Here is a 113,268-nt window from a genome sequence, read left to right as displayed (position 1 = left end):
TCTTATTGAATATAATTAACGCTATTACGCAGGATGCCGAGTAACGATCGTTGATGGTTAACAACAAACCAGGCCCCGAGGAGACCACCCGATCGGGAGAAGAGGGGACACAGAAACGATCCAAAAGGTTCGAAGTCCTCGATAATCGCCCCGTCAATAGGGACGGGCTAGTCGAAGAGTGGCCCGAAGTCGGGTTCGTCGCGATGGAATCCCCCAACGATCCGGATCCCTCGATAACGGTCGAGGACGGAACGATCGTCGAAATTGACGGTGTCGAACGCGAGGAGTTCGATTTCGTCGATCAGTTCATCGCCGATTACGCGATCGATGCGGAAGTAGCCGAAGAGGCGCTCGGAACCGATTCGGTAGAGTTCGCCCACATGCTGGCGGACATCAACGTTCCACGCGAGGAGATCAAGCGACTGGCAGCCGGGATGACGCCGGCGAAGCTCACCGAAGTCGTCAATCAGATGAATACGGTGGAGATGATGATGGCACTCCAGAAGGTTCGAACCCGGAAAAACCCGGGCAATCAGTGCCACGTCACGAGCGTGAAGGACCATCCCGCACAGTTGGTCGCTGATGCGGCCGAATCCGCGCTTCGAGGGTTCGACGAAGCCGAGACGACGGTCGGGATCACGCGTATCGCACCGTTCAACGCACTCTCGCTGTTGATCGGAACGCAGTGTGGGAGGGGCGGTGTCCTGACACAGTGTGCCGTCGAGGAAGCGACCGAACTCGAACTGGGTATGCGAGGAATGACCAGCTACGCCGAGACGGTCTCCGTGTACGGCACCGAGGACGTGTTCAAGGACGGAGACGACACCCCGTACTCGAAGGCCTTTCTCGCCTCCGGGTACGCCTCTCGAGGGGTGAAGATGCGATTTACGTCCGGGTCGGGATCCGAAGTGAACATGGGTCAAGCGGAGGGCAAGTCCATGCTGTATCTCGAAACGAAGTGTGTGTTGGTAACCAAGGGGTGTGGTGTCCAGGGGCTGCAAAACGGATCGATCAGTACGGTCGCGATCCCGGCGGCGGTTCCCTCCGGCCTCCGCTGCATTCTCGCGGAGAACCTCATCGCCGGCATGATCGATCTGGAGATGGCCTCCGGGAACGATCAGACGTTCACACATTCGGAGACGCGCCGGACGGCACACATGATTCCCCAGATGTTCCCCGGAACCGATTTCATCTTCTCGGGCTATAGTGCCGTGCCGAATTACGACGATATGTTCGCCGGATCCACCTTCGATTCGTCGGACTTTGACGACTACAACCTCATTCAGCGGGACTTCAAGGTCGACGGCGGGACCAGGGACGTCGAAGAGGAGGAAGTCATCGAACATCGTAACCGGGCAGTGAGAGCGCTTCAGGCGGTGTTCGAGGAACTGGGCTTCCCGCCCATTACCGACGAAGAGGTCGAGGCGGCGACGTACGCCGACGGGAGCGAGGACATGCCGGACAGAAATCAAGCACAGGATATCGACGCCGCACAAGAGCTGATGGAACGAGAGATCACGGGGGCCGATATCGTCAAAATACTGGTCGATCGCGGCTTCGAAGGGATCGCCAAGAACATCCTCGGCATCCTCAAATCACGCGTCTCGGGCGATTATCTCCACACCTCCGCGATCCTCGACGAGGAATTCAACGTCGTAAGCGCGGTAAACAATCCAAACGACTACGAAGGTCCCGGAACGGGATACAGGATCAGCGAGGAACGCTGGGAAGAGATCAAGAACTACCGCCATGCAGTCGACCCGAAGGATGTCTGAGAGCGTTCCCCGCGATCGGCGTCCGGTTCGACCGAACGATTACGAGCAACGACGAGACCTGCCCAGACCATGAGCCAAGCGAAACAACGAGAACGAACGATTACCTTCGAGGAGACCGGACCAGCCGACGACGGGACCACACCGGACGAGGTCGTTATCGCCCTGAGCCCGGGCTTTGGCGAGATCAGTACGGAAACGCTTTCGGGCGTCTCACACGCCGAAATACTCCGTGAGACGATGGCCGGTATCGAAGAGGAAGGTGCCTCCATACGTGTCGTTCGGGTGTACGATACCGTTGATTTGGGGCGAATGGGGCTCATCTCGTCGAACCTCAGCGGGTCCGGTATCAGTATCGCGATTCAGTCGAGAGGAACCACCCTGATTCATCAGGAGGACCTGCTCCAACTCGATAATCTCGAACTGTTCCCCCAAGGGCCGTTGCTGGTGCCCGAGACGTTTCGTGCGATCGGTCGGAACGCCGCTCGATACGCAAAAGGGGAGAGTCCAGCGCCCGTCACGGTCGAAAACGACCCGATGACACGACCGAAATTCCAAGCGATGGCGGCGATCTGGCACATCAAGGAGACCGAACGGCTCGATGAAGCCCGTGGACAAGTAGAACTAGACGTAGCGTTCAACTAATACACTACTACCAATGACCAATCCAAACGACGTCGACTACCCGCTATCGGAGAACCCGGACGCAGTCGAAACCCCGAACGGAACGGCCCTCTCGGAGATCACGCTTGAAGCGATCGTCGACGGGGATATCGATGGCGATGATATCGTCATTTCGCCGGATACCTTAGAAAAGCAAGCAGCGGTAGCCGAAGACGAGGGACGGCCCCAGCTCGCACAGAACTTCCGCCGTGCGGCCGAGTTGACGACAATTCCTGACGAGCGTCTGCTCGAGATCTACAACGCCCTTCGGCCGAGCGGTGCGGACAAACAGACCCTCCAATCGATGGCCACCGAACTCGAGGAGGAGTACGACGCCCGGATCAACGCGGAACTGGTTCGAGAGGCGATCGCGGTATACGAAAAGAGAGGGGTGGTGTAATCTCCGAGTTCTCCCCGCGGACGACCCGAGTTACGGGCCCATCACTTGATCACCCTCCCCACCGGCCGACACGATACGCGGTCGGCCCCTCGACAGAGAGAACATGAACTACATCGCAGGAATAGATATCGGCAATTCGAGCACCGAAGTCGCCCTCATACGCGATAACGACGGCTACGAGTTCGTCGCGACCAGTCTGTTTCGGACGACCGGACTGAAGGGGACTGTAAAGAACGTCCCGGGCGTCATAAACGCCCTCGAACGGGCAGCGGATGAGGCGAACATCGCCGTCGAGGACATCGACCGGATCCTCCTCAACGAAGCCGCGCCCGTCATCGGCGATGTCGCGATGGAGACCATCACCGAGACCGTGATCACCGAATCGACGATGATCGGACACGACCCGTCGACGCCGGGCGGGGACGGGCTCGGAACCGGAACCATCATCGACATAACCGCCGATCGCGGCGACGTTCCGGACGAAACGGCAGTGATCGTGGTCGTTCCCGAGACGGTCGATTTCGCGGACGCTGCAGCCACGATCAACGAATGGATCGAGGACGGTATCGACGTTCAAGGGGCGATCGTTCAGAAGGACGATGCCGTTCTGATCAACAATCGCATCGACCGAACGATCCCGATCGTCGACGAAGTGAGCAAGATCGAGGAGATTCCGCGGGGCCAACCGGCCGCAGTCGAGGTCGCAAGCGAAGGGTCCGGTCAAACGATCGATCAGTTGTCGAACCCGTACGGGCTTGCGACCCTCTTCGAACTCTCCGCGGAGGAAACCCAGAAGATCATCCCCGTCTCGCGGGCGCTGGTCGGGAACAAATCTGCAGTCGTCATCAAAACACCCGCCGGCGATGTCGAAGAGCGAACGATCCCCGCGGGTTCAGTGACGGTTATCAGCGAACAGGGCACTTCGGCTTCGATCGGTATCGATCAGGGTGCCGACGAGATCATGGCACAGGTCGAGGACCTCTGGCCAATCGACGATATCCGGGGGGAGCGCGGGTCGAACATCGGCGGAATGTTGAGTCGGGCGCGCGAACAGATGGGGGAAATCACCGGTCAGGAGTTCTCGGAGATCAACATCCGGGACATCATGGCAGTCGATACGCTCGTCCCGCAGGCCGTCGAGGGGTCGGTCGCCAGCGAACACAGCATGGAGACGGCGGTCGGACTGGCAGCGATGGTCAAAACGAGCGAACTACCCATGCAGCAGATCGCCGACGAAGTCGAAGACCGGTTGGAAACGACGGTCCACATCCAGGGTATCGAGGCAAACATGGCTATCTTGGGTTCGCTGACGACTCCCGGGACGGACGTTCCGTTCGCCATCCTCGATATGGGTGGCGGGTCGACTGATGCTGCCTATATCGATGCGGACAACGACATCACCTCGATTCACCTCGCCGGGGCAGGCGATATGGTGACGATGCTGATCGCCTCGGAACTCGGCCTCGATGACTGGGAACTCGCCGAAGGGCTCAAGAAATATCCCGTCGCAAAAGTCGAGACGCTGTTCAGCATCCGCCACGAGGACGGGACCGTCACCTTCCTCGACGAGGCGGTCGATTCGGAGACGTTCGGGCGGATCGTTCTCCTCACGGACGATGGCGACATGGAACCCGTGAGTATCGACGAATCCGTAGAGAAGGTTCGCCGGACCCGGCGTCGGGCAAAAGAGAGGGTGTTCGTCGCGAACGCCAAGCGTGCGTTACGGCAGATCTCGCCCACGAAAAGCGTCCGATACCACTCGTTTGTCGTAATGGTCGGACGATCCGCACTCGATTTCGAGATCCCGGAACTGATCTCCGATGCGCTTGCCGAATACGGGATCGTCTGTGGCCGAGGGAACATTCGCAGCACGACTGGACCACGAAACGCAGTCGCGACCGGACTGTGCTTGTCCTACGTCGGTGATCGAACGGCGCTCGACGGGACAGTGCCCGACGGACTCGCGAAATCCGTTGGCCTGACCGCGCTCGCAAGCGATTCTCACCCATGAGCTCCCGATCGCTACCCCGGAGGTGGAGTACGTGAGCGAACCCCGAGCGTCGGTAGCATCCGACGGTGCTGTACCGCACATCAGTATCCAGTATCGGGGGCCGAAACCGACGACTGTCGAATGCATCGAGTATGGAATCGAAGAAGAGGGCGTTCCGTGGCGTACTCGATCAGTCGCGGAGGAACCTCCCTCCGAAAGGACGTCGACCGAGATCGCATATCGGGCCGCTTCGGACTCGGGGTTGAAGATCGGTATCGGAATCACTCCCGACGGTACTCACGTGATTCATCATGCCCGCCTCCCACCGGAAGAACCGATCGTACGCCACTATCCCGCGACGAACTCGCAAGCGAGAACGATCGGGACGAACGCGGCTCGGTTGGCAAAACGCATGCCGCTCAAACCGATCGAATAGCCACCCCAAAGACCGGGGATCCCGGCTCCGAATCGGGAGTCGGAGAGTTCCACGGAAGTCACGACGAGCGTCCCTTGGGCCGTTTTGACGGTCGTGTTATAGACGTGGGTGAACGTCAACCGCTCGCATATGTCGACAACCGATCCCCCCGACGCCGCTATCGGTACCACGGCACGTACAACCGGATGCCGCCCCGCCCGAGAGTTCGACCGTGTAGGTTCGACTGTCGTTCTGTCGGGACGTTACGCGGACGATCCCGTCGCCACACACCAGGAACCGAAACAGCAATGAATACCGGTCCCAGGTAGTCGGCTTGTTTCGGTCGATCGCCTCTAGTACTCGCTCCATCGGTTCACTCGGCGTAGTCCCTTCGATCACGGGCGTTTACCTTCTCGGTGCCTACTGACCGTCCTTTTTGCGATACATCGTCTCATTCCATCATCGGCGTACGTCTCGAGCACACGGGACGTGGCTACTCGAGTGCGTCGAGACCCGCCTGAGCGACCGTCATATCTTCGTCGGGAGACCCACCGCTAACGCCGATTGCACCGATTACGCTCTCACCGGATTCGATCGGAAACCCACCGCCGAACGTCACGATACGACCGTCGTTGGTGTTTCCGATACCGAACAAGGCCTCGCCGGGTTGGGCAGCGTCCCCGATCTCGTCGGTCGGCATTTTCAGTGTCACTGCACTGTAGGCCTTGTTCTGTGCGATCGAGATACTTGCGAGCAACGCGTCATCGATACGATGGAACCCGAGCAGATTCGCGCCCCCGTCAACGACGGCAATGCACATCGGCACGCCGATCTCGTCGGATCGCTCTTCTGCCGCCCGAATCATCTCCTTTGCCTCGTCGAGTGTTATTGTCTCCATGGTAGCTGGTTACGAGACGAACTCGTGGTCCGCTTCGATAACGAACCCCAGTGTAGTATAACTACGCCTCGCGTGTTCTCGGGCGAGGACCTGGCCGCGTCGAACCGGGAGTATCCACTCAACGAACCCAGCGGCCGGTCTCGTTTCGAATCGGTCGACTCCGTTGGACTCGCTAGCTCGAGGTGGTCCGGTAGGGGCCGTAGAATCGCTCTCTCCGATCGACGCCGCGCTGTTTAGGGTAACCTAAAATCGGAGCTTTTATCGTACTTTAGGTTACCCTAAACCATGTATGCGACAGCTACGGAGACGATCGACGACGGCGCGCAGGGCGCGCGAGCGACTCGAATCGACCGCCGAGCGGTTCGACACGATCGGTGACGTGCGCGGACGCGGTCTGATGCTCGGCGTCGAATTCGTCGACCGGGCTGCCGACTGGCGGGGGCCGGGTCCCCACGCTCCGAGCGGCGACCTCGCCGAGTCCGTACAGGCCGAGTGTTTCGATCGCGGCCTCATCATCGAACTCGGCGGCCGGAAAAGCGCCACCGCGCGGTTCCTTCCGCCACTGATCGTCTCCGCGGGCCAGACCGACGAGATCGCGACGATCTTTGAGGAGGCCGTCACGTCCATCCACGAGGGGCGAACGCGAACGCGGGAGGTGAGCACATGAGCGCGGACGGACTGTTTCTGGGAACCGACCGCGGTGACGCCGCGTACAGGGCGGCGATGGAGCAGGCGACCGACGCTGTGCTCTGCGCGGTTGCGGCTCGCGAAGAGCCGTACTCGGGTGCGTCCCCCGACGCGCTTGCCGAGTATCTCGACGACCCTGTCGTCCCCGAGGAGGGCCGCGGGCTCGAGGCGACGCTCGACGAAGTCGCCGAGCGGGTGCTGGCGCACTCGGTCGATCCGTCGAACCCACGGTGTGGGGCCCACCTTCAGTGTCCGCCGATGGTGCCGGGACTGGCCGCCGAAGTGCTGCTCTCGGCGACGAACCAGTCGCTCGATTCGTTCGACCAGGCGCCCGCCGCCACGCTGCTCGAAGAGCGGGTCGTCGGGGCACTCTGTGACCTGTTCGGCCTCCCCGCGGGAGCGGACGGCGTCTTCACGAGCGGTGGAACCCAGTCGAACTTCCAGGCGCTGTTGCTCGCCCGCGATCAGTACTGCGCCCGCCAGTTCGACCGGGACGTCCAAGCCGAGGGCCTTCCACCCGAAGCCGACTCGCTGCGGCTGCTCTGCTCGGCCGAGGCCCACTTCACCACGAACCAGTCTGCCCACCACCTCGGACTCGGGGAGGATGCCGTCGTTACCGTCCCGGCGGACGGCGACCGTCGGATGGATCCCGGGGCACTGGAGGCGACACTCGCTGCCCTCCGGAAACGAGGAGCCGTGCCGTTCGCCCTCGTCGGCACCGCAGGCACCACCGACTTCGGGAGCATCGATCCGCTGGGGGCGCTCGCTGACGCGGCCGCCGAACACGGGCTCTGGTTTCATGTGGATGCGGCCTACGGTGGGGCACTCGCCGTCAGCGACGAGTACGGGGACCTCCTCGCGGGGATCGAGCGGGCCGACTCCGTCGCGGTCGACTTCCATAAGCTCTTCTACCAGCCGATCAGCTGCGGGGCGCTGCTGGTCCGGGACGGCGACGAGTTCCGGTGGATGGCCCGCAACGCCGCCTACCTCAACCCCGAGGCCCACGACGACCGCGGGGTGCCCAATCTCGTCTCGAAGTCCGTCCAGACGACCCGGCGGTTCGACGCGCTGAAACCGTACGTCGCGTTCCGCGCGCTCGGCCGCTCTGGGATGGCCGCTCTCGTCGAGCGCACCCTCGAACTGGCCGACGAAGCGGCGTCACTGCTCGAGTCGGCCGACGACTTCGAACTGCTCGGCGAGCCGACGCTGAACGCCGTCGTCTTCCGGTATCGCCCCTGCGAGGGGATGACCGACGAGGCGGCGAGCCGACTCAACGCCGACGTCAGACGGGAGTTGCTCGCGGACGGCCGCGCTGTCGTCGCCCGCACCGAGGTCGACGACGCGACCTGCCTGAAGCTCACCCTGCTGAACCCGACTGCGACCCTGAAGGACGTCGGGGCGATCCTCGAGGCCGTCCGCGAGTGTGGATCCGCGGTCGCCGACCCCGGGGAGGTGATCGCATGAGCACCGGCCTCGACCCCGGCGCTATCGACGGATCGATCGACGTCGATCCCGCCGAGCGGGCCGACGACGCGACCGTCCACGCCTTCCTCAACTGTTACCTGCGCGAAACGGGTGCGTACGACGTTCACGATGGAGGTGTCGCCGGCATCGAGCCCGGATCCGGCGGGCTTCTCCGGGCGACGCTCCCCGAACAGGGGATCGAGCTGTTGGCACCGCTCGTACACCGCTCGCCGACGGAGCGACACCTGTTCGAGACGCCGGTTCGCTACAGCTTCCCGACGGGACGGTCCGGCCGGTCGATGCGGCGACCCTCGCAGCGCTGGTCGTGAAGGACCTCTCGCTCGCCGCCGACGGCGAGGCAGTCCCGGACGACCTGCTCGAGCGCGTTCTCCGGAGCAAGCGAAACGTCGAGTCGTTCATCGCGGCGCGGGCCGGCGACGCAGAGCGCCTCTACGACCCGGAGCTTTCCTTCCGAGACGCCGAACAGGCGCTGGTCTTCGGTCACCACCGCCATCCCACACCGAAGAGCCGGCAGGGAATCACGAGACGGAACCGGGCGACCTACGCACCGGAACTACGGGGTTCGTTTCCGCTGCACTACTTCGAGGCCGATCCCGCCCTCGTGACCGCCGATTCGGCGCTCGAGCGAAGCGCCGTCACGTGGGTGAACGACGCGCTCCGGGCCGATCCCGACGTCCCCGAATCGTTCGTCGCCGAGCACGTCGAGAACGAGGCCGTCCTCCTCCCGGTCCACCCGTGGCAAGCCGAGTACCTCCTCGATCAGCCCTCCGTACAGTATCACCTCGGCGACGGCCTCGAGCACCTCGGCGCGGTCGGACGGGCGTTCTACCCGACGACCTCGGTCCGAACCCTCTACAGCGAGGCCGCGCCGTTCATGGTGAAGTCGTCGCTGCACGTGCGGATCACCAACTCGGTCCGGACGAACAAGCGCCCCGAACTCGAGCGTGGCGTCGCCGTCGCCGAACTCCTCGGGACCGACTTCGGGGACGAGCTTGAGGCGGCGTTTCCCGCCTTCGATGTCGTCCACGATCCCGCGTACCTCGCACTCGACGTCGGCGACGACCGCGAGTCGGGACTGGAGACGATCCTTCGATCGAACCCGTTCCAAGACGGGGCCACCGAGAACGCGACGCCGCTTGCCTCGCTCTGTCAGGACGCGATCTCCGGCCCGTCCCGTCTCGGTCGCCTCGTCGCGAGGATCGCCGAGTGCGAGGGGCGCTCGACCGAAGCGGTCAGCGCGGAGTGGTTCGACCGGTATCTCGCGACCGGGATCCGGCCGGTACTCTGGCTCTACCTCGTTCAGGGTGTTGGCCTCGAGGCCCACCAGCAGAACTCCGTACTCACCCTCGACGACGAGGGGTATCCCGACGCGTTTCGCTACCGGGACAACCAGGGCTTTTACTTCCCCAAGTCGGTCTACCCCGCGGTCGACGACTACCTGCCGGGCGTCGGCGAGCGAGCCGACACCGTCTGTGCCGACGCCGTCGCCGACGAACGGCTCCGGTACTACGTGGTCTTGAACAACGCTTTCGACCTGATCAACGCCTTCGGCTGTGCCGGACTCGTCGAGGAGTGCCGGCTTCTGGCGCTGCTGCGCGAGGAACTCGAGCGTGCCCGCGACCGATACGACCGCTCGTCGTCGGACTTCCTCGACCCGCTGCTCGAATCACCGACGATCCCCTGCAAAGCGAACCTGCTCACCCGCTTTCGGGGGCTCGACGAACTGGAGAACGACCTCGAGAACCAGTCAGTCTACGCGGACGTGACCAATCCGCTCGTTACCGAATTCGACCCATGACAGGACCAGCACCCACCATCGCGGCCGACTACGACTACCAGGCCCACAACCGACGTATCGACCGGACGATCTCGCTCCGGCAGGCGACCCCCGAGCGCGACCTCGCTCGTCTCCACGCGTGGCTCGGCAGCGATCATGTGAAACCGTACTGGCAGCTCGACCTGCCGCTGCCGGCGTTTCGGGATCGTCTCGCGGACAAACTCGCGGACGAGCACCTCACGCCGTACGTCGGCTGTCTCGATCACGTCCCGATGAGCTACTGGGAGTGTTACCGGGCCGCCGAGGACGACGTCGCGAACCACTACGACGCGGAGCCCGCGGACCGGGGCGTCCATCTGCTGATCGGTCCCGAGGAGTACCTCGGCCGGGGCTACGCCCGACCGCTGTTGCGGGCAGTCGTCGCCATGCAGTTTCGCCACCCTGAGACCGATCGAGTGATCGCGGAACCCGACGCCCGTAACGACCGCGCGATCGCCGTCTTCGAGGACTGCGGGTTCGAACCCCGTGGGGAGTTCCGCTTCGAGGAGGCCGAGAAGGACGCCCTATTGGTGGTGTGTGAACGCGAGCGGTTCGAGTCCGCGGCGCCCGGTGACGAAACGGCTTCGGAGGTACGTTCCGATGTCTGAGGCCGACGACGACCGCGTCCACGACGTCCTCGGCGTCGGCCTCGGTCCGTTCAACCTCGGTCTCGCGGCCCTGCTCGATGGCCTCGGGGAGGACGTCGACGCTGCCTTCCTCGAACGCGACGCCGAGTTCCACTGGCACGAGGGAATGCTTCTCGAGGGCGCGACCCTGGAGGTCCCCTTCCTCGCGGATCTGGTGACGCTTGCGGATCCGGCCAACCCCCACAGCTATCTCAACTACCTGCGGGAGACCGGGCGGATCTACGAGTTCTACTTCTACGAGCGGTTCCAGATCCCCCGCCGGGAGTACGACGACTACCTCCGCTGGGTCGCCGAACGCCTCGGGAGCTGTCGGTTCAGCCGCGAGGTCACGGCGGTCCGGTGGGACGACGACTGCGAGCAGTACATCGTCGTCGCCGAGCAGCCCGAAACCGGCGAGCGCTTCGAGTACCGCGGAAAGCACCTCGCGCTGGGGATCGGCTCCCGACCGCAGGTCCCCGACCACCTCGAGTGCGGGCCGGACGAGGGGGTGTTCCACACCGCTCGCTACCGACACGATCGCGAGCGCGCGCTCGCGGCCGACTCGGTCACTATCGTCGGCTCCGGGCAGAGCGCCGCCGAGGTGTTCCAGGACCTGCTCGAGCGCCAGCCGGAGGGCGAGTACCGACTCGACTGGTTGACTCGCTCTGCGGGCTTCTTCCCGATGGAGTACTCGAAGCTCGGACTCCAGCACTTCTCCCCGGAGTACGAACGGTACGTCTACGACCTCCCCCAGGAGGTCAAAGACGACTTGATTCCGAATCAGGACCTGCTGTACAAGGGCGTCGACCCGGGAACGAGCGCCGAGATCTACGACCTGCTCTACCGGCGCTCGATCGGCGACCGCGACCCCGATGTCGGGCTCTTTGCGATGACCGAGGTACGGGACATCGAGCCCGTTGGCGACGCCTACGCACTCGACTGTCACCAATGGCAGGCTGCGGAGTCGTTCGTCCACGAGAGCGAGGTCGTGATCCTCGGAACGGGATACGAGCGGCCGACCCCCGACTTCCTCGATCCCCTCGCGGATCACGTCGTGTGGGACGATCGCGGGCGGTTCGGGGTGACCGAGGATCACCGCCTTGAGATCGACGCCACGGGCGACGTCTTCCTCCAGAACGCCGAGTTGCACACCCACGGCGTGGGCGTCCCGGACCTCGGACTGGGCTGTTATCGCAACGAACGGTTCGTCAACCGGCTGGTCGGCCGCGAGGCCTACCCCGAGGACACGGACACCGTCTTCCAGGACTTCTCGGTCGAGCGGTTCACCGAGCGCGCGCCAGGCGCCTCCCGCTGCGGGAGCGAAACGACCCCGATGCCGACGCAGGACGACTGACATGAACCCGAACGACACGATCCGACGGAACGCACTAGACGCAGCGGTTTGGGAGACGGTCGAGCGCCGCCTCCTGACGAAGATGCTAGAGGAGTTCACCTATGAGAAAATCCTCACGCCACGACAGGTCAAAGCCGGCGACGACCGCGCCACCTACCGGTTCGATCTTGGCGACACGGCGTACCGCTTCGAGGCAGCCGAGCGACTGATGGACAGCCTCCACGTTTACGAGGGAACCGTCGAGCGACGGGAGGGGAACGGGACGTGGGCCGCCCTCGACGACCCGCTTCGGCTGCTGCGGGATCTCGGCGAGACGACCGACCTCGAGGGGCTCACCGAGGGGAACCTCGTCCGCGAGTACAAGCGCACGCTGCTAGCCGACGCCCACGTCGAGGCCCGACGGCGCGAGCGCGAGGAGTTCGACCCGCTCGACCTCGACTACGCCCGCCTCGAGGGCGAGATGGACGGCCACCCGTGGATCACCTACAACAAGGGCCGGCTCGGCTGGGGGTACGACGATTACCGTCAGTACGCACCCGAACTGAAAGAGCCCGTGAGGCTCTCCTGGGTCGCCGTTCGCAGGGAGAAGGCGACGTTCGTCGGCACCGAGGACGTCGACCACGATTCGCTCGTCCGCAACGAACTCGGCGATGCCTACGGTCGGTTCCGGGAGCGCCTCGCCGACCGAGGGCTCGATCCCGACACCTACTACCTCCTGCCGGTGCACGACTGGCAGTGGGACAACAGTATCGTCCCGCTGTTCCCCGACGACATCGCTACCGACGACATCGTCCCGCTGGGCGAGGGTTCCGACGCGTACCTGCCCCAGCAGTCGGTCCGCACGTTCGTCAACCTCGACGACGAGACGAAACACCACGTCAAGGTGCCGATGCGGATCCTCAACACGCTGGTCTGGCGGGGCCTGCCCGGCGAGCGAACCGAGCTCGCACCGACGGTGACCGAGTACATTCAGGGTATCTACGAGAACGATGAGTTCCTTCAAGAGCAAGGGCTTGTGCTGCCCGGTGAGATCGCCGGGATCAACTACGATCACGGCGACTTCACCGAGATCGACGGCTCGCCCTACCAGTATCACGAGTTGCTCGGGGTCGTCTGGCGCGAGTCGATCTACACGTTCCTCGACGGGAACGAGCGCGCGGTCACGCTCTCCGCGCTCATGCACGATGGCGACGACGATCCGTACGTCTCCCGGCTTATCGAGCGCTCCGGTCTCAGTACGGACGAATGGCTCGAAGAGTTCTTCGACACCGTGCTTCCGCCGCTGTTGCACTTCCTGTACCGCTACGGGACGGTCTTTTCCCCGCATGGCCAGAACACGATCCTGATCGTCGAGGACGGCGTTCCCACGCGATTGGCGATCAAGGATTTCGTCGACGACGTGAACGTAAGCGATCACCCCATCCCGGAACTCGAGGCATTGCCCGACGAGATGCACGCCGTGCTCCGAAAGGAGCCGCCCGAGGGGCTCTGTCAGTTCATATTCTCCGGGCTGTTCGTCTGCGTGCTGCGCTACGTCGCGGACGTTCTCGAACTCCACGAAGACTACTCGGAAAAGCGGTTCTGGTCCCACGCACGGGCGGCGATCCTCGACTACCAGGCTCAGTTCCCCGAACTCGAAGAGCGCTTCGAGCTGTTCGATCTGCTCCAACCGGAGTTCACGAAGCTCAGTCTCAACCGCAACCGGCTCTTCGAATACGGCTACGACGACACTCCCGGACGTCCACACGCGTCCGAATACGGGACGGTCGCAAACGCCCTGTACGACGTTAGCGACGCTGCGCCCGCTGAGGAGAGACGACCGGGAGTTGGGAACGATTGATTCGAGACTAGCCGTACCGTAAATCGATATCAGTCCGGGTTCGTATCGCTCGCCGTTTCCAGACGTTCTAAAACGAATGAACGAATAAAATGATTGTACGAATTAAACGAAAGTAATGGCGACTCATCGAACGCGATCGGGCGGCTGTATCCATCGCAACTAACTTGGGGTTATTAGAAGAAGCAGCGTAGCCGATAAACGAAGATAACGAACTCAATGAACAAACTAATAGCGTTGCGTTCAACAAGCGTAACGAAAAGATGGCTTTAACATATTGGTGTTCTTTGGTGTGATTGAAACGCCTTCACTGAACGAACTGCTGATAACGAACGTAACGAATGACATGAATCACTTGACTAAATAACTGATATGACAGAAAACGAAACTGCACGGATTACGGTAGCGAACCAGAAAGGGGGCGCAGGAAAAACGACCGACGTTATTCATACTGGCGGCGCACTCTCAGCGCGTGGCTACGACGTTCTTCTCGTCGATATCGATTATCATGGCGGGCTTACGTGCTCGCTTGGCTACAGCGATCTGTACTACGATACCGATCGGACCACGCTCTTCGACGTGCTCGACTTCGATCAGATGGATTCGGCGAACGATATCCTCGTTGAGCACGAGGAGTTCGATATCCTCCCTGCCAGCGAGAAACTCGCGAACAACAAGAACATCCAGACACTGCTCGAAGCTCCCAAGAGCCGAGAGCGACTGGGAATGATGCTAGATACGCTTGATACGGACTACGACTACGTCCTCGTTGATACGCCACCGTCGCTCAACGTTCTTACCGACAACGCACTCGTCGCGACCGGCAACGTGGTTATCCCTGTCATTCCCGAAAAACTCAACGCTAACAGTCTCCAGATCTTTGCAAAGCAGCTGGGATCACTCGAACCGGCCTATGGGAACATCGACCGCCTCGCTATTATCTGCAATCGTGTCGAACAGAACGCCGAACACAAAGACACGATTCGGGAGATCAAATCGGCTTATTCCCTCCCCGTCTTCGAAATACCGAAACGAACGGACCTCTCACAATCGATCGGTGAGGGTGTCTCCGTCTTTGGCTTTAGTAAGGACAACAGACGCGTCGAAGATGCGCGTCAACTCTTCGGTGACATCGCTGATCTGCTCGACGAGACGTTCGCGAAGACCGCTCCCGAAGAGGTGAAAGCATGAGTGATGGCTGGGGAGACGCTTCGGGTATCGAAGGAAACTACGAAGAAGACCCCCCCGATGGAGACGTGAATAAGGGCTCCGGAACACAAGAGACGAATGCACCGACTGGAACACAGAGCACGAATGAAACGAGCGCAACGAAGACGAACATCAAAGACGAGTGGAACGGTCGAACGATCTACATCCCGGACGACGTTCTCGATGCTATGGAGGACACGTATTTAGAATCGCAACTCAAACTTCGGAAAGCCGGTCAAAACGAGTTCAAGAAAAATCGGCATTTCTACCCCCTCCTTGTACAGTTCGGGCTCGAAGCGCTTTCAGATGCCGATGTAGAGGACATTCGTGCCCGCCTCTCCGAGATCAGTGACGACTGATCTAGTGGTACACAGATAGGAGTGTGATACGACTCCGGTCAGAACGTGATTCTCCTTACGCATTCTGGCGCTATCGTCGAATATAGTCGGAAAACGAGTGAAACAGCGAGTAGATACTCGAGACGAATCGCGGCTTACTATTGCATAGTGGGCGCAATGGTTATTCCCGTATCGAACCATAGAGCCGTATGTCACATCGGAGCAAATGGTTACGCGACGTTACATCCGGTGTACGCTCACTTGACCATAGAGAAATCGCTACAGCAGCGTTTTATGCGTATGACGGTCTTTTCCTCTCACTAACGTCGAGACATCCACTCGGAACAAACGTTTTTGAGAGGGAGTGGAATGTATTGGTAGTACTTGACGCATGCCGGACTGATGCGCTTCGTGCGGTAGCGCCCGAATATGCATTCTTGGACAACGTCGGGGAGATCTGGTCTGTTGGATCGACATCGGGCGAATGGTATGCGAAGACGTTCGTTGATGACTACCACGATCTCCTCGCTGAGACAGCACTCATTTCGGCAAATCCATATGCAGAATCCGTGTTAGTGAATGGTAATCGACCACCTAGCCACCCTCATCCGTTTAATTTCGCCGACTGGGGGACAGTAGCCGACAGTGATCTCGCATATCTTGAACTCACTCGTCATCACGATCGACCGTTCGCTGATGGTTCTACAGTAGCACTCCATTCGTCGACCGTACAGGATCCGTCGTATGTGACAGACCGAGCAATCGTTGCTGGTCGCAAAGGCTTTGAGAGGGTTGTTGTCCACTATTTCCAACCTCATCGACCCTTCATTCACAATCTCATTAGAAACAACACACCCATGACAGCGGTTGAAGACAGACCGTATGATGCCGGCCGAGCAGGTGAGGCTACTATCGATGAGATATGGCCACTGTATCTCGATAACCTCCGACTGGTCCTCGATTCAGTCGAGGACCTGCTCGAGAACATCGACGGAGCTGTTGCTCTCACTGCAGATCATGGTGAACTATTCGGTGAGCTCGGCCAGTATGGGCATTTCCAGAGCATCCCACATCCGAAACTGAAGAAAGTCCCATGGGTGAAGACGACTGGAACCGACACGAGAACCAGACAGCCGGATCCTGACTTCTCGATACGAAAAATGGATGATGTAGAAAAACAACTGGCAGATCTCGGATATCGATAACTACTGGAGGGCAGCCAACGAACGCAGAGAGAAATTATTCGGGGCTGACGTACGCTCGGGCCAGTGAGCGGTTCTCCTCGATGGATCTATCGGCTTCTGCGGTCTAACAATCGAATTTGTGTGCTTTGCTCAGGTGGACTCACCCAGAGGTCACTCACGATCATCACGAGGCGGTTGGCCAGAGAGAGTAAGCCAAACCTGATCACAGTGAGTCGCCTACAGAGCTAGTACCGATGGGAGAATCTCTGGGGTTTTGGGCGTTTTATCGGCAGTACACTAGCTCCGGTATTCATACCGCAGCTACAGCAGCACTAACAGCAGTCGGACTATTGGTCTTTGTTCACTGGTCGTTCGCCATCCTTGCGATCACTATCTATATTCTTCCACCAATTGTCCTGTACCTCTACGAGGATCCCAAACTCGAGCCCACAGACACAGAGGCGACCGAGACCCATACAAACCCTACGCTCGGAACCGAGCGAGAACGACGGCGACCGTCCGGGAGACCTCCCGAGCAGTCCACGAACAGGGACAGTACCGAGGAGATCGCCAAAGGACAACCGAATCGAAGCGAGAGCACCGATCGAATCGAGCCGGAACCTCGTTCGACTGGTATGAATTCCATGACTGGGGGAGACGCCGGATCAACGGCCGATACCCCATCTAGCGAGTCCAATCCGAACACGAAACCAGCCGTAGAGACTAGCACGTTTGGCAACCAAGATCGGAAGTGGACCAGGGCCACATCGCCGACTGATGAGGGACTGTGTGATGTTGTTATGGCCGCCGACGGCCCGTATATCGTCGGTGACGAAGGGACGATTCTTACCTACCGAGACAGGTGGGAAGGTATCCTTCGTCACGGGCCTACGACCAATTCGAACGCGCTGTGTGGCGCAGCCGCTTCTGCTGACGGCCGGCATGTCTGGGTTGCTGGAAATAGTGGTGTTCTCGGGCAGTACGATATCGATACATCGCAGTTTACCGATTACTCAGCCCCGCGGGGGATTACGAACAACTGGACGGACATCGCTGCCGTCGGGATGTCCGGTGAGGAGGCCCTCTACGTAGTCGACGATTCTGGACACGTCCTTCGAGGCGTCAACAACGGTGGCGACGTGACGTGGGACGAACCCCAGACGCCGGGTGATGGGTCCGATATAACGAGCGTCGTGTTCACCGACGAGGCTGGCTTTCTCTGTGATACGAACGCAGGCGTCTATGAGACCACCGACGACGGCGATACGTGGGACCGGATCGGGATTGAGGAGGCCGGGCCCGATTTTACCGACATCGCACCGGCACGTCGGGATGCAATCAGCGTCTCGTGTGATGACGGAACGGTGTTTCGATACGACGGTACTAACTGGACGAACAGGTATATCGGTGAGGAAGCGCTCTGTGCGATCGACCGAAACACAGATACTGGGCTTCTGTGTGGCGAAGACGGGGCGATCTACGAACAGCAGCAAGGGAGATGGGAACGCCAACCAACCCCGATCGAGGAAACGCTTCACGGTATTGCTATCGGTACTGAGTATCCCTCAGTTGCAGTCGGCGAGGACGGAACAATCATTGAATACGTCTAATTGCCACAGGGGTGCTGTCCATGATGTGGAACCCAAAGAGGGGTGTAAGCTGAATTGGATGCTGTCGATTGCTAGTGCCGGCAACATATCTCTGTCCGTCTCGTACGTAGCGAAACCCGTCAACCGGTAAGGATTTCAACAGAACTTTCGAGGAACTCATCGCCGAGTAACGCTATGTTTCCGGGAGGTCATGGAGACAACACTACCATGTCATCGACTCAAAGATCGAAAATAGTACGATGATAGATGACGATAATGGGCCATTCGAGATTCTCCGTGTTCGATCCCCGCTCACACGATTTGATCCCACAAGTCGAGTAGCGTTTCGCTCTCGTCGCCCTCGGGGCCGTAGGACCAATTCAGATAGTTGTGGTTCTAACCCGCCGGGTCGAAGCGGAACGCCGAGAGCGGGCGAACCTCGACGTCTCTGATCGGGAGATCGAGGTCCGTCTCCTCTCTATCGACGCGACGAACCGGAGTCCGTCGGCTGACAGACTGCTCCAGTCCCATCCGCACTCACCCATAGGTTCGTCGCCAATACTCTTCTTCCGTCTCCCTGTCGTTGAGGGAGACTCAGGGGAGTCTCTTAATGTGTACGTACCGGCAGACCGATATTTCTGGGCGTTCCCGCCTTCGAAGGATGCAAGCCGTGAGCGCTCAATCGACGACGTGAGCGGGTGTCTCGCCGTCGAGGTACGTTTCGAGCTGCGAAGCGATGATGCGGGGACCACCAAGAACCGCATCACGAGTCGATCCAGCGACGTGAGGCGTCAACACAACTCCGTCGAGGTCGAACAACGGATGGCCGGCAGGAATTGGCTCTTCGTCGAACACGTCGAGCGCCGCGCCGGCGATAGCTCCCTCGGAAACGGCAGCGACGAGGGCGTCGGTATCGATGAGTCCACCACGAGCGGTGTTTACGAGATATCCGTTGTCGTTCATCCGTTCGAACTCCTCATGACCGATCATGTTCTTGGTGTCCTCCGAGAGGCGGACGTGGAGAGTAACAGCGTCGGAATCGGCGAGAAGCGTGTCGAGGTCCGCCGGTTCGGGACCGACATCGCGGATGTCTTCGTCGTCGACGAACGGGTCGTAGACGAGAAGTTCCGGGTCGAATCCGGCGAGTCGACGTGCCACACCCCGCCCGATGTGTCCGAAGCCAACGATACCGACCGTCATCGTCCTGACGTCCGGTGGGAGTTGGTCGGGGTCGAACACTTGGTTCCACTCGCCATCGGAGAGTTCCGCGTGATTGAACGGAATCTCGCGAAGCCGCGAGAGCAGCATCGACACGGCGTAGTCCGCAACAGCGTCGCGGTTCCGGCCGGGGGCGCGAAGTACGGTGACGCCGTTGTCGACGGCGGCTTCGACATCGATGTTCTCCGTTCCACCGCGGGCGGCAGCGACGAGCGAGAGGTCCGCACCCGTGATGAGCTCGCGCGAAACCGGTGCTTTGTGAACGACGAGTGCATCGACGCCATCCAGGTTCGCGGCGATCGTATCGGTATCATAGCTGCCAGGCCCGAGTGACTCCATGTCCATTGTAACATTGCGAAATTCGGTGGGCGAGGAGTCATCCATCCAGTCCATCCGCTCAAACGAGACACCACGCGATTCGAGCGCCTCGAGTGCTTCGTACATATATTCGCTCGGCTGCTGTGGATCTCCACAGAGGAGTACCTTCATCGGGCTACCGTTTTTGGCCTAGGGACTTGAGCGTTTCCCACGGTCGTTCCATCGCATCCGTTGCTTGCTCGAACGCATCGGTAAGCATTCGGTATTGTGTTTCGGTTTCAGGATTCGGGTCGTACCGACCCGCAGTTCCAACCGTACGATCGACGGCCGCTTCGGCAGTCGGGTAGACCCCGGCAGCGACGCTACCACAGAGTGCCGCCCCGAGCGCCCCCGTCTCTCGCTCGCTCGGAACACGAACCGGAAGCCTAGCCACGTCTGCGAATATCTGTGACCACGCTTCGCTCCGTGCGCCACCACCAGTCAAACGAATCGCATCGGTCGCTGTCGTTATCGAGTCGAGCGCATGTACCTGCGTGACCGTTACGCCCTCGTATATCGAGCGGAGTAGATGCGCGCTCGTGTGTTCTAAACGGAGTCCGTAGAACCCACCGGCACTGTTCGGATTGTCGGTCGACCCTTTGAGGAATGGGTGAAAGAGGAGACCGTCCGAACTGGGAGGGATACTGTCAACTGCTTCTTCGTAGACTACGTACGGCGAGACGCCCCGTTCGTCTGCTGTGCGACGCCACTCCGCACCCCAATTCTCGACAAACCACTCGACACAAGCCGCACCGGAGCGAATACCCTTGTATCGAAGCCAGCCATCCAGATACCGTCGAGGGAGTCCCGAGTCGCCGTCGTCGGGGTCGTCGAGCACTGCGACGCTTTGTCCCCACGTACCGAGGATGATCAACCCATCTCCGGCCGTGACGATACCTGCGCCAAGCGTACATGCGGCAACATCGTGGAGTCCCGTTGCAACAGGTACGCCTTCAGGGAGGCCGGTTCGGTCCGCAGCAGTCGCCGTAACGCGTCCACACCGATCGGTGCTCGGAACGACCGGTGGGAGCGCTTCGAACATCTCGGAGAGTCCGAGCGCTTCGAACACTTGTTCGTCGTACTCGGCGTCTGGCCCGTAGAATACGCTTGCCTCAGAGGGGTCCGTCGAGCGTTCGCCGGTAAGTCGGTAGGTCAATACGTCCTTCGAGAACAACACCGTATCGAGACGGTTGTACGTCATCGGGTCGTTGTCGCGGAGCCACACGAGGAGGCTCAGTGGATCCGCACCGAACGGTTCCCAGTCGAGCCGCTCAACAACCGAATCGTACACGTCGGGGTGAGTATCCCCGAGAATGTCGATGGCGCGGCTGTCGGTCGATTTGATACCACAGACGGGTGTCCCATCAGCATCGAGACCGTACAGTCCGTGACCGTGGCCGGCGACGCCGACACTCGCGATATCGTCGCACAGGACCCTCTGGCGCTCGACAACTGCAGCGGTCGCCTCGCAGACGATGTCCCATAGTCGCTCGTGGTCCTGTTCGTCTCGGCCAGAGACGGTCTTGACTGTCGGTGTGGCTCGTGAGGCGCTCGCGAGTTCAGTTCCCGCATCATCGAACGCCGTCACCGTAACGTTGGTCAGGCCGGCGTCGATGCCGATGAGGATCTGGTTGGCGTCGCTCATCGGTCGGTGTGAACGCTCTCACCTGCACACCCAGTCAGCATACAAAGGTCACTCATCACGGCGGCGATTCGTTCTTGGGCGGCCTCCGAAACGGCGTGTGGATGAAAGTGCGTCTTGTCCGGTTGCCAATTGCTCTCCCTGAAGAACCCCGCCCTGTCGTCAGCGACATCGGCTGGCGGTCGAATCGCGTCTGCATGATCGTGATAGAAGTCTGCGGCCGTTCGCGCGAATTCGTACTGGTATCGGGTGTTCTTGTTGAACTTACAGACACCGGCGTCGATGAGTTCCTCGATACGTTCGTTAGAGAGGCCCGACGCCCCGTGGACGACGAGGAAAGTGTCGTGACCAGCCTCAACGAGGGCGTCGTGTATATCAGCAGCGAGGTCGGGACGGACATCGAGGTCACGCCCGGAGGCGACGCCGTGTTGCGTCCCGATGGAGACGGCGAGGAGGTCACAGCCGGTACGCTCAACGAACTCGACCGCATCGTCGGGGTCTGTATAGAACGCCTCGTCGCTGGGCGTCTCGGTATTCCCCTCGATACCGGCGATGCGTCCGAGTTCTGCCTCGACGAGGACGTCGTCATCCACGCTGTCGACCGCTTTCGCGGTCAACTTGACGTTTCGTTCGAATGCTTCTGCCGAGGCGTCGACCATGACCGAGTCGGGAACGCTGGTTGCGACGGCGTCCTCGAGGAAATCGAAGTCGTTGGGGAGGTGAATGTGGTCGAGGTTACAGTAAGCCTCGATACCGTGACGCGTTGCGAGCGCATCGAGACACCCACCAAAGACATCGACACCGACCGCTGGATCATCATCGCCGAAGAACGCTGCCTCTTCCATCCCCAGTTGGACGACGAGGTCGGCGTCGACACTCGCACTTCCGCGTAGGAGACCGACGAGAATATCGAAATGGGTGACGTTGCTGGCAAAGAAGCCGTAACGGCCCGTTTTCGCGTCTTCGTAACACTCGCGAAGCGTGACAGTCGAGTCGTGTGACATACCGGATACAGAGGAACCGACTAAATGAGAGTTACTACTCACACGGATCCGTCGTCGCTGCCGGTGTTCTTCGATAAGGTGTTCTACCTGCTTACGTCACTCGGGCGGGCGATAATGAGGTAGCCAGGTGTGAAGTTCCCACACTACCGGATCGTCACTCGCTCTGGGGTGGTACTCAATCGCCCTGAGTCGATGTAAATCGTATCTATCCGAACCATCACGGATTATTTACGCACGATTTAACTATTTTCCCCATATAGATCAGCAGAAATTTGAGAATGTCATAGTCGATTACAGAGAGGCAGTCTAATAATTTGAGACATTCTGACACACCCGTACCACGGAAGTTCAAGTAGTAGAGAGGATTACAGCCGTAACATTGTAACGAATGGGCCACTGCAGACTTTTGTAGCTCTCATAATCATTTCTCTTTTAATCGCACAAATTTATCGCACCCTGCGGAGAGACCCGACATCGGTGATGTGTGACAAGATATATCTTAGCCTAAAAATAGAGTTATCCTATGCTTCCGAAACAACGAAAACAGCGGATCGCCGATCTGGTCGAGGACCGAGGTGGGTGCTCCGTAGACGAGTTAGCCGAGAAGATCGGGGTCTCCAGTGCGACAATTCGGCGAGACCTCAGCGACCTCGAAGAACGGAAACTTATCGAGCGGACACACGGTGGAGCGACACCGGTCATCAGCCACGCGAAACCGTACGAGAAACGCAAAGTGTACCACGTCGACCAGAAACGATCAATAGCTGAACGGGCAGTCGAAGAGATACGGGAAGATCAGGTGGTCGCCTTCGACAGTGGTTCGACACTCCTTGAGTTAGCTAAGAGAGTCCCGAAGTCGCTCCCGATAACGCCGATGACGCGCATGCCATCCGTCGCGTATGAGTTGGCCGAGCGCGATCATGAGGTGTACTTGACCGGCGGAACGTACCAAAAAGAGGGTCACTCGTGTGTCGGCCCGTGGGCCGACGAGCACGTCAAACAGATGAACGCCGACCTGCTCTTCTTGGGGACCGACGGAATCGACGAGGAGGGGATGACCGCCCAAGATATCCAGCAAGCGCAGGTCAAGCGTACGATGATAGACAACGCTCGACGCGTCGTTCTCACGGTAGACCACTCGAAGTTCGACAAACGACACGCGTTCCAGTTCGGTTCTTATTCGTCTATCGACGTACTGATAACTGACAGTACAGTTCCCAAAGCGGTTCGCGAAGGTGCCATGTCCACTGGAGTGCACATCATTGAAGATACGTACTCATAGCCCACCAGTTCGGTCGGTTCGGCGGCGTACGTCTCGTGCGCGGACAAAACAAGGAAGAGCTAAACACCGCCCACATGTCCGTTGCAGAGACGATGTGACGTTTGTCGGATACAGTATTTGAATCGTGAGTGATAAAGGCACACTTATATTAGAAGGCGTCTTCCGCCTCTATCATAGCATGGAAAGACCTGAGACGGTTACGGTCGATTCGTACACAACCCTCGTTGATGTCAGTTCACAAGCTGCCGTCCTAGAGGGACATGTCCCGGAGATCGAGGACGGAGAGCGTGTCTCGCAACTCTGGCGGAACCAATACATACAGTATTCGATGATCGCTAACGATATCGATGCATATCGTCCGTTCTGGGAGCTGATCGGCCAGGGGCTACGGTATGCTCTCGAAGCGACCGGCTATGACGTGCCTAGTGACGTGCGCGACCGCATTCGCAAAGAGGTCTACGAGGATCGGATTACCGTTTTTGATGATGTGGCTGATGGTATTGGGCGGGTCGTTAACGCAGGTTACGAAGTATACGTGCTTTCGAACGGGAATCCGGCAATGCTTAAGCATCTGATCGAAGCTGCTGAACTCGAGGATCTCGTTTCCGATACGATCAGTGCCGATGAGATCGGGGTCTACAAGCCCGATCCGGCGATCTATCAGCACGCCGCTACGCGTGTTGGAACACCGATCGAGAACATCCTGCACGTCTCCGGGGGCGGTATGCGTGACGTCTGGGGCGCAAAGCATGCAGGCATGATGGCTGGGTGGCTTGCACGACCTGAACAGAAGGCTCCCCATGAATCCATTGGACAGGATCCCGATATCGTCGTCGAAGATTTCAATGATCTTGCGGACCAGTTAGAGTAGCTGTTTTACAATGATCCTCTTAGACGAAATACCAGGACGGACTACTGGGTTTTGGACGTCCAGTTATAGTCGCTGCAGTAGTATGTGGCGTGGATCTATCTACTGGTGCCGATCGCCTCACTATATTCGTGGTATACTACGAGCGACTCAGCAGCCCATTAGAACGATGACCTTCTACGAACGAAGTTAGTAGCGATTTAAAATACCGTAGAGAGCTGTCTATCTACTATATACTCGTGCAGTCACATGAGCATTCCGATCTACCACCGTTTCGCGGAGAATCCTGGTATGAAATAGTATTTCGAATCGAAGTGGCAGTCATGTCGGAGGTAGATGGTACATCGATAGATGAGCATTCGTGGATCATTCCCCTGATCGAGACGATGCCGTTCGACCAGCTGAAATCACCCAACATCTTCCATCAAGAGTCCATCGTCGCTGACGGTCCGTTAAAGGACATCTACGGGTGTGATCTCACCGATACCGTCTTGCTCGACGGTGACGGCACCGCTCCCGATCTGAGTCCCAGAGAGGTACCAAGGGTAACAGTAGCACCAGTACTGATTTAATTACCCTGAATCGCGTCGATGACGAGTGCAGCAGCAACAATCGGTTCTTTCGGGACCGTACTCGCATCGTCGATAGTGATCTCGTAGCGGTCCCGAAGCGATAGTTTGCCCCGAATCGTCCCGACATGCACACACTCGGCATCAGAAATCTCGTATCTGTATTGAATCAACCCGCCGAGTGGCAGCTTGCTCCGGGCCAGTGTTGCGAGTGCGCCACGGGAGGTGATTTTGGCGAGTGTGGTGCCTGTCTCGCTATCACGAATCGTCCAGGTATCTCGGAGGAGAGAATAGTCGTTATCGAGAATCACGAGGTCTTTCTCTGTTTGGGCATCCGTGAGCAGGTACTTGCCCGCAACGTCGATGATGCCGCTGGCTTTCACGGTAAAGACCGTGATTCCATTCGCATCGACAAACGGGAATTCCTCTTTCACCCTGAGCATCTTCTGTTTGCTCTTGAGAACGGTGGTGCCGGTGGCGTCACGGACAGTGTATTTATTCCGGAACAGGCTCCGTTCAACGGTATACTGGTTCTCGGTGAGTTCGATCCCGGTGATGTCGTAGTCCGTTGCCGCGGTCATGCTGTGTTTCAGACTGGTCGATATCATCATGAATCCATTGGCTATCGCCTAGGGCTCTTCAATTAGGGAGAGTTTGTGTCGGCGCTATACAGTACTCTGTAAGTGGTATACTCCGCTCTGAGACGAAGCGGTGTTTGCCTGTTCTAATCAGAGAACCCCTTCCTCACTAATGGCTGCCATCGTCCGTCTCTCGATACTGCTGGTAGGGCGCTTTCCCGGTAGTCCGGGGATCGAACTCACCGGGAGTCCATGTGTGGAGTTCGGGGAGTAGTTGTGGGTACTCAGAAAGCCACAGGTGAGTCACAGGAAAGATACCGGATACCGCGAGCGTCTTCGCCGATGCTGTCCTGAGTCTGCTGGACAATGTTATCACGTGTGCTGTATTGTGATCTATCTACCGTTCCCTGTGCATACAAGCCAGAGAGAAGGAAAGACGCTTCGATAAAAGTAATCCAGCCTACGTTTCCGTAAACTGTGCCGTGCCGTCGTTGAACGCTATCGACTCGTGTGTCGTTACGCTCGCCGACTCCGGCAGATCGTCGATAACGGCGGTCGAGACCCGCAGTTCGCCGAGTTCTTCTGTGTTTTGAATCCACAGGATACGGACCGTTTCGGGGTCGTAGCTGCCGAGTGCAGCCAGTGCCGTGCGGAGCGCGAACTCGTCGTCGGGCGCGACTACAGGAAGCTTCGCCTTCGAGAGCGACCCGCTTGTGAGCGCATTTGCGTACGTCTTCTGGAGGTCGATTTGGTTGACTGCGGCTCGTCGGGTGAGATCCGCAAGCCCGATACCGTTACCATTCCCTTTCGTCGCTTCGGTAAGCCCGCGGACGTAAATGAGAGCGACATCCGGTTTGTCGGGATCGGGTGCGTTCAGCACTCGGTAGCGCCCGATGACGTTCGTGTCCATTCCTGCGCCGGATATCTCCTTGCCGATCTCGTCGATCACTAGTAGGTCGACGTCATCGACGGGGAGCATCGGCATTTCGTCGTATGCGCGTTCTAGCAGTTCCGGCTCACGGTCGATAAACGACCCCGCGGGTACGCCTTCAACGTGTGCGAGTTTCTCTTCGAAATCCTCTACGAGTGCAACGCCACCGAGCAACGGGACCGACGACGCAACGATATCTAGCGCGGCAGTCAACGTCTCAACGTACCCTTCTGCGATGGCTGCTGAGTGGAACGATTTCGCCCCACGCTGCTTCCCAAGGCCGACCACGGTCATCTTCGCGAGCCCGCTCTCGATTGGGCCGCTGAAATTCGTGTGCGCTTTCACGCGGTTGACTACGAGCACGGCGTCGGCGTTGAGCGCAGCTGTTGCGAAGTACACTGGTACGTCGGCGTCGCCAACTATCACCGTAGCTAGTTCTTTCGTGTCCATCCGCGCGTCTATCGGCGTGCCTACCGTCTCTTCGGTGATACCAAGCGATTCCAGCACCTCGCGCTGGCCCTTGGGCGTCGCGCCGCCGTGACTCCCCATTGCGGGGACGATGACGACAGTGAGACCCCGCTCGTCGAGTTCGGTTACTATTGCGCGTACGACGTCGACAATGCGGTGGATACCACGACTACCGACGCCTACGGCAACCGTCGCACCGTCGTTCAGTTCATCCACGCCGAGGGCGTCGAGTTCGGCTTGGGCTTTGCCGACCGGCTCAGACAGTGCCTCACTCGTCGGTTTGTATCGGATACGTGCAAACTCGGGCAACGGCTGTGGGTCGACGAGGTGGTCAATAGCACTTCGGTTAGGAAACTCCATATGGGATTGCTCACGGCGACAGTACAAATACGGTTGTTGCGACCGACCCGTAGATAAGGACAGTGACTCCGTATGAATGTATGAGTGTCACTATCAGAGGTTGTGGTCCACAGACGTTACACGAGACGAGTGCACGTAGGAGTGAGGAGTCTCAGGGAGGGCCGTTGTCTCTGGGTGCTCGCAGGCGTCACTCACGGGTGCCGACGCCGACGAAGTTCCGCCATAGTCGGAACAGTAGCCGGTATTCAATGAGGGCAAATCCCGAGACGATGACGAGAAACCCGACAAAGACACCGGCCGTAACCCGACGTCTGAACAGTAGCCAGCCCAATAGAGCAGCGACGATCGGTTGGACATAAAACGTTAGACTCGCTCGTGACGGGCCGATCCGGTCGACGAGCTCGAAATGCACCGTATAGAGGATCGCCGTCGCGAGGACTCCCAATACGAACAACGCATAGACCAGCTGGATCGTCCAATCGACAGCGGTCAGCGACGCGCCGAATCGGAGAGCCACCGCGTGGTTGAACAAGCCGGCTACCAGTGCGCCCCAAGCGGTCAGCGTGATTCGGGGCATCGATGGATCGAGTCGCTGAGTCAGCACGCTGCCCAGCGCGAAGGCCACAACGCTTGCGAGCATGATACCGACTCCCACCACTCGCGCCGTCAGGAGGGTCGCTGGAGTCGGATTGGCAACGATGAGTGCCCCGATGAACCCGAGACCGATCCCGACAGCGTCGGATCGATCGAGGCCCGCCGCTGGGAGGAGCAACACAGCAAAGGCCGTCATCAACATCGGCATAAGACTATAGGCGATCGCCCCAACTGCACTACTGACGTACTGTTGGCCGGTCAATAGTAGCGTGTTCGTCATCCCCAGAGTGAAGACGCCAGTCAGGGCCACTCCGATGAGATCGCGGCGGGTTTGCGGAAGCCAATACTCGTACTGGACGGCAACGACCGGAATTAACAGCAAACCGGCGACGTCGAGGCGGAGGGCAGCGAGGACGAGTGGCGGAGCATATGGCAGACCCATCTTCGAGCCAACGAACACGAGCGCTCCAACCACACAGTACACCCCGAATAGGCCGGTATTCTGGTGCTGTGATCGCAGAGCTAATTGCACCTATAGTCCTCTGACAAGGCAGGGGTGGTTGTTGGACTCTCGGTCACCTCTGACAGCTCAGGGGCTACTCGACGACCCCATTTCAGTGGAGACCGGTGCAGAGAGATTCGCCACAGGTTCGATCGCGGTACCATGGATGATCTATGGACACGAGATTCCATAACACTGCGTTCGTATTGTTGCAAACGAGGGTCGAGATCGAGTTCATCCGCGCGGAGCCATCGATCTGGTACTGACCAGTGGTCACTATTATCAGCGCGAGGTCAGCGAACGAACTGACGGACTCAATACAGTCAGTCCTCGTCTGTTGGCACGACCGGCGCGGAGACGCTCTCGGATCGCTCACCCTTGTCAGCAGTGATAGCGCCGAAGTGGGCTCCAACCTCGCCGAGGGCGATCGTGGCCGCCCACGCCTCGGCTCGACGCAACCGATAGCGAAGCGTCGTTACGGGGAGATCGAGATCGGTAGCGAGGTCTTCCAGTGTTGCATCGCGCGGGTGCTCGTAGTAGCCCATCCGCATGGCGGCTTCGAGCGCCTGACGCTGTTCGTACGGTAGGTCCGTGCCATACTGTGGCTGTCGAGTCCCTACCCAGCATTCAGGCGTACCGACCCGGCGAAGGGCGAGCGAGACACCATCCGGAAGATCTTCCTGCAGCGTTCGGCGGAACGCGTCGACGTCTCGATCGGTCGGGATGAGCACGCGCCATTCGTAGTACGGACCGCGCTGGGTCGCGTCGAAGACGAGGCCATCGCCGAAGGTCTCGTACGCGAGATAGCCGAGCGAAGAACAGTAGCTCATATCCGTCACGTGCCGATAGATCGTTCGGGCTGTCGGCTCTCGTTCGAGGAGCTGGTAGTCGAGTACGGTATCGCAGGCAGGGGTCGGGTACGTGCAGTCGTTGCAGTGATCGTCGAAATAGACAGTTTCGAGCGCATCGAGAGCCTTTTCAGGGCCGGTTGCGTGCTCAACTCGCCAGCCGCCGTCGGAAGCGATCGACATGCTGAGGGTCGTCGCCACGATCTCCGGGTGCTCGATGAAGAAGTCCCGCACGGGGTGGACACCACGATCGTATTCGAGGAGGAAGACGTACTCGCGCATAGAAGGACGATTGATGCCGCGCGGGCTTAATGTATGGTTTCTTCCTGGCCAGCGGGTTCGGTTCTAGACGAGACTCGATCTGCTTGTATTGTGGCTGTTTTCGACTTTGGTTTTATGGGTAGCAAGCACGAGAACGGAACTTCGCACGATCAGAGGAGTGCAGTTGCTGTGACCAGATCACCGGATACGAGGTTGTCGCAGGTCAAGCCGTACTTGCAGCGTAAGTGACCAATACCACCACTGAGGGTTAGGCCTGCGACCCCCGTCTCCGAGATAGCCCCACCCGGCGTTGCGAGACCAAAAGCCTGGTTTCGTGATCGACGTCAGCACTACAGAGGAAGCAGTAGCCCTGTAGCTGATTCACTGATCGTGATCAACCTCTTCTATTGGCTGGCCGATTTCAGACTGGGCCAGCCGTTCGGAAGCACGGCGGAGCCGTTCAGATAATGCTTGATGGGAGATTCCTACTTCATCGGCAAGTTCTTCGAGTGAGATCTGCCGTGGGATCGCAAAATAGCCATGTTCGACGGCTGCTTCGAGCGCCTCTCGCTGGGGACCAGTAAGGAGTTCGGTACCCTTTTCGTCCCCGTTAAATTCCTGAATGCGCTTTACATCGAGTGTAATTCCGCTCTCTTTGAGTCGGTTATGAAACCGAGTCAGATGAGTGTTGTCAGCAAAACGTATTCGAAGTTCCCATCGTCCGTTGAATCCTACTGCAGTCAATATTACGCCATTTTCTTCCTGAACGAGATCTACCAGCGTCAGTCGATCCTCTGTGACATTGATACTATATAAGAAGTCATCTTCTCGCGAGGCAATGTATTCGAAACTGGATATCGTTGAATCGGCACGTAATGCAATTTCAATTTTCCCTCGTGGGTAACCTCGAATCCAAACGTGTGGCCACTCCTGATCGGCTTGCATTGTCACCGTATTCTCCATTTCGAACCGAACATTACCTAATTCCTCGAATGTCTCTTTGAGTGCTGTTTCAGCTGCTTGAACGGTGACTGTGAGAAGAACGGTCATGCGATGTACTTGCGAATGCTGGGGAGATCGAAAAGTGTTTTTGCGTTATGTGAAGCATGTGGTTTTTCAATCGATACACATGGACTTCGTAGCTTGCACTTACGATTGGACAGTACTCAAAACTACCATCATCTAATAAGTCGATAGAATACCCCGACCGCGACCTCGACTGCAATCGAGGTGTCGCGCCTGCAGTGCTATGAAGGAAAGACGCCACTGATCAGTAGATACCCAGATATACTCTACAACGTAGCCGGTACAGTAACGTCACCGCACGAGTTCACCGACAAGACGTCTGGGGTCTATACTGCAATACTGGAGGAGTGACATCCGAGACATGATGACGAGACTGGGAAGAGGAGGAGTGTTATAATTAGCAGACATGTAGTTAGCGACGTATAGGAGAGACATTGCGGGTAGATGGTCGAAGCAGATCGCATAAAGTTAACGAGTTTCCAGCGGGACAGCCTCTATATAATCGCCGGCTTGAGCGAACCGAATGGAGTGACAATCAAAGACGAACTCGAAGCGTATTATGACACTGCGATTCAGGCTGGCCGACCCCTGCCCGGGAGTGCCTCTGACACATCATGGCCCGACTGGTCTCGTTTTTTTTCATGTTGGCGCCTCCAGTACCACTACAACGGGAAGAGGCTAACCGGAGTTATAACTAAGATGAACTAATATCCATACTCAGCACGGTTAGACTGTGGTTATACCCGATTCTTCGACTCAGTTGCACGCATCCATTGCCTCACTCCACCTGCACGCCGAGTTCGTCGGCTATCGCGTGCAATTCATCTTTGATAAACGAGCCACCGCTGGCGGCCTCTTGTGACTCGCTTAGTCCAGTCTTCGACCGGATTCCCGCTCGCATTGCCGTCGTCGATGGTCGTGATCCCTCGTCGATAGTATAGCCCACTTCGTTCGCGATGGCAACGAGTTCTTCTTTGGTGAACGACGCACTCACCTCGCGTTCAAAGCGGCCGACGGCTGTGCGAATCGCGTTCTGCAGTTCGAGTACAGTTGGACTCATACCGACGTCGACGGTAAATGCATCCGTATAGATTGGGATCGAGTTCGATACAGTGTGAGGACGACGCGCAAATGCCAGTATATGGCTAGGTTCGCGGCCCACTCGATCGGGAAGTAGAAAGCCTCGATGCGAGACTACTGGCGCACGCACGATCTCGACCTGACCACGATCTATAACGACGGCCGACACGCCAGCGGCTACTCCGTCGATGAATGCCTACCAAGCGCTCCGCGAGATCGTTCGCAATCGAGAGGTGCGGCGGTTACGCTTCGAGATATGGGCCGGCTTGGGCAGGATTTCGACGAGCGAATGCTTGTTCATCATCGACCTTCACAAGACGGGCATCAAGCTCCATACCGTCGAGCGTGACCAGCGCGATTTGCCGCCCTCTACCCCATGGCAGTCGAAGGAATTCAGACAGCCACTAACGATGCGGCCAAATGCGCGGAGATCAAGCGCGCGAAAGCGACGGTTCGCGATCGCCTCGAAGCGGGCTATGATGGGAGACATCCGCCGTTCGGGATGCAGTTCGACGATGATGGTCAGTACTGGGTCCCTGGCGAGGAGTTCTCGACAGCCCTTGAGGTGATCGACCTACGCGACGTGGATCACTCGTACTGGACGCTCGAGGGCCGAACTGGCGTGCCCTACTCGACGGTTCGGCGAATCGTTGAGTGTCGCGGTCGCTATCTCTCGGCGGAGGAAAACCTCCAGCTGTCTCTTCAAAACGACGCCTTCGAAGGGAGTACTGACACCCCACGTCACAACTTCAGTGTATCGAACAGAGATCGACCGCTATCCAGCATGAGTCGGTGCGGTCTTAGCGGTAGCTGTATTATCGTATCCTGCCAGAGCGCCAGAGACGCGATAGCAGTCATGGTTACTCACGGGGCCATGTGTGTGTGTCTCACCCCGTGGTAACTCGCAAGCGTTTGCCGACTCAAGACGTTCAATGATAGAGCGTCGACTTGCACTTGGGCACCAGCTATTGCGCGCTCATGGTCGACGTGCGGGTGCCCACAAGGGAAGGGGACACAGGGCGCCTCTGACGAAGCTACTATCCCCTTATGCACTTCTGTGTATAGCAGACTAGGTGCCTAGTTGCTTAGGACCAAGTCATATGCCTCTGCGCGAACGAGATGAACTAGGCGCTGATGAACGTGTTCAGCACAGTGAAAGCGCCCACAAGGGGGAGGGACGCAGGACGCCTCTGACATCACCCTGGGTCCCACTCGTGGATGAGCTCCGTAGCCTCTGACAAGGCTACTACCCCCTTATACTCTATCGGGTATAGTGTCTTAGATACCCCCATTATATTGCCGCCTTCACTCTCCCACTACCAATTACCACAGTTGGAAGTAGCGGGCTCGAACTCGCCCTACGAGGAACATCTGCATCGGTCGTGGTTGATCTCACGCACGATATCGCACGCGTAGCACCCGATTTGCACGTCAATAGCTCTGTTGAGGAAAATGAGGGATCCGTCGGTATCGTCGGATGCGCAACGCCATCACCCGGTTATCACGCTGGTAGCGATGAGAACAACGACTCGAACACTTCCTTCTGGGCCTTTCGGAGGTGCTGAGAAAACGTCGGGGCCGCGATCCCGAAGGAGTCGGCGAGTTCCTCTCCAGTCGCTTTACGCGGCCACTCGAAGAAGCCTGAATACACGGCCACTTCAAGCGTGGCCCGTTGGCGGTCGGTCAGGTCTTCAATTATCGCTCGCTGAAGCCGCGTAAGCGTATCGTCGTTCCGGGTAACCTGCTGCCGTCTCATAAGGTTGATTGTTGGGTACGCGTCCTTTGTTTCGTCAATGACTCGACGGGCGGCAATAGTGGCGGGAAGGTGGATTCTCAGGTGAAAGTCGCCGTCCTCGATCCTCGCTTGCTGCAGATACCCACCGTGAGCCGCCACGGCCGCCACGACGGGGGGTTCTGACAGCTCCAGCTCGAACTGGGCCATGCCGTCCTCCCAATCGACGATCGTCACCGCTTCGAAGTGGGACAGCTGATCGACAAGAGCATCGAGGGTATCGATAGCATCCTCGGTAACGCTCCCATACTCGAGGAAGGCCCCGCCGCCGGTTGGTACCGCCCGGTCGAACGTAATCGTCCCACCGACGTCCGAATCGAGGCCGATAGTATCGAGAAAATTGGGGGCTGTAAATTCGAGCTGGGTAACCTCGTCGCTCATCAGTGCCTGCTTACGCTCGACGGCTGCGATAGCATGGCCGATGATCTCCCCAAGTGGGGCAATCACGTTCCGCTCCTCGCCACAGAACGTCTTTGGACGGTCTGCGTAGACCCCGAGTACCCCGTAGAGGGTGTCGCCGTAGACAATGGGAATCACGACTAACGAACGGTAGCCGTACGCCTTCGCGTATTCACGCCAGGGCTCGAAGCTAGAATCTGTCAGTGCGTTCTGGACGACTTGGATTTCCTGTGTTCGAATAGCCCTGCCAGCAGGTCCACGTCCTGTCGGATCGTCCGAATCCACCGAGAGCGGGATCTCCTCAAGGTAGCCGTCGACGCCGGCCTCGACGCGTGAGGTAATTGACTGCGTGTGAGGGTCTATCTCGGCTATCCAAGCAAACTTATAGGAGGCCACGTCAGCGAGGCGGGCACAGACGGTTGCCTCGATCTCCTCGCGAGTGGACTGGTCGATGACCCCATCGGTAATGTCCCGGACGACGTCGTTGAGGGTGTTGAGGGCGGTCAACTGCTCGTGCTGGTGTTCGAGTTCCCGCTCGCGTTCCTTGCGCTCGGTGATATCTCGGACAACGCCCACGCGTCGGCGTCCGTCGCCGGGGAGCATCGCGAACGTCGCCTCGGCCGGTATCGTCTCCCCGTCGGCTGTCTGTACGTCCGCTTCCAGACTCGCACACTCGCACACCCCGGCCACGAGTTCGTCTTCGAGCCGGCCGGCAGCCGCCTGTGTCTGCTCGTCGACGACCATCGCGGCCGACGACCCCAGCAGGGCCTTGCGGTCGTAGCTCGTCAGCTCGCAGTAGGCGTCGTTGACCAGCACGAACCGACCCTCGGCGTCGAGAACGTAGACGCCATCGTCGATCGTTTCTATGATGGTCTCGTACTGTTGTAGCTCGCACTCGTGCTGTTTGCGCTCAGTCACGTTCCGGAAATAGACCGACACTCCTGACTCCGATGGATAGATGGCAGTTTCAAACCAGGCGTCGAACGGTTCATAGTAGTCTTCGTGGACGACCGATCGCCCCTTCTCGGCGGCCTCGACGAGCGATTGTTTGAATGAATCCGTCACATCGAGTGTAGTTCCCACGTAGCTGCCGATCGCATCTGGTTTGGATAGGTCCAGCAGTTCTGCTGCATGGTCGTTGATATAGTTGAACCGAAGGTCGCTGTCAAGCCCGTAGAAGCCGTCAGAAATCCGCTCGAACACCGCATCGAGTTCGCTCTCGAGGTCGTCGCGCTGGCGTTCGAGACGGTAGGCCTGCTCCTTGAGCTGCGTAATATCCTTGCCTGTGACGACAATTCGGTCGCTGTCGCCCTCTGCGTCCCCTAGCGGTGCGGCATTCACCGACAGCCAGCGTCGCTCGCCGTTCGACTGTTCGATCTGACACTGCCAGTCAAACACGGGAGCACCGGTATCTAGCACCTGTTTGTATGGTTGCTCATCCGGCGGAACTGGGTTTCCGTCAGCGTCATAGACTGTGCGCTCTGCCGCCGCGTATTCGTCAGGATCGTCGTCGGTGACACCCAGGAGGCTATCGGTCCGCTCGTTCGCGCGGACGATGTCACCAGTAGGCGAGAGTACACCGATACCGATAGGAGCCGTGTCGAAGATCTGCTGGACGAGTTCCCGCTCACGGCGAAGCTGCTGTTCGTGCTTCTGGCTAGTGATATCGTAGTAGAGGTCGACCTGACCACCGGCGTACGCGCCGGATTCGATCGGCTTGCTGCAGTAGTTGAGCCAGCGCTCCTCGTGACCGCTGTCCGGCGTCACGTGACACTCGAAGCGTTCGGTGAACGCGTTATCGTCGTCGGTCGCCAGAACAGTCTCCATGAACGCATCCAGATCGTCAACGAGTGGTGCGATATGCTCCTCAACAAGCGTCCGTTTGTCCGTGCCCACGACTCGTTCGTGAGTGAGCCCAAAGTACCGTTCTATCGCGGTATTGAGCCAGGCGACGTCGAAGTTCTCGTCGAAGACGACGATGCCGACATCCACAAGGGCATCGTCAACAAGCGATGCGATGGCTGTTGATTCGTCCGGAGCAGTCGTGTCGGCGGTCGTCGGTGGCTGCCACCATACGCGAGCGCTCGCCCCCACTTTTTTCGTTTCGAGCCAGCCGTGCTTGACGAGCCGATCCAGCCGGTTGTAGGTGCTTCGGCGACCCAGGTCGAGGTGGGCTGCCACCTCGGGTGTCGTTTGCGGCACCCCGGGTTCTTCGAAGAGCACAAGCGTTTCTCGAAGAGCATCGGTTAGTGCTTCCCCAGTCATTGGAGTACACTCCCGATACATACGCATTAACATTCCGCCGGTGGAACCTCCAGTGACGAGCGGACACCAGTGATCGAATCTCCAGCACGCACCATACATAGCTATAAGACCACCTATGACATCCTCCCCGGCGTTCACGCCGGGGTTTCCCGTACCGGGTTGGGATGGATTCTCTCGCCGTTTAAAGATAGAGCGAATCTAGAAGTGGTCGTTCACCTATCCATATAGGGTCGACTCACTTGCTCCTGCATGGTTTTGTCGCAATCGTACGCCATGATATGCGAGGGGAGAAAGGAGGTCGGTTGTCTCTGTGCTCTTGGTCACAGTAGCCACAGCATATCGATAGCGTACAAGGGTGCCTCTGACACAATGAACCAGTATTCACCAGCCGAACATCGGCGGACACGGAGTGGTAACGATGAGTAGTAACATCGAGTCAGTTGTCCCCGCTGAACGGGATGTTTTTGGCGGGACAACCGCTCATACAGCTGTCTTCAAGACACTTTCATTCCAGTCGTGCCGCTATACTATTTATTACTTTTTAGCGACATCTGACTCCAGTGTCTCGATCGAGGATTTAGTCACTGGAATTCAAACGCTTGCAGCCCACGAGAGTAAGCAACCGTCATTGATCAACGATGATAACCTCAAATCGCTCCTTGTTGAGAAAGCGATCCCACAGCTTGAGCAGCTTGATGTCGTCGAATACGATTCCCGAAGTGGAAGTGTTCGGTATCATCAACAGCCATTCATCGAAGAGTACGCCGAACATGCGGCCTATCAAGAATTAGCGTTGGATTTCGTGTAGGAATCCTGTAGCAGGGTCTACAATACTACTGAGTGGACTCTGGACGACTGCCAGTGGTTACAGGTCTCGCTGGTGGGAAACGGATCGATTGGCGCGTTCCGGGAAACGGAGCCTTGTGCAACGGACCGAGTGAGTAATAGAAGATGTTGAACAAGGTACCGCCGTGAAAATCTCGGTCAAGACAACCGACCTCATCACACCGTGGTGTGATATGCTCACGAGGCCAGAACAGCTACGACCGTTTCTATTACCTCCACTACTACTGTCCTATACTCGGTTTGTTCGGAGTTGTTAATAGTACGGCCTTGCTCACGTGGTTCTCTTGTGGACTATTCTCGCTTGTGTTCGCCCGTTGGTAGGGAATCACGCTCTCTGCGGGGGTGATTAATATCCCGATCACAATGATGTGGTATCGGTCGGCTCCCTCCTCCTTGACAACGACGAGTTTCTTTCCGCGGCGTTTTGTCTGCTTGATGGCGTCCTTCCTGTGTTTTGCGAGGAGATGCATGACGCGGAGAATGGTAGCTCTAATACGGCAGTTAGCTCTCAGTAGAGCTGTCATATATCGCTTCGAATTCTTGTTCACCTTTGATGAGTTCGTCAACGCCTTCAGTGAGCGTTACGTTCCCGAATACCGTTGCCCGATAATACGTATACAACCCCTCTTGTCCTCGCTCGGTCCGCTGTCGCTTCTCGACAAGTCCAACATCGACGAGTTTGTTGAGGTGATAGTGGAGAGTACTGTCGTCGATATTGATTGCTGCTTCTAACTCTTTGGGACTCATGGCTCCGCCGTGGACGAGTCGATAGAGGATTTCATAGCGGGTTCGATGGCCGACTGCGGCATGCATCGCAAGGTACTCATCCAGGCTAAGGATGCTATCATCGGACAACAGATCCTCCGGGTCTTCCGGGAAACCACCACTGAGCGTTTGTGTGTGATTCGTCGCCATCGTGGTCTGCAATACGAGCGGGAAACTCTTAGGTGTTCTCAAGCCAAGAAAGTTCGAAAATAGCTGTCTTTAAATGCTTCTTGTGAACACAGCTACTCATGGCTGTGAAGATTACACGTGACCTACTCACCAAACGACTTGGGCACGTGAAATATGATCGATTTTTCTTCTATTTGATGGGGCCATATAAGTCGTTTGATCTCAACTACGTTCTTAGTGACGAGCAGCGCCGCGAGATTGATATCGAAGACCTTCCAGGACCGTTGCGTCGTCTCTTTCAGAGTAAGGACACTATCGACAATGCACAGGCGCTCTTGCGACGGATCCAAGGTGAACTTCGCGTTGATCCCGGCATAAATGCGTTTCTGGCGCTCGATGTTGATGTAGATATTGACGAGGTAGACGCGGCAACCCAGAGCATTGAGTACACCCGATGCAGCAATGCAACTGCGTTCATACTGCCGTTCCTTGGACACAACTTTGGTGTTGGTGAAGAGGCCGGCAGTATTCTTGAGGCGCTCACGGAAACCCACGGCGATCGATTACTCTTCGTTCACGAGGCCAATGTTACAAGTGCGATGATCTGGTCGGCAGCGAGGCGATGGGATCTACGTGTCGAAACGTATGAAACAGAGGCTGAACTCATCGATGCACTCGGGCTGTTCGCTGGTGGTATTATGCACCAAGAACAACGGGGTGAGCTCGATCGCCTCGATTGACTGTACGGAGTTGTTGCGGAGCATCTCAACGGTATCCTTCCGGCACTCATTGGGATCACCACTACAGTCAATGACACTCAGGTCGTCTGAATCGCCGACAATTGGTCCGTCAAACGTCGTTTCGTCGGTTTCAGTAGGGGTGTAACGTGCCTGCAGGTGCTCGCGAGACTGTGTTTTGCGGGATCGCTCTCAAGGGAATCCCAGCGATCCAGATATCCGTGAGGCCCGCGGTCTCCCCATCTGCGTTGACCTCAATGGGGTCGGTTTCGTATTGGGTATCGAGTTGCTCGATGCAGTAGTGGTGATGGCCTGAAAGTACACCAATTACCCCCAGAGCCGCTCTTAGAGCCATTTAGCAAGCCACGTATTGTTCACTTTCACCACGGTTGGCGCATGCTTTTGACCAGAGAAGACCTCTAGCCAAGCGGAGCCTGTCACACGCTCCATGTTCTTCGAGATTGGCACAGATAAGCTCTCGGAGAACTGAAAATGCCAGTCTACAAACAGCGACTCGGAACAGAATTCGCCGGCTACAGACGGGAGTGACGTGCATCGAGAGCAAGAGAACGGTGCTCAACCGTCTAGTACACACGAAAACGAGCGATGACTGTCGCTCCGCGCCGCAAGCAGGTTTCCACCGATCAGAGATGAGCACGAACACGAAACCACTATCATCCAGTGAACAGACGTGTGATCACGATCACAGCGTCTGCCGTACTCCCAACTGCTTTAGTCGCGAGGACGTGCAGCTCGTTCAGACCTTCGGCGAACCATCTCCGCTCTGTCGCCCCTGCCGCCGGTTCTATCTCGGGGTGAGTTCATGAGTTCCGAAGATTTGCCGGCCGAGCGACCGCCGCTTGAGCACTCACTCCGGAAGGAACAGTACGCAGAGCCTCACCCGGCGGACTGTGACTGTCTCCCGACGTTCGAGGATCTTCCCTGTTGGCCCTGTTACCGAGATGGGTTTAGGACACCGAATCCCGACGCGGAATCGGATGCTTGAGGCTCCATGGCGCTTGTTTACACTCATAATATCCAGATTAGTGGTCTTACGGAGCGGGTCTGAGGATGAGGGCTGGTAGCTCGCAGAGCGCAGTACCCTATTATACTACTTATTTACTCTGACATTAGGATAATTCTTTTCGTATTTATATGAATAATAGTGCGTGATTATGACTCAATCGAATGAGAAAGACAGCACCCGAGAGCAGGGAGTTGAGTTTGGCTCGCTGACCGATGATCTTGCAACCTGTGAGTACCCAGTTGAGTGTACGAAGTTGATCGATACATACGGTGAGGCGACCCTACAGCTTCCAAACGGTACACAATCGTTTCAGGACGTGATGCACCCCTCAAAGACGAACGCTTCGAATCGCCGGAAGCTGTCCAGCAGGCCGTTATCGGGTACGTGAATAAAGACGGAATCGGACGGGAAGGCTACAGTGATCGGACACCGCCGGCACCCGGTGTTGAAAACGACCGGGGGCCAGAATCGTTCTGAGCTGTTCTTACTGTTGTCAGAACGTTCGGCATCTGTTGCGATCGGTCCTATTGTGGGTCTGCTCTTCTCAGAGTCTTGCTTTATGCCATAACTTCGCTATGGATGGCTCTATCGCGAACCAATTCTGTGTGGTGATGGATAGCTTGCCGACGGGATTGTGTTGAACGCAGTGACGCCTGACGGATTATACCATGATATAAATGCCCTGAAAGCAGGTTTGCGAAACCGTTTTCACTCCCTCACTTGTCGTCTCTGTGAGCCCGCTTCGTGATAGCGGTTGGTCGTCTCCTCGTCGATCACAAGGAGGTTCTATCCCACCCATAAACCGGGCCCATTCCTGGTTAGCCATCAATTTAGGCCCACAGAACCGTAGAGAAACAAAAGTCGCACTCGAAAACGACGATCGCGTCGACGATATGCATTCGGGGGATCTTCGTCCACCGATCGAACCAATGCCCTCTCCCCAACCAGAGGGAACTCGCTCGGAAAGCGAACAGAGCGCTCACAGTCACAATCACCAAGAGAGCTAGTGTAGCGATCGGTGATATCCTGAACAACGAAACCAGTCCTCTGATCAGTTATAGACGCGTTTCATCAGTAATCAGCCAATCCTCAATGGGGACCGTTCCCAAGCAGTTAACTAGAGCGGCAGTCTCCCTCGAACAGATGTCAGAGGCACAATCGACATCCGACAGAGAAGAGCGCACCGCACACGATCTGACCGCCTTCCAGCAGAACATGCTGACCGTTCTCAGCGAGGAACCTCAGTACGGCCTCGCGATCAAACGTAACCTCGAAGCGTACTACGACGAAGAAGTCAATCACGGACGGCTCTACCCCAACCTCGATGACCTCGTTAAGCGAGGGTTGGTCGCAAAAAGCGAACTCGATAAGCGCACTAACGAGTACGAACTGACCGAGGAGGGCTACGACCTCCTGCTTGGAGATCTCAAGTGGCGCTTCTCGAAGCTCGTCACTAGCGACGACCGGGCACACGAGATCGAAGCTCTTGTAGAGTAATCTACTGAGGAGCCACGAGAGAAGCATTAGAGCTCGGAAGTTGACACTGCAGTCGCTGTTCTCATCGACATGAGTCGGCAGAATCTGTCTGTGTTAAATTAGACACTCTCGCAGTGTGCACTATGGGATAAGCTAACAACGGTTTTGACTAATATGAGAACATGCACGACCTCACTGGCTTCCAGCGGGATTTGCTCTACGTCATTGGTGGACTAGATGATCCACATGGTCTGGCACTCAAAGCCGAGCTCGAAGGATATTACGACAAAGAGATCCACCACGGGCGGCTCTACCCAAACCTTGATACGCTCGTCGACAAAGGGCTCGTCGAGAAATCACAGCTGGATCGCCGAACGAATGTCTACAAACTCACGGCACGTGGCCGGCGAGAGATCGACGCTCGCCAAGAGTGGGAACAACAGTATCACCACGACACGCTGAGTGCGGCCTAAAGAAGGACTATCGATCGGACGAGTCCGCATCAATCGTTGACGCTGTCTCATCGGTAAACAGTAGCGCGAGTTGGTCCATTCGCGTCGAATCGTATGCGGTGAGATCGTATCGGTTGCGATTGCTCCGATGGGTATAGACCTGCAACACCTCGAGATCCGTGGCAGTACTCAGGAGCTGGCCAAGAATCTGTGGTTCGAACGGCGGGTCATCCCACATCGAATACAGCTGGTTTGCCGATGCGTAGTTCCCCGCTGATTGTTCGAGAGCGTGTCTGAGATCTTCTGCATAGCGTTCAGGCAGACTATAGCGTTGAGGGGCAGTATTGTGAAGCATCTGAAGCTGCTCAGCAAGAGCGAAGAGTCTGTAGATTGCTCCGACGACATTGTACCGAGTAAGATAACGGAGACGTGCAGCAAAGAACGCGTTCTATCAGATACATTTGCCGAAAGAGATTTTATAGGCTGACGTGCATGCACCTACTCACGATACGTATCAATGGTTTCAATTCCAGATCGGCTTCACGCGCTCATTACGTCTCGTCTGACCGAGACAGCAGGAAGCATGCAGCTCGAGATTCCAAAAGAGGTAGTCGAACAAGCGACAGTTGATTCAGGAGTAGTCTATCAGGTCGCTGTGCTTCCGACGGAAACTGAGGACGTAGTAGACGACTACCAGGACACAGCATCCACTACTGCTTCAGCATCTTCATCGGCGGCAGAGAGGCCGGAGCCACCAGTCAATGAGGGTGAGATCCGAACAGTGACGATCGATACGCTCGGCGATCAGGGAGATGGAATTACTCGTGTCAAACGGGGATTCGTTGTGATCGTCCCGGATGCCGAACCCGATGAAGAGGTAACCGTTGAAATCGAGACCGTCCAGTCAAACGTCGCCTTTGCGAGTGTCGTCGAACGAAGCAAATAGAGTCAGATCATCGAATATCTGCTACGTAGGATGTATGGTTCAGGTGCACAAGATCGACAAGGAGAGTGTTCAGCAACGCTCCCAGTCGACACCAGTTGTACCCGCAAGTTCCCCAATCAAGGGGTCGGTAAGCGCGACTGGATCAGAATCATCACTTGCAGAATAATCCGGTGAGACATCGAAGACCTCAACAGTAACGAACTGTGCGTCTGCTAAGTTCCCGTCGTCGACTTCGAGATCGAAAATCGTGCGACTAGAGATGGCGATTGTCCACTCATCCGAGACTCCCAGGTGTTCGATCCGCGCTTGTTCGAATGCTTCGAGAAGGTCAGCAGACTCTAGAAATCGATATTGGATCCCTGACCATTCCTCATTGTTCACGATGGTAAGCACTGAGTCTCCGTTCGTATAGAGTATTGTGGCCTAGAAATCACTATTAATCCGTAGTCACAAGCAAGGGGGAATTAGAGGGACTACAACACCGCTCTCTGTGACTACTAGACTCAGTTGACGTTACTCCGTGTTTGTCTCAGTCGCTTTCCCAAGATACTCGCGTCGGACGGTCTCACCATCACGGTAGGCACGATACTTGTACGGGCCGTGTTTCTCACCACCGCTCATACATGAGCAGCTGTCGTCGCCGCAGGTACGATACTCAAGATAGACAGTGCCACTTGATTCGGTTTCAAGGAGGTGAACCTCATCCGGCAATTCGTCTTCAGTAACAGACTCTTGGCGGCGTTGTTCGCGAGTGGCAAGCAACTGGTCGATATACTCACGTGTCTCACGAAGTGTCTCGTCGTTTTGCTTGGGAAGCCCTTCGCCAAGGTAGTTCGGCAGTGACGAAGGTGCAGTCGGAGCCATGATCCTTGTGCAACAGTCGGTCCGTATTCAGTTAAGATTGTTGTACAAGGCCACAGATATGGCCCATCGCCTACTTTGATGATCTTCCTCGTGATTCGATGAGATTCGATAATTGTTCTAGCCCCCTCCCCACCCTGTCCGCATAATTCAGACACAAGAGAGGACACCAGGTGGAACTGCAAGCAAGAATCGACTGGATTTCCCAGCTAGTCTACAGAAGTCAGCACTGAACCATATTGGCACGACTAGTCTATACCCCCCACCTTGTCCGCATAATTTAGCCTTATTAGAGCCCAGAAAGCTATTCTAGAGGTATTCTTTACTAGAGATACATTTTCTCGTACTCTAGTACGGGTCTGGTTGAACTGCTATAGACTTTAATCTTTCCTAGCATTAGGTCAATCGCCGGTTCTTGGAAAGGGGGAATCATGTGTAGCGAGATTATGCGGACAAGGTGGGGGGAGGGGGTATATAGCCACATCTGATATGCGGACACGACGGACGCTCCGGACACAGGGGTTTATTATCCTTCGTACTATTGGTGTCATCCAACATGGTCGGTGACGAAGCCGATTCCAGGAACCCATACGAGTCATTTGAGGACAATCCCTACCGCTCGTCTGTAAACATCTTCACTAATGAAAGTGTTTTAAAAGAAGATTGGCAACCTGAAAAGTTACCGGAGCGCGAAGCAGAGCTTGACGAGATCAGAAATGCTCTCGCTCCCGCAACAAGAGGTGTGAATGCTCACAATCTGTTTCTCTATGGTAAAACTGGTCAAGGAAAGACCGTTGCTATCGATCATGAACTCGCGTTGCTACAGGACTATGCCGCCAGTCAAGATACTCTTGACCTGAGTGTTATCAAGACTAGTGCAAACAACCAAACGACGAGCTATCAGCTCTGTGCCCATCTGATCAAAGAAATTCGTGATAGCAGAAAGAAACCAAGTGGCATTGATCAACAGTCTATGTTCGATCTCCTCTATGAGGAGATTAGTGATTTAGAAGAGACAGTCATCATCGTCATCGACGAGATCGACGCAATCGGTAGCAACGACGAACTCCTCTACGAACTCCCACGAGCGCGGAAAAACAACTACATCGAAGATCAGTGGGTGAGCGTCATTGGCATCAGCAACAATCTCCAGTTTCGCGATAACCTGTCCCCGAAAGTCAAAGACTCACTTTACGACTCGGAGATTGAGTTCGCTCCGTACAACGCTGAAAAGCTAACGTCAATACTTGAGCGCCGAGCAGAGCGTGCCTTTGTTGATGGTGTGCTTGATGACGACGTCATTCCCCTTTGTTCGGCATTCGCCGCTCAAGACGAAGGGAGTGCTCGCCAAGCAATTCGTCTTTTGTACAAATCCGGTGAATTAGCGCTTAACTATGGTGACGACATCGTCAGTGAAACACATGTCCGTGAGGCACGTGACATCCTCGAACGAAAACGCATCGAGGAGGGGATGCGAAGCTTAACGACGCAGGATCAGTTTGCCCTCCTCTCCGTCGTAGCGCTTGAGATAGACGGCGAAACACCCGCCAGAACCAGGCAGGTATACCAGAAATACAAGTCAATCGTCGATCGACTCGATGGCAATCAACTCGTCGAGCGCCGCGTACGTGATCACCTTCAGAGCCTTGGCATGCAAGGCTTTCTCCTTGCAGAGACTCGGAACACGGGTATTCAGGGTGGCTCTCACTACCGGTTCGAATTAAAAACCGATCTGGAGGCCACTCTGGATATTCTCAGCGAAGACACTCGTATTGATGACGTCGTTAGTGATTTGACTGAAATTGCGACTGCAAAAGAACTGACGTAAATCCCCTTTTTAGCTAAAGTAGGTGCCAAGCTCCTTTTCTCAGCGAGCGAATGGCGTCAGCCGTGAGCGGGTAGGGTAGGACAGTTCACGAATCCTCTTCAAGGAGAGATCCGTGGGTTCGATCCTCGCGAGTATCGACAAACGCCTCAACGATATCATCAGCCGTCAGCGTCTCTGTCGCGGCACGGAGAATTGCATTATGTAGCTCTCTTTTTTGAACTGCATCATATCCATCGCGACGGAGTGTAATCTCGGCCTCAAACAGCAAACCTGATGACCCATCTACATCCTCCCATGTCTCTGGAAGACAGTAGATCGAGTGCTGTGTCTGAGTTTTTGCAGTTGGAAATGCAGGTTCATTTCGTGGATCATATGGCGCTACTTCTGTAGTACCTTCCCCGTCACTCTCATCGGCTGTGTCGTCAACCGCTGTCGATTCGTTGGCCGGCTCTGATGTGGTATCTCCGGAGAGGGTTCCAGCGAGTTCATCAAGTGCTTCATCACCTGGATCGGGCTGCTCCTCATTGTCGTCGGAAATATCCTCGAATGGCATTATCGAACCACCCCTCCTTTCTCGACGATCTGTGCGAGTTCGTCGTAGTACTCGAGTTGATCACACTGAGGATCGAAGTCCCGAAGTGGCGTTCGTGCTCGGTGTGCTTTATCGATACTCGCTCGATGTCGAATACCTGGTAGTTCATCATTGTACTCGCCAGCATCGAGTGCTTCCCAATCTGACTCAGAGAGATGCGCAAAGTTTGGGACAAATGGCTCCAGCGCATCGCGGCTGTTGATGGCTTGCAGTAGGTTCCGATCCTGCGTATCTTGATCCAAGCGTTCGCTTAGATCCGTTGGAACGAGCGCAAGCAGTCTGAGATCGAAATACTGCTGTGCTTCTTGAATTAGCCGCTTGTTCGTTTGCGTAATACCCGATTCCCAACCACTCTCCGGACGAAGCGGGACCATGAGATTCTTCGTCGCAAACAGTGCATTGTCGTTTATTTTTCCTCTATTCGCTGGGGTGTCAACGACGATATAATCATAGACGTCTCCAAGCAGCGGATCTACAACATTTCGGAACAGGCGTTGACTTGATGCCATTGCTGACTTGAGATCTGTTTCTACCTCTTCGAGTGCCTCATGCGAAGGAAAGAGGTCAAGATCCTCAACGACAGGAACGATGAAATCTGATGGATCTTCCCCATCCAAGAGAACATTCTGTACATGGTTTTCACCTTCATAGCGGTCCCGGTAGCCAAGATTAAACGTCGTATGGCCGTTGTCATCGAGATCGATAAGTAGCACTTGATCGTTTCGCTCCGCCAGCTCTCGTGCGAGATTGATAGCAGTCGTTGATTTTCCAAACCCTCCTTTTAAAACATTGATCGCGATTGCCCGTGGACTCTTTTGATTTTCGTCGATCATATTCGACCCTCACACCGAAACATTATAAAATGTACTGGACTGCATGAGAGTACTAACTGTGAATAATGTAGATACTCTATATACTCTTTATCATTGTGGAAATCTCTATAGCGTACATACATTACTTCATGTATAGGTAGACTAGTTACCACACTTACTGTGCACTGTTCTGAGCGTTGCTACGGTCCATACTGTCTCTAATGTCGTGAATGTACAGAATGTACTACAGTAATAACTGTACAGAATGTCGAATATCAGTTAATAGTGAGCGAACTATTCTTTTTGACTTTCCCAAACTGGACGCGGAGTTGGTGGCGGTAGTTCAGAGACTGCAGTACAAAGCTCTTAAACTGTTGCCCATGGGAAACACCGATCGTGCAACTCGAATTTTCGAAACTTGTTGATATGTACCCAGCTATATGTTGCTTTCTCGCTACTCTCTGCCTTCCGTTCCTCAATCACGTCCCATAGATCTTGGTCACTAACCTCAATCTCGTGTTCTTGTGCCCGATCGGCTAGTGACGAGATCTTCGCTTCTTTTTCTTCTCTCGTTAGATCATCGGTGAATGCGATCTCAATAGCGACTTGAACGAAATGGTGTTCTGAGTCGAGGTTTGAGTCCGTAAACCAGGTATAATCACGAGGATACACATATGATTTCTCGAAATAAGGCGTATCGTCGATCTCTCCTAGCTCAGGTGCTTCCCCGCCGCTTTCCTTTTCGAAGACGCCGACGATATAATCACTATATGTAGCGAGGAGCGCGAACATAATGTCGAATACGTTGAGTCGATCTGCTGGTAGCTCCAGAAGATCACCCATAATGAATGGATATGCACCGAGTTGTTTTGCGAGTTCGTTCTGAACCGCCCGAAGACGACGAATATAGGGATCACGGTAACTACCGAGAACGAAATACGAAGTGCGTTGGCTCCAGAGATACGGCAGTTCGCGCTGTGCGAATCGCCAAATCTCCCGCTTTTCTGTGGGCTCCAATTTAAGGCCTCCGACAGCATCGTGAACAACACTCATAATCTCCGTTGAATTCGGTGGCGGCGTTGGATTACTCATTACTCTCCCCACAGACTACTGTGGCAGAAAATCACTCGTCACGAAGCAGCCCCTCGCCCAGAATTACCAGCAGCAGTTGTGGATGCGCTTACGTTTGAAGAACCGGATCTTGGGGAAGATACTACCTAGCAGTCGGCCATAATTTCACTCCTAAATAGACTGCATGGAACCAAGTACGATCACTGATCGGCTTTAGACTCATCGAGCATCTCACTCGCACGTTTGGCTCCCTCTGTTGCGTCAATATGCGAATAGTGGTCTTTGGTCGTTTCGAGACTCTGGTGGCGCATCAAATCCTGCGCCGTACCCCGATCCATTCGGTAGAACGTATCGCCAATCCCGCGGCGAGCCCCATGGAGTTGAAGATAACCTGGTCCCTCTGGAGGAGTTAGGATATCGAGGTCTGCGGCTTCACACAGTTGTTTCATGACACTTCGAGCACCATTTGTCGTGATCGCAGGCGGGACGATCCCGTACTCCCGCAGCACCTCCTCGATTGGATTTTCGTCGAGAATCGCTTCTATTGACTCCTTGCCTTCGCCTCCTACCTCGCGAAGATGGGTGCGAGCACACTGATAGAGCGATGGTGCGTGCTTCGTCGGGAAGACGGGCCAGTCATCGGTCGGTGGGTCGCTGATCGTCCGATAGCGCTCAACAGAGGGAAGCGCTTGCTCGAGTAACCAAGCCGATTGGCGTTGCTGATTCTTCCCGAGAACGGAGATCGTCTGTTCCTCGAGATTGATGTCGCGCCAGCGAATGCCCTGGCGACCGGTGCGATTGTCGTGTTCGGAGCGAAAGACTTCGGATGCGCGCACCCCTGTGAATGCAAGGACGGCGACGAGCGCGCGATCCCGCGCTTCGACGTCTGCGTCGAGCCCCTTCTCGTCGATAGCGTCGTGCGCGCGCTCGTTGACGTAGTCGAGGATCTGTGTCCGTTGCTCCGGGGTCCAGAACTGCTGTTGGGACTGCTGAGAAGTGGACCGGTCGGGCATCGATTCCTGGGCGAGGCCGGCTCGAGCGTAGTTCTCCTGGAGATAGTCCCACTTGGAGGCCCAGCCGAGAAAGGCAGAGATCGTGTTGTAGTAGGTCCAGGCGGTTGAGCTGGCGATACCAGCGTCGGTCGTCTCGGCTTCGTTTGCGGCGACGCGCCGGCGGAGGTGTTCGGCGTAGTGGGCGAGGACGGTTTCGTCGAGCTGCTCGAAGCGCTCGATATCGCGCTGATCGAGCCAGTCGATCCAGCGGGTGATAACGCGCTTTGCGTTGCGTCGGTAGTTCCCTGAATCGTCGCCTTTTGCTTTCGCCTCGAGGAATTGTGTGAGTCCATCGTAAAGTGTTGGAGTGCCTGTTGTGGTGGTTGAACCCTGGGGTTGTGGGTCTGGCATGAGGGTGGATGAGCCAAGGGCGTGGAGGGTGGTAAATCCACTGTTGACTTGTGAGTTAATCAAAAGTGGATTGGCGGACGCTCCGACCGGTCGTATTTGGTTAATACAGCAGTTCTATACCCGATAACGCAATCTGTAAACTGTATAGTGCTACATAGAAACAGCTGCGGTTGGAAATTGAGACAATACCGGGTTCAGCGGATCTGTGATGCGGGATTTCGACCGAATCCATGACCAAAAACTGCTTCCGTTCGACTCTCGAACGTCTTTTCTTGTTCAGCTACCAGTGTCGTCACTCAGAACCTCGGCGCATTCCCAGAGCGAGTACAACAGACACGCGAACGCGAAGTAGAAGAATCGCAACCCGAAATCCACATAGTGGCGGCCATGAACCGTTTGATCGACCTGTACCCACTCTCGATTTCCCGACGGTAGCTGTATTCCGTGAGATGTCCGCTCCCCCGATTCGTCATAGACATCGAATACTGTCGATGGTCGTCGTGCTCTGAGTCCTCTTTCTCCCGGTAGACCAGCGTCGTCTCGTGTCATTCGTTCTTGCCGAGATGGAGTTTGCGGTCGGTCTCGTAGCGGTCCTGGCCGTGCTGGAGCAACCGCTTGGCCTGGGCTTTCTCGCTCGTCTGCATCCGCTTAGGCACGACATATGAGAGCCCACGCTAGCTGACTAGCTCGAGGACGTATTGGCTGTCGAATTCACGGTCCATTAGGACGTTATCGACGTGAATGAGGTCTCGCCGTCCGGGCCAACCTCCTGTGCAGCGAGGAAGCAGCCGAAGCCCGCCCCGGAACCAAGGTCAAGCACTGTCTCGCTGGGTGCCATCTCGGCGAACGCCTTCTCCAATTCCACCAGCGTGGCGTACACTGTGACTCCGCTCCGAGTTTGCTCACCGACCGGATCGGCCGTTGGGTCTCGGATCGTCGCTCTCAGTACTGCTTTTGGAACTAGGTTCAAAACCCGAGCACATCGCCGTACCGTAGCTCTTTCGAGAGTGGCTACGACGAGAAATCTCAGCCGACCCCAACAAAGTATACCAACGTTGAATAGGCACTGGACCGCTGTGATAGACGATGCGAGTCACAGTACTCGGTGCCGGTACCATGGGGCACGGAATCGCACAGGTGGCGGCGATGGCCGACAACGACATCGTCGTCCGCGACATCGAGGAGAGGTTCCTCGAGGAGGGCGTTGAAGCAATCGAATCAAATCTCCAGGGGGGCGTCGACCGAGGCAAGATTAGTGAGAGCGAGAAGATGGCGACGCTCGACCGTATCGACACGACGACCGATCTTGAGGAGGCCGTCGCCGAGGCGGACTTGGTCATCGAAGCGGTTCCCGAAGACATTGATATCAAGCAGAGCACGTTCAAGGAGATCGAGGCCGCCTTGACCGGAGAAACGGTTATCGCCTCAAATACCTCCTCACTGTCTGTGACCGAAATCACGAGCGTACTCGACCGTCCTGAGCAGGCGATCGGGCTCCACTTCTTCAACCCGGTTCACATCATGGGGCTCGTCGAGATCGTTGTCGCCGAGCAGACGGACGAGGAGACTATCGCGTTCGCTGAGGAGTTCATCGAGGAGATCGGCAAGGAGCCCGTCACAGTCAGGGATTCGGCGGGCTTCGCCTCCTCGCGGCTGGGCGTTGCCCTCGGTGTCGAGGCCGTCCGGATGCTCGAAACCGGCGTCGCTGGACCGCGCGCGATCGACCGCGCGATGGAATTAGGCTACAACCACCCAATGGGACCAATCGAACTCACGGACATTGTCGGCCTCGACGTCCGCCTCGATATCCTCAAGTATCTCCAAGAAGAGCTCGGCGATCGGTTCCGGCCGCCTCAGTTGCTTCGACAGAAAGTCCGTGCCGGCAAACTCGGCAAGAAGACCGGAGAGGGCTTTTACCTCTGGGAGGACGGCGAGCGAGTCGGCGTCAGCGGCGATTTGGAGGGGGGTCGATGAGCGACGGCATTCCGGACTCCAAGGTTGTCGGCGAGGAGTGTACGACCATCTCGGTGGCCGTCGACGAACGTATCGAGGGCGTCGCGACCGTCACACTCTCGCGGCCTGAGTCGAGAAACGCGCTCGACGCACAGTTGCGAACCGAGCTCTCGGACGTGCTTGAAGCGATCGAGGGCGACGATCGCGTCAGGGTAGTCGTGCTGACCGGCGACGATGAGGGGAAAGCGTTCGTTGCCGGAGCCGATGTAACCGAACTCCGCGAGCGAAACGCGATCGAACAGCGTGAGGTCAGCAAGCGACCGCGGATCTACGAGCGGATCGCCGACCTTCCGAAGCCGGTAATCGCCCGGATCAACGGCCACGCGCTCGGCGGCGGCTGTGAACTCGCCCAAGCGTGTGACGTCCGAATCGCACACGAGCGGGCGAAGCTCGGCCAGCCGGAGATCAACCTCGGGATCGTCCCCGGCGGCGGGGGTACCCAGAGACTGCCCCGACTGGTCGGGCAGGGCCAGGCGATGCGGTTGATTCTCTCGGGCGAGTTGATCGATGCCGAGGAAGCCGCCGAGATCGGCCTCGTCGAAGAGGTCCACGGGGACGACTTCGACGAACGCGTCTACGATCTCGCGGAATCGATGGCCGCAAAGAGCCCGGTCGCCCTGGAGTTCGCGAAGACCGCAGTCCGGGCGAGCACACAGATGGACTTAGATGACGGTATCGACTACGAGGCCGAACTGTTCTCACAGCTGTTTGCGACCAATGACAAAAACGAGGGGATCGATGCGTTCTTCGAGGACCGTGACCCCGAGTGGCGGGGACGCTGATCCATCGGGATCAGGTATCGAAGGGTGTAAGCATTCGGTCGTCGAACGGTACGGCCGCCCCGGATCGGTCGAAACAGCCGTATTCGGTGACTCCCTCAATACCAACTCGACCGTCCGCCAGCAGGGTGTGCTCGATACGGACCGACTCATGTTCGATACCGATTACGTTGCACTCGACGCGCAGGGTCGACTCGAAGGGAACCGGTGCTTTGTGTTCCCAGCGCCAGTCGCGCAGGCGAAAGGGCTGTTTCTCGCCGCTCAGCTTCTTGAGGCTCGTCCCCCGCTCGTTGAGGAATTCTTCTAAGGCGATCCCGGCGAACCGGGGGTACTCTTCGAAGTACGCCAGCTCGGCACCTTCAATGTGCGGACTCCGGATCGGAACCGACGACTCGAACCTTGGGTAGGTTCCACCGTCAGCGGACGCCGTTTCCGGACCGACCGTGGGGTCCCGGTCGACCAGTCGGTTGGTGAACTCTGCATGCACCCGATCAGGAAGCGGGAGGGCGTTGCCGTCCGGGCCGATCGTCACGTGGACCATTCGCGCGCTGGCGAGGGGGTCGCCCTCAGCATCAGTCATCTGGTAGAGGAGTTCAACACTAGAATTCCCGACGCCTAGGGGGACGACCTCGACGTCAACACGGTCCTCAATCGTAGGATACCGTTCGACTGAGGTACTCACGGCGACCGGAGCGAAGGGGATCCCGTCGTCGTCGAGGATATTACGAAAGGAGTACTCGACGGCCGCCGCCACCTGCTGGGTGGCGATTAGTTGCCAATCAAAGACCGTTGCACCGTGTACCAAGGGTCCCGCGAGCTCGCCGAACTGCACCCGATGAGAGGTAATCGCTTGCACAGGGCTCCATCTCTCGTCGAGCACTACCATCGTATAGGAACCGGCAAACAACGGGATATTCCGGGGCCGGAATCGGAGTGCGTCACTCCCCGGTGAACTCGGGATCGCGCTTCCCGCGGAAGGCCTCGATACCCTCTCGATGATCGTCGGTCTCCAAGAGCGTGCTCTGTGCGAGCGATTCAAGCAGGCCGGCCGAGCGCGTGTCGGTATCGCGCGCCGCATTGACGACTCGTTTCGCCAGCCCGAGTGCCTGCGGAGGGCGATCGAGTAATGAATCGGCATAGGTGTAAGCGGTGGCCTCGGGGTCTTCCTCGACGCGCTCAACCAAGCCGATGTCGCCCGCCCGCTCGCCGTCGACCAGTTCCTGACTGAAGATCATGTCTTTTGCCCGGCCAGGGCCCACGAGGTGAACGAACCGCGAACAGCCCCCGAGGCCGGGGAGGAGCCCGATGTTGTGCTCGGGGAAGCCGAGTATCGCGTCAGGCGCCGCAATCCGGACATCACAGGCCAGCGCAAGTTCGAGTCCGCCGCCAACGCAGGTTCCGTTAATAGCGGCCAGAACGGGTTTCTCTATCTCCTCGAGCCCGTCGAAGACCCGCCCCAGCACCCGCGAGTTCGTCCGGAACTCCGCGCTCGTCCACTCGCGGGCCTCCTCAAAGAGGGCGACGTCCGCACCGACCGAGAATACCTCCTCGCTTCCCGTCACGACGGCGACGCGGACGCGGTCTTCACGCAGTATGTCGAGTGCCTCGGCCAATTCGTGGCGCATCCGCTGGTTGATCGCGTTGACCGGACCGTTCGTGAGCCGAAGCGTCGCGATCCCGTCTCCCTCTATTGCCAGATCAAGCGTGTCGAACTGCATACACGGCTCTTATCGTCCGGGAACATAGTATCATCCCCACTCCGGCGCTCGCTTCTCGAGAAATGCAGAGAGTCCCTCGTCGAACGCGTCTGAGTCACTTACCTCCTTGATCGCCATCCGTTCGCGTTCGAGGTGCTGGTCAAGCGACCCTTCGAACGTCGTATCGACCAGCCGCTTGGTTCTCGCGTACACCTCGGTCGGGCCCTCCGCGAGCGTTGTCGCCCAGTCTGTGACAGCGGCGAGAAAGTCCGACTCGGGTACATCGACGGCGTCGTTCGCGAGACCGAGATCGACCGCCTCCGAGGCCGTGATCGGTTTCGGGTCAAACAGTAGTTCCCGAGCTTTGTACGGGCCGACAGTGTTGACCAAAAAGAAGGGTGTCGCGTTATCGGGGGTCAGTCCGACGCGCATATAGGCGGTGTTGAGCACGGCCTCCGCGTGCATAACGACGAGGTCCGACGCGAGGACGAACCCGAGCCCGCCGCCGGCTGCGACCCCTGAAACCGCCGCGATGACGGGCGCGGGCAACTCCCTAATCGCCCGAATGAAGCGGTTCGACGCTGCAGCAATGGTGTCGATCCTCGCGGGGCGCAGCTCCTGGGGCGTCCGCTCGATGGCAGCGAGATCTGCGCCGGCGGAAAAACCTGACTCACCGTAGAGTACGAGACAGCCGACGGAATCAAGATCCCTGACCGCGGCTGCCATCGATTCGACCTTTCGCGGTTCGAAAGTGTTGAGCGAGTTCGTCCCCGGTTCCATGACCAGTCGGGCGACCCGCCCGTCCGCGACGTATTCGATGCGGACCTCGTCGTGAATACGCTCACTCTTTGCCATCGATCTCACCTCCCTTGCAGACGCTCGGGGGGCCGATAGCTGATACCATTCAATGGACCCCCAGGTACTGCTCCATCGCAGCCCGGTCCGCGAGCAGTTCTTCTGCGGGTGATTCGTGGACGATCTCCCCGGTTTCGAGGACATACGCCCTGTCGGCCAATCCAAGGGCCATCTCTGCGTTCTGTTCGACTAGCAGGATCGTCACGCCCTCTTCATTGAGTTCGCGGATGATCGCTGCGACGTCCTCAACGATCTGCGGGGCGAGGCCCTCGCTCGGTTCGTCGAGCAACAGGAGGTCGGTTTCGGGGCCCAATAATGCTCGCGCGATCGCGAGCATCTGCTGTTCGCCCCCGCTCATCGTGCCGGCCTTCTGAGTACGACGCTCGTCGAGTCGCGGAAACCGCTCATAGATCTCGTCGATCCGTCCCTGCTGGTCGGTATCTGCGCTGTGGGCGGCCAGCCGGAGGTTCTCATGGACCGTCAGTCCGCCGAAGACGCGCCGTCCCTCGGGAATCCACGAGATCCCCCGTTTCCGAATCCGATGAGGCGGTGATTCGTGGATTGACTCACCGTCCTTCAGGATTCGGCCCGAGCGGGCCGGCGTCAATCCCATGATGCTTCGGAGTGTTGTCGTTTTGCCGGCCCCGTTGCGGCCGACGAGCGCGACGATCTCCCCGTCATCAATCGAGAGCGAGACATCGAACAGGACGTGGCTGTCTCCGTAGTAGGTATTGATCGAGTCGACGGTCAATCGGCGTTCGCCGGAACCGGACTGATTATCAACCGATTCGCCGACGGTCGAGTGTTCGTTCATCTCATTCACTCCCCAGATAGGCTCTCTGAACGCGTTCGTCGTTTCGAATCTGGTCGGGCGTACCATGTGCTAACACCGTTCCCTCGTTCATCACTGCGATGTGATCGGAGATATCCATGACGATATGCATGTCGTGTTCGATTAGAACCAGCGTGATGTCGGCAGCGATCTCTTCGATCAAATCGACAATCTCACCGGTTTCCTCAGGGCTCATTCCGGCAGTTGGTTCATCCATCAAGAAGAGGTCGGGATCGGCCGCCAGCGAGATCGCAATCTCCAGATGGCGGCGCTGTCCGTACGAGAGGTTCGACGCCGTTTCGTCAGCCACGTGTGAGAGGTCGACGCGTTCGAGAATTCGCTCGGCGGATTCGGTCGCGGCATCTAGATTCCGGTGGTGAGTCAGAAAGTCCCGAGGACCGAACCCTGTGTGGGGAGCTTGTGTAGCCAATCTGATGTTCTCGCGGGCGGTCAGATCGCCGAAGAAATTCGTGATCTGGAACGAGCGGACCAGCCCTTGCTTGACGAGATAGTGGGGCTTCTCGCCGTCGATCCGGTTACCACGAAAGTCGATTCGCCCCGCGGTCGGCTCGTACTTGCCCGTAAAGAGGTTGAACAGCGTCGTCTTGCCAGCCCCGTTCGGCCCGATAATTGAGGTGATCCGTCCAGTCGGGATCTCTAGGGAGACATCGTCGACTGCGGTCAACGTTCCAAACCGCTTGGTTAATCCGTCAGTCGATAGGATTGGCTTCCCGCTTGTGGGGCTCGGTTCCGTCGTGACATCCATCGTGTCGTTCGTAGTCATCCTCTCACCTTTTCGATGTAATTCCGAAGTGCACGGTTCGCGTTGTGGAGCGCGTTTCGTGGGTCGTTCCTGATCGAAACTATCGTACCGGCAAGCCCCTGGGGCGCGAAGATCACCACGATAACGAACACGCTTCCAAGAATGATCTCCCAGGTCGCAAACTCGGCTAAGCGTTCTTCGAGATAGATCACGAACGCCCCGCCAAGCATCGGTCCCCAGAGGGTCCCCATTCCACCGAGTAACAGCATAACAACGAGTTCGCCGCTAATCGTCCAGTGGAGCAGGCCGGGCTGGGCGACACTCTGGAAGGGCACATAAAGACCACCTGCCAACCCGGCGAACCCGCCGCTGATCGAAAAGGCGACCAGTTTGTACCGCCGGACGTTGTACCCCAGAAAGCGCATTCGTTCCTCGTTCTCGCGGATCCCCTGCAGAGTGCGTCCAAACGGCGAATTCGCCACTCTGACGAGAAGCGCAAAGGAAAGCATCACGAGTACAAGTGCCAGATAGAAGTACAACAGTCGCGAAGTAAAGTCGATCCCAACAGCCTCGTACAGCGGGATTCCGAACAGACCGTCGTCTCCGCCGGTGATCGCTTCGGCCCCCAGTAGCCGCGCTGGGAGGTCCGTAAAGACGATCACGTAGAACATCTGGGCGAACGCTAGCGTCAGCATCGCGAAATAGATCCCTTTTGCGCGGACGCTGAACCAGCCGATGAACCCCGCAACGACGACTCCCGAAAGCGCCGCGAGGGGGAGAACGACCAGCGCGTTCGAAGTCACCTCCCGTACCAGGATCGCGGCCGCGTACCCGCCAGCCCCGAACATGGCCGCGTGACCAAATGAGAGGAGGCCAGCGTACCCGAAGACGAAGTCAAGACTCAATGCAAGCAACGCAAACACCAACATTCGCGTTAGGAGATTCAACCAGAAAGGCTCGAACGCCTGTGCGATCGGAGCGAAGGCGGCGAGAACGGCGGCAACGACAAGTGCCGCGAGTCGGCCCTGTGCGGAGAGAGCTTCCTCGCCGGCCGGTCCCGTCGCTCCGCCGATGCCGACGGTCGCCCGCAGATCGCCCGCGAGGTCGGTAACTGACCGCATATCAGGCCGCCTCCGTGGTGCCGAACAGGCCACTTGGCTTGATGACAAGGACCGTTGCCATTAGTGCGAAGATGAACAGGTCAGTCAGTGCCGGCGCGATCAGTGCGCCGTAGGCGATGACAAGTCCGATCAACAGCGCCGCGTAAATCGCGCCCTTGAAACTGCCAAGCCCGCCGATGACGACGATGACGAACGCCTCGATGATGACGCCGAACCCCATTCCGGGGTGAACTGAACGCGAGGCGCCAAGCAACACGCCGGCCACTGCCGCGAGCACCGACCCGAAAACGAACACCCCGGTAAACACCGTCTTGACGTCGATCCCGAGCGCGTCGACCATCTCAGTGTCGTGGGCGCTCGCCCGCATCAAGATTCCGAGGTCGCTGCGCTCGATTGCCACCCAGACTGCCGCAATCAACACGGTACTGAGCACGAGCACAAACAGCCAGTAGACGGGATAGGTAACTGGGCCGACCGAGACAGATCCGGCGAGAAGTTCCGGGGCCGGAATCCGTCTAGAGCGCGCACCCCATACCTGAACGACGATCCCCTGGACCATGATCGCGAGCCCGAACGTGAGCAGGATGTGATACAGGGGATTGCGACCGTACAGCGGGCGCAGCGAGAAGATTTCGATGGCGGCGCCGATGGCCCCGACGATCAGCGGGGCGATCACCAGCGCGAGCCAGAAACTCCCGAGGGCGTCCGCAACGAGCAATCCGAAGTACGCTCCGAACATATACAGTGCCCCGTGAGCGAAGTTGATCACGTCCATCATCCCGAAGATGAGCGTGAGACCGGTGGCGACGAGCGCCAGCGTCACTCCGAGTTGGAGGCCCAGAAGCGTCGCCCGGAGTAACGACTCAATCATGTCGACCCTCCGATTCGAACCGGTCGATTAGCTGTCGCGTCATTATCATTAGTTGACACTGCAACCCCACGTCGGCAGTTCGATGTTCTCGACCGTATCGACGACTTCGTTTTCAGGGCCGTCGCTGCCTTCGACGACTTCCCGGACGTACATGTTCTGGACCGGATCGTTCGTCTCCTCGTGGAACCGAAAGCTCCCACGAGGACTATCGATCTCCGCGCCCCGGAGTGCCTCCGCCATAGCATCGGGGTCGGTATCGGCCTCCTCAACTGCCAGTTCGAACGCTTGGGCCGAATCGTAGCCCTGACAGGCATAAACGTTCGGACGGGTGTCGTGGGCGTCGGCGTAGCTTTGGGCGAACCCCTGATTTCGCTCGGACTGATCTGTAGAGGTGTAATGAAGGAGCGAGAATTTCCCGAGAGCGGCCTGTCCCTGTGCGGGGAGCGTATCCTCCGAGAGCAGGAACCCGCTTCCGGTCTGGGTCATGTTCTGATCGAGACCGAACTCGTGAAACTGCGTGACGTAGTTGACCGCGTCGCTACCAGCGAAGAACGAGTAGACGGCGTCGGCGCCGCTACCTTCAATATCACCCATGTACGGTGAGAAGTCGTCGGTACCAAGCGGGATGGGAATTTCGTTGACAACCGTCCCACCCGCCTGTTCGAAGGCCTCAGAAAAGAACTGCCGAGAGTTATCGCCGAAGGCGTAGTCTGCGTAGGTGATGACGACGTTGTCCGCGACGTTCTCGTAGACCCATGGCGCCAGCGGCGCGCTTGTCTGCCAGTCGTTAAACGAGGTGCGGAAGTGATACGAGAGACACCCCTCCTCGACGAGGCGGTAGTCGCCCGCGTTGGCGTTGAGCCAGATCGCGCTCGATTCGTTCTCGACGGTTTGCATCATTGCGGTCGCCACCGCACTCGAGACGGGGCCGACCAGCGCATCAGCACCGGATTCGACGAGCAGTTCGCGGGTGGCCGAAACGCCAGTATTGGTATCGGCCTCCGTATCCCGGGATACTGTCTCGATCTCCTGGCCCGCGATTTCACCGCCCTGTTCGTCGACGTATAGTTCGAATCCGTTGACAATGCTCTCGCCCAACAGCGAGTAGACACCCGTAAACGGTAGAACGAACCCGACGGTGAGCGTATCTTCGGACCCGCCGAGACAACCCGCTAATCCTGCCGTCGTGCCCAACAGGGCGCCTGATTGCAGGTAGCGTCGTCTGGAGATCCCCGACGACTCCGCCGCGGATCCTCGATTCCGTGTGGCAACTTTATCCACGTCTCTGCGAGACATACACATTCGAGGAATACATGACTATTTATAATTTCCTATTCATTCGTTTCACGCGATACATTCGCGGATCGTATCGATATTCCGTCTTGAGGGACGCCTCGGAGGCTTGATGACGTTTCCAAAGGTCGTCGCCGGCGTCGACAAGGGGTAGCGGCCGGTTCCGGCGACGGGAAACGACTCACTCGAAGCGGACAGGACACCCAATTAGTCGCCGACGTGAATTCTGTTCGCTCGATGAACGGAACCGTTAGGTATTTCTCTCAAAACTATAATGACCTATTCGGATATGCAGTCCAGTATACCAGCGGAGTACCTGCCGGACGAGGCTGATGGGCCGGATTACGTCCACGCCGTCCCGGAGGTACACTATCCCGAACGGATCAACGTGGCAGAGGAGCTAGTCGACAGGCACGTTCGCGAGGGACGGGGGGACAACGTGGCTATCCGCTTCGAGGATCGGACCACCACCTACGCCGAGTTACAGGAGTCAATCGATCGGATGGGGAACGCGCTTCTGGACCTCGGGGTTGAGCCAGGTGACCGGGTCGTCATCAGGTTCCCCAATCGTCCCGAGGCGGTCGTCTCTTGTTTAGCCGCCCAGAAGATAGGTGCCGTCGCGCTCCCTTCGATGAAGCTGCTTCGGGCCGCCGAGCTCGAACACATCGTCAATAACGCCGAGGCGACCACGGTCGTCGTCTACGACGACCTCCTCGGAGAGATCGAGAACGCGCTCCCGAGCCTCGAAACCGTCGAGGAGGTTGTCGTTGCCGACCGCAACGGCGTCGACCATGACCACCACGACTACGACGCGCTCCTCGACGCTGCGAGCAGCGATCTCGACGCCCACGAGACCGAACGAGACGACCTGGCGCTGATGCTGTACACCAGTGGGACCACGGGTGAACCCAAGGGCGCGATCCACACCCACCGGAATTTGCTGGCGAGCGCGGACTCGTACGCTCGGTACTGTCTTGAGCCGACCGAGGAGGACGTCTTCGGCGGGAACCCGCCGCTGCCCTTCGCCTACGGCTACGGCGACCTCGTGACGTTTCCGCTGCGCTTTGGCGCCAGTACGAGCCTCGTTGAGGACGCCACGCCAGGTGACCTGCTAGAGGCGATCGACGTCCACGGAATCACGGTCCTCTGTTCGATCCCGACCGCATTCAACCAGATCCTCTCGAAGCACCCCGATGGGCCCAAAGAGTACGATATCTCGTCGCTGCGAGTCGGCATGAGTGCCGGGGAGCCGCTGACCCCGACGACCTACGAGTCGTTTCGGGAGGCCTATGACATCGAGATCCTCGACGGAATCGGGACGACGGAAATGCTCCACATCTTCATCAGCCATCGCCACGACGAGGAGATTGATCCGAGCGCGACTGGGTTCCCGGTTCCAGGCTACGAGTGTAAGATCGTTGATCCCGAGACCGGCGAGGAATGCGATCGCGGCGAGGCAGGACTGCTCGCCGTCCGCGGCCCGACCGGCATCGAATACTGGAACCGACCACAAAAGCAAACCAGCGCAGTCCGGGACAACTGGTCGTACCCCGGGGATATCTTCGTTCAGCGTGAGGATGGGCGCTTTGAGTACAAATCCCGAAACGACGACCTTATCATCTCTAGCGGCTACAACATCCCTGGCCCGGAGGTCGAGGCCGTCATCGAGGAGCTTGATGCTGTCGATGAGGTCGCCGTCGTCGGGAGTCCTGACGAACAGCGAGGTGCGATCGTTAAAGCGTTCGTCGTGGCGACCGAGAGTGCCTCACCGGGAGATGATCTGATCGAGGAAATTCAAAACCACGTCAAGGAGACGCTCGCACCGTACAAATACCCCCGCGAAGTCGAGTTCGTACAGGAGCTCCCACGGACCGAGACCGGAAAGATCCGCCGTATCGAACTCCGTAAACGGGAGCGGAAGGCAGCGTAACCGGGCCTGTAGGGTATTGCCGAGATCGGTCGTCCTTGAGAGAGATCTAACCCGTCATCTTGGCGTATTCGGTATCGTATACGAAATTGTGTACCTCGACTCGAACGCCTACGGCAACCAGAGAGCTATCAACTCGACATAGCTGCCACGCGCTCTCAGCAGTGATTGTAATAACAAGCGTACATCTGTAACAAAAATCTCGTCGCAGTACCATTTTACATCCACGCTCAATTACAAACATATGCTTGTAATCTATTTAGTAGGATCAACACTGAGGAATCGGAGCGAGAGACCTACTCAGAGCGGAAACAGTACCTGTATACGGTAAGCGTATACACGGCTATCCCGGCCTGAGTGGAAGTCAAAGGGCTTCACAGCACCCGCTTTGGGAGGAGAGCCGTTCCGGTTTGAAGGGTCACTGATACATCCGCGAAAATCTGGTGGTCGTTTTGGCGGCGAGAGTAACGGGTCAGGGACTCTCGTTGGTTCGAATTCGCATGTCCGAACGCGGTTTCGCGATGCAGGTGAGAGCGTAGCCCTCCTCTTTCTCGCTTTCCGAGAGGAACATCCCCTCCAGTTGATCGACCTCGCCCTCCATACACATGCCGCTACAGACGCCACAGACTCCCATTCGACACTGATACGGGAGATCGAGACCAGCATTCTCTGCCGCCTCGAGAATTGACTCATTCTCGGCTACTTCGAGAGTTACCCCTTCGTTGACGAATTCGATGGTGTAGGTTTCGACCATCTGACTCACTGCTCCTCGATGGAGCGCTCGTAGACGTGTTCGACGGGGTCGAAGCCAAGACTTTCGTACACTTCTTCTGCCTTCTCATCGCCGTCAACCACATCTATTCGGTAGAAATCAATGTCGCGCGGCGAGTCGGCGAACCACTCGTGGGCCTCCTCGATCAGCGCGGTTCCCACCCCATTGTTCCAGTGATCCTCCCGGACATAGTGGCCGTTGATATAGCCGTGGTCCTTGAGTCGGAAGATAGGATGGTCGCCCATCACGCGAGCCTCAAGGACTCCGATCAGTTCGCCGGTCTCTTCATCTTCGGCGACGATCACGGTCCCGTATTTCGAGTCGACGAGCTGGTTCTCGAAGTATCGGAGCCAGCGGTCGTCAGCGTCCTCCTTGTGCTGGTACCGATCGTCGTACTTCGAGAGATGTTCGGTGAACCCGTGCCAGAGCTCGAGGATCTCCTCACCGTCTTCGGCCGTACTGTGTCGTAGGTTGTACGTCATACCACCCCTCTGCTCCCGATTACCAAAAAAGGTCGTGTCGAATAATCTATCAAATAAATAATATTTTTAGGTAGACAATGGTGCGAATCGCGAATCGACTTCTCCCCCAATCGTATTTTATCCAGCAGTACGGCGAAACACAGACGATGCCGATGTTCCATCTCGTGTTGTGAAGTGCCATGGCCAGCTGACGACCGTCCGGAACAACCGCTGGAGTCGGCATGAATCACGAAAATGGATACGGAAATCGTATACAGAAAACAATTATAGTGATGGCCCGACAACGGAGTGTACAGGCGAACCATGCCAACCGAGAAACAACTCAAACAGCAGGTCCAGAACGGGAAGATGATCGAATCGACCGACGAGATGACCGAAGGCTACGAGAAAGCTCTAAAGCAGATCCTGACGGTCTCAGGCGATACGGAGCTAATGAGTGCGCCAGCGTACTACGAACAGTCGCTCAACGCCCCCTCGCCCAACGCGCGGGCCTCGTGTATCAGCGTGATTCAGGACGAACTCGGCCACGGCCACATCGCCTACCGACTACTCGAGGACCTCGGCGAGAGCCGCGAGGAGCTAATCTATGGGCGCGAGCCCCACGAGTTCCGCAACACGTACGGCTTCGACCAGCACATCGAGAACTTCGCCGAACTCGTGACAGCCCACGGACTGTTTGATCGAGCGGGCATCGTTCTACTGGGCGACATCCACGAGAACACTTCGTATGCGCCTTGGAAGCGCGCGCTAACGAAGGTTAACAAGGAAGAGCAATTCCACCTCCGTCACGGTGAAACGTGGATGCGCCGTCTCGCGAACAAGAACGACAAGACCCGCGCGAAGCTTCAGGAGGCTATCGACTGGATGTTCCCGATCGGAATCGAGTGGTTCGGGCTGCCAGATGACAAGAAAAAACACGACGACCAGCTTGAGTACCGAATCAAGGGTAAGTCCAATGACGAACTCCGCCAGGACTGGCTCTCGCGGTCCCTGCCGCTCATGAACGAACTGGATCTAGACGTGCCGGCTCACTACGACGAGGAACGCGAGGAGTACGTCATCGAGTACGACATGCCGATCGCGTTCGACGCGGCGAACAAGGAATGGCGCTACGACGAGCCCATCTCCTGGTCCGACGTCATGGACCGCTGGCGCTCGCGCGGACCGGCCAACGAGAAGTACGTCGACCTCATCCAGTCGGGTACTGTCGAGGTCGAGGTCTGAGATGTCGAGCGCACACCAGCGAACCGACAGCTCGTCCGGCCCCGCACACGCAAGCGAGTTCGTCGAACGACGCCGAGCGGACGCGAGCGCCTTTGAGGAGTACCTCTGGGACGTCGTCGACGAGATTCCCGATCCACACATCCCTGTCAGCCTGGTCGAAATGGCGATGATCTACGATATCGAGGCCGAAGACGGGACGGTTTTCGTCGAGATGACCTACCCGTGTATGGGCTGTCCGGCCTACGATATGATACAGAACGATATCGAGAGCTGTCTCACGGTGCTCGAAGGTGTCGACACCGTAGACGTCGAAGTCGTCTGGGACCCGGTTTGGTCCAAGGAGATGCTGACCCCAGCAGTCAGAGAGAAGATGCGCGAAGCGGGAATTAGCCTCTAACCATGAAGTACGAAGTATTCGCACGGATCAACCAGGGCGACGAAACACTCCACATCGGTAACGTGCGGGCACAGAGCGATCGCCTCGCGAGGATGTACGCTCATAACACGTTCGACGAGGAGGACTGGGACTACCTCGCGGTCGTCCGCGCTGAGGACCTGATCGAGGTGACAGGCGAGCGGCCCACAATGCGGGTGAGTGTCGATGAGTGACTGGCCTGAGCCAGCAGCCGATTACGTCCAGGCGATCGCTGATACGAAACTGATCCTCGGGCATCGCAATGCCCAGTGGAGTCTCGCGGGACCATCCCTCGAGGACGACATCGGTGGGGCTAGCGCCGCTCAAGAAGAGATCGGACACTTCCGGCAGTTCGTCAACGAACTCCAATCACAGGGCCGCGAGAAGGAGTGGCTGAACGGCCAACGCGACCCGGAGGAGTTCAACAATGCCGCCTGTCTGGATCGGATCGAGGGCGACTGGCCGGCGTATGTTGCCTCGATCGCTCCCGCGGACCGAGCGTCGTGGTACATGATCGACGCCATCGACCGTGAGGACATGACGGGCCTAATTACGAAGATGGGTGAAGACGAGTACTTCCACTTGGAGTACCACGACGCCCGCCTCGAGGCGCTGGCTGAAGAAGATCCGGAGACGATCCAGGCGACGTTGGAGACGACACTACCTCAGGCGTTGGCGTTCATTGGGCCCGCGGAGTACGACGACGAGGCGGACCCCCTAACCCAAGCTGAGTTCACCGACCGCTCGGTCGCCGAAATTCGCGACGCATTCGCGGATCACTACCGCGACCTGTTCGCCGGGACTGCCGTTTCTCTCGACAATGTCGACTGGGATGCGCCGGCCCGTGAGGAGTGGGACGAAGTTAGACGGCGCGTCGGAGGCGGATCGATCAGCGAGACCGATGCCAGACAACTTCGGGGTACTAAGAACGAGCTGTTCGCCATGGACTGATCGCCGTGGACGACTCAGCATCGGATCCGGAGGTCGTCTGCCCGTTCTGCGGCTCAAGCGAGACCGACCAAGAATCGGCGTTCGGCAGCGAGATCTCGAAGACCCAGTACTACTGCAACGGCTGTAATACTGTCTTCGAGCGAATCAAATTCGACGGCAAGCAGCCCGATACCCGGTAGTCGTTCTCGCACGTTTCGTGGTTCGCCGACTCAGAGTCACCTCCGAGTAGCGACAGTGGTGAAGCATCTCGATCGATCGTGATAGAAAATTACTTATGCAGTACCGATGATGAACGGTGTGTATGAAAGCGTTTAGCGAGCTGGATCTGGAGTTCTTCCAGACCGACCTGGAGGACCACATCGGCACCATCCGCATTGATCGGCCGCCGGCTAACGCCCACAACATCGACGTGCTCCTCGAACTGCAGCGGGTCGTTGAGACAGTTCGGTTCGACGAGGACGTTCGAGTCGCACTCTTTGGAAGCGCCAACGAGAAGTTTTTCTCAACGGGCTTCGACATCCAGGAGCTTCAAGACAAATCTGGTAAACAGGTCGGCTACGCGAGCCAGACGAGCAAAGAGATCATCATGAAGATGCGGACGACCGATACCATCTTCATCGCTATGGTAAACGGTCACTGCATGGGTGGGGGGCTGGAACTCGCGCTCGCCTGTGACTTCCGATATGCCGGCAATGACGACAACTACAACGTCGGCATGCCGGAGATTCACCTGGGCCTCATCGCGGGCGAGGCAGGGACTCAGCTGCTTCCCCGATACATTGACCGCTCAACCGCACTCAAGATGATGATCACCGGCGAGACGATCACGCCCGAAGAGGCTCTCGATCGGGGCATCTTCGACGAACTCCACCCGCCCGAGGAGATTGAGGATGCTGCCCGCGAGTTCGCTCAACAGATCGCTCAGAAATCGCACATGGCCGTCGGCCACAATAAGCTGGCTGTCAATGAGGGCCTTGAGATGCCCCTATGGGACGCGCTGTCCCATGAGCGCGAACTCCAGAACCGCCTGCTCGGCTCCGATGTTGAGAAAGAAGGTGTCAACGCGTTCCTCGGCGATCACGACCCCGACTTCCTCGGCGTCGAACTCGGCGAGAAAGAACCGGGCGAGCCGAGCGACTAGAGGTTTAGCGCTTCACCAGCGACTGTCGTCTTCTGTATTTCGTTTGTTCCGCCGATAATACTCAGAATTTTCGCGTCCCGGTAAAAGCGTTCGAGCGGCAGATCTTTTCTGTACCCCTTTCCACCGTGGACCTGGATTGCGTTGCGGGTGACGAATTCCGCGGCCTCGCTCGCGACGTACTTCGCCTTGCTCGACTTCCGCGTGCTTGGCTCCCCGTCGGCAATCGCCTTCGCCGAATCGTAGACGAGGTGTCGCGCCCCGTCCAGTCGGGCGTCCATGTCAGCGACGAGCACCTGCACTGCTTGGTACTGGCCGACCGCCTGCCCACCCTGATCGCGCGCGCCCGCATAGTCGATGGCTTCGCCGAACGCGCCGCGGGCGATTCCGGTCCCGATCGCGCCTAATCCCGTGCGGGCCATATCGATAGTCCCCATCGCGATTCGAAAGCCCTCGCCGACCTCGCCGAGTAACGCCGATTCGTCAACCCGGACATCATCGAACGTCGAGTCCCCAGTAATGTGCCCGCGCATTCCCATGAACTCCTTTCGCTCGAATGCAAACCCCTCACCGTCGTCGACGCTGGGGACGAGGAAGACACTCACGCCATGACCCTCCTCGGGAGCCGGTCGCTTGCGAGCGACAACGAGGTGGACATCCGCGACGCCGGCGTTCGTCCCGAAGGACTTCTCGCCGCTGATCGAGTAGTCCTCTCCATCGGCCTCGGCGACCGTCTCGAGTTCCGTCGGGGAACTACCCGCGCCGGGTTCGGTCAGTAGCATCGCGCCGACGCGCTCACCCTGCACCATCGGTTCGAGGTATTCCTTTCTCTGTTCGTCGGTGCCGAAGTTGAGGATCGGAAGCATCGCGAATGTATGGCCTTGGATCGTCTCGGCCACCGCGCCGCTGACCTCGGCGATCTGCTCGACTGCTAAACAGTAGGAGAGAAAATCAGACCCCTCACCGCCATACTCTTCAGGGACCATGATCCCAAGCAGACCATACTCGCCCGCTTCATTGATCACCTCGCGGGGGAACTCGTCTACCCGTTCGATACGTTCAGCCTCCGGTTCGACGATGTCGGTAGCGAACGCCGTCGCTCGATCTCGAATGTCACGGTGCTTTTCGGAGAGTGCGCTCTCGATGAGGCTCATACTGTTCGATAGGCGTGGCACGCCATCATAAATGTTCTCTGAAAAGGTGACGTAACGTGCTCCGAGGAGGCCTCGATGCTACTCCAGATTGACGTTGACGTTCTTGGTCTGAGTGTATTCGTGGATTGCCTCGGTGCCCTGTTCGCGTCCGAGGCCACTCTGCTTGAATCCGCCGAAAGGCGTCTGGGGCTGGGTGACTGGGAACTCGTTGACGCTCACCATCCCGTAATCGAGGTGATCGGCGACTGAGTGAGCAGTCTTCAGATCCATGGTCCAGATCCCGGCCATCAGGCCGTACGGCGAATCGTTGGCGATCTCGATGGCCACCTCATGGTCGGCGAACTCGATCATCGACAGCACGGGTCCGAATATCTCCGCTCGGGTGATCGTCATATCGTTAGTGACGTCGGTGAACACCGTCGGCTCAAGAAGTGGCCGACGTCCTTCTCGGCGGGGTCCAGGGGGTCATCGAGGGCAACTCGACGCCCGACCTGTTCATCCCAGATCTGATCGACCTCTATCGCGCCGGGAAGTTCCCGTTCGACAAACTCGTCAGCTACTACGACTTCGAGGACATCGAGCGGGCGGTCGAGGAACAAGAGGCCGGCGAGGTGATCAAGCCTGTCCTCCGGATGAGCGAGCCCTGAGCCCGCCGCGTGTCGTTACCGGCCGAACCAATTCTATAAGTCATATGGGCAGGAAGACGGAGGTATGCGAGATGCATACGTGATCGGAGCCGGACAGTCCTCGTTCGGCTCCTTTCCCGAGGAGACCTACCTCTCACTGTTCGAGAGCGCCTTCGAGACGGCTCTCGACAGCGTCAGCGGAGACCTCTCGACAGAGGCGATCGACGAGGCGTATCTGGGGACGCTCGGCGTTGGGGGCCGGCAGATCGGCCTCTCGGGGCCGGCAGTAACCGAACACATCGGCTTGCACGGAGTCCCGACCACGCGGGTGGAAAACGCCTGTGCGGCCAGCGGCTACGCCTTCCGTCAGGCCGTTACCGCCGTGCGATCAGGCATGGTCGACGTGGCACTGGCCGGCGGCTACGAGGTGATGACGGACACGAGCGCCGACCAGACCAAGTGGTGGCTCGGCGTCAGCGGCGAGACCGAGTGGGAGCGCATCAGTGGAACCACCTTTGCCGGCGTTTATGCCCAAATGGCAAGTGCCCATCTCGAGAAGTACGACACGACCGTCGAGGACCTCTCTCGAGTTGCGGTAAAGAACCACGCCAACGGTGCGAAGAACCCCAAGGCTCACCTCGGTTTCGAGTGCTCACTTGAGGACGCCGTCTCGGCACCCTCCGTCGCCGACCCGCTCAACCTCTATCACTGCTGTCCGACCACGGACGGCGCGAGCGCGGTACTTGTCGCAAGCGAGGAGGTCGCCCGCGAGCACGGCGATGAATTGATCCGCGTCGCAGGCGCGGGTGCGGCGAGCGGGCGGGTGGGCCTCTTCCAGCGGGGCACGTTGACGAGCATCCCCGCAAGCGTTCAGGCCGGCGAGGCCGCCTACGAGGAGGCCGGAATCGGCCCCGAAGATCTCGATTTCGCGGAGGTCCACGACTGCTTCGCCATCGCCGAACTGCTGGCCTATGAGGATCTAGGCTTTTGCGAGCACGGCGAGGCCGGACGCCTCCTCAGGGAGGGCGTCACTGACCCCGACGGCGAGTTGCCAACCAACACCTCCGGCGGACTCAAATCCAAAGGCCACCCGATCGGTGCTACCGGAACGGGACAGATCGTCGAGGCGTTCGAGCAGTTCCGCGACAAGGCCCACGTCCAGATCGAGGAGCCGCGCTATGGACTGGCGCACAACGTCGGCGGTTCGGGCGGCGGGGTGACCGTCCACGTTTTCGAGCGGGAGGAAGCAGCATGAGAGGGATCGACGCCGGCGGGATCTATATCCCCCAGTTCCGGCTTTCGACCGAGGAGACGGCCGCGGCGTGGGGCCACGCCGATGCAGGCGGGATCAATCGGAAGGCGGTCCCCGCAGCTGACGAGGACGCGCTAACGATGGCCGTCACAGCGGCCGAGCGCGCCCTCGGGAACGCGTCCGCCGACCGCTCGGCGATCGCCCTCATTGCCGTCGCGACAACGACCCCGCCGATGGCCGAGGGCGATTTCGTTTCGCGGTTCGTCCGGATGCTCGCGCTACCCGAGGACGTCGCCGGCTCGATTTCGACCCAACACACCGCCGCTGGCGGAGAAGCGCTCGCGCGTGCACTCGACACCGACGGCCCGGCACTCGTCGTCGCGGCCGACTGTCCTGAGGGCGACCCCGCCAATACTGACCACGCCTTCGGGGCCGGTGCGGCGGCATTCATAATCGACGACGATGCGACGGTCCCGATCCGGGACGTCGCCTGGCATAACGACGAAACACCTGGCGTGCGTTTCCGGCCACGGGACGAACGCGAGGTCAACTCACTGGGGATCACAACCTACGAGCGGACGGCTGTTCGTGAGGCCGTGACGGAGGCGGTGACGGCTCTGGCGGTCGACGCGAGCGAGGCGACCGCTGCGGCGCTCCACCAGCGCGACGGGAAGTTCCCGTATCGGGTCGCAGGCGACCTAGCCTTCTCGAACGAAGCTGTGACGGCCGGGACCGTCGTGGATCGAATCGGCGACGCCGGAACGGCGTCGGTCCCAATTGGCCTGCTCGCCGCGCTCGCCGAGGCCAGTGAGAGAGAGACGACAGTTGGCGGCTTCTTCGGCGGCGGCAGCGCAGTTGCGGTCAGCCTTGAGGGCGGTCTCCCGGTCGCGGGGATCGACGAGCTCGACAGGGGGGAGTCGATCGATTATACGACGTACCTCCGCAAGCGTGGCTACGTTGTTGAGAGCGAGGTCGCAGGCGGCGGCGCGAATGTGAGCCTCCCGAACTGGCAAGGATCGCTCGACCAGCGCTACCGCCTAATCGCAGGTGAGTGTCCCGATTGTGGCGGAATCACGTTCCCGCCGCGGGGGGCCTGTCAGGAGTGTCACTCGCGAGTCGAGTTCAAGCGGATCGAAGCATCTCGAACAGGGACGATCCGAGCCTTAACGGTCATCGGCCAGGGCGGTGCCCCGCCGGAGTTCGCCGAATTACAGCAGCAGGAAGGTGCCTACACGGTCGCCATCGTCGCTCTCGAAGCCGGTAGTGGGGAGGCGACGCTGCCCGCACAATTAACGGATATCGATTCTAAAACGGTCGCGGTCGGTGACACCGTCCGAGCGACGATCCGGCGGATCTACACGCAAGAAGGGGTACCGCGCTACGGTGTCAAGTTCAAATCGGACGGGTAATTCTCGACGCACGGTCGGTAGCAAATCGACTCTCTGTTCGTCCGCTCGACGACGTCCAGTGCAGCCAGCCGGTCAAGGTGCGCGGCGGCCTCGCCAGCGCCAAACTTCGCGTGGATACCGCGCATTTCGCCGAAGAGGTCACGAGCGACGTTCCACGGCGTGGAATCATCGACTGTCGACAGCGCGTGAAAGGCCGCTCGGGCGCGTTCACAGTGGTGCGTTCGGACCTCGTCGACGGCCCTCGTTACGTTCATCGTCGTCCCATGGCCTGGTTCGCCCTCATCGAATCGGGCGTTTACTCGATCGATCGAAGTGAGATACGCCGCTAATGGATCGTTGGTGCGCGTATCGCTACCACCGACGTTCGGCGTGTACGTCGGGAGGAGGAGATCGCCGAGCAACAGCGTGTCGTCAATGGCGAATGAGCTATGTCCCAGTGTGTGGCCGGGTGTATGGACGAATTCTAGACCGGCGATCGTCTCACCGTCCTCGTGGGTTGTTATTGGATACCTCTCGGGTATCGGTGATGGGGAGTCCGAATCAAGCAGGGCTTCTCGTCGCAGCTTAGGAACGCCCCACCGTCGAAGGGTGGCGATGTCCCGATCAAGGCGACGCTGGCGTGCGGCTGCGTACTCGCCGACAAGAGGTGCGTCTGAGGAATGCATATGGAGCGTTGCATCTGCCGCTTCGGCTACTCGGCAGGCGAGACCGGCGTGATCCGAGTGCCAGTGTGTTACGACCACGTGCTCGACGGACGAGAGGGTAGGTTCGATCGCCTCAGTTAGTGCGGTCCAGGCTGTCTCAGTCGGCGGCCCTGGATCGACAATAACGCCCCGATCAGGGAAGTGATATGCGCTATTGACTCCTTCAGCCGTTCCCGTATCGACCGGAATTCGGATCAGTTTAGTCATTGGATTTCTCTTTCAAATCGAGATTGTCCCACTTCTCGAGGGATAGCTCTCGAACGTCCTCTGGATAGGAATTTTCGAACGTCACTCGGGGGGCAATGTACTCCTCGTCCCATTGGGGGTCCCAAGTCGCGTTGATGTAGAGGCGTGATCCTGTTTGACCATCCCGACGGTATCGCGGGATGCTGGCGGCAGGTGCATTGGGATCGCTGAAGATCCAGTCATTGCTCGGATGGGCTTTCACCCACATATCATCAAGCGCCCGTGCGAGGTCGTCGGGTTCAGTGTGCTCGTCCAGTATCAGAACCTTGTCGAAGAAGTCCGAGAACGAAAACAAGACGTTGGCCAACTGCCACTCGAATCCCGAGTAGAGGATCTCGCTGGAGACGAGACAGAGCCCAAGCCGCCCCTCGACGGGTAGCCGAATCCATGATACCGGCGAAACACCCCAGTAACCGTTGATACGTCGGTAAAGCTCCGCAGCCTCGACAAGTGCGGTCAGGTGTAGATCGTCGGTTAGCGGTGCTCCGAGGGGAATGAAGGGGACGACGGGATCCTCACGTGTTGCAATGGCATCAACCTCAACAGTCACGCCCACCGTCTCGCATCCCCGCTCCCAGACCGCAATTGGCCCAGAGACTCCATCGTTGACGTCGATGATCGAACCGTCGAGACGTACTTCTGCATCTGCAGGAACTGTTCGTCCATCGATATCCACGACGGCCGTCTCACCTAAGGCAGCCGCTAGTTTCGGAACAGCCGACGTAGTTCGATCTAATGTCCACCCCTGCAATGCAGTGACCAGCGGCGCTGCAGCGATGCCGAGAGAAATACTTGCTTGGCGGTTATCGCCACACCACTCGATGAACGGTTGAGGAACTGAGAGTCGTAGTTGGGATCGGCGGTGAATTGCTCCACGAACCGGTGCCCACGATGTCATCCCTTCGTGCTCAACGGCGATCAAACCAAGCGTGATCTGTTGTCGACCATTCGGCTCAACGGTCGGAAGTCCTAACGAAGCCGGATTACTTGAGGACTTGATCGTTGCAGCCGGCTCCTCAAGGATGATATCATCGGGTGCGCGTGTGTTTCGTCGAGAGACTGCCTCAAGAAGCTGTACGTAATCGTCCCCTTCGCGGTCAAGCGCTTTCTTGAGCCGGCGCCATGGTTGATGGGTGCGACTGGAAATCTGAGCGTGCCCTGCGTATATGCCGCTGGCTAAGTCGACTTCGCCGGACGTCGATGTGAATTGAAGCCCTTTACAGTCGTGTTTGAGCGCCTCTACCGCGACGGCTGCTGTTTCCTCGTCCCAGTGGACGTGTTCAGCTACCGTCAACAGGTCCTCGTTAGCGTCGAGAATTCGAAGATGGTCTCGGAAGGTTATCATCGAGATCCCCCTCTTTGTGCTGAGTCGGTAAACGGTAGCATATCAGGTTTTGCTCCTGCATCTTCAAGTATGGACCGTGCCCAATTTTGCAGATCATTGTCTACTGTACTGGTATCGAGGTCCTCATTACCTCTCGTTGCGTCGATGTACGCTTTGGCTGTCTTTGCTTTCGAGGTTCCCGTCTGGACATTCCCCTTTTCGCTGGGTGTCTGGTAGATGTTCAATGGGACCTTTGGCATCGTCTCAACGCCAAACTGATGGAAGTCGCTGTCAGGATCTGCGTGTAAAACGAGTGCTTCGAGAACCTCGCGCTGATCGAACGGATCGATGTCGGCGTCGACAAACACGAAGAAGTCAACGTGCAACATGCCCCATGTAGTGAAGATGAAGTTCGCGAGTTCGTGGAGGTATCCTGGATCCGTGTTTCCAGTTGAGACCACGTATGCACCCCGCGGGGTTGATGACCAGGGAACGCATTGATCAATCTCGAACCCGCCGGCTTGTAAGCCCAAAGTCGCGTCCGGTCCGACGCAGCCGACTTCCATCGAACTCGTCGAGTTCTCAGTGTAGCCGACACCTGTCCCCTCGACACAGAATGGAATGATCGGCTGTTTCCGATGAGTGATTCCGGTGACCCGTAGAGTCGGCATTGACCGCCGTGGACCGTGCATATAGCCGAAATAATCCCCAAACGGGCCCTCGTCAAGGCGGATATTTGGGATAATCTCACCCTCGATGATTAATTCAGCCGTCGCCGGAACTAGAAGGTCGTTTGTTTCACACGGAACTAATTCGATTGGCGACTCCTTCAGGCCACCAGCGAAGGCCGCCTCGCTCCGCCCGGTAGGGATCCACATTACTGAGGTATACTGGACGGCAGGTTCGGTACCGACGGCAATAGCGACCGGCATCGGTTTGTCCTCACGTTCATACTTGTAGTAGAAGAGATTTGGTGTCTGCTCGCCGGCTAACAACAACACGCTTGCTGTCTCGTTGTCGTGCATCATCGCCCGATGATATGACCAGTCGATCCAATCCGAATCCGGATCGGAAACGACCAGTGTATGGAGATTCGAATAGCGACCACCATCTCCAGCGTGAATATAGGGCCAGGGAAACTCAAGGAGGTCGACCTCGTCCTCAACGCGAGTAATCTCCTTACATGGGGCGTCTTCCGAGGAAATCGTCACAGGATCGCGCGGATTCTGGAGTCGTGAAATTGTCTCCCTATAAAATTCTTGGCGAGAAATGTCCCGCGGTAGATCGATACCCTGCGCGATACGATCCCAGGGCCGTCGCTGACTGCCACGATAGGGATCTCCGACCAATCGCATACCGTCGACGTCTTCGAACAAGGGTATTCCATGGTCTTGTTCGTTCGCCAGCATTGTCAACGCACTAGCCTCCAGGTTCCATGATATCCGATCCTCAATCTCAATAAGGTCGTTTTTCTCGTCAAGTCTCTGTAGATAGTTGCGCAAGCTATCAACCGTCATGTTTCTCCTGATTGGCATCTAATAATTCCTGATGTTCGAGTTCCACCTTGAGATCGACATACTCGTCTACGAGTTCCGGATAGGTATCGGCGAGGTATTCGAACATAATCGTCCGACTTGCTTGCGAGACAGAGCTATATTGGCCTGTTTCAACTAAATAGCGAAGCAACGTTTTCACTTCGTCAGACCGTGTATTAATGATATTCGCATCGTCCTTCACCTCCTTCAGTGTCGTCCGAAGGAGTTTCCTATCAACGCTTTCAGACTCAATGTCAGTTGTGAGGATTTCGATATACCACTTTTCTTCTTTGTTCTCATGGGGTCCCTTAACGACAGTCAGTGGGGCAGGATCGGTAAGGGCGTCAGGATTACGACTGATCCGGGCCCGTGTGTTGAATATCTCTCTTGTGTCCTTATCGCTAATCTGGAGCGTAATTTCCTTACCCTCGGGCTCGGGCGGAAGGTTGGTTTCGGACGTTACGTATTCCTCAGACATAGGCCGTAATACTCCTTTTCAAGCCGAATAGATAAGCTCTTGGTGTGTCGTAACATATCTGTTGACGACTCTACGATCGGAGATATCATAAATACCTATTCAGAAATTGAATTGTGGATAGCTCGTTAGCAGGTGAACATTTTTGATTAGAGTTTACCAGCTCGTTAGTAAATGTATTCTGTGTCTCAAAATGACAAAATATCAGCAAAAATACTATACCTCCATGACTGGAAAGGATATATGAGTTACCACTATAGAGTCTCTAGTTTAGTAAAATGAATAGCAGCAGCTTTTCGGCAAGGAGATGTAGTATGAATCCTACTGTAAATAGCAAATAAATGACTGATTAGGACCAAGTTCCACCGAGAACGAACAAATGGAGGCTCCCACGAGTAAGACAGACCAGAGTGAGCAGATCACGATCACTCTCTTGTGGGACGCCTACGAGGCGTACGGGTGGGAGCAGTTTTCTCGAGTTGTTTGCCACGAACTGATCCACGCCTGGCAGTATCATAAGGACGGTGAGGATGACCACGAGTCGAGTTTCAAACAATGGGTTGAACCACTGGAAACGGATTGTCATTGTCAGCGGTATGCCGAACCGAAGTACTGGGTGATCTGCAAAGCGTGTGAGAGTCGTGACCCCCGATATCGACGGTCGGAAGTCATGAAACAACCCGAGAAGTATTTCTGTGGGCAATGTGGTGGGGAGACCTCGATTGAAGAAGTGTAGTATAGGTTTGTGTGGTCTTGTGCAACAACTTCTGTAGTGAGAAACGTGATGTTGCACAAGGTGCGAGTCAGACTTTATTATGTAATGCGAGAAGAAGCGTACGTAACGTGTAGAGACGTAGACTGATACATCTCTTTTCAAAAATACGTCTTGTAATCGGTAATGCAGACATTGCAATTGTCTCACTATCTGGAACTTTTTCACCAATTAGATACATATTCTTAGTAACTGTATTGCGGTAGCAGAGGAGTAATCAAAATGTCAGAGTCAACGTCGGAAAACACTGAGAGCAAATCTATTAAAGATATTTTACAACTGATTCAGGAGTTATCTCAGGAGGAAGCAAAAGAACTCTTCTCAAGGATGTCCTCACCGACTGAAAATAGAAGGTCCCGGCCGGTACCTGTTCCATATCCTGTTCTAGTGCAGTCACAAAGACGCCACAGGCGTAGATGGGAGGATCTCTTTCCACCGGGTTGGCCAACTTGGCCAGATGAAATTGATTTTCCAGATCCAACAGATCCGGTAGGACCACCGGTACCCCCTGACTTTGATCCAATAGATCCAGGCTGGCCACCGCATCCGGAACCGATAGATCCCTCTCCACCATCACCCCCATCGCCACCGGACACTCCGCCAGAAGAGGAAGAAGAAAAAAAGAAGCAGATGTTTAGTGTTATGTCTACTCAACACTCCCCTGTGGTGGCGCAGTCAGTTGGCCAACCGGTGATTTCAGCGAGGATGACCGCCGACATTAGTAGGTCTGACTCAGATACTGCAATTCCAATCCGTGACGTCAATATGACCCTCAATATCCCTGCCGACTCCGAAGATAAAGCAACATCATATATCAGCAATCTACAGCGAGCTGCTATGGATACTGTCGAAATATGGCTGGAGTCTAATATACACGGAAGTGACTCCAGAGACGAAGCCAGATACTCAGAGTATCACTTTGAGGCTGAAGAGCTCACTGTGGAGGTGAATCTGTATTAAGGCAGTCGAACGGCTGCAACGTGTTTCCAGTTCGCCTGCATTACGTAGTTGGAGAAGCTGTCCCCTTTAGAGGTCGCGGGGCTGAACGGTCTTGCGATCGTTGTCTGTGGCTCGTTGGGCGGCCCCCTCGAGTAGTTCTTCGACTTCTTCGTCGAGTGCGTCGTAGAAATCCGACGCGACGTTCTGATCATCAAGCGCATCTTTGACTGCCGCCTGAACAATGAGGTCTGCCATCAATTGTGTCTACAGAGGTACTGCTGTAGACTTTCTGCTTGGGAGAGTATGAAAAGAGCGTCAGTAGACCGCTCTGGAGGGCGTGTGGAGTCACTGGAGCTGCCCACCCAAGACCGGCAGTACGCGTCCACCGACTTCGACATCGATACTGTCTGCTGATTGGGATGCTCGGAGTCGAAGCAGTGAGGGACGATTCATCTCGTATCGCTGTTCGACAGTTATCCCGATCTCATCAGCGCCAAAATAGCCTTCTCGAACGAGGTAGGCGGCAAGACACCCGTTCGAGGAGCCAGTGAGGCGGCCTAGGCAAGGACTGAGTATAGACGTATACGACTCGTTTCTTAGTATGGTATGGCATTCCATGTCTTAGTCCCGATGAATGACTCCGTGATGGCTACGAAAGCCCTCGAATTCGCGCTTGAAACGTACACTGATGCCGAGTTCACGGTCCTCAACGTTATCGGTGTCCCCTCGTGGTACATGGGAAGCGCCACTGGATTGGTACTTTCGGGTGATCTCCCAGAGACGGCTCGATCTCAAGCAGAGAGCGTCTTCGAGGCGGCTCGGGAAGTGGCTAGCAAACATGACATCGAAATCACCACCATCATTGATGTAGGCAACCCATCACGAGCGATCACTAAGCGAGCGACAGATTTTGATATTGTCGTCATTGGGGGCCATGAACGTGAGCTTTCGTCACGGCTACTGATCGGAAACGTCGCTGCAACGGTCACTCGCCAATCGCCGGTGCCAGTGACGGTCGTTGGATAATCAACAGTCCTGTAACACACGAGACAGCGCTACGAGGAGCGGCTTGAAGACTACACTGAGTACCTGCCAGTGTTCACGGCGACAATTCTCATCGTGGTGGGTATCGGATTTATTCTGAAGGTTTTCTACCAAATCGATTCTATAGACCGCTGTTTTGTAGCGTCTTTGTGGCTCCCTCATCGAAAACCGTGAGAGAACGACTACTGACTAAGAGACCCTGATTTCAAATAGTATATATATATATCGATCTATAGTAGAGACATTGCAAGCAGATGGTTGAAGACGATCGCATGAACAAGTTAACGAGTTTCCAGCGAGACAGCCTGTGGATAATCGCCGGCCTGAGCAAACCGAACGGAGTGACAATCAAAGACGAACTCGAAGCGTATTATGATACTGCGATTCAGGCTGGGCGACTCTATCCGAATCTCGATACGCTTGTGAACAAAGGGCTGGCCAGAAAGGACAAGGTAGACGGGCGAACGAACGCATATATTCTAACCGATCACGGTCATCGAGCACTTGACGCGCGCTGTAAGTGGATCGAGACGTACCTCAATGGGATTGCAGACGAATGAACTACACCGGTTGATTACCTCGCGATGAGTGCCAGATTGCCTGAAGGGATACCGCTGAAACAAGACAGAGTCAATGAACTACCCCAACCTACTCCGGCGCTTCGCACCTTCGTTGTAGCTGGAGCTTCCTGTTTGTACGCCGGAACGTGCATCCACTGTGGATACAACGGTTTCAGATCGCGCAGACGTTTCCCTCGTTATACGGCTCGGAGTAACCACTCTTACCGGTGAGACACTCACAGTCACAGTCACAGTCCCGACTCTCAGTTCTCGTTTTCCGTTCGTTTCTCGTGACTGGGAGACTGAAGAACGCTAACATACTTCACCGGAGCCGTGTAGTCGACCGTATGGTCAAAGAACAGGATGGCAACGTCGTTTTGGACGACCTCGACCGAGAGATCCTCTATGAATTACAGCAAGATGCACGGAAGACGACCCACGAGGAGATCAGCACCACAGTCGGGGTCTCACAGAGTACGGTCCGCAATCGAATTACCGCACTCGAAGAGGCGGGCGTTATCAAAACGTACGCCCCAGAACTCGACTACGAACGAGCCGGGTTCTCGCTTCGCGTCCAATTCATCTGTACAGCCCGAATGGACCACCGCCATCAGGCGGCACGTGATGCCTTAGACATCGGTGGTGTCATCACCGTCCAAGAGATGGTGACGAGTGAGCACAATCTCCTTATTGAAGTGATCGCGACGAGTTCGCAGGATCTGACGGAGATCACGCGTGAACTCGGGAATCTGAACCTCGATATTCACACGTCCCAGATCGTCACGAGTACGTTCAATCAGCCGTTCAATTATTTCGAGCATAGTCACTCTCGAGCTGAGAGTTCCGACGTCCCTGAAGACACCACGATCGAGCACGCTCCACCTGCTGATCAAGAGTGAATTTGGTTACAATCGCTGTGAATTTCGCACTAAACGTGATACTGAGCAGAACATTAATGTGGAGTAAGCGCGTTACTGTTGCGTGAGAGGGATTAGCGAGAACCTACAGAAAGGGTGCCTCTGACACACCTCGCCCCCTCTCGCCCCATTTGGGGTTCAATGAGGCAATCAATACTAGGGGATAGTGTTACTTAAATATCACTATCCCCTCCCCCAATCTGCGATTTTCGCAGAAGAGACGCGTTCCGTTGTTTCGGTTCGGGACCGGGATTGACGAGGCGCATTGGCTCACCTTCGCTCGGTCCGAGGGTAGTAGTATCCCCTCGTCTTCGCTGTTGCACTCCCGACTGAACCCGATCACCTGGCGGCGGTCCTTTCGTGCTTGCGGTATAACGACTATCCCGAACGAGCGAGGAATCCCCGTCTCGGAACGACCGACGGGAGTGAGAATACGGCGTTACTTGCTCGTGAGCAAGGGTTCCGGTCGTGAACTGTGACACGTACCGGAGAATAGTCTACACCCGCCGATCGCAACCTGAGGGACCGAGAGATACAGATGAAGCATTTATCGCTTGGAGGAGAGAGGAACCAGTATGAAGAAGGTGGCTCTGACGGAGGCGTTTGCTTCATTCGATGAACACTGGTCCCCGCGACTCGCGGGTGAACTCAACGGACAGGCAGTCAAGCTCGCCAAAGTCGAGGGGGAGTTCGTCTGGCACCAGCATGAAGATGCGGACGAGCTATTCTTGGTGACATCGGGCGAACTTCGAATCGAGTTCCAACACGAGTCAGATGTAGTCCTACAAGAAGGTGAGTTTGTAATTGTTCCACAGGGCATTGAACACCGCCCGGTCGCCGAAAACGAAGCGAAAATTCTGCTATTTGAACCGAGCGAGACGCGCAATACGGGGAACGTCGAAACCGAACAAACAAGAACGGAGTTAAAAGAAATCGAATAGCCTAAATCGTTGCTATCACCGGGGAAAAGGGCGGGGTACGACGATACGTTCGCACAACTACCTACCAATTGTTTCACTTGACTATCTAGGAAATCGAGAGAGGCTGATAGATACAGAACACGGGTTTCCGTATCGGCGTCCCAGTGGAACAGATATTCTCGCTGAGTCTCATTTCGAATTTCAATGCCCAGATGTCCATGACCACGACCTCCTCGTAATTATGCGAGAGGGTACGAACATATATCAGACAGAGACGCGAACAGTGTTGATAGAGGTGTCCAGTATGTCCGAGTCCTCGCGAGATGGGGTCCAGTCGTGGACCGAGTCAATGAGCGCGCGCGAACGCATTCGGTCGGTTGCCGAGACGCTTCGCGAACCCCGATCAGTCAATTGGATCAGCGAGCAGGCCGACGCCGCCTGGAGTACGACTAACGAAGAACTCCAAGACCTTGTTGAGCAGGGACAGCTGCGCCGCGTCGAAGCCGGCGAGACGACACTCTATCAGCCGGACTACACGCGATTGCTCTTCGAGGAAATCCGCACGCTCATCGAGGAGAACCCGCGTGAGGAGCTTCGGAGCGAATTGGCCGCGATCACAGAGGAAATCGAGGGGTGGCAGGCGACCTACGACGTCGAGACGTGGGAGGATCTCGAACAGTCGCTTGCCGACGGGACTCTTGCAAGTGATGAGCTCCGTGAACGCCGGGATGTCATCGCGTTCTGGCGCGAAAACGAGGAAGATCGTCGACTCATCAAGCATGCACTAGAACTCTACTCAGATGTCGAATCAGCTCGCGAGCAGATGACTACTGTGGCAGATCGTGCCACGAGCTAATTCTCGATTCACACGATGATTTTTCTCGCTGGTCGCGATCGATATACACAGCGGACCCTCCTCCGAGACGTTCACGACCGATTGACGGATCAGGCTAGTTGTGAGAATGTGCGGTATCGCCCGTCTCGACGACGGCCTCGGTACATCATCGCGGATGTCGATCCAACAACGTTACTGAGTACTCCCTACGACGTGGAGAACGCACGACTGGAAATTCGCTTCTGGTACCCAGTTGGTGTCGATCACGAATACTATCGCATCAACTGGGTCGAACCGGATCGGAGCCTAATGCTCGGCTTTCATCAGGATGCCGATCATCCGGACTTGGGGTCCTGCCACATCCAGCTTAATTATGAAGATACACCCGTCAATCGACATGGTGCGACGTTTTTCGATGCGCATCCACTCGCCGTCCTCGATGATCGACTGCAGCAACTCCCAGCAGCGATAGATTCGATTAACTGGGAGACTGGAACTCCCTCGCTCCCTACATGGCCGGTATAGACAGAGAATCTATTCATCATACGGTTTCCGGCGGCTTCTAAGTAGATGAGTAGCGTGATGGGTACAAAGACTGTGTAACATGCAATTCTTCAATGAACCTATGAAAAACGCCTCAAATTGGAAGTATGAGTGAGCAATTCGTCCAGCAGGTTGAACCTGAGGAGGCGTTCGCAGCTCTCGCTGATGAGACAAGACTAGGAATCTTGCAGACACTCTGGAAGTCCGATACTCAGACGATGACGTTTTCCGAGTTGCGTCGGGCTGTTGGAATACGGGATCCGGGCCAATTCAACTATCACCTCGGAAAACTTGTTGGACAGTTCGTCACTAAGGTCGACGGGAAATACCGGCTTACGCAAGGCGGGTAAGCACGTAAACGGAGCGATTGCGTCGGGAGCATACACGGTGCAGGGGGCTATCGACCCGATTGTGTTGGATCACCTCTGCCAAGTAAGTGACGAGCCTCTAATACTACGATATGAAAACGAAACCGTTCGGGTCGAATGCAATGGCTGTCCGTCATGTTTGTCCGGATGGAAGGCTCCTATTCCACCTGCCGTGTTTGCCGGGTACGACCGTGAAAAGATTCCAGAGATCGTGAGTCAGTATCTCCGGACGATATCTCAACACGCTATCAACGGCTTTTGCCCCTACTGCAACGGCCGGATGGAGTCGACAGTGAGAGCTTATGACGCGAGGGACGTAGATCCGGTATCAGCAGCGGATAGGTCTGAAGACGCGGATGATCGTTTTCATGACCACCCAGAGGTTCAGTTCGACTGTCAACGGTGTATTATCGAGGCAACGCTTGCGGTGGATCATGCGCTCTTGCTCGCGGAGCCAGCTGTCACCAATTTTTATTACGAGAACGGAATCCTTCTACAGGACTGCCTTATCTGGGAGTTCTCCGAACTTAACCTCGACAACGTAGAAATAGAACACCGAAAACCGATCCGGGTGGCTGTAACATTCCGGATCGATGAATCCGCGCTTACAGTTGTCGTTAATGAGACATTCGATGTTAAGGTAACAGACGAGATATAGAACAGGAGTTCTGTTTGTCCTGTAACATAAATATCATTCTAATTAGATTTATAGCCATGTCGTTCGATCGATCGGCACATGCGTGGACCGTTTCGAAGTCGGACATTTCGTCGATTGTTCGCGGGTCGTGTGATCACCAATGTCGGCGACAGCTTCTATTTCGTCGGTGCGATGTGGCTCGTCTACAGCCTGACCAACGATCCCCTCTACACGGGAGTAGCTGGATTCGTGACAATGGTTCCGCAAGCGTTTCAGTTCCTTGCAGGTCCGCTGGTCGATCAGTGGTCAATTCAGCGAATTCTCGTCGGCACGCAGCTTATTCAAGCCGCCGTTGTCTCGCTGATTCCAATCGCCCACATTCTCGGCTTTCTCACCGTCGAGCTGGTGCTCATCGTGATGCCAGTTCTTTCTGCACTCAACCAACTGGTGTACCCCGCCCAGATTACCGCACTCCCGCGTATTCTTGATGACGAGGAGCTGGTCGCAGCTAATTCGGCGTTCTCGGTTGCCTACCAAGGGTTCGATATGGTGGCAAACGGGATCGGCGGCATACTTATCGGTCTGTTCGGCGCGGTCGCATTGTTCGCACTCGACGCCCTCACGTTCGGGATCGCTGCAATCGTGTTTGCGACCGTCTCGATTCCGCCCGCGAATACGGTGACAGCCGACGATCGACCGAGGGATGAGTTGACGGGTGCCGACAAATTAGCGGATGTTTCGACACGTCCATTGGCTGGCGACGAAAGCGGAGCCGCACGCGGTTCTAACCCCCTTGTCATGGACAGTGGCGGTAGCCACATAGAATCCGAGAATACCAACTCCTACGTCGCACGTATGCGCGAAGGGATGGCAGTTATTCGTGGAACGTTCCTTGTGCCGCTGTTAGCCGGAGCAGTAATCGCCAACTTTTCCGTCGGAATGATACTGGCAGCGACGCCCCCGTACGCTGACGCCCTCGCCGTTCCTGGGGCGCTGAACCTGATTGGTGCAGCCGGGGCTTATGGAATTCTCATGGCATCGATCGCAGCTGGGGGCTTCGTTGGAGCGATAGCTACGAATCTCGTCGCTGATTGCCGATTAGGACGGAGCATGGTTGTGGGGTACACCCTCGCAGGGGTACTCTGGAGCGGTGCGCTCCTCGCTAACTGGCTCCCATTGACGGCCTTGCTCTTCGCGCTGGCGTACATCCCCATTGGAATCCTCGCCGTCCAAGTAGCTGCTGTCGTCCAATCTGCACCCCTTGCAGAGATGGTTGGACGGGTAAGTAGCGTTCATGGTTCTGCCTCGGCATCCATGGTTCCGATCGGTTCACTAGCTGGTGGCGTCGTCGCTGGCTGGCTCAGCCCACAAGTGGCGATGGCTTCCCTCGGGATCGCAACATTCTCGCTGGCCCTTTATGTCCTCGTGAATCCAGATCTTCGTGAAATGCGAGCTCCCGATCGCATGACGATCAATTTGTAAGGAGGACCTGTATTTGGGAGATACACGTCCTCCATTCAACACGGCTCTATCAACACCGCTCGTCCGTGACCAGATCACAGGAGGGCGAACGCAGCTCCTCCGACCAGACATAGGAGAGCGATACCAACGAATAGTGAGAGAGTCGTTTGGTCAGCTTCGGGCTTCGTCGCACCGAATCCACCCACCTCAAAGAGGGTGCCAACACCAACGATAATTGCCCCACATCCGCCAAGGAACGCCATCAGCAGCCATCCGCTCAATCCCTCGTGGAGAAGCTGGACGCCTGCGGTTCCAGCGAGCCAGAGGCCACTCACTAACGGAGCAATCCCGCCAGTATTCGTATTTGACATGAATGATTCCTTCGTATCCATAGTGAAAAGTATGTCTGATACTCTCCTTCAACGCATTATCTATCGATACACACCCGCAGTCTACGTATTAGTATAATCACGATATAATGATATGAAACCAAGTCAGTCAGATCAGTCCCTGCTATCCCCCTTGTGCAACAATCGCCTTTCTGAGAAGGAGGAGATGTTACACAAGGTAACACGAATAAAAAAATATTAGAAATTAGATATAGTTGGTATACCCACGCTCATAGACCGGTCAGGTATGCCTACCCCTTGATGGGAGCAGCTGATCTCAAAATGATAGAAAAACAACTATTATAATGTATTTGTGGAGTGCAATAACCCATGAGAGAGTTACAACCTAGTCAATATCCGCTCTGCTAAAACAGAGATATCCAATAGCTCCCGGAATGACGATCCACAGCGCAAGAACGACGAAGCCATACCAGTCAACCCAAATGTTCGTCTCTAAATAAGGAAATAGGGTAATCTCACGATATGCAGGTAGAATTGCTCTTGCAGCATGGGCAAACGCTGTCGAAGGATTAAGGCTAGAGAAAATTGCTAACCAAGCTGGTTGCTCTCCGACAGGAACTTCATAGCCGATTATTGCCGTTTGTAGTAATGCTGTAATTCCGTCCCAGAATAGCAGAATTACCGAATACATAGTCACAGCACCAGCAAGTGCGCGCGTCCGCGATCTCATACTGGCTGAGAAGCCTATCGCGATAGACACACAAGCCAGCGCATACAATAATGTAAGGAGCGTATAGAGTCCGAATTCAACAAGGGCGAACGAATCATATGAAACCAGCGCGACGAGAGCCGCAGCGCCATACCCAGCGAGTATCGCTGTCGAAACCACAGCAGTCTGACCGAGTAGTTTGCCGAAAAACACCTCTCTACGGGTGTTTGGAAGCCCGAGAATAAGCCTGATACTGCCGCTTGAGCGTTCACCAGCAATTGCCTTGTATCCAACCATAATCCCAACTAACGGCACCAAATAAAGGGCGGGTTGTCTCATACTATTCAAGAGTGCAAGTGTGTTCACGTCGCCGCTAGGGCTAGTACCTGACAAATCAGGAATCCATTGAATACCAGCTAAGAAGGTAGTGAACACCACGAACAGAATTATAAGGCCAATCAGTGTGTACGACCGTATTGAATCGAGATATTCCTTCCGTGTAACAGCAACCAAACTCATTGCTTTGATCATGACCGATCCCTCGCTTAAGGATAATGGTTATTCTTTTCCGTCAAATGGCAAAAGTCGTCGCGTACAATAGCAGCTAGCTATGCTAGTCGCTCTACTGCGACAATTTGCTATTTCATTGTGAACTTGAATTCTTGCGTTCTAGTAATAAAATTGATAGTAATGAGTATAGACACATATTTTTATAAAACCCGTACGAAACCTGTGTCAATGGCCGCGATCGAGCTTGATGCCGTAACTAAACAGTATAATGATGTCACCGCTCTTCAGGAGTGCAATCTTACCGTCGAAGAAGGCGAGGTCTATGGCTTTCTTGGACCAAATGGAGCGGGTAAATCGACAACAATCAACATTCTACTCGATTTCATACGCCCAACAGCCGGTCGGGTACAGGTTCTTGGTCACGATGCACAAAAAGAAACTCAGCAGATCCACGAGCGCGTTGGCGTTCTGCCTGAAGGATTCAGCACTTATGGCCGGCTAACCGGACGCCAGCATCTCAATTTTGCCATCGGATGCAAGCAAGCAAATGATGATCCCGACGCGCTTGCCGAGCGCGTGAACATCGTTGACGCGCTCGATCGGAGGGCTAGTGGTTACTCAAAGGGAATGAGCCAACGTTTGGTCCTTGCAATGGCGCTTGTCGGCCAACCCGATCTGTTGATTCTCGACGAACCCTCTACAGGACTCGATCCCGCAGGTACGCGTGAGATGCGTGAAATTATCCGAGAAGAACAAGCACGTGGTGCGACCGTCCTCTTTTCGAGTCATATCCTCGACCAAGTCGAGAGCGTTTGTGACCGTGTAGGTATCCTTCATGATGGAGGACTAGTTGCAGAGGATACTGTCGAAGGACTGCGTGAAGCCGCACAGGCCGAAGCGATGCTCCACATCGAAGTCGAACATCTACCAGATAACACACTTGCGAAAGTGCGTTCGCTATCAGGCGTTTCAGAAGTGAGCGCCAATGGCACTACCATTCACGTTTCCTGTGGTGATAGCTCGAAGACTGCAGTGCTCACTACTCTTGATGATGTGGGCACATCAGTCATTGATATTACCACTGAAGACGCCTCGCTCGAAGAACTATTCATGAATTATACGGCCAAGCAGTCAAGCCAGTCGGGCAAAGCAGATCCGGAAGCTCGAGCATAAATTGGCCACCTCTGCTAAATTGTGGTCAGACAGTGCGTCAGCGCCGCACCTTTCGTCGGCATGTTTGAGACGGCAGCAGTATCGACTATGCTACTACTCGGAAGCATCCATCTATGGTTATCGAACCCAGTATCGCAGGCCGCCAGAGCATATACTGGAGCACAACCTTCATAGAGCGAAGCGATCCGTGAGCAGCGCGATGATATCCGCGACTATCTCGCAAGTGAAGGTGTCGACGTGAGTACGTGGAACGACGATGCTGATGCTTCTACCCGTGGAATAGATCGCAATACTGCTGATTCCGACTAACAACGCTTCTACTTCAGCTAGCGTGAACAGAATATACTGATCGACGCATAGGACTTGTAGTGGTCGCTACTGATCGATACAACACCTATACTTCAAAATACAAACAATATAACTACAAATCGTCTTAAGTTGATGCCGTAAAAACTCCCACAATCACTGCAGTGAGTATAAGATTCGCAAACGAGATAAGGAGCAGTCCTTTCCAGCCAATTTCGATCATCTGATCAATTCGTACTCGTGGTATCGCCGCTCGCAACCACTGAACGAATAAAAATACTGCCCAGATCTTGATCAGAAACCAAACGATCCCAAGTAGGATCGGTCCTGCTGGACCACCAATGTTGATCGGCCAATTAATCGTTGCTCGGCATAGCTGCTGTCAATACTGACTGCTCGGCCTTCCGAAGCAGTTCGCCTGCTGTGCTCTGTGAGCAATTAATAGCGTCGGCCACGTCAGCAACAGCTCCCTCTCGCGGTATCTCGTAATAGCCGACAGCGATCGCTGCCGCTAGTGCTTCCCGTTGTCTGTTGGTAAGCACTGTTGGCGACGACCATGGCCGGTACCCACGGACTGTCTCAATGTGCACTGACGTGAGTTCCTGGAGCTGGTCGTGGAGACCGTTCAGTGCTGTCGAAGAACCAACTGCGTCAAACCGAACCGTTCCGTCACCGTGAAAGATGATTGGTGGTGGGAACGCGACCGTCGCGTCAGAGACAGCGTCCAGCACTGCTGGCCGAAGTTCGAGCCGGGGTTGCTCAACAAGCGCGTATGTCCCCGCTGTATCCTCATGAAGAGACATATCAGTAACCACGTCGACACTGTCTAGTATCTCCGCGGCTGCTGCCAAATCGGCGTCAAACCATAGGAGTGCGGTCCCGTCTGGTGTCGGGCTCCAGTATAAAAGGTCTGTTCGCGTGGTCGCCGCGGCGTCGTTGACGGCCGCCTGTATCGGATGTGTCGGCTTAGCGTATTCTGCATGAAACGTGACGCGTTTCACGTTCGGTATAACTGTGAGCCACATATAAATAGCCGGATGAATCCGGGAATACTGATAATCTGGTTGTAGAGAAACGACCGCCAATGGCGGACAGATCGACAGAGAAGATACTAGTACGTGGTCGATCCGTGGCTTTCAACCAATACGGCGACCCCGAGGGGGAACCAATTGTATTGTTTCACGGAACACCTGGGTCGCGATGTTTTGGCAGGCTATTCGAAGATGTCGCACGGCGAGCGGGATTTCAGCTACTCACACCGGATCGGCCAAGATACGGCCAATCGGCTTCATGGCCGAAGCGGACGGTGACCGATACTGGTGCTATTGTTACTGGTCTATTGAATACCTGCGAGAGCGATAACGCGCGGATCATCGGCTTCTCTGGCGGCGGACCACACGCGCTCGCGGCTGCGGCGACACATCCGGACCGTGTTCGCGAGGTCCACATCATTTCTGGGGCAACACCACGCAGACTGGGAGAACCAGCCGCGAGTCAGCGGCGGCTCGCCATGCTAGCCCGCCAGACGCCCCGACTCCTTCGGAGTTTGTTCCGCGTGCAGGCGTGGCTCGCAGATCGATCTCCGACACTTGTCGTCTCCCAGTATACTGCTGAGCCAAAGGAAATACCTGATACAGAGGCACAGCTGATGGCTCGAGATTTCGTCGAGGCAGTTGGTAAAGGCGGGAGTGGTACTGTCTTGGAGTTTCAGCTGTTAGCTGAACCGTGGGGGTTCGATCTCGGTGAGGTTGACGTTCCTATTCAAGTATGGCACGGTGAGCATGATGCAAACGTCCCAGTTGGCGGTGTTCGAGACCTATACGCGTCGTGTTCCGATACCGAACTAACAGTCCGTGATACGGACCACTTGACAACGTTGTTGGCATATCGCGACGCGATCGCATAAGGGATTTCTCATGAACCGAAGATGCCCGAGCACTTACTGAAGGTGCTCTCGAGTATCTCATATCCAAATAATAAGCAGGTGAATGGACCCTGCAGTCAAGCCGCGAGGCTTCTTGCTTGTGCCCACACACTACTATTGAACATGATCACCATAGTCGGAGCACGAACGGTCGACGAGGAGAGCGTGGAATTTCTCCGCGAGACAGTTGGGACATCCTTTGAGCAGTATACTCGCAATCTAGGGAATGATCGGATGTCAAGCGAGAGCGAGGAGAAAAAAGAGTATCAATTCGCGAAGGGCGACCTCCGTAACTTTGACCCCGGTGAGGCCGTAATCTGCCGACAGGGCAAGGGGAAGGGGTGGGTGCAAGGCCGGATCCAGATGCTGAATCAGTAACACGGTAGTAGCCACTCCGAGTCAGGAAAGATTTTTTGATCAACAGCGAAATGCGGACAGCGGCGTGAGGACGATCAACAAAGAGAGAGATAGGGTGCCTCTGACACTCTCTATAGGGCCAGTCACCTCACCCGCTTTTTGTAACGAGTGGAATAACCACTTCTTCTGAAGGCCCTATAATCGGACAAATGTTGGTTATTTATTCATATAGGTACCCTACCCTATCCCACCAGCGCGCGGCTCCGCCGCACGTCGGCAGGTGGTGGTAGTGATGATTGCAGACGGCGGGAACAGTAGTAATTAGATTGTGCCCTTTGGCTCACTCCCTAAGGGATATATAAAATGGTGTTTCACAGCACCTCGGTACTGCATTTGAGTTTCAAACCTTGTGCAACAATCGCCTTCCTCGAACGGGCAATGTTGCACAAGGTCCCGACTTGACTCTCAAAATGAAATCGCTACGGGTTCTCGAAATCCCGAGCATGTTTTGTGGCAGTCTGAGCTGACGATGACAGTGAATCGATGAGCTTCTGGTCCGCTGTCCAGCACACCCCATCGATGTGGTCCGCAAGAGCAACATACGAGGCGTCATAGACAGGGAGCTCCTCTTTAATTGAGAGTGAGATAATTCCCGGAATATCAGCGAACGCGAATAGGTCGAGTCCGTAAGCAGCAACCGCGTCCATCGATTGCTCAATATGCGTATCATCAAGCATCGAGCTGTGTCTCAATGCGTTTGCCACCTCAAAGGGCATCGCAGAGGGCGCGCAGAGGTCGATTGCACCGTCAACATAGGCATCCCGAAGAGCACGCGCTTCGTTCGAATCACGTTCCGGAAGGAACCACTTTGCGACTACACTCGCATCGACTACATCGACTGTCATCTATGGCTTCGAATGCTCGCTCGTATTTTCATTCACGTCAGTAGCACGCCGCTCGGTGAATGTTCGTTCACGGTCGTATCGAATCCGTTCAGCAGAGTCCCATCCACTCTTATCGATATCCTCCGGCGACACTGATCCGTAAACCCGTTCGGTGAGCATCACTGCTCTTGCAAGGTCGCGGTCACTGTCGTCTAATTCGTGTTCCGCCAATACGTCCTCAATACGCCGTCGCAATACGGCACTCCAGTTGACTGTCTCTACTCCGTCCATTCGGTCTTTCGTCTCGTCGTCCACCCGAACACTGATTGTTGGCATATTTGTACTACATGTAGTACACGTAGTACAGATACAAAACAGTTACTCCTGAATCGCAGGCGGGTAAAGCCCCTACCTCAAGAAACGAGGGGTGAGTAACCCCGAGCGCGGTAGGCGGAGTAGTTCACTACGTCGAAAGAGTTCGTCAACCGTCTCCTGGTAGCGAGCGCGAATCAGTACGTCCGCATCGGCGTGAGTCAGCGCATATTCGGCCGGGATGACTGAGGGGGTCTCAGTCTTCCGACTTGCCGGCCACAAACCTACGTTGTGCGCCGGGCATCGTGCTCCGCTGGCGCATCGAATATGTCAGATTGGTAGCTGATGGCTCAAACTGAACAGCTCATGCACGCGTTTCGAGGGCATCCGGTCGAGCAATGCACGGGTGTCATTACTTGCACCATCCATCTCTATTTATCTTTACAATTAAATTTAAGTAATTGTAAGAGAGTATAATAGATAGCGCACAGCGACACAACGAATTCCCGGATGGAGGAATGCGCGTGTTGATGTCATGGATCGGAGGTCCCACCCCCACTCCGTCGCTGTGCGTCCCCCCTGACGCTTTGAGCTATAGCTGAGAGCGCCACCCTCAGAGTATTCTTGATGATGGCCCGTTGCTTGTGGAAATTGGCGCCAATTTCTGAGCGGGGGCTTCCACGGAGAGCACGAGCAATCGCGATGCTCATGCGAGGAGGTCTATGTGCTCTCTTCCGATCCGCATAAATTTCCGCTTCTTTTCGATTTCTGATGATTTGAACTAAGATCCCGAACCGATACACAATCGTCGAAACATTCACAATACTATTGTGTGAATAAAACTCAAGAATTGCTTATTTCACTCGAAACTGGCTGATCATCAGTTATGAGAACGTTTTCCTATAGATTACTCTATCCGAAATCCAGTTAACTCCCAAACAGTTATTGAGGACAACAATCACTCTCAAAATGATGTCAGAGGCACAGTCGACACCCGACGGGCAAGAGCGTACCGCATCCGACCTGACCGCCTTCCAGCAGAACATCCTCACCGTCCTCAGCGAGAAGCCCCAATACGGTCTCGCGATTAAACGCAACCTCGAAGCGTACTACGACGAGGACGTCAACCACGGGCGGCTCTACCCCAACCTCGATGACCTCGTTGAGCGAGGGTTGGTCGCGAAAAGTGAACTCGATAAGCGTACGAACGAGTACGACCTGACCGAAGAGGGGTATGACCTCCTGCTCGGAGACCTCAAGTGGCGAGCATCGAAGCTTAGTGCTAACAACGACCGCGCACGCGATCTTGAAGCGCTCGTAGAGTAGTCTACTCCCGATTAGATGGGGTAGTACCGTCATTCCGACGTAAAGTTATCAGTAGTTCACCCCATGATAGACCAGTGGTTGACTCACTAAGCACGCCATGCAAACCAGAAGAATCGCAGGGACCACTGCTTTCCCCGAGAGTGCCTCTGACAATCAGTAGCGGCATTGAAAACTATAGCAGTCACTTACTTGTCTCTTTTGTTTGAATGACATATATAAGTCGGACAGACGTCTGACGAGCAGATGACGCACAGCTAACATAGAGGTATCACTCTGTACAAACTTCAGATTATTTGTTCATCCACTTATTGATAACTAGTATTACATAACAGTTAAATAACAATAGTGCGTATTCACAGTTGAGAGCGACCCTGTCAGAGGCACCCCACAATATGAACTAACGTCGCTCTCACCCCTGGCCTGTCAGACCACATCACTACAGTTCTACATAAAAAATTCAGGAGTCTATTTAAACAACCCTGACTAGCCATCCTAATTTCAGCTGTGAGTTTCAACGAACCCTTCTAGTGTCAGGGTCCCTCTTTTTCCGGTCCCTCTCGTAAAAGATGGCACTTAGGAATGAGTGACATAATTCACATATTGTCTATCTAATAAACTACGTGTAACAATTAGAAGCTGAGGTCGGCTAGGTAGATTCGTCATGCACACTCTCATCCGAAATTTAGACAACTGAAATTGGTTTCACTCTACCACTTCATGACAGATCTGCCAGCTCAACTTTTGAGTGTGATGGTGAGGAGTCGAATCTCAGTCACGCTCGCGCATAGATGATGACGTGCCGCAATAACGGAAGTGCTGGATGAGTAGTAGATACCTGCTCAGTGATCGCGTCGCAGTCGATATTACGTCGATCCAGAAACCGCTCGACTGGTTTCAGCAGACCACGCCGAGCCAGAGACAGGTACAATCCCGTCCACTTCTGGAATCGAGCGATGCTGTTGGGACTGATGTCGACTGCCGCATCGAGGTGGAGGCCGCTCACAGCGATAGCTCTCTTGTACTGTTCGAGCGTCGCTATCGGAGCCAGATCCCACGCATCCGCGAACGTATCGACGGTATCGCGCGCCTCCTGTGACAACGATTCGGGTCGAACGAAATCCGAAACGGCAACGAGACCGTCTTCGACGGTCACGCTCGCCATCTCCGTGAGAAATTCACGCTTGTTTGGGAGGTAGGGTGGCGAATCGATGGCGGTACAGACGTTGAACGAGTCACGTTCGAATGGAAGCTGCAACGCGTCACCAACCACGAACTGCGCGTCCACGGTTGCCGCCGCGTTTCGCCTCGCCATCGAGACGTTGCACGGAACGAGGTCGATACCCGTGGTCACAAATCCGTGCTCGGTGGCGAGATGGAGGGTGGGACCACCCCGTCCACAGCCGATATCCAGCAGAGAGACACCGTCCGTCGACCCGAGCCGAGCAGCGATGTCGGAACCGATTCGTTCGGCGAGTCGACGCTGGCTCAATCCGACGAAATGCGGCTGATACCACTCGGAATAGCCGACGTTCAGGAATTGGTTAGTCGGTAAAAACAGGGCGAACGCCTTCCAAATGGCAGCACGCTCTCCCAGAGACGAGAACTGGTCGGCGATGCGCGTTTGACCGTCATCACGGCCCATTCTCTTTCACCTCGGGTTCCGATACTTCCGAAAAACAGCACGTGGAATCCTCACAGCCTGTCAGCTGCTCACAACTCCGCGGTCGGTTGTAATCGATTCCCTTGTGTCGTTTGAGATATGTGACGTAGCCATCGTCGACGCGGTCCAGCTTTTCGTGACAGACCCACTTCTCGCCGTAGCGGCCGGCCAAGAGGCTCCGGTACGGGCAACGAAAGACAGTTCGTTCCATACCGTTGATGCTCGCTGTTTGCTCGATACGGACGCCAACGAGTCGATAGGCGAGCCGCAACCGACGCACGACGGTTTCGGGGGTCTCCGCTCTGAAGAACAATCCGTAGGCGAGGGCGTATCCGAACGCGTGCAGGAGGCGCTCAATCACGGTATTCACTCCCCCCGTGGATGACGCACCACTTCAGGATGGCGTCCATTTGGACAGAGTTCGGTTTACTGTGTTTAGTCATGGTCGTGAGCCTGTCCGCCAGTCGGAGAGGCAATCGGGTGAACGTCGGAGTAGCCGTCGGGATCGTTAGTGAATACACGCTTGCAACTCTCCGAACAGAAGTGGTACGTCTCATCATCGTGAGTGACGGTTGGACCGTCCTCGTCGGTCCGCATCCCACAGACTGGATCCCGGTACTGGCCCGGAGCACCGAGACCCCGCCGATAAACGTAGAAGAGAAATCCCGAGAGCGCAAACGCGATGAGGTTGAGATAGAACGTGTAGTTGAGTTCGAAGTACGTCTGTTCGGTTGCGGTCTGGCCGCCGGCGAGGTTCGGAACGATGCCGAGAACGTCGAACAGCTCTTCCATGAGAAATCCCGAAAAGGCCATCGTTACGAAGAACACGCCGAGGATGTAGGTCATCACTTTCCAACCGTAGTACTTCCGATAGACGTTCAGCACAGGAATCGTGATGAGGTCGGCGTAAACGAACGCGATAACGCCGGCGAAGCTGACGCCGCCGCCCCAGAGCGCGACGGCGAACGGGACGTTGCCCATGCTGCCGACGAAGCTGATGACGGCGATTGCAACGCCCATGATCGCGTTTTCAGCACTGACGAGCAGCCCGTCGCCCTGTAAGAATAGCGCGTTCCAGACCCACTGCGGGATGAACACGATGACGAACCCGGAGATGAGAAAGCCCGCGATGACGTCGGTCCAGATCATCGACCACTCCTTACGATACTGGTTACCGATCTTGTACCAGCCGCCCCATGAGAGCAGTTCGTCGCGCCAGCCACCGCTGCTGGCCATCTCCTGTTCGTAGGTCTCCATGCAGCCCGCTGAACAGAATTTCACTGTCTGGCCCCCGTCGGTGACGAGCGAATACTCGTCTTTGCCTTCCATCCCACAGGTCGGGTCTTCGGTGACACCCTGTTCTCTATCACGCTGGGTGAGTTCCGCTCGCACGTCCTCGAAGAGATTTTCAGGGAGCGTCAGATGAACGAGCAGCGCCATGACGGCGATGAGGATGATCCCGCCGAGGAGTTCGGCGACGAGGAACTCCCAGCCGAGCAGTAGCAGGATCATCAAACCCAGCTCGACGATGAGATTCGTCGAAGCGAACATGAACGCGAGGAAGTTCACAACGTGAGCACCCTTTTTGAATAGCCCTTTGCCGATGGCGACAGCGCCGAAACTACAGCCACTACTCGCGGCACCGAACAGCGTCGCTTTCGTGAGACCGGAGAGGTCTCCCTCACCGAGAACCTTCGCCATACGCTCTTTGGAGACGTACACTTGGACGAGGCTGGTGATGACCAGCCCCATGATGATTGCCCACGCAGCGACCCACAAGAACCCAACGCCGATGCGGAGTGATTCGAGAACTCCATCGACGAGTGTTGTCGGCATAGTTCGAATGAGGTGGGCATCATTTTTGTCGATTGTTGCTCAGAAACCGAAGAAAGAGAGGCGCTATATTGCGGAATTGGAAGACACTATCAACCGGACCCGACGGCAGTATAGAAGAGAATTATTGGCGTCTGCGGACGGAATAAAAGCAGTACACTATTGATTCTCTCTATTTGAAGGCGGATTTCGTCGTATTGAGAGCGGACAAACAACTGACACTATATTGATATGAACAGTAATAATCACGAATATCAATTTGAGCCGTAGATTTCCTCTATCTCGGTTTCAGCTGGATTTTCATGGTTCTATGACCCCTGCTTTAGTTCGAAGGTTGTCGGTGATATTACCGGAACTGTGAAAGCCATAATCGCAATAAAGCATCGACGTGTCAGTAGATACTGTATCATGTCGACGACGAATACGCTCGAAACGGAGATATTGAATCGGTCGGTGAGATTTGACTATTCCGAACGATGGATCGGCTACTCGTTGTTCCTGCTTCGAATCATGATGGGATGGACGCTCTTTCAGGGCGGGATTACCAAACTCATCACGTATCTCGATGATGATCCAGCAAACAACTGGACTGCGGCTGGGTTCTTGACGGGTGCAGTCCCGGAGGGCAATCCACTGATGGGTGCGTGGGTCGATATGGCTGGCAGTCCCCTCATCGACCTGTTGAACATGTGGGGTCTCACGCTGACCGGACTCGCGCTCATCCTCGGTGCGTTCGTCCGATGGAGTGCGTTCTGGGGCGCGGTGATGATGCTGTTTTATTGGGCGGCTAGCCTTGAGGGTGGTCTGCTGGCCGGACTCCCGCTCGCCAACGGCTGGGTCGTCGACGACCACCTCGTGTATGCGGTCCTGTTGTTCGGCTTGGGCGCGTTCGGTGCCGGGCGGATTCTGGGCCTCGATTCCTATCTCGAACAGCTTAGCGTGGTTGAATCCAATCCGTGGCTCCGGTATCTGTTGGGATAAACGGAGCGTAGTGACCAACTATCGCTCCAAGCGTGTTCGCCGGTAGAACACGCCCACTACAAGGAAGATAGCGAGGAGAAGGTAGCCAACCGCCCAGCCGTGGGGACTAACGTATTGACATCGGTGTAAAACCGGTATCGACGATTACGCGAAGGGATGATGCCCGGGAAAGAGCTTCATCCGCAACTCGTAGCTGGACTGGACGAACAGCGGGTCCTGAAACAGTCCGATATCGAGCATCGGCAGGACCAACATAATCCAGATTCCCGCGGTTGGTCGAACACCGCGACGACGGCCACGCGCGAGGGGGCGAACGGCTCCGAGAGTCAGTCATTGATCGCAGTGCTGTCCACGATATCATAAAAATTACTGGTCCCTACATTCCCCGACTTACAGCCAGACAAGAGCGTCGTCTGCCGATTACTCGAAGATGGGTTCGACGTCTATCCCATCGATTGGAACAAGCCTTGAGATCGGTTGGCTTACTGTATCCTTGTTACTTCAGATGTATTCTGATCATTTGATGTGTGAGACTGGTCATAGAGAGAAGGCTTCCGCTTCGTTAGCGGAGGAATCCGAGCAGCTTGTAGTCGTGGTCGGGGGTATACCGCCGGAACAGCAGGCTGTTCGAGAGCACCGAGACGCTCGAAAAGGCCATCGCGGCCGCGGCCAACACCGGTTGGAGCAATCCCAGCGAGGCGAGCGGAATCATCGCCGTGTTGTAGCCGAGCGCCCAGAAGAGGTTTTGCTTGATCTTCTGGAGCGTGCCGTCGGAGATGCGGATGGCCTTCACCACGTCGAGGGGATCGTCGCGCATCAGCGTGACGTCGGCGGCCTCGATAGCGACATCAGTACCGGAGCCGATGGCGGTGCCCACGTAGGCGGTTGCGAGCGCGGGCGCGTCGTTGACGCCGTCGCCGACCATCATCGCCCTCCGACCGTCCTGCTGGATGGCGTCGAGCGCATCGGATTTATCCTCGGGAAGAACCTCCGCGCGAACGTTGTCGGGGTCGATCCCCACCTCTTCGGCGACCGCTCTGGCCGTCCGCTCGTTGTCGCCGGTGATCATATGGACCGCGAGATCCCGTTCGTGGAGCGCCGCAACGGCCTCTTTCGCGCTCTCTTTAACCGTATCGGCGTCAGCCACCAGCCCCAGCAGAGTATCGTTGCTAGCAACCAACATCGCGGTCTTGCCCTCACCTTCGAGCCGTTCGAGTTCGTCCTCGGCGGCCGATGGATCGATGTCATTGTCGCGCATGAGTTTGCGGTTGCCGACGAGCACTTCCTCGCCGTCGACCGTCGCACGGACTCCGTGGCCGGGAACGTTCTCGAAGTTCTCGGGGTCAGTGAGGTCGATGCCGCGCTCTTCAGCGCCCTCAACGATGGCCTGCGCGAGCGGGTGCTCGCTGCCAGCTTCGGCACTCGCCGCAGCGTGGAGTACGGTCTCCTCGTTGATTTCCGTTTCAGCTCCCGGTTCTGCCTCTCCTCTGATCGCCTGTGTACCACCGTCGGCTGCCGTCTCAGCGTCGCCACCGTCAGTGGCGGTGCGAGTGCTGTCGAGCGGAACGACGTCGGTCAGTTCCATTTCACCTTCAGTGAGTGTCCCCGTTTTGTCGAACACTACCGTGTCGACGTCCTTGGCGCGTTCGAGGATGTCACCACCCTTGAACAGCACGCCTGTCTGGGCACCGATAGATGTCCCGACCATTGTCGCCGCCGGCGTCGCCAGCCCGAGCGCACAGGGGCAGGCGATGAGCACGGCGGAGGCGAAGACGACCACAGCGAACTCGAAGATCGAGACCGTACCGCCAGCCACTGCCGGTCCGCCCGCGACGAGTCCCCACAGCGGCAGTGCGCCGACGAATCCTGCGAGTGCTTCGGGGAACAGATACCAGACGAGACCCCACAGCAGCGCGTTCGCTATCACGATAGGCACGAAATACGACGAGATGCGGTCGGCGAGATTCTGAATGTCGGGCTGGCGAGACTGAGCTTCCTTCACAGTCTGGACGATCTGCTGGAGCGCCGTGTCCGCGCCGACCTTGGTCGCTTCAACAGTGAGGACACCATTCTCGTTGATGGTCGAACCCACGACTTCGTCACCTTCCTCCTTTTCGACGGGCACCGACTCGCCGGTGACCATCGACTCGTCGACTGCCGACTGGCCGTCGACCACCACGCCGTCGGTCGGAATCTGCTCACCCGGCCGGATCTTCATCCAGTCGCCGACATCGACCTCATCGAGAGGGACTTCCTCTTCATTTCCATCCTCATCGACGACGGTTGCGGTGTCGGCCTCCATCTCCAAGAGCTGCTGGAGTGCCTCGCTAGCCTGTCCCTTCGAGCGGGCTTCGAGGTAGTTGCCGAGCGTGATGAACACGAGGATCAGCGCGGCGGTGTCGAAGTACAGCCCGCCCGCGAGCAGGCCTAACAGGACCACGACCGAGTAGAGGTACGCGGTCGTCGAGCCGAGCGCAATCAACACGTCCATGTTCGCCGAGCGGTTTTTCACGAGCGCCTTGTACGAGTTCTTGTAGAACGGCCAGCCGAGGACAGCCTGCACGGGCGTCGCAAGTAGGAACTCGACCCAGCCGAACTCAATGCCGAAAATCGTCTCGGGGAGCGCCCCGCCGCCCAAAATGAATTTCTCGATGAGGAACGCGAGCATCGGGAGCGAGAGTGCTGCGCCGAACAGCGTCAGCCGAAGTTGGTGGCGGATCTCTTCGTTCCGTGCGGCGTCGCGCTGGTCCTGCTCGGAGTCCCCACTCCCGTCGTCGCGCACGGGTGAGTAGCCAGCGCTCTCAATCGCATCGTAGAGCTGCTCGCAGTCGGTTTCGGCGGGGTTGTACTCGACGTTCGCCTCGTCGGTCGCGTAGTTGACTTCCGCCGAAATCACGCCAGGAACGTCTTCGAGCGCTTCCTCGTTGGTCTCGGCGCAGTTTGCACACGTCATATCCGTAATGCCAATGGAGGCTGACGTGCTCAGTGCGCTGTACCCGGCGTCGTCGATTGCCGTGTAGATCGCCGCGAGTGACGTTGCTTCCGGGTCGTATTCGACAGTTCCCTCGTCGGTGGCGAAGTTGATGTTCGCCTCGCTCACCCCGTCGAGGTCGGTGAGGGCCTGAGTGATTGTTTGCGAACAGTTCGCACAACTCATGCCCTGTATGTCGAGTTGTGTTTTTCGGTGACTCATCACCAGTAACTACGTGATGCTCGTTTAATGCGGTTGTTCTTATGATACTCAAGGCTCAGGCCTGTGCAGACTTATGGTTCGAAAGTGGTTGCGATGAGAGTCAATCTACCCTGTTGCTTCCTCTTCCATCCGTTCGTACTGCTCTTCAAACCGGGCTTCACACGAGGAACAGCAGAACTGGTGGAGTTCGTCGCCGATACGGGCGGCAGTCCCTTCACGGGTGACGGTATTGCCGCACTCAGCACACGTCAGAGCGAACTTCGTTTCCCTGAGGGTGGGCGTCCATTTGACACCCGTCAGAAGCTGTACGTCGTAGTCCTTGATGCTCCGTACGTCGAGTATCTCTGCAAGCCACGTTGGGACATCGCCATCGACAACGAGTGCGTAGCAGAGGAGATCGTGTTCGGCGGTCGTGAACACGTATTCGACTGCTTCGGCTTCGAGAAGCTCTGCACGGACGGATTCGAACCGTTCCGATTTAACCGTGAGCTTCAGGAGAATGGGAACGCCCTCGTAAAGCTGTGACCGGTCGACATCGACGGTAAAGCGACGGATGATGCCTATCTCCTGTAGCCGCTTGACACGCTCTGAGACAGCCGGTGGCGACAGATCAACCACCTCGGCGATTTCGCTCCACGGCTGACGTGCATCGCTCAGCAACAGGTCGAGGATTTCGAGGTCCGTTTCATCGAGATCGCGCATACTGTTACTGACGGCATCAACCACTAAATGCTCTTCCGAATATCCACTTTGGAACCAACAGCTTCCGGGTCATCAAACCACCACTATCGAAGCAGAAATCGGAATAAATCAGGCGGGCATAGGATTACCTGTATGACGACGACAATCACAGTCGAAGGAATGAGCTGCGAGCACTGTGAACAGACTGTCGAGGAGGCACTTCAGGGCATCTCCGGCGTCTCGGATGTCCGTGCGGATCACGAGGCGGAAAACGCCACAATTGAGGGTGACCCTGACAGCGACGCCATCGTCCGAGCAGTCGAAGACACGGGTTACGAAGCCTCGGTGTGAGCATTCCACCCTATTCCACCGCACAAAAGAAATCCAAGGGACAATATAGTGTAGAAGACACACTACTACACACAACCAAGCCTATGACGTACACGCTCACCACGACCGCCGACGAATCGCTCGACGAAGCAGTGGCCGCGACAACTGATGCACTTGAAGACGAAGGATTCGGTGTCCTCAGCGATATCGATGTCCGTGAGACGCTCAAACAGAAACTCGACGTCGACACTCGACAGTACCGCATCCTCGGTGCATGTAACCCACAGCTCGCCCACGAAGGTCTCGACGAAGAACCCGAACTGGGTGCGCTCCTGCCATGCAACGTCATCGTCTACGAATCCGACGACAGTGTGACCGTGAGCGCGGTCGATCCCGGACAGCTCGTCGGCATCACCGACAACCCCGCGCTTGATTCCATCGCCGAAGAAGTCTACGAGCGCTTCGAGCGCGTCCTTGAAACCGTTGGCGAGGAGGCGTGAGGCGATGGCCAACTCTACTCGGACGGACCTTGCGACGATACTACTGGTCGGTCTCGCCATCCTCGTGTTGGCTCCGATGCTCATGATGGGATTCGCAATGCCGATGATGGGTGGGATGTACGGCTATGGCGCGGGCGGGAACGCCGGACTCGTCGGGCTTCTCGTCCCGCTCGTCGTGCTTCTCGTGGTTCTCGGAGCCGGCTATCTCCTCGTCCGTCGCGTAGCCGGCCACACCGACTCGCGTGATACTGCGCTGGAGGAACTCCGGAGCGCCTACGCACGCGGCGACCTCTCCGACGAGGAGTTCGAAACTCGCCGGGAGAAACTCGAAAGCGACTGACTCCAATTATATGAACCTGGATATCTCTCGACGAGAGCTGCTCGCAGCCACCGGGGGCGCGTCTCTTAGCATGCTTGCCGGCTGTTCGTCTTCGTCGTCGAGCACCGATTCGTCCACGCCGACCGTGGCTTCGGCCCCAGCAAGCGCCGAGCCATCGCCCGAAGCAGCCACCTCGCAGTCACCGACCGTCCCGAAAAACGCTGATCAGCAGCGAACGCTCACTGCCACGACCGGCCCGATTTCGCCCAACGGAACCGAACGCTCGAATCCCGCATGGCTCTACGACGGACAGACGCCCGGACCGGAACTGCGGGTCGCCGAGGGCGACGTGCTTCAGGTCAGCCTCGAAAACCAGCTGCCCGACCCAACGACGATACACTGGCACGGGATTCCGCTCGCCAACCCGATGGACGGCGTGCCGAACGTCACGCAAGCGCCCGTCGAACCCGACGGCACGTTCACCTACACCTTCGAAGCGGTCCCGGCCGGGACGTATTTCTATCACAGTCATATTGGGCTACAGCTCGACCGCCACCTCATCGGCCCGCTCATCGTCGAGGAGGAGTCGCCACACGTTGCGTTCGACCGCGACATCGTCGTGATCTTCAACGATTACCTGCGGGGTGCCCCGCAGCCGGAATCCGAATGGGCCGTTCAGGGCGGAGGCGGTATGGGTGGTGGAATGGGTGGAGGTATGGGTCGCAATCAGATGGACGGTGGTATGAACATGGCCTCACGTCCGGACTACGCGGGCCTGCTCGCAAACGGCCGTCTTCCGTCGAATCCATCGGAGTTCACCATCGAAAAGGGCGAATGGCTCCGAGTCCGATTCATCAACGCCAGCGGGGCGACGACGTTTCGCGTCGGTCTCGGTGGCCATCGACTGAACATCACCCACGCCGATGGCCAGCCCGTCGAACCCGTCACGACCGACTCGTTCGCCTTCGGTCCCGGCGAGCGCTACGATGCAGTCGTCGAAGCGAACAATCCCGGAGCGTGGGCCATCGAGGCCCGGTCGGTCGATGGCGACGAACAACCGGCCACGGCGACGCTGCGCTACGAGGGTGCTACCGGCACTCCACGCAAACCGTCGTTCGATGGCAATCAGCTCGGCTACGGCGACCTTCACGCGGTTGAATCCATCGAGGGGCTACAGGGGTCACCGGACCGGACGTTCGATGTCACCCTCTCGGCAGGCCGCGGTCCGGGAACGTGGCTCATCAACGGCCAGCGATTCCCCGACGCGGACCCGTTTGCCGTGAAGGCTGGCGAGCACGTTCGGATACGGCTGAACAATCGAAGTCCAGTCGCTCACCCAATGCATCTCCACGGACACTTCTTCCACGTCGGCGACGTGCTCAAGGACACGGTGATGGTGCCGGGCCACATGGGCCGGGTCACGATTGACTTCCTCGCGGACAATCCTGGCGAGTGGCTGTTCCACTGTCACAACATCTACCATCTCGACGGCGGTATGGGACGTATCATCGAATACACCGGCTGAACACGAAAACAGGACACTACACTACTATGAGCGAACATTCGATACGTGACGAAACCGAACGAGGAAACGAACCTGCAACCACCGACACACCGCCGACCCACCGGCCCGGCGATAGCGGCGATGACATCGCTCAGACGGACCACTCAGGTCACGAGGAGATGTTCCGCCGACGCTTCTGGATATCGCTGGCTCTCTCGATTCCAGTCATCGTCTTCAGCGAATTCATCCAGGATATCTTCAACTACACCGCACCTGTCTTCCCCGGCAGTGAATGGATAACGCCGATTCTCTCGGTAGTCGTCTTCGCGTATGGGGGCGTGCCGTTCCTCTCGATGGCGCGGACGGAGCTCGAAAACCGCGAGCCGGGCATGATGATGCTCATCTCGCTGGCGATCACCGTCGCGTTCGTCTACTCGCTGGCGAGCCTCGTCCTTCCGGGGACGACGCCGTTTTTCTGGGAGCTCGTAACGCTGATCGACATCATGCTGCTGGGCCACTGGATGGAGATGCGCTCGGTCCGGCAGGCCTCGGGTGCACTTGACGAGCTCGCAAAGCTCATGCCCGACACCGCAGAGCGCGTCACCGAGGGCGGCGACACCGAGGAAGTTCCGATTGATGAGTTGACCGAGGACGACGTCGTGCTCGTCCGTCCGGGCGCGAGCGTCCCTGCCGACGGCGAAGTCATCGAGGGCGAGTCATCGGTCGACGAGTCGATGATAACCGGCGAGTCCCGTCCGGTCGACAAAGATCCTGGTAGCGAAGTCGTCGCCGGGACGGTCAACCAGGACGGCAGCCTCCGTGTGCGGGTGACCACGACGGGTGAGGAGACGACGCTGGCGGGTATCATGCGTCTCGTCGATGAAGCTCAGCAGTCGAAATCCCGGACGCAGTTGCTCGCCGACCAGGCGGCGGGCTGGCTGTTCTACGTCGCGTTGGGTGTTGCGGCTCTCACGCTGGTCGGCTGGGTCATCGCAACTGGCTTCGACATCATGGTCCTCGAACGTGTCGTCACCGTCCTCGTCATCGCGTGTCCGCACGCGCTTGGACTCGCGGTCCCACTCGTAGTTGCAATCAACACCTCGACCGCGGCCCAGAACGGGATGCTCATCCGCGACCGCATTGCCATGGAAGAGTCCCGGAATCTCGATACAGTGATGTTCGATAAAACTGGGACGCTCACCAAGGGTGAGCAGGGCGTCGTCGGCGTCGAGACGGCTGAAGACTGGGACGAAGCACGGGCGTTTGGCGTGGCTGCGGCCGTCGAGGGCGACTCCGAGCACATGATCGCCCGTGCCATCCGGAACGCGGCCGACGAGCGCGACGTCGACCGTCCGCAGGTCTCGGAGTTCGAGAACCTCCGTGGTCTCGGCGTCCGCGCTACCGTGGATGGGACGACTGTGCATCTCGGCGGACCGAACCTCCTCAGAAAATTCGACATCGAGCGGTCCGAATCCATCACGTCGTTCGCCGAAGAAGCCGGCGCGAACGCACAGACGGTCATCTATCTCGTCCGCGAGGAAACCGATGTGGTCGCCGCGTTCGCACTCGCGGACGTCATCCGCGAGGAGAGCCACCAAACGATCCGAGCGCTCCATGATATGGACATCGAGGTGGCGATGATCACCGGCGATTCCGAGGACGTCGCGGCCGCGGTTTCCGAAGAGTTAGACATCGACCAGTACTTCGCTGAGGTGCTTCCCGAGGAGAAGGATCAAATGGTCACGCAGCTGCAAGAGGAGGGAAAGCTCGTTGCAATGGTCGGCGATGGAGTCAACGATGCACCCGCGTTGACGCGGGCCGATGTCGGTATCGCCATCGGCTCCGGTACTGACGTGGCCATTGAATCTGGCGACATCATCCTCGTCGAGAACAACCCGCTCGACGTGATGCGGCTCGTGCGCCTCTCGAAGGCGAGCTACCGGAAGATGCAGGAGAATCTCGTCTGGGCGACCGGCTACAACGTCTTCGCGCTCCCGCTCGCCGCGGGGGTACTCGCACCGATCGGTATCCTGCTTTCGCCCGCAGTGGGCGCAGTATTCATGTCGCTGTCGACGATTATCGTCGCCATCAACGCCCGCCGACTCCGCGGAGTAGACCTCTCGTGAGCGAGCGCGGTCGGTCGATCTACGACTGGTGGAGTCGTCACGAACGCCTGTTCAACCGACTGTACGATGTCGCCTTCCTCGGTCGTGAGACCGAACTCCGCGAGCGGGCGGTGAAGTCGCTTGCGCTCGACTCCGGCGAGCGCGTACTGGAACTCGGCTGTGGTCTGGGCAACTCCTTCGAAGCGCTTCGCACTCGTGTGGGGAGCCAGGGAGCTGTAGTCGGCGTGGACTACAGCCACGGAATGGTGGAGCGCGCCGCCGAACGGGTTCGGCAGGCAGGCTGGAGGAACGTTCATCTAGTACATGGTGATTCAGGGCGTCTCGGAGCCGATGACGGGGCGTTCGATGCGGTCTATGCTGCAATGACGCTGAGTGCCATGCCGAATCCAGCAGACGCGGTCGACACGGCGTACCGAGCGCTGCGTCCCGGCGGTCGGATTGTCGTCCTCGACGCGCAGCCATTTCAAGAGTTCCCGTGGACGATTCTCAACCCCGTGATCGTCCCTCTCTCGAAGTACACGACGAACTGGTTTCCCGAGGAAAACATCCCAACAGCGCTCGCCAGCCGATTCGGATCAACGACGGTAGCCACATTCAACGGTGGAACGATTTTCATCGCTACCGCACGAAAACCGAAGCAGAACGACGAGATATAGTGAGATGAATCAATCAACATCGGTAACCAACGGCCTGATGGCGATTCTCCTATGAGCCAGAGTGGTGTTCGCACGCGGGCAGCGACGGGGTTCGCCACCGGTGCGGCACTCTCTGTGGGAGGACTTCTATGTCTATCCTCGCTTTTGAGTGATGTTGGCCACGTGCACGTCCTATGGCCTACTGTTAGTGTTCTCGGAGCGGTTGCACTCACAGCCATGGTCTGGGTTGCTGTCCATCGCGCCTCGCCACCGGTATCCAAACAGGCTGGCTGGATGGGTGTGTTCGTCGTCTTCGGACAGGCGATTGACGCGGTTTCGACGGCAGTCGGCGTCGACATTCTCGCCGTGTCCGAGCAGGTGCCGCTTTCACGCGCCGTCTTAAATCTCGCTGCGACGCTCCCCACCGCATCGATAATCGGCGTCGGATGGCTCTTCGTCGTCCTCAAGCTGAGTCTCGCAACGGGTCTGGTCTGGGTAGTCGCCACCGACAGCGAAACGACGCCGCTCGGGACGCGGCTTCTCTTTCTCGCAGCGGGGCTCGCCGGTTTCCTCCCCGGAGTTCGAAACCTCGTCCTCTATGCGCTGGCGTGATCGTCCATCATCCCATTAGCTACGGACGACTCACGTGTGGAACCGGCCATCGATTCGGCAACACTCAGGTCACCCTCTCAAAAAGCACATATTCCACCCAGTTTCAGCCATATATATGAGACGACGCACGCTTCTCGCTGTGTCTACAGCGGCTCTGGCCTCTCTTGCAGGTTGTGCCGGTGATTCGGGTGGAGCGAACGAGAGTCCGACGGCCGTTCCACCAACGGGCAAGTCTAGTGATCAATCACCCCAGCAATGTCCCACGTCCACTCCGAGATCAAAGACGATCTCGAAACGAGCTGGAGGAGGTACCGACGAACCGAGCACCACGGCTGTCTCTCGACGAGAGTCCGGAACCGCTTGCAGGGGCGTAAGCAAGATCTCGTTCTATGCGCTTGGCGAGATTGCCGATGGAATTTGGCGTCAGGATACCGTTTGGGTCGATTTCAGCCGTGAAGCGAGCACACGGGTTCGGTTGGTGGTGCTGGAAAACGATACCGTCCTCGGTACGACTCGGGTCGGACAGCCACCGAGTACTGGTACGGCCTCGGCTGGGGTGCCGATTACTCTCAGGACCGAACTTTCAGGGGAGCACACGATTCGTGTGGTCGCGTATCCAGATACGGGTGAGGACGGCGAGTTTACCCCTGCAGGGGTGACTCCCTGTCAGCACGAGGGTGAAATCGTTCGAACAGAACCGACGACGATCGATTTTAGCAGATTTGCCGAGATCACCTCTTCGACGCCACGTGGCACGTAAGCGGTCTCTGGTCACGGCGATGGTATCAACCATCGCTTAATTTGAACGGAACCGTCACCACATGACCCGTCGCGCGAGTACGTAAATCAGAAGCGATGCGATGAACGTCCCGATGAGCGATTCGGCCATCGCGAGCCCTTTCGCATACCCGAGTGGAACCCAGTCGCCATAGCCGAGCGTCGTGAACGTAACGACGCTGAAGTAGAGGCTCTCCGCGAGAATGGCCACCAAATTCCTGATACCAGTGACCGTGGAGGGATCGAGCGGGCCGCCCGTCGCATAGGTGAGAGCTGCCCCCGAACTCGACCGGCGCAACCCGCCGACCGCGGAGAGGGGATAGAGCACTGCACTCAGAACGATCACCACGAGTGCAGTGTAGACCACGTTCCAAATCCCCTCACCGTACTGCATCACCCAGCGTGCGCCTTCGGCTTTCGCCCAGCGAAGGTACTGTCCCCTCGCCCAGACTTGCCGCCGCTGGGTGTCGTGTTGCCGAACGTAATACTCGCTCGCCTGCTGGTTCAGCTTGTTCTCTCGGGAAATGGTTTGCAGTGCGCCGTACGTCCAGATCGCCTTATCCAGTAGATCAACATTCCCATCGGCGACGACAGCGCCGAGTGACTCGTCCTCAGGGATCATCTGCTCGTAGCTACAAACCCCATCGAGGGACGTTCAGTGGTCGATCCGGCAGTTGTCGTGGACACTCCCGTAGAAGTGAGCCCCGGTGAGATCCGCCCCGCGGAGATCGGTTCGGATCATCGCTGCGTACTCTAGGTCCGCCTCGGTAAGATCGGCGTCAACCAGAAGCGTCTCTTTGAGCGTTGCATCCGTCAAGGTCGTCTCACGAAGCATCGCGCGCCTGAGAGTCGTGTTGCTGAGGTGGCGTCGGTTAGTCCGCATCCGAGAGATCGGCGTCTTCGAATCGTGCATGCGAGAGATCGGCACCGACGAGCGTAGCGCCAACGAGGGTCACCTCCGCCCCGCTGACGTGTGAGAGATCCGCCCCATCGAGCGTAGCACGATCCAGGCAGGTGGCGTCGAGAACGCTATCCGAAAAGTCACACCCAGTACAGTTCGCTCGGGAGAGATCGGCGCGACTACAGTCGGCGTTCCGTAGGGTTGCGTTTGTCAGACAGGCATTCCGGAGCGTACAGTCCGCAAACGAGAGGGAAGAACCTATCGACACGTTCGGGAGATACGCCCCGTCCAACCGCTCTCGGTTATCGGTACGGGCCGCGGCGAGCGCATCTACTGGCTTGTTCGCTCGCTCAACGTGTCAGACACAGTGATCGGTGTCTCCCCATGACGGCCGCCAGCAACTGTACGCGCCGGCAGTGTCGGATTCGCTGTCGAAAGAGTAGCTACAACGCTCCGCTGGAGTAGGTGGCGTCTCGTGGGTCAAAGAAGTCATCATGTCCTCACTAGCCATCAGTACGTCCGGAGTCGGGCGTTCTCTTGGTTATTGCGTATCATGGTGCAATCGTCCCCGTTCAAACCGTCGTCTACGAGGGGTTTCCGGTGGGAACCCCCTCAACTGTACTGTCCGGGTATAGTTCGACACACCCGAACTTCCTCTCGGAAGTTGCTTTGGATCAAAAATAACGATCGATTCTGTACTGTCCCGTGCTGAGGAGTCTCCTGCAGCTGTGGAGACCGTATTCAGGCCATGTTCCGGCAGCTTTCTGCACAGCGGGGCAGGATTTCGGCGCAAGCCTGGCAGTGGTCGTGGTCGTGCTGTTCGCACTCCTCAGCACACGCCTCACACGCCTCAGCACAGGCCTCGGCGACCTGAGAGTTGAATTCGGAGTCTCGAACACACAGTCGCGCACACAGCGACGCGAGGTCGGCGACGTCCCGGCAGAGCCGGAGGCATTCGGCCATCCCCTCACCGTGGCCCGCGCACTCGTCGGCACACCACTCACAGACCTCGGCGGCCTCGATGCAGGTATCCACGCACTCTTCCATCTCATCGCTCAGACCGATCTGTTGGACTGCCATTGCACCTCAGATATCGGGCGGATCGTTTTTGTGCTTTCTGGGCAACGATATTCGATTGTTTCACAGATCTATTTCGGGTGGCTTGAGGTAGATTGTGGAACAGTCCCAAAAACGAAAACCACCACGAGGGGATGGTACAGATCTTCTGTTTCGAAGTTAGCGATGAGCAGCAGTACAGACCATTTCTACGCGGTATTCGCTCCCCTTGCAAACGACAGGAGAATGTGTTTGACTCGCCATAGCATACACATAGCCATGACTGGGATCGACGACGTTGATTACGAGATCATCGAGCTGCTGATGGAGAACGCTCGTCACTCCTATCGAGAGATCGCAAAGCAGGTCGACCGTTCGCCACCGACAGTTTCGGATCGCGTTGAACGTCTTCAGGAGATAGGCGTCATCGAACGATTCACCCTTGATATTGATCGGTCGATATTGGTCGAAGGACCGTCGGTACTCGTCGAACTTGATGTTGAACCCAATAGTGATGAAACCGTAGCGAACACGCTCGCTGACACGCCAGCTGTCGAACACATTATTCGAACGCTCGACGCGACGGTATTATTTGTCGCACACGGGAGCGAACAAGACATCCGGGCTCTCCTCTCGGAAACTCTCGATGGTGCACAGATTCGGAGTTACACGGTGCGACTGGTGAGTGAATCAACTTGGAAACCACAGCTGGGTGCAGAGTCGGTCTCGATGGAATGTACCGTCTGTGGAAAATCAGTTGATGACGGCGAGACAGTCGAGTTGGGTGAGCAGACTCACGAAGTCTGCTGTACGTCGTGTGCCTCGAAGATCAAGACACAATACGATGAGCTCAAAGAAGCCGCGGCGAGCGAATGATCTCTAGGGGTTAGACGAAACAGACGTATGATCTGAGTCTATCGTTGTTGACGACTGCATATCGTATGAAAACACCGCGGCAAAACGGACGCGAAAAACAGCTGTTTTTCGCATCGATACGAAAACCCCTGTTCTTTATGTACTGAATCCCGGTACGAATAGGGTGTCCGAATCCACCATGCAGATCGCCGCCTACGTCCGCGTCTCGACCGACGACCAGAACGAGGATCGCCAGATGCGCGCGATCCGCCAGAAGTACAGTGAGACGGAGACATCGAACGAGATCGAGTGGTTCTGTGACCTTGGCGAAAGCGGGGCATCGACCTCCCGGCGGGAGTACCAGCGTCTCCGCGAGCACGTCGCGGAGTACGACGTGGTGGTCGCGCACGAACTCGATCGGCTCGGGCGGTCGTTCGCCGACCTCGCTGGCTTCGTCGAGGACCTCCGCGAGAAAGGCGTTGGCATCGACCTCGTGAACCAACCTATCGGGACGGTCGGCGAGGACGATTGGATGGCCGAGATGATGCTCAACATGATGATGGTGTTCGCCGACGCCGAGCGCAAGATGATCCGCTCGCGCGTCCAGGAGGGTATCGACGCCGCCATCGCCGACGGCAAGCGTGTCGGTCGCCCGCCGTTCGGCTATACCGTTGAGGATGGTTTCCTCCAGCAGATTCCCGCCGAGTACGTCCGCACCCAGACGTTCATCCGCGAGGTCCGCAAGGGCCGTGAGAAGCACGCCACCGCTGGCTTTTTCGAGATTCCCGAGTCAGCGGTCCAGAGCATTCTTGCGCGGGCCGAGGCGAACTACGACGTCCCGTTCGACAACGACCAGTGGCGGCTCGAACGTGCGAAGGTCAGCGCTGGCGAGAAGGACCTCCCGCCGCTCGATGCCCAGAGCAGATACTCTCCCGCACTGACGAGCGTCCCAGAGCAGTAACTGTTCAAGGAAGTGCAAGCGTTCGGAACCATCGGTGCCCCCGAGCGAGAACGACTCGATCATGATCCGGTGACGAGGCGGTCGTCGTACCCGACAGAAACCGATGGGACAACACTCGCCACGCTACCGTAGCCGCGTGTGAACAGCGCCACCTCCGCGCAGTGTTCGTCTGTCGGACGACTTGTGGGTACGGTTAGATATACTATATGAGTCCGAAGTCAACGCCAGAGTCGGACTCAGCCGACACAGATGCACGTATCGACGCGAAATCACCCACCACAAGCCCGCTGGACGACACTGCGGAGATGGTGGCAGCGGCTCTCGTCGCCGACGCCACCGGCTACAATGGCCGGTCACGGTTTTTCGAGGACGACCCCGACGGGACAGGCGATGCTCTCGACGGATTCGTTGCGGATGTCACGACCATCGCGCAATCACAGTGTGAGCGGGCCGGGAGCTACACCGACATCGAGACGCTGGTCTGCCACCTTCCGATCGATCATCTCACGTTCGCCGCACAAGATTCGTTAGCACCGTATTCGGGACGGTATCCGATGGCGATCCACGTTCGAGCGACCCTCCTCATGGAGATCAACGGGTGGGACGAAACTGCCCTCCACGACCACCTCCGAACACATCCTTCGCTGCGCCAGAATCTTGGCTTCGAAACCCTCCCGAATCAATCGACGTTCTGGCGCGCGTGGAACGAACGCTTCAGCGAGAAGCTCCGCGACGCCGTACGGGAGTGTGCTGACTCGATTGTGAGGGCCGCGCGTGCCTGCGGGGTGTCGCTTCCTGACCGGATCGACATCGACGAAGCAGATGAGTCGGACGCCGACGACCCTCCCGAACGTCAACTCGTCGCCGCAAAAACCGACGAGGTGTGGCAGCAGGCCAAACCGTTCGTGACCGACGCCTTCGCGCTCTCTCGTGGCCCGAACTGGCAGATTCATGAGAACGCCTTCTGGGAGCAACATGCCTACATGGGGATGCGCGAGGACATGTACGCCCGCAGCGGCCCCGCGTCGTTCTCACTCGATACCACACGCGAACGGATTCCTACGGGATCGACCCACCGTTACCAGATCGGAAAGCTCTCGGTCGCGGAGATCCGCTCGATGCTTCGCAATACGACGCGGATGCTGATCGCCCGCGCTCGCCAGAACGGCGAGCTCGATGGACCGGTCTTTGCGGCCATCGACGTGACCAAGGGCTTCCCGTTCACCGGTGATCTGGAGGACCACGATGACGATATCCTCGGCTACAAGGACGGCAACGACTACTACCAGTGGGCGGTGCTCAAAATCGTCGGGATGGATGTGCCGCTCGTCCTCGACGCCATTCCGCGCGTGCGAGGTCAGTCGAAAGACGAGATCGTCGAGAAGCTCCTGTCGCAAACGACCGAAATGGTGGATATCGACCTCGTGATGATGGACCGCGAGTTCGACAGCGGCCCTGTGAAGGACACCTGTGAGGAGTACGGCGTCCACTTCCTCAATCCGACACGCATCTTTGAACGCAGTGATGAGGCCGAAACCATCGCGTGGATGTACCGCAACGGCAAACGCTTCCACGTCACCGAGGAAGAGACGCTTGAGGGCACGTCGACACGCAAACAGATCTACCTCCCGCAGCGGTCGAATTCGGACGATGACGAGGACGACAGTCTCTCAGAGGTGTGGACGGAGATGTGCGGCGAGTGGGAGTTCGAGAATGTGGACGGCGAACCGAGCGAGGGGATGTCGTTCTCGCGGCTGCTCGCGGATATCCAGCGAGAAGAGGAAGTCGAAGAGCGCAAGCAGAAAGCCAAGGATGGAGACGTAGACACCGCCGAAACCGTCGTCTTCGAGACCAACCACCCCTACGTGACAGCGCGTGGCACTGACGATCAACGGATGGAGGGGAAGGAATTCATCCACATGATCGAGCGGCTGATCCGGTGGTATCGCCGCCGTTGGGGTATCGAGAACGGCTTTAAGAAGCAGAAACACTTCATGGTGCGAACCACCTCGACTGAACGCGACTATCGGTTCTTCAACTTCGCGTTCGCGTGCGTCCTCTACAACGTGTGGCGACTGGTCGACCTGCTGGTGAAGATCGCCATCGACGGCGAGGACCTCACGTACAAGCCACGAGTGGATGCGAACCAGTTCCTGACCGTGGCGAAACAATACTACGGCCTCGATCCGCCTGATTAACGCCAGACCATCTCTGTGAGCGCCCGGTCATGAGCGACAGCTCTCTTGGACGCTGGTTTGTTTCACGCTTTGAGACACTGGTTCTGAAACCGTGATCCGATTCTGGTCGCGACTCATTTGGTATGTCAAGAAACCGGCTGCAACGAACGTTCGACTCGTGCATTCAGCGGCTACCTAGCCGACATCAGA

The 113,268-nt window shown here is 57.0% G+C and carries 111 protein-coding genes and 8 pseudogenes; 63 read left to right on the top strand and 56 right to left on the bottom strand.

Translation table 11 applies throughout. The features are described 5' to 3' along the window. Positions 1 to 53: 53 nt before the first annotated feature. The 5 genes from HACJB3_RS15280 (at position 54) to HACJB3_RS18910 (ending at position 5,261) form a co-directional block, all read left to right on the top strand. Complete coding sequence (locus HACJB3_RS15280) at positions 54 to 1,775, top strand: propanediol/glycerol family dehydratase large subunit (RefSeq protein WP_008413914.1); 1,722 nt, start codon at positions 54 to 56, stop codon at positions 1,773 to 1,775. 69 nt (positions 1,776 to 1,844) lie between these two features. Beyond that, positions 1,845 to 2,417 (top strand): propanediol/glycerol family dehydratase medium subunit, encoded by a 573-nt coding sequence (locus HACJB3_RS15275; RefSeq protein ID WP_008413916.1) that lies wholly within the window; start codon positions 1,845 to 1,847, stop codon positions 2,415 to 2,417. Positions 2,418 to 2,430: 13 nt separating this feature from the next. Further along, on the top strand, positions 2,431 to 2,835 hold the full coding sequence (locus tag HACJB3_RS15270; protein WP_008413918.1) for a diol dehydratase small subunit: 405 nt from the start codon (positions 2,431 to 2,433) through the stop codon (positions 2,833 to 2,835). A gap of 103 nt (positions 2,836 to 2,938) precedes the next feature. After that, positions 2,939 to 4,846, top strand: a complete 1,908-nt coding sequence (locus HACJB3_RS15265; protein ID WP_008413920.1) for a diol dehydratase reactivase subunit alpha — start codon at positions 2,939 to 2,941, stop codon at positions 4,844 to 4,846. 22 nt (positions 4,847 to 4,868) lie between these two features. Next, on the top strand, positions 4,869 to 5,261 hold the full coding sequence (locus HACJB3_RS18910) for a glycerol dehydratase reactivase beta/small subunit family protein (RefSeq protein WP_008413921.1): 393 nt from the start codon (positions 4,869 to 4,871) through the stop codon (positions 5,259 to 5,261). A 472-nt stretch (positions 5,262 to 5,733) separates the two neighbouring features. Here the strand turns inward: HACJB3_RS18910 and HACJB3_RS15255 are convergent, their stop codons facing one another. Next, complete coding sequence (locus HACJB3_RS15255; RefSeq protein WP_008413923.1) at positions 5,734 to 6,138, bottom strand: GlcG/HbpS family heme-binding protein; 405 nt, start codon at positions 6,136 to 6,138, stop codon at positions 5,734 to 5,736. A 322-nt stretch (positions 6,139 to 6,460) separates the two neighbouring features. Here HACJB3_RS15255 and HACJB3_RS15250 point away from each other — a divergent pair. From HACJB3_RS15250 to HACJB3_RS20735, 10 genes and pseudogenes are all read left to right on the top strand, one after another. Further along, positions 6,461 to 6,805 (top strand): annotated as a pseudogene (locus HACJB3_RS15250) (aminotransferase class III-fold pyridoxal phosphate-dependent enzyme); the annotation flags it as partial. Beyond that, positions 6,802 to 8,289: a pyridoxal phosphate-dependent decarboxylase family protein gene (locus HACJB3_RS15245; RefSeq protein WP_008413925.1), complete on the top strand. Its 1,488-nt coding sequence runs from the start codon at positions 6,802 to 6,804 to the stop codon at positions 8,287 to 8,289. The pseudogene HACJB3_RS15250 and the gene HACJB3_RS15245, both read left to right, overlap by 4 nt. Further along, positions 8,286 to 10,108, top strand: a pseudogene (locus tag HACJB3_RS15240) (IucA/IucC family protein). Before HACJB3_RS15245 ends, HACJB3_RS15240 begins: the two are co-directional and overlap by 4 nt. Next, positions 10,105 to 10,734 (top strand): GNAT family N-acetyltransferase, encoded by a 630-nt coding sequence (locus HACJB3_RS15235; RefSeq protein WP_008413926.1) that lies wholly within the window; start codon positions 10,105 to 10,107, stop codon positions 10,732 to 10,734. The pseudogene HACJB3_RS15240 and the gene HACJB3_RS15235 overlap by 4 nt, the downstream one beginning before the upstream one ends. After that, positions 10,727 to 12,106, top strand: coding sequence for a lysine N(6)-hydroxylase/L-ornithine N(5)-oxygenase family protein (locus tag HACJB3_RS15230; RefSeq protein ID WP_013199568.1), 1,380 nt, complete (start codon positions 10,727 to 10,729; stop codon positions 12,104 to 12,106). The genes HACJB3_RS15235 and HACJB3_RS15230 overlap by 8 nt, the downstream gene beginning before the upstream one ends. Position 12,107: 1 nt before the next feature. Further along, entirely contained in the window at positions 12,108 to 13,946 is a 1,839-nt protein-coding gene (locus tag HACJB3_RS15225) for an IucA/IucC family protein (protein ID WP_013199567.1), read from the top strand. Positions 13,947 to 14,315: 369 nt separating this feature from the next. After that, the gene (locus HACJB3_RS15220) at positions 14,316 to 15,134 is read left to right on the top strand and encodes a ParA family protein (RefSeq protein WP_008413929.1); all 819 of its coding nucleotides are present in this window, start codon (positions 14,316 to 14,318) and stop codon (positions 15,132 to 15,134) included. Then, positions 15,131 to 15,511, top strand: coding sequence for a hypothetical protein (locus tag HACJB3_RS15215; protein ID WP_008413931.1), 381 nt, complete (start codon positions 15,131 to 15,133; stop codon positions 15,509 to 15,511). The genes HACJB3_RS15220 and HACJB3_RS15215 overlap by 4 nt, the downstream gene beginning before the upstream one ends. A gap of 188 nt (positions 15,512 to 15,699) precedes the next feature. After that, positions 15,700 to 16,695 carry a hypothetical protein gene (locus tag HACJB3_RS20740; protein WP_238532906.1) on the top strand — a complete coding sequence of 332 codons (996 nt, stop codon included), beginning with the start codon at positions 15,700 to 15,702 and terminating at the stop codon, positions 16,693 to 16,695. Between the two features lie 623 nt (positions 16,696 to 17,318). Continuing rightward, complete coding sequence (locus HACJB3_RS20735; protein WP_238532905.1) at positions 17,319 to 18,284, top strand: WD40/YVTN/BNR-like repeat-containing protein; 966 nt, start codon at positions 17,319 to 17,321, stop codon at positions 18,282 to 18,284. A 375-nt stretch (positions 18,285 to 18,659) separates the two neighbouring features. Here HACJB3_RS20735 and HACJB3_RS21110 read toward each other — a convergent pair whose 3' ends face one another. The 4 genes from HACJB3_RS21110 to fba form a co-directional block, all read right to left on the bottom strand. Next, positions 18,660 to 18,794 (bottom strand): hypothetical protein, encoded by a 135-nt coding sequence (locus HACJB3_RS21110; protein WP_008413935.1) that lies wholly within the window; start codon positions 18,792 to 18,794, stop codon positions 18,660 to 18,662. Between the two features lie 147 nt (positions 18,795 to 18,941). Then, positions 18,942 to 19,925 carry a 2-hydroxyacid dehydrogenase gene (locus tag HACJB3_RS15200; RefSeq protein ID WP_013199566.1) on the bottom strand — a complete coding sequence of 328 codons (984 nt, stop codon included), beginning with the start codon at positions 19,923 to 19,925 and terminating at the stop codon, positions 18,942 to 18,944. Between the two features lie 49 nt (positions 19,926 to 19,974). Further along, entirely contained in the window at positions 19,975 to 21,483 is a 1,509-nt protein-coding gene (locus tag HACJB3_RS15195) for an FGGY-family carbohydrate kinase (RefSeq protein WP_008413937.1), read from the bottom strand. Then, positions 21,480 to 22,484 carry a class II fructose-bisphosphate aldolase gene (gene fba / locus HACJB3_RS15190; protein ID WP_008413938.1) on the bottom strand — a complete coding sequence of 335 codons (1,005 nt, stop codon included), beginning with the start codon at positions 22,482 to 22,484 and terminating at the stop codon, positions 21,480 to 21,482. Before fba ends, HACJB3_RS15195 begins: the two co-directional genes overlap by 4 nt. A 523-nt stretch (positions 22,485 to 23,007) precedes the next feature. Here fba and glpR point away from each other — a divergent pair. Together glpR and HACJB3_RS15180 are read left to right on the top strand one after the other, a co-directional pair. Continuing rightward, a complete protein-coding gene (gene glpR / locus HACJB3_RS15185) occupies positions 23,008 to 23,766 on the top strand; it encodes an HTH-type transcriptional regulator GlpR (RefSeq protein ID WP_008413939.1) in 759 nt (252 codons plus the stop codon). A 124-nt stretch (positions 23,767 to 23,890) separates the two neighbouring features. Further along, positions 23,891 to 24,637 (top strand): haloacid dehalogenase type II, encoded by a 747-nt coding sequence (locus tag HACJB3_RS15180; RefSeq protein ID WP_008413940.1) that lies wholly within the window; start codon positions 23,891 to 23,893, stop codon positions 24,635 to 24,637. A 565-nt stretch (positions 24,638 to 25,202) separates the two neighbouring features. On the opposite strand, the gene HACJB3_RS15170 is transcribed toward HACJB3_RS15180, so the two are convergent. The 7 genes and pseudogenes from HACJB3_RS15170 to HACJB3_RS15145 all read right to left on the bottom strand — a co-directional run bounded on the left by HACJB3_RS15170 (position 25,203) and on the right by HACJB3_RS15145 (position 31,831). Further along, the gene (locus HACJB3_RS15170) at positions 25,203 to 25,784 is read right to left on the bottom strand and encodes a hypothetical protein (protein WP_049934626.1); all 582 of its coding nucleotides are present in this window, start codon (positions 25,782 to 25,784) and stop codon (positions 25,203 to 25,205) included. A gap of 457 nt (positions 25,785 to 26,241) precedes the next feature. Next, on the bottom strand, positions 26,242 to 27,540 hold the full coding sequence (locus HACJB3_RS15165; protein WP_008413943.1) for a DUF362 domain-containing protein: 1,299 nt from the start codon (positions 27,538 to 27,540) through the stop codon (positions 26,242 to 26,244). 187 nt (positions 27,541 to 27,727) lie between these two features. Then, positions 27,728 to 28,609: a DMT family transporter gene (locus tag HACJB3_RS15160; protein ID WP_049934680.1), complete on the bottom strand. Its 882-nt coding sequence runs from the start codon at positions 28,607 to 28,609 to the stop codon at positions 27,728 to 27,730. 350 nt (positions 28,610 to 28,959) lie between these two features. Beyond that, complete coding sequence (locus HACJB3_RS15155) at positions 28,960 to 29,766, bottom strand: helix-turn-helix domain-containing protein (protein ID WP_008413946.1); 807 nt, start codon at positions 29,764 to 29,766, stop codon at positions 28,960 to 28,962. 164 nt (positions 29,767 to 29,930) lie between these two features. Then, positions 29,931 to 30,094: pseudogene (locus HACJB3_RS18905) on the bottom strand (FAD-binding protein); the annotation flags it as partial. A 32-nt stretch (positions 30,095 to 30,126) separates the two neighbouring features. Beyond that, positions 30,127 to 30,795 (bottom strand): helix-turn-helix domain-containing protein, encoded by a 669-nt coding sequence (locus HACJB3_RS18900; protein WP_008413947.1) that lies wholly within the window; start codon positions 30,793 to 30,795, stop codon positions 30,127 to 30,129. Positions 30,796 to 31,549: 754 nt separating this feature from the next. Continuing rightward, positions 31,550 to 31,831, bottom strand: coding sequence for a hypothetical protein (locus HACJB3_RS15145; protein WP_008413948.1), 282 nt, complete (start codon positions 31,829 to 31,831; stop codon positions 31,550 to 31,552). Between the two features lie 396 nt (positions 31,832 to 32,227). On the opposite strand from HACJB3_RS15145, the gene HACJB3_RS15140 reads away from it, so the two are divergent. After that, complete coding sequence (locus HACJB3_RS15140) at positions 32,228 to 32,752, top strand: hypothetical protein (RefSeq protein WP_008413949.1); 525 nt, start codon at positions 32,228 to 32,230, stop codon at positions 32,750 to 32,752. 600 nt (positions 32,753 to 33,352) lie between these two features. On the opposite strand, the gene HACJB3_RS15135 is transcribed toward HACJB3_RS15140, so the two are convergent. Further along, positions 33,353 to 36,307 carry a PAS domain S-box protein gene (locus HACJB3_RS15135; protein WP_008413950.1) on the bottom strand — a complete coding sequence of 985 codons (2,955 nt, stop codon included), beginning with the start codon at positions 36,305 to 36,307 and terminating at the stop codon, positions 33,353 to 33,355. Positions 36,308 to 36,725: 418 nt separating this feature from the next. Between HACJB3_RS15135 and HACJB3_RS20015 the strand changes: the two genes are divergently transcribed. Then, positions 36,726 to 37,115, top strand: coding sequence for a DUF7344 domain-containing protein (locus HACJB3_RS20015; RefSeq protein ID WP_162147997.1), 390 nt, complete (start codon positions 36,726 to 36,728; stop codon positions 37,113 to 37,115). Between the two features lie 259 nt (positions 37,116 to 37,374). Here the strand turns inward: HACJB3_RS20015 and HACJB3_RS15130 are convergent, their stop codons facing one another. Then, positions 37,375 to 37,623: a hypothetical protein gene (locus tag HACJB3_RS15130; RefSeq protein WP_008413952.1), complete on the bottom strand. Its 249-nt coding sequence runs from the start codon at positions 37,621 to 37,623 to the stop codon at positions 37,375 to 37,377. 31 nt (positions 37,624 to 37,654) lie between these two features. Further along, positions 37,655 to 38,068, bottom strand: coding sequence for an ArsR/SmtB family transcription factor (locus tag HACJB3_RS15125; RefSeq protein ID WP_008413953.1), 414 nt, complete (start codon positions 38,066 to 38,068; stop codon positions 37,655 to 37,657). A 98-nt stretch (positions 38,069 to 38,166) separates the two neighbouring features. Between HACJB3_RS15125 and HACJB3_RS20335 the strand changes: the two genes are divergently transcribed. From HACJB3_RS20335 to HACJB3_RS18890, 5 genes are all read left to right on the top strand, one after another. Next, complete coding sequence (locus HACJB3_RS20335; protein ID WP_049946403.1) at positions 38,167 to 38,787, top strand: DUF7509 family protein; 621 nt, start codon at positions 38,167 to 38,169, stop codon at positions 38,785 to 38,787. 1,172 nt (positions 38,788 to 39,959) lie between these two features. After that, on the top strand, positions 39,960 to 40,199 hold the full coding sequence (locus HACJB3_RS21340) for a DUF5789 family protein (RefSeq protein WP_049946402.1): 240 nt from the start codon (positions 39,960 to 39,962) through the stop codon (positions 40,197 to 40,199). A 755-nt stretch (positions 40,200 to 40,954) separates the two neighbouring features. After that, positions 40,955 to 41,308 (top strand): PadR family transcriptional regulator, encoded by a 354-nt coding sequence (locus HACJB3_RS15115; protein ID WP_008413956.1) that lies wholly within the window; start codon positions 40,955 to 40,957, stop codon positions 41,306 to 41,308. A 161-nt stretch (positions 41,309 to 41,469) separates the two neighbouring features. Then, the gene (locus tag HACJB3_RS15110; protein WP_008413957.1) at positions 41,470 to 41,760 is read left to right on the top strand and encodes a PadR family transcriptional regulator; all 291 of its coding nucleotides are present in this window, start codon (positions 41,470 to 41,472) and stop codon (positions 41,758 to 41,760) included. A gap of 562 nt (positions 41,761 to 42,322) precedes the next feature. Next, a complete protein-coding gene (locus HACJB3_RS18890; RefSeq protein ID WP_206537088.1) occupies positions 42,323 to 42,685 on the top strand; it encodes a TRAM domain-containing protein in 363 nt (120 codons plus the stop codon). Between the two features lie 69 nt (positions 42,686 to 42,754). Here HACJB3_RS18890 and HACJB3_RS15100 read toward each other — a convergent pair whose 3' ends face one another. Together HACJB3_RS15100 and HACJB3_RS20725 are read right to left on the bottom strand one after the other, a co-directional pair. Next, on the bottom strand, positions 42,755 to 43,066 hold the full coding sequence (locus HACJB3_RS15100) for a hypothetical protein (protein ID WP_169312209.1): 312 nt from the start codon (positions 43,064 to 43,066) through the stop codon (positions 42,755 to 42,757). Between the two features lie 132 nt (positions 43,067 to 43,198). Continuing rightward, on the bottom strand, positions 43,199 to 43,549 hold the full coding sequence (locus tag HACJB3_RS20725; RefSeq protein WP_169312208.1) for a DUF6788 family protein: 351 nt from the start codon (positions 43,547 to 43,549) through the stop codon (positions 43,199 to 43,201). 553 nt (positions 43,550 to 44,102) lie between these two features. Here HACJB3_RS20725 and HACJB3_RS15095 point away from each other — a divergent pair. Beyond that, positions 44,103 to 45,374: a Cdc6/Cdc18 family protein gene (locus HACJB3_RS15095; RefSeq protein ID WP_008413962.1), complete on the top strand. Its 1,272-nt coding sequence runs from the start codon at positions 44,103 to 44,105 to the stop codon at positions 45,372 to 45,374. Positions 45,375 to 45,459: 85 nt separating this feature from the next. Here HACJB3_RS15095 and HACJB3_RS19675 read toward each other — a convergent pair whose 3' ends face one another. The 6 genes and pseudogenes from HACJB3_RS19675 to HACJB3_RS20325 all read right to left on the bottom strand — a co-directional run bounded on the left by HACJB3_RS19675 (position 45,460) and on the right by HACJB3_RS20325 (position 50,132). Next, positions 45,460 to 45,927, bottom strand: a complete 468-nt coding sequence (locus tag HACJB3_RS19675) for a hypothetical protein (protein WP_148258257.1) — start codon at positions 45,925 to 45,927, stop codon at positions 45,460 to 45,462. Next, entirely contained in the window at positions 45,927 to 46,799 is an 873-nt protein-coding gene (locus HACJB3_RS15090; protein ID WP_008413963.1) for a ParA family protein, read from the bottom strand. Before HACJB3_RS15090 ends, HACJB3_RS19675 begins: the two co-directional genes overlap by 1 nt. Positions 46,800 to 47,144: 345 nt before the next feature. After that, the gene (locus tag HACJB3_RS15085) at positions 47,145 to 47,870 is read right to left on the bottom strand and encodes a hypothetical protein (protein WP_174264865.1); all 726 of its coding nucleotides are present in this window, start codon (positions 47,868 to 47,870) and stop codon (positions 47,145 to 47,147) included. Positions 47,871 to 48,049: 179 nt separating this feature from the next. Beyond that, the gene (locus tag HACJB3_RS15080) at positions 48,050 to 49,252 is read right to left on the bottom strand and encodes a tyrosine-type recombinase/integrase (protein WP_008413965.1); all 1,203 of its coding nucleotides are present in this window, start codon (positions 49,250 to 49,252) and stop codon (positions 48,050 to 48,052) included. 297 nt (positions 49,253 to 49,549) lie between these two features. Next, a pseudogene (locus HACJB3_RS18885) lies at positions 49,550 to 50,001 on the bottom strand (transposase); the annotation flags it as partial. Continuing rightward, the gene (locus HACJB3_RS20325; RefSeq protein WP_008413967.1) at positions 49,974 to 50,132 is read right to left on the bottom strand and encodes a hypothetical protein; all 159 of its coding nucleotides are present in this window, start codon (positions 50,130 to 50,132) and stop codon (positions 49,974 to 49,976) included. The pseudogene HACJB3_RS18885 and the gene HACJB3_RS20325, both read right to left, overlap by 28 nt. Before the next feature lie 206 nt (positions 50,133 to 50,338). Between HACJB3_RS20325 and HACJB3_RS15075 the strand changes: the two genes are divergently transcribed. Next, positions 50,339 to 51,226 (top strand): 3-hydroxyacyl-CoA dehydrogenase family protein, encoded by an 888-nt coding sequence (locus HACJB3_RS15075; protein WP_049934621.1) that lies wholly within the window; start codon positions 50,339 to 50,341, stop codon positions 51,224 to 51,226. Then, entirely contained in the window at positions 51,223 to 52,047 is an 825-nt protein-coding gene (locus HACJB3_RS15070; RefSeq protein WP_008413969.1) for an enoyl-CoA hydratase/isomerase family protein, read from the top strand. The genes HACJB3_RS15075 and HACJB3_RS15070 overlap by 4 nt, the downstream gene beginning before the upstream one ends. A gap of 10 nt (positions 52,048 to 52,057) precedes the next feature. On the opposite strand, the gene HACJB3_RS15065 is transcribed toward HACJB3_RS15070, so the two are convergent. From HACJB3_RS15065 to HACJB3_RS15030, 8 genes are read right to left on the bottom strand one after another with little or no spacing between them, the layout of a single operon-like run. Further along, complete coding sequence (locus tag HACJB3_RS15065; protein ID WP_169312207.1) at positions 52,058 to 52,930, bottom strand: acyl-CoA thioesterase; 873 nt, start codon at positions 52,928 to 52,930, stop codon at positions 52,058 to 52,060. Between the two features lie 52 nt (positions 52,931 to 52,982). Next, positions 52,983 to 53,762 carry an enoyl-CoA hydratase/isomerase family protein gene (locus HACJB3_RS15060; RefSeq protein ID WP_008413972.1) on the bottom strand — a complete coding sequence of 260 codons (780 nt, stop codon included), beginning with the start codon at positions 53,760 to 53,762 and terminating at the stop codon, positions 52,983 to 52,985. Between the two features lie 30 nt (positions 53,763 to 53,792). Then, positions 53,793 to 54,596, bottom strand: coding sequence for an enoyl-CoA hydratase/isomerase family protein (locus HACJB3_RS15055; RefSeq protein WP_008413973.1), 804 nt, complete (start codon positions 54,594 to 54,596; stop codon positions 53,793 to 53,795). A gap of 49 nt (positions 54,597 to 54,645) precedes the next feature. Then, positions 54,646 to 55,410, bottom strand: coding sequence for an ABC transporter ATP-binding protein (locus HACJB3_RS15050; RefSeq protein ID WP_008413974.1), 765 nt, complete (start codon positions 55,408 to 55,410; stop codon positions 54,646 to 54,648). 1 nt (position 55,411) lies between these two features. Next, positions 55,412 to 56,212, bottom strand: a complete 801-nt coding sequence (locus tag HACJB3_RS15045) for an ABC transporter ATP-binding protein (RefSeq protein WP_008413975.1) — start codon at positions 56,210 to 56,212, stop codon at positions 55,412 to 55,414. Beyond that, positions 56,209 to 57,312, bottom strand: a complete 1,104-nt coding sequence (locus HACJB3_RS15040; RefSeq protein ID WP_008413976.1) for a branched-chain amino acid ABC transporter permease — start codon at positions 57,310 to 57,312, stop codon at positions 56,209 to 56,211. The genes HACJB3_RS15045 and HACJB3_RS15040 overlap by 4 nt, the downstream gene beginning before the upstream one ends. A gap of 1 nt (position 57,313) precedes the next feature. Then, a complete protein-coding gene (locus tag HACJB3_RS15035; RefSeq protein ID WP_008413977.1) occupies positions 57,314 to 58,183 on the bottom strand; it encodes a branched-chain amino acid ABC transporter permease in 870 nt (289 codons plus the stop codon). Between the two features lie 48 nt (positions 58,184 to 58,231). Continuing rightward, entirely contained in the window at positions 58,232 to 59,479 is a 1,248-nt protein-coding gene (locus tag HACJB3_RS15030) for an ABC transporter substrate-binding protein (RefSeq protein ID WP_238532904.1), read from the bottom strand. A 286-nt stretch (positions 59,480 to 59,765) separates the two neighbouring features. On the opposite strand from HACJB3_RS15030, the gene HACJB3_RS15025 reads away from it, so the two are divergent. After that, positions 59,766 to 61,406, top strand: coding sequence for an acyl-CoA synthetase (locus HACJB3_RS15025; protein WP_008413979.1), 1,641 nt, complete (start codon positions 59,766 to 59,768; stop codon positions 61,404 to 61,406). Between the two features lie 469 nt (positions 61,407 to 61,875). Here HACJB3_RS15025 and HACJB3_RS15020 read toward each other — a convergent pair whose 3' ends face one another. Together HACJB3_RS15020 and HACJB3_RS15015 are read right to left on the bottom strand one after the other, a co-directional pair. Then, entirely contained in the window at positions 61,876 to 62,157 is a 282-nt protein-coding gene (locus tag HACJB3_RS15020) for a 2Fe-2S iron-sulfur cluster-binding protein (RefSeq protein ID WP_008413980.1), read from the bottom strand. Between the two features lie 5 nt (positions 62,158 to 62,162). Then, entirely contained in the window at positions 62,163 to 62,657 is a 495-nt protein-coding gene (locus HACJB3_RS15015; RefSeq protein WP_008413981.1) for a GNAT family N-acetyltransferase, read from the bottom strand. A gap of 303 nt (positions 62,658 to 62,960) precedes the next feature. Here HACJB3_RS15015 and HACJB3_RS15010 point away from each other — a divergent pair, with 303 nt between their 5' ends. The 6 genes from HACJB3_RS15010 (at position 62,961) to HACJB3_RS14990 (ending at position 66,388) form a co-directional block, all read left to right on the top strand. Beyond that, entirely contained in the window at positions 62,961 to 63,881 is a 921-nt protein-coding gene (locus HACJB3_RS15010) for a Phenylacetic acid catabolic protein (protein ID WP_008413982.1), read from the top strand. 1 nt (position 63,882) lies between these two features. Next, positions 63,883 to 64,278 (top strand): metal-sulfur cluster assembly factor, encoded by a 396-nt coding sequence (locus HACJB3_RS15005; protein ID WP_008413983.1) that lies wholly within the window; start codon positions 63,883 to 63,885, stop codon positions 64,276 to 64,278. Between the two features lie 2 nt (positions 64,279 to 64,280). Next, positions 64,281 to 64,490 (top strand): hypothetical protein, encoded by a 210-nt coding sequence (locus HACJB3_RS15000; protein WP_008413984.1) that lies wholly within the window; start codon positions 64,281 to 64,283, stop codon positions 64,488 to 64,490. After that, positions 64,483 to 65,247 carry a Phenylacetic acid catabolic protein gene (locus tag HACJB3_RS14995; protein ID WP_008413986.1) on the top strand — a complete coding sequence of 255 codons (765 nt, stop codon included), beginning with the start codon at positions 64,483 to 64,485 and terminating at the stop codon, positions 65,245 to 65,247. The genes HACJB3_RS15000 and HACJB3_RS14995 overlap by 8 nt, the downstream gene beginning before the upstream one ends. A 5-nt stretch (positions 65,248 to 65,252) precedes the next feature. Then, positions 65,253 to 65,426, top strand: a complete 174-nt coding sequence (locus HACJB3_RS20320; RefSeq protein ID WP_008413987.1) for a PaaD-like zinc ribbon domain-containing protein — start codon at positions 65,253 to 65,255, stop codon at positions 65,424 to 65,426. Between the two features lie 122 nt (positions 65,427 to 65,548). Next, positions 65,549 to 66,388: an enoyl-CoA hydratase/isomerase family protein gene (locus tag HACJB3_RS14990; RefSeq protein ID WP_008413988.1), complete on the top strand. Its 840-nt coding sequence runs from the start codon at positions 65,549 to 65,551 to the stop codon at positions 66,386 to 66,388. Here the strand turns inward: HACJB3_RS14990 and HACJB3_RS14985 are convergent. Further along, on the bottom strand, positions 66,385 to 67,539 hold the full coding sequence (locus HACJB3_RS14985) for an acyl-CoA dehydrogenase family protein (protein WP_008413989.1): 1,155 nt from the start codon (positions 67,537 to 67,539) through the stop codon (positions 66,385 to 66,387). The genes HACJB3_RS14990 and HACJB3_RS14985 overlap by 4 nt on opposite strands. A 78-nt stretch (positions 67,540 to 67,617) precedes the next feature. Further along, positions 67,618 to 67,994: pseudogene (locus HACJB3_RS14980) on the bottom strand (aldehyde dehydrogenase family protein); the annotation flags it as partial. Here HACJB3_RS14980 and HACJB3_RS14975 point away from each other — a divergent pair. From HACJB3_RS14975 to HACJB3_RS14965, 3 genes and pseudogenes are all read left to right on the top strand, one after another. Beyond that, positions 67,983 to 68,186: pseudogene (locus HACJB3_RS14975) on the top strand (aryl-alcohol dehydrogenase); the annotation flags it as partial. The pseudogenes HACJB3_RS14980 and HACJB3_RS14975 sit on opposite strands and share 12 nt — an antisense overlap. 64 nt (positions 68,187 to 68,250) lie before the next feature. Further along, positions 68,251 to 69,420: a thiolase C-terminal domain-containing protein gene (locus HACJB3_RS14970; protein WP_008413992.1), complete on the top strand. Its 1,170-nt coding sequence runs from the start codon at positions 68,251 to 68,253 to the stop codon at positions 69,418 to 69,420. Further along, positions 69,417 to 70,826 (top strand): zinc ribbon domain-containing protein, encoded by a 1,410-nt coding sequence (locus HACJB3_RS14965; RefSeq protein ID WP_008413993.1) that lies wholly within the window; start codon positions 69,417 to 69,419, stop codon positions 70,824 to 70,826. Before HACJB3_RS14970 ends, HACJB3_RS14965 begins: the two co-directional genes overlap by 4 nt. Here the strand turns inward: HACJB3_RS14965 and HACJB3_RS18880 are convergent. The 4 genes from HACJB3_RS18880 to HACJB3_RS14945 are packed head-to-tail and all read right to left on the bottom strand — an operon-like array spanning position 70,796 to position 75,113. Beyond that, positions 70,796 to 71,737: an MBL fold metallo-hydrolase gene (locus HACJB3_RS18880; RefSeq protein ID WP_174264864.1), complete on the bottom strand. Its 942-nt coding sequence runs from the start codon at positions 71,735 to 71,737 to the stop codon at positions 70,796 to 70,798. The genes HACJB3_RS14965 and HACJB3_RS18880 overlap by 31 nt on opposite strands. Beyond that, positions 71,730 to 73,121, bottom strand: a complete 1,392-nt coding sequence (locus HACJB3_RS14955; RefSeq protein ID WP_008413997.1) for a UbiD family decarboxylase — start codon at positions 73,119 to 73,121, stop codon at positions 71,730 to 71,732. The genes HACJB3_RS18880 and HACJB3_RS14955 overlap by 8 nt, the downstream gene beginning before the upstream one ends. Beyond that, positions 73,118 to 74,617, bottom strand: a complete 1,500-nt coding sequence (locus tag HACJB3_RS14950; RefSeq protein ID WP_008413998.1) for a UbiD family decarboxylase — start codon at positions 74,615 to 74,617, stop codon at positions 73,118 to 73,120. The genes HACJB3_RS14955 and HACJB3_RS14950 overlap by 4 nt, the downstream gene beginning before the upstream one ends. After that, positions 74,607 to 75,113 carry a hypothetical protein gene (locus HACJB3_RS14945; RefSeq protein ID WP_008413999.1) on the bottom strand — a complete coding sequence of 169 codons (507 nt, stop codon included), beginning with the start codon at positions 75,111 to 75,113 and terminating at the stop codon, positions 74,607 to 74,609. The genes HACJB3_RS14950 and HACJB3_RS14945 overlap by 11 nt, the downstream gene beginning before the upstream one ends. 376 nt (positions 75,114 to 75,489) lie before the next feature. Here HACJB3_RS14945 and HACJB3_RS14940 point away from each other — a divergent pair, with 376 nt between their 5' ends. Then, positions 75,490 to 75,846, top strand: coding sequence for a SprT-like domain-containing protein (locus HACJB3_RS14940; protein ID WP_008414001.1), 357 nt, complete (start codon positions 75,490 to 75,492; stop codon positions 75,844 to 75,846). Positions 75,847 to 76,104: 258 nt separating this feature from the next. Beyond that, the gene (locus HACJB3_RS21105; RefSeq protein ID WP_174264863.1) at positions 76,105 to 76,842 is read left to right on the top strand and encodes a hypothetical protein; all 738 of its coding nucleotides are present in this window, start codon (positions 76,105 to 76,107) and stop codon (positions 76,840 to 76,842) included. Positions 76,843 to 76,908: 66 nt separating this feature from the next. On the opposite strand, the gene HACJB3_RS14925 is transcribed toward HACJB3_RS21105, so the two are convergent. Beyond that, positions 76,909 to 77,076 (bottom strand): DUF1931 family protein, encoded by a 168-nt coding sequence (locus HACJB3_RS14925; RefSeq protein WP_008414005.1) that lies wholly within the window; start codon positions 77,074 to 77,076, stop codon positions 76,909 to 76,911. 90 nt (positions 77,077 to 77,166) lie between these two features. Then, positions 77,167 to 77,370, bottom strand: a pseudogene (locus HACJB3_RS20715) (phenazine biosynthesis protein); the annotation flags it as partial. A gap of 57 nt (positions 77,371 to 77,427) precedes the next feature. On the opposite strand from HACJB3_RS20715, the gene HACJB3_RS14920 reads away from it, so the two are divergent. From HACJB3_RS14920 to HACJB3_RS14885, 9 genes are all read left to right on the top strand, one after another. Further along, complete coding sequence (locus HACJB3_RS14920; RefSeq protein ID WP_008414006.1) at positions 77,428 to 77,847, top strand: universal stress protein; 420 nt, start codon at positions 77,428 to 77,430, stop codon at positions 77,845 to 77,847. Between the two features lie 290 nt (positions 77,848 to 78,137). After that, entirely contained in the window at positions 78,138 to 78,425 is a 288-nt protein-coding gene (locus tag HACJB3_RS14915) for a helix-turn-helix transcriptional regulator (protein WP_008414007.1), read from the top strand. A gap of 347 nt (positions 78,426 to 78,772) precedes the next feature. Beyond that, positions 78,773 to 79,324 carry an Lrp/AsnC family transcriptional regulator gene (locus HACJB3_RS14910; protein ID WP_008414008.1) on the top strand — a complete coding sequence of 184 codons (552 nt, stop codon included), beginning with the start codon at positions 78,773 to 78,775 and terminating at the stop codon, positions 79,322 to 79,324. A 593-nt stretch (positions 79,325 to 79,917) separates the two neighbouring features. After that, a complete protein-coding gene (locus tag HACJB3_RS14905; RefSeq protein WP_008414009.1) occupies positions 79,918 to 80,283 on the top strand; it encodes a cupin domain-containing protein in 366 nt (121 codons plus the stop codon). Between the two features lie 283 nt (positions 80,284 to 80,566). After that, positions 80,567 to 81,118: a DUF7342 family protein gene (locus HACJB3_RS14900; protein WP_008414010.1), complete on the top strand. Its 552-nt coding sequence runs from the start codon at positions 80,567 to 80,569 to the stop codon at positions 81,116 to 81,118. A gap of 15 nt (positions 81,119 to 81,133) precedes the next feature. Further along, positions 81,134 to 81,622: a hypothetical protein gene (locus tag HACJB3_RS21255; protein WP_081461335.1), complete on the top strand. Its 489-nt coding sequence runs from the start codon at positions 81,134 to 81,136 to the stop codon at positions 81,620 to 81,622. A gap of 125 nt (positions 81,623 to 81,747) precedes the next feature. Beyond that, a complete protein-coding gene (locus HACJB3_RS14895; protein WP_008414012.1) occupies positions 81,748 to 81,990 on the top strand; it encodes a winged helix-turn-helix domain-containing protein in 243 nt (80 codons plus the stop codon). Between the two features lie 37 nt (positions 81,991 to 82,027). Then, positions 82,028 to 82,666, top strand: a complete 639-nt coding sequence (locus HACJB3_RS14890) for a DUF7351 domain-containing protein (RefSeq protein ID WP_238532903.1) — start codon at positions 82,028 to 82,030, stop codon at positions 82,664 to 82,666. Between the two features lie 78 nt (positions 82,667 to 82,744). After that, a complete protein-coding gene (locus HACJB3_RS14885) occupies positions 82,745 to 84,127 on the top strand; it encodes an MFS transporter (RefSeq protein WP_081461334.1) in 1,383 nt (460 codons plus the stop codon). Positions 84,128 to 84,201: 74 nt separating this feature from the next. On the opposite strand, the gene HACJB3_RS14880 is transcribed toward HACJB3_RS14885, so the two are convergent. After that, positions 84,202 to 84,498, bottom strand: a complete 297-nt coding sequence (locus HACJB3_RS14880; RefSeq protein ID WP_008414016.1) for a hypothetical protein — start codon at positions 84,496 to 84,498, stop codon at positions 84,202 to 84,204. 343 nt (positions 84,499 to 84,841) lie between these two features. Beyond that, the gene (locus HACJB3_RS18870) at positions 84,842 to 85,684 is read right to left on the bottom strand and encodes an ABC transporter permease subunit (protein WP_008414018.1); all 843 of its coding nucleotides are present in this window, start codon (positions 85,682 to 85,684) and stop codon (positions 84,842 to 84,844) included. Positions 85,685 to 85,903: 219 nt separating this feature from the next. Between HACJB3_RS18870 and HACJB3_RS18865 the strand changes: the two genes are divergently transcribed. Then, a complete protein-coding gene (locus HACJB3_RS18865; RefSeq protein WP_008414019.1) occupies positions 85,904 to 86,848 on the top strand; it encodes an ABC transporter ATP-binding protein in 945 nt (314 codons plus the stop codon). Positions 86,849 to 87,281: 433 nt separating this feature from the next. Here HACJB3_RS18865 and HACJB3_RS18860 read toward each other — a convergent pair. Then, positions 87,282 to 87,503, bottom strand: a pseudogene (locus HACJB3_RS18860) (NADH-quinone oxidoreductase subunit H); the annotation flags it as partial. Positions 87,504 to 87,510: 7 nt separating this feature from the next. Beyond that, positions 87,511 to 88,179: a helix-turn-helix domain-containing protein gene (locus tag HACJB3_RS14865; RefSeq protein ID WP_008414020.1), complete on the bottom strand. Its 669-nt coding sequence runs from the start codon at positions 88,177 to 88,179 to the stop codon at positions 87,511 to 87,513. Positions 88,180 to 88,238: 59 nt separating this feature from the next. Between HACJB3_RS14865 and HACJB3_RS18855 the strand changes: the two genes are divergently transcribed. Both HACJB3_RS18855 and HACJB3_RS14860 read left to right on the top strand, forming a co-directional pair. Further along, the gene (locus HACJB3_RS18855; RefSeq protein WP_008414021.1) at positions 88,239 to 89,060 is read left to right on the top strand and encodes an alpha/beta fold hydrolase; all 822 of its coding nucleotides are present in this window, start codon (positions 88,239 to 88,241) and stop codon (positions 89,058 to 89,060) included. Positions 89,061 to 89,201: 141 nt separating this feature from the next. Beyond that, positions 89,202 to 89,456 (top strand): hypothetical protein, encoded by a 255-nt coding sequence (locus HACJB3_RS14860; RefSeq protein ID WP_013199557.1) that lies wholly within the window; start codon positions 89,202 to 89,204, stop codon positions 89,454 to 89,456. Positions 89,457 to 89,914: 458 nt separating this feature from the next. Here the strand turns inward: HACJB3_RS14860 and HACJB3_RS14855 are convergent, their stop codons facing one another. Then, positions 89,915 to 90,340 carry a type II toxin-antitoxin system VapC family toxin gene (locus tag HACJB3_RS14855; protein ID WP_008414023.1) on the bottom strand — a complete coding sequence of 142 codons (426 nt, stop codon included), beginning with the start codon at positions 90,338 to 90,340 and terminating at the stop codon, positions 89,915 to 89,917. Next, the gene (locus HACJB3_RS19660; protein ID WP_049946400.1) at positions 90,341 to 90,655 is read right to left on the bottom strand and encodes a hypothetical protein; all 315 of its coding nucleotides are present in this window, start codon (positions 90,653 to 90,655) and stop codon (positions 90,341 to 90,343) included. It lies immediately after the preceding gene. Positions 90,656 to 91,603: 948 nt separating this feature from the next. On the opposite strand from HACJB3_RS19660, the gene HACJB3_RS14850 reads away from it, so the two are divergent. Then, positions 91,604 to 91,957 carry a PadR family transcriptional regulator gene (locus tag HACJB3_RS14850; protein WP_008414024.1) on the top strand — a complete coding sequence of 118 codons (354 nt, stop codon included), beginning with the start codon at positions 91,604 to 91,606 and terminating at the stop codon, positions 91,955 to 91,957. A 772-nt stretch (positions 91,958 to 92,729) separates the two neighbouring features. Here HACJB3_RS14850 and HACJB3_RS14845 read toward each other — a convergent pair. The 3 genes from HACJB3_RS14845 to HACJB3_RS14835 all read right to left on the bottom strand — a co-directional run bounded on the left by HACJB3_RS14845 (position 92,730) and on the right by HACJB3_RS14835 (position 95,453). After that, positions 92,730 to 93,599, bottom strand: coding sequence for a class I SAM-dependent methyltransferase (locus tag HACJB3_RS14845; protein ID WP_013199556.1), 870 nt, complete (start codon positions 93,597 to 93,599; stop codon positions 92,730 to 92,732). Further along, on the bottom strand, positions 93,589 to 93,978 hold the full coding sequence (locus HACJB3_RS14840; protein WP_241430820.1) for a hypothetical protein: 390 nt from the start codon (positions 93,976 to 93,978) through the stop codon (positions 93,589 to 93,591). Before HACJB3_RS14840 ends, HACJB3_RS14845 begins: the two co-directional genes overlap by 11 nt. Before the next feature lie 74 nt (positions 93,979 to 94,052). Further along, positions 94,053 to 95,453 (bottom strand): permease, encoded by a 1,401-nt coding sequence (locus tag HACJB3_RS14835; protein ID WP_013199555.1) that lies wholly within the window; start codon positions 95,451 to 95,453, stop codon positions 94,053 to 94,055. Positions 95,454 to 95,858: 405 nt separating this feature from the next. Here HACJB3_RS14835 and HACJB3_RS14830 point away from each other — a divergent pair, with 405 nt between their 5' ends. After that, positions 95,859 to 96,431: a DoxX family protein gene (locus tag HACJB3_RS14830; protein ID WP_008414028.1), complete on the top strand. Its 573-nt coding sequence runs from the start codon at positions 95,859 to 95,861 to the stop codon at positions 96,429 to 96,431. A gap of 562 nt (positions 96,432 to 96,993) precedes the next feature. On the opposite strand, the gene HACJB3_RS14825 is transcribed toward HACJB3_RS14830, so the two are convergent. Together HACJB3_RS14825 and HACJB3_RS14820 are read right to left on the bottom strand one after the other, a co-directional pair. Next, complete coding sequence (locus HACJB3_RS14825) at positions 96,994 to 99,624, bottom strand: heavy metal translocating P-type ATPase (RefSeq protein ID WP_049934609.1); 2,631 nt, start codon at positions 99,622 to 99,624, stop codon at positions 96,994 to 96,996. Between the two features lie 105 nt (positions 99,625 to 99,729). Further along, positions 99,730 to 100,326, bottom strand: coding sequence for a winged helix-turn-helix transcriptional regulator (locus tag HACJB3_RS14820; RefSeq protein WP_013199553.1), 597 nt, complete (start codon positions 100,324 to 100,326; stop codon positions 99,730 to 99,732). Between the two features lie 132 nt (positions 100,327 to 100,458). Here HACJB3_RS14820 and HACJB3_RS14815 point away from each other — a divergent pair, with 132 nt between their 5' ends. From HACJB3_RS14815 to HACJB3_RS18850, 7 genes are all read left to right on the top strand, one after another. Beyond that, positions 100,459 to 100,656, top strand: coding sequence for a heavy-metal-associated domain-containing protein (locus HACJB3_RS14815; RefSeq protein ID WP_008414035.1), 198 nt, complete (start codon positions 100,459 to 100,461; stop codon positions 100,654 to 100,656). A gap of 83 nt (positions 100,657 to 100,739) precedes the next feature. Beyond that, the gene (locus HACJB3_RS14810) at positions 100,740 to 101,135 is read left to right on the top strand and encodes a DUF302 domain-containing protein (protein ID WP_008414037.1); all 396 of its coding nucleotides are present in this window, start codon (positions 100,740 to 100,742) and stop codon (positions 101,133 to 101,135) included. 4 nt (positions 101,136 to 101,139) lie between these two features. After that, positions 101,140 to 101,475 (top strand): SHOCT domain-containing protein, encoded by a 336-nt coding sequence (locus HACJB3_RS14805; RefSeq protein WP_008414038.1) that lies wholly within the window; start codon positions 101,140 to 101,142, stop codon positions 101,473 to 101,475. A gap of 10 nt (positions 101,476 to 101,485) precedes the next feature. Continuing rightward, positions 101,486 to 102,979 (top strand): multicopper oxidase family protein, encoded by a 1,494-nt coding sequence (locus tag HACJB3_RS14800; protein ID WP_049934606.1) that lies wholly within the window; start codon positions 101,486 to 101,488, stop codon positions 102,977 to 102,979. Between the two features lie 26 nt (positions 102,980 to 103,005). Continuing rightward, positions 103,006 to 105,084, top strand: coding sequence for a copper-translocating P-type ATPase (locus HACJB3_RS14795; RefSeq protein ID WP_013199550.1), 2,079 nt, complete (start codon positions 103,006 to 103,008; stop codon positions 105,082 to 105,084). After that, a complete protein-coding gene (locus HACJB3_RS14790; RefSeq protein ID WP_013199549.1) occupies positions 105,081 to 105,740 on the top strand; it encodes a class I SAM-dependent methyltransferase in 660 nt (219 codons plus the stop codon). Before HACJB3_RS14795 ends, HACJB3_RS14790 begins: the two co-directional genes overlap by 4 nt. A 51-nt stretch (positions 105,741 to 105,791) precedes the next feature. After that, positions 105,792 to 106,331 carry a DUF63 family protein gene (locus HACJB3_RS18850; RefSeq protein ID WP_081461331.1) on the top strand — a complete coding sequence of 180 codons (540 nt, stop codon included), beginning with the start codon at positions 105,792 to 105,794 and terminating at the stop codon, positions 106,329 to 106,331. A gap of 814 nt (positions 106,332 to 107,145) precedes the next feature. On the opposite strand, the gene HACJB3_RS14780 is transcribed toward HACJB3_RS18850, so the two are convergent. The 4 genes from HACJB3_RS14780 to HACJB3_RS14765 form a co-directional block, all read right to left on the bottom strand. Further along, the gene (locus HACJB3_RS14780; protein WP_008414051.1) at positions 107,146 to 107,730 is read right to left on the bottom strand and encodes a potassium channel family protein; all 585 of its coding nucleotides are present in this window, start codon (positions 107,728 to 107,730) and stop codon (positions 107,146 to 107,148) included. A 33-nt stretch (positions 107,731 to 107,763) separates the two neighbouring features. Continuing rightward, positions 107,764 to 107,991, bottom strand: a complete 228-nt coding sequence (locus HACJB3_RS14775) for a pentapeptide repeat-containing protein (protein ID WP_148258256.1) — start codon at positions 107,989 to 107,991, stop codon at positions 107,764 to 107,766. Next, on the bottom strand, positions 107,981 to 108,277 hold the full coding sequence (locus HACJB3_RS14770) for a pentapeptide repeat-containing protein (protein WP_238532902.1): 297 nt from the start codon (positions 108,275 to 108,277) through the stop codon (positions 107,981 to 107,983). Before HACJB3_RS14770 ends, HACJB3_RS14775 begins: the two co-directional genes overlap by 11 nt. A 473-nt stretch (positions 108,278 to 108,750) precedes the next feature. Then, positions 108,751 to 109,089: a hypothetical protein gene (locus HACJB3_RS14765; protein WP_008414054.1), complete on the bottom strand. Its 339-nt coding sequence runs from the start codon at positions 109,087 to 109,089 to the stop codon at positions 108,751 to 108,753. A gap of 255 nt (positions 109,090 to 109,344) precedes the next feature. Between HACJB3_RS14765 and HACJB3_RS14760 the strand changes: the two genes are divergently transcribed. The 3 genes from HACJB3_RS14760 to HACJB3_RS14750 all read left to right on the top strand — a co-directional run bounded on the left by HACJB3_RS14760 (position 109,345) and on the right by HACJB3_RS14750 (position 113,079). Further along, positions 109,345 to 109,941 (top strand): winged helix-turn-helix transcriptional regulator, encoded by a 597-nt coding sequence (locus tag HACJB3_RS14760; RefSeq protein ID WP_238532901.1) that lies wholly within the window; start codon positions 109,345 to 109,347, stop codon positions 109,939 to 109,941. Positions 109,942 to 110,119: 178 nt separating this feature from the next. After that, entirely contained in the window at positions 110,120 to 110,881 is a 762-nt protein-coding gene (locus tag HACJB3_RS18845; protein WP_008414056.1) for a recombinase family protein, read from the top strand. 305 nt (positions 110,882 to 111,186) lie between these two features. Continuing rightward, a complete protein-coding gene (locus HACJB3_RS14750) occupies positions 111,187 to 113,079 on the top strand; it encodes a transposase (protein WP_008414057.1) in 1,893 nt (630 codons plus the stop codon). Positions 113,080 to 113,268 lie beyond the last annotated feature (189 nt).

The sequence above is a fragment of the Halalkalicoccus jeotgali B3 genome (genome assembly GCF_000196895.1).
Lineage (GTDB): Archaea > Halobacteriota > Halobacteria > Halobacteriales > Halalkalicoccaceae > Halalkalicoccus > Halalkalicoccus jeotgali.
The sequence above is the reverse complement of the archived record's forward strand: the minus strand, read 5'-3'. Positions and strand labels throughout refer to the sequence as shown.

Excerpts from the sequence above, each read along its gene's own strand:
- HACJB3_RS15280 (WP_008413914.1), top strand. The coding sequence starts at position 54 with ATGGTTAACAACAAACCAGGCCCCGAGGAGACCACCCGATCGGGAGAA.
- HACJB3_RS15275 (WP_008413916.1), top strand. The coding sequence starts at position 1,845 with ATGAGCCAAGCGAAACAACGAGAACGAACGATTACCTTCGAGGAGACC.
- HACJB3_RS15270 (WP_008413918.1), top strand. The coding sequence starts at position 2,431 with ATGACCAATCCAAACGACGTCGACTACCCGCTATCGGAGAACCCGGAC.
- HACJB3_RS15265 (WP_008413920.1), top strand. The coding sequence starts at position 2,939 with ATGAACTACATCGCAGGAATAGATATCGGCAATTCGAGCACCGAAGTC.
- HACJB3_RS15255 (WP_008413923.1), bottom strand. The coding sequence starts at position 6,138 with ATGGAGACAATAACACTCGACGAGGCAAAGGAGATGATTCGGGCGGCA.
- HACJB3_RS15245 (WP_008413925.1), top strand. The coding sequence starts at position 6,802 with ATGAGCGCGGACGGACTGTTTCTGGGAACCGACCGCGGTGACGCCGCG.
- HACJB3_RS15235 (WP_008413926.1), top strand. The coding sequence starts at position 10,105 with ATGACAGGACCAGCACCCACCATCGCGGCCGACTACGACTACCAGGCC.
- HACJB3_RS15230 (WP_013199568.1), top strand. The coding sequence starts at position 10,727 with ATGTCTGAGGCCGACGACGACCGCGTCCACGACGTCCTCGGCGTCGGC.
- HACJB3_RS15225 (WP_013199567.1), top strand. The coding sequence starts at position 12,108 with ATGAACCCGAACGACACGATCCGACGGAACGCACTAGACGCAGCGGTT.
- HACJB3_RS15220 (WP_008413929.1), top strand. The coding sequence starts at position 14,316 with ATGACAGAAAACGAAACTGCACGGATTACGGTAGCGAACCAGAAAGGG.
- HACJB3_RS15215 (WP_008413931.1), top strand. The coding sequence starts at position 15,131 with ATGAGTGATGGCTGGGGAGACGCTTCGGGTATCGAAGGAAACTACGAA.
- HACJB3_RS20740 (WP_238532906.1), top strand. The coding sequence starts at position 15,700 with ATGTCACATCGGAGCAAATGGTTACGCGACGTTACATCCGGTGTACGC.
- HACJB3_RS20735 (WP_238532905.1), top strand. The coding sequence starts at position 17,319 with ATGACTGGGGGAGACGCCGGATCAACGGCCGATACCCCATCTAGCGAG.
- HACJB3_RS21110 (WP_008413935.1), bottom strand. The coding sequence starts at position 18,794 with ATGGGACTGGAGCAGTCTGTCAGCCGACGGACTCCGGTTCGTCGCGTC.
- HACJB3_RS15200 (WP_013199566.1), bottom strand. The coding sequence starts at position 19,925 with ATGTACGAAGCACTCGAGGCGCTCGAATCGCGTGGTGTCTCGTTTGAG.
- HACJB3_RS15195 (WP_008413937.1), bottom strand. The coding sequence starts at position 21,483 with ATGAGCGACGCCAACCAGATCCTCATCGGCATCGACGCCGGCCTGACC.
- fba (WP_008413938.1), bottom strand. The coding sequence starts at position 22,484 with ATGTCACACGACTCGACTGTCACGCTTCGCGAGTGTTACGAAGACGCG.
- glpR (WP_008413939.1), top strand. The coding sequence starts at position 23,008 with ATGCTTCCGAAACAACGAAAACAGCGGATCGCCGATCTGGTCGAGGAC.
- HACJB3_RS15170 (WP_049934626.1), bottom strand. The coding sequence starts at position 25,784 with ATGACCGCGGCAACGGACTACGACATCACCGGGATCGAACTCACCGAG.
- HACJB3_RS15165 (WP_008413943.1), bottom strand. The coding sequence starts at position 27,540 with ATGGAGTTTCCTAACCGAAGTGCTATTGACCACCTCGTCGACCCACAG.
- HACJB3_RS15155 (WP_008413946.1), bottom strand. The coding sequence starts at position 29,766 with ATGCGCGAGTACGTCTTCCTCCTCGAATACGATCGTGGTGTCCACCCC.
- HACJB3_RS18900 (WP_008413947.1), bottom strand. The coding sequence starts at position 30,795 with ATGACCGTTCTTCTCACAGTCACCGTTCAAGCAGCTGAAACAGCACTC.
- HACJB3_RS15145 (WP_008413948.1), bottom strand. The coding sequence starts at position 31,831 with ATGAGTCCAACTGTACTCGAACTGCAGAACGCGATTCGCACAGCCGTC.
- HACJB3_RS15140 (WP_008413949.1), top strand. The coding sequence starts at position 32,228 with ATGGCAGTCGAAGGAATTCAGACAGCCACTAACGATGCGGCCAAATGC.
- HACJB3_RS15135 (WP_008413950.1), bottom strand. The coding sequence starts at position 36,307 with ATGACTGGGGAAGCACTAACCGATGCTCTTCGAGAAACGCTTGTGCTC.
- HACJB3_RS20015 (WP_162147997.1), top strand. The coding sequence starts at position 36,726 with ATGAGTAGTAACATCGAGTCAGTTGTCCCCGCTGAACGGGATGTTTTT.
- HACJB3_RS15130 (WP_008413952.1), bottom strand. The coding sequence starts at position 37,623 with ATGCATCTCCTCGCAAAACACAGGAAGGACGCCATCAAGCAGACAAAA.
- HACJB3_RS15125 (WP_008413953.1), bottom strand. The coding sequence starts at position 38,068 with ATGGCGACGAATCACACACAAACGCTCAGTGGTGGTTTCCCGGAAGAC.
- HACJB3_RS20335 (WP_049946403.1), top strand. The coding sequence starts at position 38,167 with ATGGCTGTGAAGATTACACGTGACCTACTCACCAAACGACTTGGGCAC.
- HACJB3_RS21340 (WP_049946402.1), top strand. The coding sequence starts at position 39,960 with ATGACTCAATCGAATGAGAAAGACAGCACCCGAGAGCAGGGAGTTGAG.
- HACJB3_RS15115 (WP_008413956.1), top strand. The coding sequence starts at position 40,955 with ATGTCAGAGGCACAATCGACATCCGACAGAGAAGAGCGCACCGCACAC.
- HACJB3_RS15110 (WP_008413957.1), top strand. The coding sequence starts at position 41,470 with ATGCACGACCTCACTGGCTTCCAGCGGGATTTGCTCTACGTCATTGGT.
- HACJB3_RS18890 (WP_206537088.1), top strand. The coding sequence starts at position 42,323 with ATGCAGCTCGAGATTCCAAAAGAGGTAGTCGAACAAGCGACAGTTGAT.
- HACJB3_RS20725 (WP_169312208.1), bottom strand. The coding sequence starts at position 43,549 with ATGGCTCCGACTGCACCTTCGTCACTGCCGAACTACCTTGGCGAAGGG.
- HACJB3_RS15095 (WP_008413962.1), top strand. The coding sequence starts at position 44,103 with ATGGTCGGTGACGAAGCCGATTCCAGGAACCCATACGAGTCATTTGAG.
- HACJB3_RS19675 (WP_148258257.1), bottom strand. The coding sequence starts at position 45,927 with ATGCCATTCGAGGATATTTCCGACGACAATGAGGAGCAGCCCGATCCA.
- HACJB3_RS15090 (WP_008413963.1), bottom strand. The coding sequence starts at position 46,799 with ATGATCGACGAAAATCAAAAGAGTCCACGGGCAATCGCGATCAATGTT.
- HACJB3_RS15085 (WP_174264865.1), bottom strand. The coding sequence starts at position 47,870 with ATGAGTAATCCAACGCCGCCACCGAATTCAACGGAGATTATGAGTGTT.
- HACJB3_RS15080 (WP_008413965.1), bottom strand. The coding sequence starts at position 49,252 with ATGCCAGACCCACAACCCCAGGGTTCAACCACCACAACAGGCACTCCA.
- HACJB3_RS15075 (WP_049934621.1), top strand. The coding sequence starts at position 50,339 with ATGCGAGTCACAGTACTCGGTGCCGGTACCATGGGGCACGGAATCGCA.
- HACJB3_RS15070 (WP_008413969.1), top strand. The coding sequence starts at position 51,223 with ATGAGCGACGGCATTCCGGACTCCAAGGTTGTCGGCGAGGAGTGTACG.
- HACJB3_RS15065 (WP_169312207.1), bottom strand. The coding sequence starts at position 52,930 with ATGGTAGTGCTCGACGAGAGATGGAGCCCTGTGCAAGCGATTACCTCT.
- HACJB3_RS15060 (WP_008413972.1), bottom strand. The coding sequence starts at position 53,762 with ATGCAGTTCGACACGCTTGATCTGGCAATAGAGGGAGACGGGATCGCG.
- HACJB3_RS15055 (WP_008413973.1), bottom strand. The coding sequence starts at position 54,596 with ATGGCAAAGAGTGAGCGTATTCACGACGAGGTCCGCATCGAATACGTC.
- HACJB3_RS15050 (WP_008413974.1), bottom strand. The coding sequence starts at position 55,410 with ATGAACGAACACTCGACCGTCGGCGAATCGGTTGATAATCAGTCCGGT.
- HACJB3_RS15045 (WP_008413975.1), bottom strand. The coding sequence starts at position 56,212 with ATGACTACGAACGACACGATGGATGTCACGACGGAACCGAGCCCCACA.
- HACJB3_RS15040 (WP_008413976.1), bottom strand. The coding sequence starts at position 57,312 with ATGCGGTCAGTTACCGACCTCGCGGGCGATCTGCGGGCGACCGTCGGC.
- HACJB3_RS15035 (WP_008413977.1), bottom strand. The coding sequence starts at position 58,183 with ATGATTGAGTCGTTACTCCGGGCGACGCTTCTGGGCCTCCAACTCGGA.
- HACJB3_RS15030 (WP_238532904.1), bottom strand. The coding sequence starts at position 59,479 with ATGTCTCGCAGAGACGTGGATAAAGTTGCCACACGGAATCGAGGATCC.
- HACJB3_RS15025 (WP_008413979.1), top strand. The coding sequence starts at position 59,766 with ATGCAGTCCAGTATACCAGCGGAGTACCTGCCGGACGAGGCTGATGGG.
- HACJB3_RS15020 (WP_008413980.1), bottom strand. The coding sequence starts at position 62,157 with ATGGTCGAAACCTACACCATCGAATTCGTCAACGAAGGGGTAACTCTC.
- HACJB3_RS15015 (WP_008413981.1), bottom strand. The coding sequence starts at position 62,657 with ATGACGTACAACCTACGACACAGTACGGCCGAAGACGGTGAGGAGATC.
- HACJB3_RS15010 (WP_008413982.1), top strand. The coding sequence starts at position 62,961 with ATGCCAACCGAGAAACAACTCAAACAGCAGGTCCAGAACGGGAAGATG.
- HACJB3_RS15005 (WP_008413983.1), top strand. The coding sequence starts at position 63,883 with ATGTCGAGCGCACACCAGCGAACCGACAGCTCGTCCGGCCCCGCACAC.
- HACJB3_RS15000 (WP_008413984.1), top strand. The coding sequence starts at position 64,281 with ATGAAGTACGAAGTATTCGCACGGATCAACCAGGGCGACGAAACACTC.
- HACJB3_RS14995 (WP_008413986.1), top strand. The coding sequence starts at position 64,483 with ATGAGTGACTGGCCTGAGCCAGCAGCCGATTACGTCCAGGCGATCGCT.
- HACJB3_RS14990 (WP_008413988.1), top strand. The coding sequence starts at position 65,549 with ATGAAAGCGTTTAGCGAGCTGGATCTGGAGTTCTTCCAGACCGACCTG.
- HACJB3_RS14985 (WP_008413989.1), bottom strand. The coding sequence starts at position 67,539 with ATGAGCCTCATCGAGAGCGCACTCTCCGAAAAGCACCGTGACATTCGA.
- HACJB3_RS14970 (WP_008413992.1), top strand. The coding sequence starts at position 68,251 with ATGCGAGATGCATACGTGATCGGAGCCGGACAGTCCTCGTTCGGCTCC.
- HACJB3_RS14965 (WP_008413993.1), top strand. The coding sequence starts at position 69,417 with ATGAGAGGGATCGACGCCGGCGGGATCTATATCCCCCAGTTCCGGCTT.
- HACJB3_RS18880 (WP_174264864.1), bottom strand. The coding sequence starts at position 71,737 with ATGACTAAACTGATCCGAATTCCGGTCGATACGGGAACGGCTGAAGGA.
- HACJB3_RS14955 (WP_008413997.1), bottom strand. The coding sequence starts at position 73,121 with ATGATAACCTTCCGAGACCATCTTCGAATTCTCGACGCTAACGAGGAC.
- HACJB3_RS14950 (WP_008413998.1), bottom strand. The coding sequence starts at position 74,617 with ATGACGGTTGATAGCTTGCGCAACTATCTACAGAGACTTGACGAGAAA.
- HACJB3_RS14945 (WP_008413999.1), bottom strand. The coding sequence starts at position 75,113 with ATGTCTGAGGAATACGTAACGTCCGAAACCAACCTTCCGCCCGAGCCC.
- HACJB3_RS14940 (WP_008414001.1), top strand. The coding sequence starts at position 75,490 with ATGGAGGCTCCCACGAGTAAGACAGACCAGAGTGAGCAGATCACGATC.
- HACJB3_RS21105 (WP_174264863.1), top strand. The coding sequence starts at position 76,105 with ATGTCAGAGTCAACGTCGGAAAACACTGAGAGCAAATCTATTAAAGAT.
- HACJB3_RS14925 (WP_008414005.1), bottom strand. The coding sequence starts at position 77,076 with ATGGCAGACCTCATTGTTCAGGCGGCAGTCAAAGATGCGCTTGATGAT.
- HACJB3_RS14920 (WP_008414006.1), top strand. The coding sequence starts at position 77,428 with ATGGCATTCCATGTCTTAGTCCCGATGAATGACTCCGTGATGGCTACG.
- HACJB3_RS14915 (WP_008414007.1), top strand. The coding sequence starts at position 78,138 with ATGAACAAGTTAACGAGTTTCCAGCGAGACAGCCTGTGGATAATCGCC.
- HACJB3_RS14910 (WP_008414008.1), top strand. The coding sequence starts at position 78,773 with ATGGTCAAAGAACAGGATGGCAACGTCGTTTTGGACGACCTCGACCGA.
- HACJB3_RS14905 (WP_008414009.1), top strand. The coding sequence starts at position 79,918 with ATGAAGAAGGTGGCTCTGACGGAGGCGTTTGCTTCATTCGATGAACAC.
- HACJB3_RS14900 (WP_008414010.1), top strand. The coding sequence starts at position 80,567 with ATGTCCGAGTCCTCGCGAGATGGGGTCCAGTCGTGGACCGAGTCAATG.
- HACJB3_RS21255 (WP_081461335.1), top strand. The coding sequence starts at position 81,134 with ATGATTTTTCTCGCTGGTCGCGATCGATATACACAGCGGACCCTCCTC.
- HACJB3_RS14895 (WP_008414012.1), top strand. The coding sequence starts at position 81,748 with ATGAGTGAGCAATTCGTCCAGCAGGTTGAACCTGAGGAGGCGTTCGCA.
- HACJB3_RS14885 (WP_081461334.1), top strand. The coding sequence starts at position 82,745 with ATGCGTGGACCGTTTCGAAGTCGGACATTTCGTCGATTGTTCGCGGGT.
- HACJB3_RS14880 (WP_008414016.1), bottom strand. The coding sequence starts at position 84,498 with ATGGATACGAAGGAATCATTCATGTCAAATACGAATACTGGCGGGATT.
- HACJB3_RS18870 (WP_008414018.1), bottom strand. The coding sequence starts at position 85,684 with ATGAGTTTGGTTGCTGTTACACGGAAGGAATATCTCGATTCAATACGG.
- HACJB3_RS18865 (WP_008414019.1), top strand. The coding sequence starts at position 85,904 with ATGGCCGCGATCGAGCTTGATGCCGTAACTAAACAGTATAATGATGTC.
- HACJB3_RS14865 (WP_008414020.1), bottom strand. The coding sequence starts at position 88,179 with ATGTGGCTCACAGTTATACCGAACGTGAAACGCGTCACGTTTCATGCA.
- HACJB3_RS18855 (WP_008414021.1), top strand. The coding sequence starts at position 88,239 with ATGGCGGACAGATCGACAGAGAAGATACTAGTACGTGGTCGATCCGTG.
- HACJB3_RS14860 (WP_013199557.1), top strand. The coding sequence starts at position 89,202 with ATGATCACCATAGTCGGAGCACGAACGGTCGACGAGGAGAGCGTGGAA.
- HACJB3_RS14855 (WP_008414023.1), bottom strand. The coding sequence starts at position 90,340 with ATGACAGTCGATGTAGTCGATGCGAGTGTAGTCGCAAAGTGGTTCCTT.
- HACJB3_RS19660 (WP_049946400.1), bottom strand. The coding sequence starts at position 90,655 with ATGCCAACAATCAGTGTTCGGGTGGACGACGAGACGAAAGACCGAATG.
- HACJB3_RS14850 (WP_008414024.1), top strand. The coding sequence starts at position 91,604 with ATGTCAGAGGCACAGTCGACACCCGACGGGCAAGAGCGTACCGCATCC.
- HACJB3_RS14845 (WP_013199556.1), bottom strand. The coding sequence starts at position 93,599 with ATGGGCCGTGATGACGGTCAAACGCGCATCGCCGACCAGTTCTCGTCT.
- HACJB3_RS14835 (WP_013199555.1), bottom strand. The coding sequence starts at position 95,453 with ATGCCGACAACACTCGTCGATGGAGTTCTCGAATCACTCCGCATCGGC.
- HACJB3_RS14830 (WP_008414028.1), top strand. The coding sequence starts at position 95,859 with ATGTCGACGACGAATACGCTCGAAACGGAGATATTGAATCGGTCGGTG.
- HACJB3_RS14825 (WP_049934609.1), bottom strand. The coding sequence starts at position 99,624 with ATGAGTCACCGAAAAACACAACTCGACATACAGGGCATGAGTTGTGCG.
- HACJB3_RS14820 (WP_013199553.1), bottom strand. The coding sequence starts at position 100,326 with ATGCGCGATCTCGATGAAACGGACCTCGAAATCCTCGACCTGTTGCTG.
- HACJB3_RS14815 (WP_008414035.1), top strand. The coding sequence starts at position 100,459 with ATGACGACGACAATCACAGTCGAAGGAATGAGCTGCGAGCACTGTGAA.
- HACJB3_RS14810 (WP_008414037.1), top strand. The coding sequence starts at position 100,740 with ATGACGTACACGCTCACCACGACCGCCGACGAATCGCTCGACGAAGCA.
- HACJB3_RS14805 (WP_008414038.1), top strand. The coding sequence starts at position 101,140 with ATGGCCAACTCTACTCGGACGGACCTTGCGACGATACTACTGGTCGGT.
- HACJB3_RS14800 (WP_049934606.1), top strand. The coding sequence starts at position 101,486 with ATGAACCTGGATATCTCTCGACGAGAGCTGCTCGCAGCCACCGGGGGC.
- HACJB3_RS14795 (WP_013199550.1), top strand. The coding sequence starts at position 103,006 with ATGAGCGAACATTCGATACGTGACGAAACCGAACGAGGAAACGAACCT.
- HACJB3_RS18850 (WP_081461331.1), top strand. The coding sequence starts at position 105,792 with ATGAGCCAGAGTGGTGTTCGCACGCGGGCAGCGACGGGGTTCGCCACC.
- HACJB3_RS14780 (WP_008414051.1), bottom strand. The coding sequence starts at position 107,730 with ATGATCCCTGAGGACGAGTCACTCGGCGCTGTCGTCGCCGATGGGAAT.
- HACJB3_RS14775 (WP_148258256.1), bottom strand. The coding sequence starts at position 107,991 with ATGCGGACTAACCGACGCCACCTCAGCAACACGACTCTCAGGCGCGCG.
- HACJB3_RS14765 (WP_008414054.1), bottom strand. The coding sequence starts at position 109,089 with ATGGCAGTCCAACAGATCGGTCTGAGCGATGAGATGGAAGAGTGCGTG.
- HACJB3_RS14760 (WP_238532901.1), top strand. The coding sequence starts at position 109,345 with ATGACTGGGATCGACGACGTTGATTACGAGATCATCGAGCTGCTGATG.
- HACJB3_RS18845 (WP_008414056.1), top strand. The coding sequence starts at position 110,120 with ATGCAGATCGCCGCCTACGTCCGCGTCTCGACCGACGACCAGAACGAG.
- HACJB3_RS14750 (WP_008414057.1), top strand. The coding sequence starts at position 111,187 with ATGGTGGCAGCGGCTCTCGTCGCCGACGCCACCGGCTACAATGGCCGG.